Source organism: Thiomicrorhabdus sp. 6S3-12, assembly GCF_017571475.1.
In the GTDB taxonomy this organism is placed as follows: domain Bacteria; phylum Pseudomonadota; class Gammaproteobacteria; order Thiomicrospirales; family Thiomicrospiraceae; genus Thiomicrorhabdus.
In genome coordinates, this window is the sequence record NZ_JAGETW010000003.1 from 1 (window position 1) to 115343 (window position 115343).

Genomic DNA, 115343 nt, shown 5'->3' on the forward strand with positions numbered 1-115343 from the left:
ACTTATCCACATTTACACCTGTTTTGACCCTTAACTTCTCTCTTTCCAAACCCCAAAAACAAAAAAAGCCGCTTAACGATAAGCGGCTTCTTACTTTAAAGTGGACTGGACTAGGCTATTTTTTTGACGCCTTTTCTTTCAGTTCGATTCGAGGCTCTTTCCATGGCCCCGAAATCTCATATTCATAAGTAATCAGGTTTTCGTTAATATCCGGAATTACTTTCATTAATGTATAGACTGCTAAAGCGGTGATCGGATTTGCCATTCCGGCAAGCGCGGCGATTGTCGGCAGTGACGAGCCAACCGAAGGCGTAACATTCGCTCGAAGATCAAATCTTTCTTCATCCAGCAGGATATCACCCTGCATATCTACTTTAGCGGCCGGGGCACTCAATTTAAAAGATTGCAGCTGAAGTCGACTTTCATTAAGCAACCCCTGACCTTTAATATCATCAAAGACCAGTCCTTTATTCGTCACATCATCCAACTGCAGTCGCAAGCGCCTGGCCAGAGAATCTACACTCAGCAACCCTAATAAACGCGCAAACCCGGGCTCAACATCTTTTACCACTCCATCTTCCAATCTAAAATCCATTTTTCCGAACAGATCCTTAATCGAAAAACAATCAACCCCGCCAAACCATGATACTTCGGAATGCAACCAAGCCTCTTTGGCCTTTATCCCCTGACTAATTCCGAGAGTCTTTAAAAGTTCGACGATATTCTTGGACTGCAGATTCAATCGTGCAGCACTCAGATTCTTAACCTGGTCAAACCGGTAATTACCACTAATCTGCCCGGCATTATTATGCATTTGTGCCTGCAGATTCTTAGCCTCATATCCCTCTGCTATCGGCACAACATCAAAACCGAGCTGGTCAAATAAATATTCACCAAAATGCACATTGCGCGCATTGAACTTCAACTCAGGATAATCAACATCACTTGTTTCGAGCGGACAGATATCGCTACTGCCTTGTGCAAAGGCATTTTCGGACTTCGACTTTAAATACAGTTTATCCGCGGTAACTTCAATTACCCCCTCTTCAGGAATCAAAACTGCAGCATCAACCTCATCGCTCTGCAAGGTAATCTTATCTAAATTAGCATCCAGACTCTGAACGACAACTCGGGCATTATTAAACTGCTGCTCTTTATAATTAAGTGCTTTAACAAAAAACTCCGTATTCTGCCATTCAATCTCGTCAAGCGGATTCTTCTCTTGCCCTGAATCCGGAATTCCTTCCCACAAACGCCACCAAGCAAAGGCATCCAAACTCTTCAGTTGTCCACGAACAAATGAATCCCGACCTCCCCAGTCACGCTGAGCGTCAACCATATCGCCGACATACCCCTGTAGCTTAAGAAACTTCTCTTTATCCAAGCTCCAGATAAAATCCGCTTGCACAATATCCCGAGAGATAAGATTGGCAGACAGCAACTGATCGTCAATTTGCCCCGTCAACTCCAAGGGTCGAATAATATCCTTAGTGGAAAACGGTTGCGGCATTTTGCTTTCGGCCTGGTTTACAAACACATTTCCGCTGAATTGAACCGGCCGCCCAGATTCGTCGGTCGGCACGGAAAAACGCAACTGATATGGGATCGGTTTAGAAAAATAAGGTTCGCTCCGGTACTGGCTTTCACCCGCCAAATCGAAAACCAGCTGCTTACGCTTCTGATCCGTTTCAATTCCCAATACGGCCGGACTTTCATACACAGTGAGCTTGACATTTTTTGCGCTCAACGCCTTTTCGCTAAACTCCAGTGTCCCTCTAACCCTCTGCAACTCAGGAAGATCGGGAAGATCAAGTCGCGCGTTTTTTAAATGCAAACGACCACTAACCTGTTCATCCTTTCGCCCATGTCCAAAAAGAGGTATCCAGATCCTTTTTAATTCAAGTGCCGCTGCCCCTTGCAGCTTCTCCGGCTGCTGCAGATAACTTTGCAACCCTAGCTTCTCGGGCAAAGGCGTTTTCTTGGCAAACGCAGCCATTTCTGTCAGAGAAGTCGAAACGGTTCCGGAAACCTGCAAACCGATATCGTCTTCAGTGACATCGCTAATAACTGCTTTGGCCTTGATTGGTGCGGAAACGCCGGCAAAACCAACCGCCTTGCTTTCAAAAGCGATACGGTTATCTTTGAATTCAAATGTCAGATCGGTGTTGGCGACAGCCGGCCATTTCGAATTAAATTCAAATTGTGCATTTTCGATCACACCATGCAAACGCAACCCTTTCAAATACTCTGCCAAAGGCGTCTGCCCAGCAGAATCGACCTCTTGCGGCGAAGATTGATAAACCACCTTGACGGCAGTTTTCCCACCTTTAATATCCGCATCTTCGAGCCATTTATTCAGCGACGCCCCCATCAACTTATGCGGAAGGTAGGGCAAAATCTGCTCGGCCTCATCGACGGTCAGCGAAGCCTCGATATCCCACTCCCCTTGCTGATAACGGAAGCGTTCCAGTTTAAGATCGAAGTCGTTAAGCTGAAAATCAAAAGGATCAAAGTCATACTGCTGATCGACATAGTGCGACTGGACTGCGGGCGGCAGACTGACTCGCATCGGAAGCGGGTAGATCTTAGGCTCCAACACCCAGACGGGTTCTGTTGTTTCCAACCTGAACTGCTTATCGAATTTGACTAGCGTAACATCCTGAGCGGCAACACCGGGAAACTCCGTTAACGGAATACCAAGCCTGGCGAGATGCATTTTCAACATAGGCACATCCAGTGTCCGCCAGTTCAGCCGTAATGCAAAATCCGAAACCTGCAACTCAACCGCTTTACTTAACAGGTCGCTCAAGTAACGGGTTTCAACAAATACCCGCAACATCTCTTTAAACGGCTGAATATCGAATTTTTCCGCGCTTAGCACCAATTCCTTTTCATTGGCGACCGTCAACTTAATCGGAGACAAGGTTTCGACAAACTGATTATCCAACTGCACCTTGGTCAAATGAAAATTTGCCAAGTTTTTTCCCAGCACTTGATCCAACGCCGGGTTCCAACTCAGCTCCAAGCCGACACTTTTCGGCAAGACCTCGTTGTTTTCCCGCCAATCGAGCGCCTGAGCATTCAAATGCACGACCGAGTGGCTCACTTTGGAATCTTTGAAATCTGTTTGCCAATCAAGAAGTACTTCGCCCTTAGGAAGCACTTCGACCCACTTTGAAGGCAGCAACGCAGCCAGACGCTTTACGCTTAAGGGCTGATAAGAAATAACGCGAACGGAACCGTGACTCAAGCCCCCCCATGAGTTCGGCGTAAAAGCCAGGTTCGTACTGAAACGCTCGAAATTCAACGCTTCTTTATAACGAACGGAAAACTCAGCGACGAGGTTGATTTGACTCGCCTTAACCAGATCCAGCCTATCAATTTGAATCACACTCGTCGCGGAATTCAAAAAGCCGTTCATAATCAAAGAATCGACGGAAACCTTCTGCCACATCCGTTTGGTAAATTTTTGCGAGCGTAAAAAGTCCATCGCCCCCTGATAGGCTGACGACAGCTCGGCAATATCCGGCACATTGGCGACAACCGGTTCATCTTGAGGCTGAAGATTTCGAACACTGAGCTGTTCGAATCGAAGGGAGTCCCCGAAGCTCAGAACGGGAATCATAGGAGCAAAAATATTGATGTCGCCGACGATTTTATCGGCCTGGAGGTCAAACTGTTGGTTCGATAGACTGACTCCCTGAAGATTGAACCTAGCACCAAGCCAGGTCTGCTCCAACTCGATTGTCGAAAGCTCAACCTGCCAGCCGGTTATGTTTTTGAAGAAGGAAAGACTTTGTTGCGGATAGGACTGCAAACCGATAATAAACAGACGCATAATCAGCAAGTAGGCGACAAACAGGCCCAGCATGACTTCCAAAAACAGATGCGTCCTTTTAATTAACATTCGCCCACCAAATCCGAAATACGTTAAATTCGAAATACGTTAAATTCTAGATCATCACCACATCATATTGTTCTGCCGTATAGGCACTCTCGGCCTGAAAGCGGATACTCTTATCCAAAAACGCTTCCAACTCGGCAACGCTGCTCGATTCCTCGTCCATAATTCGCGAAACCACCGATTCAGCGGCAATAACCCGATATTGTTTGGCTTCAAAAGAACGTGCCATACGGGTAATTTCGCGGAATATTTCATAAGCAACGGTCTCCGCCGTTTTCACCGAACCGCGTCCACTACAGACTGGACAAGCTTCACACAAAGTACGTTCCAGACTCTCTCGGGTTCGCTTACGCGTCATCTCAACTAATCCCAAACTGGAGATACTACTGATCGAGGTCTTCACCCGATCTCGGCTGAGTTCTTTATCCAGAGCGGATAACACATGATCCTGATGCGTTTTATCTTCCATGTCGATAAAGTCGAGAATAATGATTCCGCCCAGATTACGCAAGCGCAGTTGACGGGCAATTGCCTGAGTTGCTTCCAGATTCGTACGATAAATGGTTTCTTCAAGGTTACGGTGGCCGACAAAAGCCCCGGTATTGACGTCAATCGTCGTCATCGCTTCCGTCTGATCGATAATCAGATAACCGCCGGACTTGAGGTTGACACGCTTATGCAAGGCCGCCTGAATCTCTTCTTCGATATTGTATAGATCGAAAATCGGCCGCTCTCCCTGATACAGTCCGAGACGATCCGCCAGCTCCATGACATACTGATCGACAAAGTGCTGCATCTTTTTATAGGTTTCGGTAGAGTCTACGCGAATCTTCTCGATCCGCTCGATCGGAATATCCCTGAGAATTCGCAGGTACAGCGGCAGATCCTCATAAATCACCGCCGGCTTGCGCGAGGTTCGCGCCTTTTCCTGAATGCCTGACCATAATCGTTGAAGATAGATCATATCGGCACGCATTTCATGGAAATCAACCCCTTCGGCAACCGTTCTGACAATATACCCCCCTTCGGCATCGGAATATTCGGGTATCTGCTTAACCATTTCTCTTAAACGTTCACGTTCTTCGTTGGAATCGATTTTTTGCGACACCCCCAAGGTTTTTTCGGTCGGCATATAGACCAGCATGCGCGACGGAATCGTTACCTGCATGGTCACGCGCGCCCCTTTAGTCCCTAAAGGATCTTTGACCACCTGCACCATGATTTTCTGACCGCAACGTAGTAACTTGGCGATATCGTCACACTGCTCATCATCCGACCCGATGGCTTTATGACAGACATCCGACACATGTAAAAAAGCCGCTCGCTCAAGCCCGATATTTACAAAGGCGGCCTGCATGCCCGGCAAAACACGGTCTACCTTACCCATATAGATATTGCCGACCAGACCGCGCTTGTTGGAACGCTCAACCCAGACCTCTTGCAGCACACCATTCTCCACCCAGGCAACTCGGGTTTCGTTTGGAGTGACATTGACAAGAATTTTTTCTTCGTTATGCATGAATCTGGCCTTTAATCGGTTAGTCAGTTATCTAAATTTTGTAGCGTGATGATTTATACGGGATCGTAAAATCCCATTTTCTGTAAAATTCGGTTCAGCTCGTAAATCGGCAACCCCATGACTCCATAGTAGCTGCCATTAATCGCCGCAATCCATTTCGCCGCCTCACCCTGTATCGCGTAAGCCCCGGCTTTATCCAGAGGCTCGCCGCTAGCGACATAATCTTTAATTTCGATATCTGCGAGCTCGGAAAAAACTACATCGGTAATATTGAGCTCCACTTCCAACACGCCTTTATGCCACACTGCCACCGAAGAATATACTTGATGAGTCCTGCCCGACAATGCCCTCAGCATTCGCTGGGCATCAGAAGGATCTTCAGGCTTGCCGATGATTTCTCCATCCATCACGATAGCCGTATCCCCCGCGATAACCCAGAAAGCATCATTCCTAAGCTGTTGGGCACCTTTCTGCACTTTTTCTCGTGCCATGCGCGTGACAAACTGCGCAGCATCTTCTGTCTCAAACGGAGTTTCATCAATCGGGGCGTCCAGTACCGAGAATGCAACGCCCATCTGTGCAAGCAGCTCCTGGCGCCGCGGCGAAGACGACGCTAAAAATACCGTTTTCGAGTTCATACAGATTAATTAAGGGTCTAGTGAATTTTAGTAACTCATTCTACCGTGACATTTTGTAAAATGGGCGAATTGCACACGACTTATTCACCATTGCACAGGCAACCAGAGACGAATATATGAATTTAGACCAGATCGTGGATGATCACAGTCCGGAAAATCTTGAAAACCTTTTTCAGGCCAAACACATTGCGGAACGCCCCTTCTACTCGATTTTGGTAAAAGAAACGACCATTCCCTGGATTCTGTTCATCCCCAAAGGCTGCTTGGATAACAACGATGTTGTATTAAACCTATATCCTCAGCTGCATAAACTTGCAGCGGCTCTGCAGGAGCAAGGTTACGGCCACTATAATATCGCTAAAATCGGCAATAAAAATAAATGGCTGCACTTGCACCTGGTATTCCGCTCTGAAGAGGATGAAGCCTGGCCGGATCCTATCTGGTGTCATGAGCCGTTGACTTCAAACCCGGATCAGGCCGAAACGCTGGGCAAGCAGATTCAGCATTTTCTGCACAACAACATTTAAGTAACTCAGTTAAATGAAAACAACCTCGTGATGCAATTTCACATTCAGTTCGTTATCGCCACACGATGTGACTCGCTAAAATGACAACAAAAAAAACACTACTACTCAGTCTTAGCCTTCTGGTCTCCGCAGGACTCATCTGGGCAATCGATTACTTTTTAGGCTGGTCAAAACTTGTTGCGCCCTGGGCCTCTCTTTCCGCATTCGATGCTCTGCTGGCGCTCTCTCTGCTGATTTCCAGCTATGCGATTAGAGCGACGCGCATTTACCAGCACTTTTATATGCACGGCATTAGAGATTTCCTGATTTCCGCCCGCCTGATGGTTCTGCACAATTTCTGGAACAACCTTCTCCCGATGCGTTCCGGTGAAGCGTCTTTTCCACTACTGATGAAAACGAATTTCGGAATGCCGGTATCTACTTCTGTCCCGGCGTTACTCTGGATGCGCCTGATGGATTTACAAGTCCTGCTTCTGATTGCATTACTGACCCTCGGATCCATCTGGCTTTCCATCGGTTGGATTATAGCGTTCGCCATCGCCGGGCTAAGTGCACCGTTTATGCTTTTTTGGGTGTACCATCACTGGCTGAGAAAGCGACAAGACCTTCCTCCGATACTGATTAAAATTTTTGCCGGACTCCCGGACAGTATCCGCCATATTGGCTGGGGGCTTTTCTGGACAGTCTTCAACTGGCTCATCAAAATTGCCGTTTTAGCCTGGGTTTTGAGCTGGTTTATCCAACTCCCCATACAGCAGCTTTTAATGGGAGTCATTGGCGGTGAATTCAGTAGCGTCCTGCCCATTCACGGTGTTGCAGGAATGGGGTCCTATGAAGCAGGCGTTATCATCGGTTTCGGCGACGGCTTTACCCAGCTTGATGATTTACTGGTTGCCGCCGTCAACTTGCATCTCATATTATTCGGTAGCAGCTTGTTAGCCGCTGCATTGGTTTATCTAATATTCCCTAGCAAGAAAAATGAAAACGCTCAAAAATAATTTCGGTTCGGACACTACAAGCAAACTGTTTTTACTCAGTCTGATTTATTTCTCGTTCAACGCCGTCACACAATATTTAATTTCCGGCGTCGCTGACAAAGATCAGGCCGAACAGTTACTTTTTGCCCAAGACTTTTTATTAGGCTACGGGCCCCAGCCCCCGCTCTATTCATGGATCGCGTTTGCTTTATTCCAGGTTTTCGGAGAAAAGCTGATTGTTCTGCTGCTAATGAAAGCGACGCTATTCAGCCTCTTTATTCTGGCTTTGCTCAAAACAGGCGAACAGTTAGGATTTGACGACAGGAAACAGGTTATTGCCGTCATCGGCGTATTAATGATCCCGTTTTTTCTGTGGGAGTCGCAAAGAGATCTGTCCCACTCGGTTTTAGCATCGGTCATTGCTGCCTGGTTACTTTTTTGGGTCCTAAAAGCGATGCACAATCCTTCATCGCTTCAAAGTTACGTCATGATCGGTCTTTTATCCGGCCTTGGTCTTATCTCGAAGTACAACCTTATCCTGTTAATTACGGCATCCGTACTTGCCCTGCTAATGCACAGGGAATCGCGCCAAGTTATCTTGAACCGCAACCTGATTGTCGCTATCTTTATCTCTCTCCTGATCATAGCGCCGCATCTATTATGGGTATTGCAAAATCTGGAGTTCGCCACTAAAAGCGCATCAAAACTGGACATGGGCAGCAGTGTTTTCGACGGCGTATATCAGGCAGCCTATCTTTTCCAGCATTTTCTAAATCCGCTCTGGATACTGGCCCTACTGATACTCCCTTATCACTTGAAAACCTATAAAGCGAAATTAACGACCGAAAGCCGCTTTTTGCTTATCCTCTTGCTGATGATCGTTATTATTGTGCTGGCCTTCGTTATTGGCACGAGCGCATCGGAGTTCAATGACCGCTGGTATATGCCGTTACTGTTCTTTGTCCCTTTAATCATCGCGCATTTTTCGCAGAAACGATTCAATAAGTCGTTTATCGGAATAGGCATTTTCTTCATTGTCGTTGCGGCCTTACTGTTACCGGGCAGAACAATTATCAGCCAACACATTGAGTTAAAATACGATCGTTCGGTGTACCCCTATAAAGCGCACTTTTCCAGCTGGGGCATCACAGCGCCGGATCTGGTCATTGCCGATACAAAATTTACAGCCGGCAACCTTAAAGAATACTTTCAATCCAGCAAAACAGTGACTTACTTAAGCCATCGCACCCCTTCACACATCAAAGGATCGCAACGGGTGTTAATTGTGTGCACAACCTCTTGCTCGGATGCTTTCCGAAACTATGTCGATGGTTACTTTGAAAAGCCCATAAAATGGCACGAGCAATTGAATACCTCGACCCAATACTTTGATTTAGATAAAACACGCCCATTTGTCTTAAAATGGGCCCTGATTAAACTTTAAGGACTCCGCCATGATGGAACATAAACTTTCGATTGTAATCCCGATGTATAACGAGGAAGACAATGTTGAACCTATGATTGAAGCCGTTACCGCCGCCATGAGCGACTATCCTAACGACTGGGAGTTGATTGTTGCCAATGACGGCAGTGTCGATCGAACCGCAAACTATCTGGCGGAACAGGCTGAGAAGATCGGCGATCGCATCAAGGTAATCAACCTGCAACGCAACTACGGTCAGACCGCCGCCATGCAGGCCGGTATCGATGCCGCATCGGGCGAGATTATCGCCACGCTGGACGGCGATCTGCAAAACGACCCTAAAGACATTCCAAGAATGGTTCAACGCTTGATCGACGAAGACCTGGATCTGGTTGCCGGCTGGCGTAAAGACCGAAAGGACGCTCTGGTTCTGAGAAAAATCCCTTCGCGCATCGCGAACAAGCTGATCGCCAAAATCACCGGCGTCACTCTGAACGATTACGGCTGCAGCCTGAAAGTCTACCGAGCGTCAATTATCAAAAATATCGCTCTGTATGGCGAAATGCATCGCTTTATTCCAGCGTGGATGGCGACTGAAACACTGCCGACCAAGATCAAAGAAGAAGTTGTCACCCACCATGCGAGACAGCACGGCGAATCCAAATACGGCATTACCCGTACTTTCCGTGTTTTGATCGATCTGCTGTCGGTCTTCTTCTTTATGAAATTCCGCGCCCGTCCGGCGCACTTTTTCGGCCAAATCGGTCTGGGATTCGGCGCCATCGGCTCGATCGGGCTGGCTTACCTTCTTATTCTCAAACTGATGGGCGAAGATATCGGAACCCGCCCTCTATTGACTATCTCAGTACTGTTTATGGTGATGTCCGTACAGTTCCTGCTTACTGGTGTTTTAGGCGAAATGATCTCCAGAACCTATTACTCCTCGGCGGACAGACGTCATTACACGGTAAGAGATACCAAGAATCTGGATGATAGCGACTTTAATAAAAGCAAATAGCACTCTTCAATAAAGGCTAGAACCGATGCAGAATCAACTGGACTTAAAAGCCAAAATCACTCTATTGGCTTTTCTGTTTTTCACAATCAACCAAATTACGCAATACCTGGTTTCGGGTACTGCCGATTACGATCAAGCGGAACAGCTTCTGGCCAGTCAATATTTGCTGCTGGGATATGGCCCGCAACCGCCGCTATACAGCTGGTTGATCTATCCGGTGGCACAAGTTTTCGGCCCAAGCTTGTTTGCAACCGGAGCCATCAAGGTAGGTATTCTGACCTTGATGGTATGGACGATTCTGCAGATCGGCGAATTCTTCAAACTGTCCTCCAAGCAGCTTGTCGTTGCCGTCATTGCGATGGCATTGATCCCGCAATATGTCTTTGAGTCACAGCGTGATTTAAGCCACTCTTCGCTGTCGGGGCTAATGGCACTGCTTATTCTATGGCAAACGCTACGCGTCACCCGTGACGCCAGCCTGACAAACTATCTGCTTCTCGGAATTGCCGTCGGACTCGGTATGATGAGCAAATACAATATCGTGCTGTTTGTCTCGGCACTGATTCTGACTATTTTGCTTTCCAAGCACAGAGCAATACTGTTTAACAAATACCTGATCGTCAGCATTTTGGCCGCCCTTGTAGTTTTCCTTCCACACGCTCTCTGGATGCTCGACCACTTGCAGGCAGCCACCTCCGGCACCAATAAACTGCAAATGGGCGAATCCTCGGGACTGATACAAAGTCTCGGCGCAACACTGATGGCCGGCTTGGTATTCCTGTCCCCGTTATGGCTTTTCGCATTAACCCTTTTGATCAATAAAAAAGATCAGGGGGAAAACCTGATTGAGAAAGATGATAAAAACCTGCTTTTGACTTTATTCTTCTTTGTCTGGCTGATTCTCATCATCTTTGTCATTGCCTCCGGCGCTCAGCATGTTAAAGACCGCTGGTTCCATCCTCTCTTGCCGTTTGTACCGATTCTGCTAGCCATGACGATCAACCCATCGGATCGCGCCTATAAAACCTTTAGGAACATCGGTATCTTCTTTTTGGCGGTAATGATGTTTGTGCTGCCAATGCGAACGCCTCTGGCACAATACACGGAAAAAGTCAGTCGACCGAATCTGCCATTCCCCGAACAACTGACTCACATAAAAAGCCAGCTTGAAACTGAACCGGCAGTTGTCTTTGCCGACAGCTATGTTCTGGCCGGAAACCTGCGCATCTATTTCCCTGATGCCGCAATCAGCAATGGGAGCAAATACGTCGATATGGTTAACCATAAAGGCACGCTACTACTGGTCTGCGAATCTGAAAACTGCAAAGAAAACCGCTTTGCCGACTGGCTGCAGAAACGAAATATCGATGTGACAAAATTGACCTACAAATCTCACACGACCGAATACAAATTTCTTCCGGGCATAAAACACACAATCTACTGGACGACATTAGAAGGCAACTGGAAAAACTGATGCATAAATACCATCTCAAAACGCTCGGGAACAGAATAAAAGCTTACTTAAGTATGTACTTTACCGACCACGGCTTTTTAAGAGCGATGACATTTTTCAATAAATACTGGATTGATAATCAAGCCTTGCGCATGTCACAACCTTCGCCGGCTGAAATCCGCAATCTGTCCAAGAAAGGCATCAAAACCATCCTCAACCTGAGAGGCAAGAACCCATACGGCTCCTACCCTCTGGAAATTGAGGCCTGCAAAAAATATGGCGTTAAGATGATTGATATTCAGGGCATCTACTCTCGAGATCTGCCGACCAAGGACGTGATCAGAAACCTCAAGCACATCTTCGATACAGCAGAGTATCCGCTCGCACTTCATTGCAAGTCCGGTGCAGACCGCGCAGGAATTGTTTCGACGTTTTACCAGATAATGGTTCAGAACAAACCGGTTGAAGATGCGGTAAAACAGCTCAGCTTAAAATATGGCCATATAAAGCAATCAAAAACCGGTATGCTTGACCACCTGTTTGCAACCTATCAGAAAGATATCGACCAGGAACCGATGGATTTTATGGAATGGGTTGAAACCAAATACGATCGAAACCGGACGAAACAAAATTTCAGTGACAGCTGGTGGGCGAGTACCCTTGTAGACAAGCTGCTCAGACGAGAATAACCTCTTCGGAAGGCAGAATTACTCTCGCTCCGGTTTCATTAAACCGGTCGATACACCGAATTTGATGTATCCCTTATAGATATTCAAGAAATACAAAACCAGACAGGCAACCGAGGCTTCGTTAAAACTCAAGTCTTTGCGTGTAAACAGCAAACGGATATATTTTATTACCGGCGGAATCAGACTTCTGAAAAGAGAAAATACTTTCAGCCTTCTGCGGCCGTCTTTCATGAACACCGAACCGCCGGCAACCCGCTTCGCTTTCTTGAAAATTGCCTGTAATGAACTTCTCGCCGGATGTTTAACCATAGCGCCCTCGGAATAAACGATATTAACGCCTTTCTTGGTCGCTCTGCGACTCCATTCGGTATCGCCACCGGAAACCATTGTTGAGTTAAATTCTCCGACATAATCAAAGGCGCCTCTGCGCACAACAAGATTCGCAGTAGCCGTCAAACCTCTCTTGGCACTTTTTTTCTGATCGAACATAAAGGCTTTTTCATATTTCTCAGCCGCCGTCAGCTTTTGATCATCAAGATAGAATAATTCCACCCTACCTGCGACCCGATCCGCGCCCGCTTCAATCGCTTCAACCGAAGCTTCAAGCCATTTTTCACTCGGTATGCAATCCGAGTCGGTAAATGCAAGAACTGATTCCGCGTCTGTCGCAAGCGCATTCGCAACGCCTTTATTACGCGCTGCATAAGAGCCAACTTTCGATTCAACCAAAACCTTGAAGTTCTCTGGAAGATTCCATTCCGGAACAGGGTTCTGGGGATCATTATTGACGGCAATAACCTCAAACAAATCGGACGGATAACTCTGTTTCTGCAAAGCGTCAAAACAGAGTTTTAAGCGATCCCAGTCGCGGTAAGTTGGAATAATTACGGTAACAAACCTGGCCACATCTCTGCTCACAATCATTACCTACCTGAAACTTTCGAATTTAAGGGTTAAACCAACCGAATTAGCCAATTCCTCGACATATTTTCGTCTCTTGAGAATCTTTCGATAAGAAACATTGAAGATTGGAATCAGTTTAAAAAAGCGTTCGACAACATTTTTTCGATTAATTACCTTCTCGAACCTCCGATCACGGCTTGCTTGAAGATGTTCAATAACCGTCTTCCCCTCTTTGGTACTGGAGTCGAAAATTTGCGTGTATTCCTCACCGAGCAAATAAATACTCAGCCCCGCATCTTTTTTCATTCTCTCCACTGCTCTCTGTAGAGTCTTCTGATCCCAGTCATCCGGGTGTTCGCTTTGCTCTTTCAACCAATAATTAATCAGTTGCTTTGCTCTCTCGGAGTTATTGAAAAACAATGTCCCGGATAACAACTCTTCGCCTTTAAACAGGTGAAAAGCAACATCTTCCTCAATTGCGGAGAAAAAAGGGGTGATATCCTCGTGAACAAAGGCGTCTACATCAACATATAAAACCGGGCAATCAAACTCATCCATCACGCCTTTGATAAAGGAAGGCTTAAGCGCGATGATATTCTGCCATTCATCCTGAGAATATTTTTGCAGATAGGGCTCTATCCCAAACCGCTCCAAAGAGGCTTTAAACAGCTTTGCATGCTCAGAATAGAGTGGATCATCGGTATAAAACCCAACAACTTTTAACACTGCACAACTCCTTTTCTCATTTTACAAAGCCTTAATAGACTGTTCCGTATTAATAAGTTGGTCACGTAACTCATACAACTCTTCCAAAACATAATCTTTGCCTTCCAGAAGCTGCAGAGCTTCGGCATTATTTTTACCTATTCCGATATTCTTTCGAGAAACGGATAGATCAAAGGAAGATTGTCTACGCGGCGATTGCTCAACGTCCAAGAAATGCAGCAACTCACGCGTTACAAAATCATGGCTGTTAATAAAGTCCTCGAATGAGAAAACAATCAGATTATCTCTGGTATATTCTTTTGCCATTCTTAAACGGGCCAGATAGTTATTTTTGGCAATATGCAGGAAACGATCAGCAGGATGCATTTCCTCAGTCCCTTTGAAAGGACGGGAGCCGGTAATCGTACTTCTGGTCATTAAGTGCTCTTTTTTGGTCACGATATCGGACCATTGGTCGAGTGGATCCCGATGAACAAAAATCAATTTGTAGGGATTAAACAGTTCCGGCCAAACCTTGGAATGAAGATCAAACGTTTCATCATAGAAAAAAGGGTTTTGAAAGAGCAACACCTTCCTTTTCTGATCACTCGGATAAAGCTCCGCCAGTGAAGCCAACCACTTTCTCCACAGATCGAACTCGTCAAAAACTGCGCCGCTTTTTAAAAGCGCCTGATGCTCAAGCAAAGTCGTCTTTAGGCCTCGATGGAATTCGTACAGGTTTTTATATTCCAAATCCCTTTTTCGCGTGAAAAGCAGGCCGCGAACTTTTCTTTTAAACCCTCTCAGCATTCCCTTGTTACACTGTGCGGAGAGTGCTTTAATCAGCCGCTCTTTTCGTTCAGAATCCTGTTCCGCAAGCAGATCTAAAACGCCACCTGGCGCACGGGTTATATTAAACTCACCTTGGATTCGCGCCACCTGATCAATACTATCCAGCCATTCGACAATGGCTCCGTTGCCTACATTCCAACCGCCGATATTGATTACATTGATCATCTTTTCACTACGCCGTTAAGTCTTTTAAAGTAATGGGAAACGTCGGTTCAGTCTTTCAATGGTCAAATCGTTCTGATTTTCGGATTGAAGATTATTCGCGGTCCGCCAAAGCGACTGTGCCTGAGTTCCTTTCCAGGTAACATATTTCTTAGCCTGACCTATTTTTCGAACCTGATAACCATTGATTCTGATCATCCAGTAGAACCAAAGGTCATCGGAATATGGTGCAAGAGACATATAGTCTTCCGTCAGAACACGCTCATCCATACACTGAGGCGAGTAAAGCACGCCCCCAACACCGGTGAACAAAATCTTATCGGATGCCGAACCGCCACCAATATTGAAATCCCACTCAATATAAGGCTTGACCCGCCCATCCGCATCAAATGTCATTCGATTAGCTCTGTAACAGAGGATTTCTTTTGCCTCAGGCTGATATTCTCGCTCAAACCCCAGCAACAGATCCCGAGGGTAATAGACATCATCGTCAACGGTAACATGAAACGCATCCGGAAATTCATTCAGTGCCGGAATCAGTTTTTTGTAAGAACGGATATCTTTTTCGACTGCTTTGATTGTCAGGCCGTCCTTTTTCAACACCAATACCGATTGCGGTAATTGCTCAATATCCTCGGCATACAACCACAGCACGACTTCGTCCGGTTTGACTCTCTGCAGTAGCAGCGTCTTAAGCGTGAGGTGCAAAGTCTTGAATCGTGGAGGGAAAGACGTCAGGTTAATGATCACTGGCTTCACAAAACGATGTTCTCGATCTGCAAGCAAAGATCGAAAAAACCACTGAATTTGAACCAATAAAACGTAAAACAACCTTTTTAACATCAAACTGATCCTTCAGCTTTATCGTTTGCCAATTTGGCCATCATATCTTGCTTGAGAATACGCATCCATAAGGCACGAAAATGTATTTCTTCCAGCTCATCAAACCGGCGCCAATCGCCTGGAATGTAATAAACTTCATCTAGGAAACGGAAAAATGCCTCCTTAGCTGCTGTATCAAAAGGCAACGTAACCGCAGAATCAATCGCCGATTTTAATGTCAACGGGTTTGTGGCAACGAAACTCAGTCCTTCAATACCGTACAACGCATTGCCAACGACGACGACATTCTTATTCATTTGCAATGCTTCAAGCCCAACCGTTGAGTTAATGGTCACTACCGCTGATGCATCTTTAATATAGGTCGCTACATCGCCGCTGCCGACGAACTCAAATCCATTATGCTGAAAATCCTTGCTTGAGGTTCTCGCCTTAGGGTGCTCTTTAACCAATACCTTCCAGCCTTTTTCGATATAGGGGCGAAAAGCCTCGGCAACCGCTTCCAACAAAGCAATATTGCTCTTTACCCATGTTGTTTGCAACACAACCTGAGTATCTGACTCGACTTGCAAAGGAACAAAAATATATGACTGAGAAGCATTTTCTATTGCCTTCGGTTCTTCACTTACCGGGCTCTTCGAGTTATCCGAAGCATACTGCAAATAAAAATCGATATTTCTCGGCAGGCTATTCCAGGCATTCACGCCCTTATTATCCGCCGTGGTCGTATCCGGCAAACCGCCGTTTTCGAAATAGGTGATCTGCATAGCGCAATCCATAGCGGCTTTAGCTATCGTGGAATAAGGCGGTTTCTGACCGTTCCATATACCCAAAGCATCGCACTGCTGTTGCATGAAAAGACTTTTGAAATAATAATACCGAACGGTTTCCACATAGGCGTCTATAGCGCGGAGCAACGCAGACAGTGGTTTGAACTTATGCAGGGCCGGATAATTAATGACTTGGCGGCGGGCATGAATCTCTTCAAAGCCAAGTCTCTTAGGAAAATGAAACAGGCTTTTCAGTAAAGTGAAATCAAGCCTGATCCCCGGAATAACACTCGCTTCACATTCCTTCGGCGCGCTGTCGGCCAGTAAAGTAAAATAACGTTTTCTTTTTCTGGAAAGACTGACAAAACAAATCTTCACGGATGACCGACCCCAAATTAAACAAACGGCAAGAGTATTCCGCAGTAAACTACTGAAAACTTGTTAGTATAAACCATTTGCCACACTTAACAGCATGGATTACTCTTGGCGTCGCCCATAATAACAGGCGCTTTAAGAAACGTGTAAACACTATCACGTCAATGGCTGCTGAACAGATAAAATATAGAGGATTACGGTTCCCTCATGCTCGATAAGCAAACATTACGGCTATACAGACGACTGCTCGGCTATATCTTCCCGTACAAGAAACTGATCGCCGTCACCCTTGTCTCATTACTTGTCATAGCAGCAATGGAACCTGCCACGGCGATGATCCTGAAAGACCTGGTCGACGAAAGCCTGATTGCCAAAAACCCGGACTCGTTTATTTTGATGCCGTTGCTGCTGGCCGGAGTCTTTATAATCAAAGGGGTTGCCGAATACTTCAGCAAGGTATTCAGCCAATGGATTGCACAAAACGCCATTCTCGACATCCGCTCGGCAATGTACCGGAAAATGCAATCCCTGCCCTTCAGCCAATTTCAGTCTTATTCGACCGGCAAACTGATGTCGAAAATCACTTATGACGTGCCACAGGCGAGCAATGCACTTTCGACGGCCTGGGTTATTATCATCCGCGACACCCTGACGGTTCTGGCGCTCTTCGCCTATCTGCTCTATATCTCGTGGCAACTGACCCTGCTTATGCTGATTATCGGCCCGATTGTCGCCATTATCATCGACAAGGCCAGTAAACTGATGCGCCAGTCCAGCCGTAACATGCAATCCGACATGGGCCAGATGACTCACCAGCTTGAAGAAGGACTAAACGCCTATCAGGACATTAAAATCTATGGCGCGGAATCTTATGAACAGGAACGCTTCCAGAATACCGCCAGAAGCCTCCTGAAAAACACCTTGAATGTCACAAAAGTCTCGGCGTTAAACGTTCCTCTGGTTCAGATACTGGCGGCCATTGCGCTCTCCATTGTGGTCTATATTGCGATGCAGATGTCGGCTCAGGACATGTTTACTCCGGGGGAATTGCTTTCCTACATTACGGCTATGGCACTGACCTTCGAACCGATTCGCCGCCTGACGAATATCAACGAAACAGTTCAGAAAGGTATGGCCGCGGCCGAAAGTATTTTCGAACTGCTCGATCAGCCGGACGAAACCAACAAGGGTACAACGACTTTGGACGCAATCCGCGGTGAAATACAATTCAATCAGCTCGGCTTCCGCTATCCGAACAGCGAAAACAAAACCTTTGAAAATTTCAACCTGACCATTCCCGCCAAGCAAACCACCGCCTTGGTCGGGCAATCCGGAAGCGGAAAATCGACGATCGCCAACCTCGTCGCGCGTTTTTATGAACCAAGCTCCGGTGTTATTACTTTAGACGGCCACCCTCTGCACGAAATTGAGCTTAACCACTACCGTGACAACATCGCTTTCGTCAGCCAGAATATTGTGCTTTTCAATGATACCATCGCTGCCAATATCGCTTACGGGCACAGTGATTTCGACCAAGAGAAGATCATTGCCGCGGCCAAAAAAGCGCACGCTTGGGAGTTTATCGAAAAACTGCCTGAAGGCTTAAACACCAATATCGGCGACAACGGAAGTCTTCTTTCCGGAGGACAGCGGCAGCGCATTGCGCTGGCACGCGCCTTTCTGAAGGACGCTCCGGTATTGATTATGGACGAGGCCACCTCTGCTCTCGACAACCAAAGCGAGAAAATGATTCAGCAAGCGATGGAAGAATTACGCCAGAATCGAACCGTGATTATTATCGCGCACCGCCTCAGTACCATTGAAAATGCCGATCAAATTGTCGTTTTGGAACATGGAAGACTGATCGAATGCGGCAGTCATCATCAGCTTCTGGCTGAAAACGGACTCTATGCCAGCTTATACCAACAAGGAGATTTGGAAGATGGCCAGAAAGGTTAAAACGCCATCCAAATTACAGACCGCCTTTTATCACCCGAAATATTGGGGAATTTGGTTTGGCGTAGGCATTTTACGTTTATTGAGCCTATTGCCTTACCGATACAAATTCAAAGTCGGCAGCGCACTTGGAAAACTGATGTATCTGCTGGCCTTCAAGCGCCGGAAAATCGCTCTGGAAAACATCAAAATCGCCTTTCCCGAAAAAACCGTCGTCGAACAGAAAGCTCTTCTAAAGGCGCATTTCGCCAGCTTGGGTATGAGCTTTGCCGAAATGGCAATCATCTGGCATGGCGACCACAAACGCAACCACAAAAATGCCTTTGAAAGATCCATCATTCGCTATCAAGGCGAACAAAACTTATTAGACACCATTGAACAAGGCAAGGGCGTGCTTATACTGGCTCCGCACTTCACCACTCTGGAAGTTACCGGCCTGTTTGTTTCGTTTTTAACCAACTACCACGCAGTCTACCGCCCACACGACAACCCTTTTATGGATTACCTGATCGCGCAGGGCCGCAGTATTGAATTCGACAATGGCGACAAGGTGGAACCGGTATCCAACGCCAATACACGTTTAATGCTCAAAGTATTAAAAAAAGGCGGCGCCATGACCTTTTTACCGGACCAGAAGTATCGTTCCAAAGGTTCGATCATGGTGCCCTTGTTCGGCAAAGAATGTCCAAGCAATCCGGCCACATCCAAAATTGCCAAATTAACCGGTTGCGCCGTAGTGCCGACTTTTACCCGGCGAATTGAAGACGACTCAGGCATTCACTACGAAGTCACCTTTTTGCCGGCACTGGAAAACTTTCCAAGCGGCGACGATTATCAGGACACATTACGACTGCATCACCTCTATGAAGACGCCATACGACAGGCACCTGAACAATACCTGTGGGTACATAACCGCTGGGACTTGAAGCTATAACTTCCGTTAAATACAAAAAAACCGCCATTCGGCGGTTTTTTCTTATCCTTCAGAACACAACTTAATGTCCTGTTGGCGCACTCGGATCAAAATCCGTCAGAATGTAATCTGCGCCACAGTAAGGACATTTCGCCTTACCGGTTTTTTCGATCGGCAGATAAACACGAGGATGCGAATTCCATTTACTCATATCCGGTGTCGGGCAGTGCAACGGAAGATCTTTATGCGTTACTTCATACTGCTTTTGGCTATTGGTTGAGTTTGATGACATCTGGCTCTCCTTTTTTAGCCTGAATTAAGCGACCGGCGTCAACCAATCCATATGAGACGGTGAACGGCCGTGAACAATATCAAAATACTGCGACTGTAGCTTTTCGGTAATCGGACCACGCGATCCACAACCGATCGGACGGTTATCCAACTCACGGATAGGCGTCACTTCCGCCGCAGTACCAGTAAAGAAAGCTTCATCTGCGATATACACTTCATCACGGGTAATGCGTTTCTCACGGACTTCCAGACCATTTTCCTTAGCCAGCTGCATAATGGTTTTACGGGTAATGCCGTCCAGACACGAGGTCAGCTCAGGCGTGTAAAGAACACCGTCTTTAACCATAAAGAAGTTCTCACCGGAACCTTCGGACACATAACCGTCGACATCCAACAGCAGCGCTTCGTCGCAGCCATGCGCAACCGCTTCCTGCAAGGCAAGCATCGAGTTCATGTACTGACCGTTGGATTTTGCTTTGGTCATGGTAACGTTGACATGGTGACGCGTGTACGAAGAGGTCGCAATCTTAATTCCTTTGGTCAGGTTCTCTTCACCCATATAGGCGCCCCATTCCCAAGCAGCGACCATTACATGCACCTTCAGATTATCCGCACGCAATCCCATACCTTCGGAACCGTAAAAAGCCATTGGTCGGATATAAGCCGATTTCAAATTATTTTCACGAACGGCCATACGCTGAGCTTCATCAAGCGTTTCTTTATCGTACGGCATTGGCATATTCATGATTTTGGCAGAATTAATCAGACGCTGCGTGTGAGCGTCAAGACGAAAAATAGAAGTTCCTTGCTCCGCCTCATAGGCTCGGACACCTTCAAAGACACCCATACCGTAATGAAGCGTATGCGTTAGGACGTGAACTTTCGCCTCACGCCAAGGAACCATTTCTCCGTCCAGCCAGATCAGGCCGTCTCTATCTGCCATTGTTTGCATTGAATTCTTACTCCAAAAAACAGTGAATTGCGATGGCGAAAACATCATCCCGCCAACATTGAAAATATGACCAAGTATTTTAACGAATATAAGGAAATGGTGTATAAATAATTTTCCACTCGCGAAAAATTTACTGCGACAAAATATTGTTAAACATCAATTCCTTAGACTTAAAAAAAGAAAAACACAGCCAATAACTTGAAATTTACTCTGCAACAGATAAAATCATCTATTTGCTGTTCCGACAACACAACGGATTCAACAAGAAAAGCAACCATATTTGGAATGTATTTTTGAACCGAGTTTCAACGCTGGGCTCTTTAAAGAGAAGTCCTTGCACCAGAAATCGTTGAAAAATGCCTTTCACGGTTGCTTTTTTTATTTATGCAGCGCGCGAATCGCAACGAATTAGATAACAAAAACAGAACTTAAATGGCGTCACCCGGCACTCAATAGCAAAAACACACTGCCGGAGAACAAGAGAAAGGAAACCTCGATGTCAAAACTAATGAACACCTATGCCCGCCTACCGGTTAGCTTTGTCAAAGGACAAGGGGCATTATTGCAGGATACGGAAGGGAAAAGCTATCTTGACGCGGTCAGCGGCATCGCCGTCTGCAGCTTGGGACATGCGCACCCGGCAATCGCCGAAGCGATCTGCGAGCAGAGCCAGACGCTTCTGCACACCTCGAACCTGTATCAGATCGACAAACAACAACAACTTGCCGAAAAGCTATGCGACCTGTCGGGAATGGAGCAGGTATTTTTCTGCAATTCAGGAGCCGAGGCCAACGAAGCGGCCATTAAAATCGCCCGCAAATACGCCAACCAAAAAGGGATTACACATCCCAAAATTATCGTCATGGAAAACAGTTTTCACGGGCGTACTCTGGCAACCTTAAGCGCAACCGGCAACCCTAAAGTTCACGAAGGCTTCTATCCTCTGGTCGAAGGCTTTGAACGCGTACCTTTCGATAATATCGGCGCCGTCGAAGCCCTGGAAAAAGACTCGGATATCGTCGCCATTCTGGTTGAACCCGTACAGGGAGAAGGTGGTGTTCACGTTCCTCAAGCCGGTTACCTGAAAACCTTACGGGAAATCTGCGACCGCAACGACTGGCTACTGATGATTGATGAAATCCAGACCGGAATCGGCCGTACCGGAAAATGGTTTGCCTATCAGCACGAAGATATTATCCCGGACGTCCTTAGCCTGGCAAAAGCTTTAGGAAACGGCATGCCTATCGGCGCCACCGTAGCCGCTAAGAAAGCCACCGACATTCTGGTTCCCGGAAATCACGGAACGACTTTCGGCGGCAACCTATTGGCCTGCTCGGCAGCTTCCGCAGTAATCAACACACTGGAAGTTCACAACTATATCGAACATGTCGCGCAGAAAGGCGAGCAACTGCTCCTGGACTTCAAAGACGCTTTACAAGGCATTGATGCCGTCACCAATATTCGCGGCAAGGGCTATATGATCGGCATTCAACTAAACAAACCCTGTGGGGAACTGGTTGCCCAAGCACTGGAAAAAGGCGTGCTGATTAACGTTACCCGCGGAGACACAATCCGTCTGCTGCCGCCATTTGTCATGACACAAGAGCAAACACAACAGTTAATCACGGTTGTCAGCCAGCTTGTCAAAGACTTTACTCAAACAAATTAACAACTAAAAAATTTTATTATGACTGTAAGACACTTTTTGACCTTAAAGGACTTAAGCAAAGACGAGTTGCAGATTGTACTGCAGCGCGGCATCGAACTTAAGAAACGCCAGAAGGATGGTGAAATCTACGAACCCCTGAAGAATCAAACGCTGGCGATGATTTTTGAAAAATCCTCGACACGTACCCGACTCTCTTTTGAGATCGGCATGACTCAACTGGGCGGACATGCGATTTTTCTATCGCCGCGAGACAGTCAACTTGGTCGCGGCGAGCCGATCGAAGATTCAGCGCGCGTCATCTCCAGCATGGCGGATGCCATTATGATCCGTACCTTCGGACATGATGTCATTCAAAAAATGGCGGAATACTCTAAAGTTCCGATCATCAACGCTCTGACCGATGACTTCCATCCATGTCAGCTACTGGCGGACATGCAGACTTATTACGAGCACCGCGGCAGTATCGCCGGTAAAACGGTTGCCTGGATCGGTGACGGCAATAACATGTGCCACTCCTATATCAATGCGGCCGAACAATACGACTTCAAACTGCGTATCGCCTGTCCTGAAGGCTACGATCCGAATCCTGAACTAGTTGAACAGCACGCCGATCGCGTCGAAATCGTTCGCAACAGCAAAGATGCTGCAGCCAATGCCGATCTCATCGTAACCGACGTCTGGGCCAGCATGGGACAGGAAGAAGAACAGCGTTTACGAGAAAAGGCCTTTGCCGACTATCAGGTCAACGAAGAGCTGATGGCCTGCGCCAAAGATACCGCCCTGTTCATGCACTGCCTGCCAGCGCATCGCGGCGAAGAAGTCACTGCAGAGGTGATCGACGGCAAACAGTCCGTTATCTGGGACGAAGCTGAAAACCGCCTGCATGCACAAAAGGCACTGTTGGAATTCCTAATGGCGAAATCCTAAGACATTACTATTTCCAGACCCCATAAAAAAACCCGCTTAAAGCGGGTTTTTTTATGCCTGTTATCGATTAATTCGCCGGGTCTGTCACCGTAATATAAGTCGTCGATTTTTTACCTGACGGAGAAGTCACCACCAACTCAACAGTTCCAACTTCTGTTGTAGCATTATCAGGGCTGGAAGCAAGCACCATATAGAACTCGACCGCGCCAAGCTGATTATCAACAGTGTCAACCGGAATCTCCGAAAGATCACCTATATCAGACGTCACCTCAATACTGGATCCCGTTGCAGGAGATTGACGAATCGCCGCAGTACAAGCTACATCCTCAGGATCTACTGTATCCACACGTACATAAGGTAACGGAGTCACAGGATCCTGCATTCCGTTCCCTGTACCATCGTGACACAAAGCAGCACTATCTTCTGCCATCACCCAAAGAACCGCAAAATCCGCACCTGTACCGAAAGTAATATTCGACGAACAACTCCCATCAGTTTTCAGTTTGCCGTTTCCATCCAAACAGCTTCCAGCTGTAGTCGCTAACAAGTGCGGTGTAGCAAATGAACCCGCCATAATCAAAGTCGCTTGCGCACGAACATTGGTTAAGGTCGTTTGCGGATCAACCACACAATCAGTGGTGTGCTCACATGGAACACCATTGAAAGCACCGTCCTCGTGATCAAATACCTGATTACTGTTGTAATCGATAAAGCGCTCATCTCGGGCAAAATCATTAACAAAGGCTTCCGTTGCCGTTGCATCAAAATGTCCGCTTTCATCATCATCGCGATAAGCTTCTTTCATATCATCAAAAACATCGCCATCGTTAAAGATGCCATCTGCATTTCGATCATAATAACTCTCATGCCCGATAGCATAGGCAATAATCTGTACACGATGATCAGCTGGACGAGGGTTCTGACTTGTCCAAGTCACCGAACACTCGCTGTCTGATGTTACGCATGAACCGTCAGAACCAGCATCCCCGATACGTCCGCCTTCGGTTGTAAAATTCACCACAGTCCCGTCCGGTACAGGATTGTTGTTTCGATCAGCCAAACGAATGGTTACCGGAACTGTAACCCCGTCTATCCCAAGAGACTCTGGAGCAAATGTCTCTAGAGACAGGCTCATACTATTCTGATCCGGAATACCGGTTGTGACCGTCAGTAAGTCAGATTGTACGAATACCACCTCACCACTATCCAGCGTCATTGTCGCAGTAACACGAACCGGTGTCGCAATAGTTCCGGCCTGAACGGTAGTCGAAACCTCTCCCGCAGCATTTGAAACTGCTTCAAGAGCTGACAATGACAAACCACCTACTTCAGTCGTCAAGCCAAATTCAATTGTGGCTCCCTGCACAGGATTCCCTGCATCATCGACAACTTTAAAACTGACTTGAGCCGTTTCTCCATAGCCATAACCACCTGTCCCTTTTAGGGACATAATAATAGGCGTTGACGGCGCAATGAACTGAATAGATGCTGCAGGCGGCACTTCACCCTCGCCAACAGTGCCGGTTGCCACGAATTCATAATTTACCTTTGCGCTATAGCCGGTCTCGGAAGAAGCCGTAAAAGTGCCCGGTGCCGTGCCCACCGTCAAGCTTTCAGGTGCATTAATATCAATCGAAGCTTCACCATTCGCATCCGTCAAAAGCTGGTTTTGAACCAAAGAACCGGAAGTTGCAGACACATTCACAATTGATTGAGGAACAGGATCTCCGTTGGAATCCAACAAAAGAATATTGACTCTGAAATCTTCAGTCGATGAAAATGACTCCTCACCGGTTGATGCAACTGTCAAAGTTAAATTAATACCGGCAGAGTTGGTAATTGTCGTTCCACCGGAAGAGCCGTTATCAATAACAACATAGCTGATAGAAGCGCTATCACCCGTAGCGGCAGATGCTGTCAGCGACCCCGCTTCTCCAGTCGCAGGAGCTGACAGTGTCACCATAGCCTCACCATTGGATCCGGTCACAACACTACTGTCAGATAAAGTTCCGGAAGAAGCTTCAAGAACAACAGCCACATTTGAAATAGGAAAACCTTCTTCATCGAGAAGAAGTAGATAGACATCTGCAGTGCCTCCGGCAGGAATATCCGTAGTTTCAACCGAGTCAACGGTCATTTTGGCATTCAGCCCAACCACTGGAGACTCAAAATTATCAGAACTCCCCGGCCCTCCACACCCGGTTAACAACGCAATCCAGAAAGCCAATAAGAGACCGGAGACTGACATTTTCATGAGACTATACCTCTTTTCTTGAAATAAATGCTTGGGCGAGCGTGCCCGAATCTAAGTATTCTAATTCGCCGCCCAGAGGAATTCCCTGAGCCAGACGAGACACCTTGATCCCACTGTTTTTAGCCATCTGCTGCAAATAATGCGCCGTGGCCTCTCCTTCTACCGTCGGGTTGGTGGCAATGATCATCTCATCAATCCCACCGCTCTGTAGACGCTCTTCCAGTTGTGGCAGAGCGATTTCATCGGGTCCTATGCCGTCAATAGGGGACAAACGCCCCATCAAGACAAAATAAACCCCTTTAAAAATCCCTGACTGTTCAATAACCGCGATATCCGCGGGAGATTCGACAACACAGATTTCGGAACGAATACGTTTGTGCGATGCGCATATCGGACAAAACTCGGTTTCCGAAAACGTCCGACACTCTTTACAGTGCCCGACATTTTCCATTGCCGTTTCCAGAGCTTTGGCCAAACGTAAACCGCCTTTTCGGTCACGCTCTAAAAGATGATATGCCATGCGTTGAGCAGATTTTGCGCCAACACCGGGTAGAACCTTCAATGTTGCAATTAAATCATCAATTAAAGGCGTTTGCATTGATCTTCCTTATCAAAAAGGCATTTTCATGCCAGGGGGCAAGTTGACACCCGCGGTCAAGGAGCCCATCTTTTCCTGAGACTTCTCTTCAACCATACGGCTTGCACTATTGACCGCAGCGGCGACAAGATCTTCAAGCATTTCACGGTCATCCATCAGGGAATCATCCAATTCAACCTTCACCAACTCGTGCTTTCCGGTCATGATAACTTTAACCAGGCCACCGCCCGCTTCGCCGGAGACTTCCATTTTGGCGATTTCTTCCTGCGCTTTCTGCATATTTTCCTGCATTTCCTGCGCCTGCTTCATTAGGTTACCTAAACCACCTTTACCACCAAACATTTTTCACCTCTCAAACAATATAAATTAAACACATTACAAAGGTTTTACCGAATCCGGCAACACCTGTAAATTCAACAAAGACATTAAATTATGCAAAACAGGGTCTTGAGCAATCGCGTTTTCCGCCTGCTTCTGCCGCTCTTCAATTCGTCTCGCCTCAAGCTGCCGAGGCGTAAGCTGCTCACGATCAAACATCGAGCCGTCCAGAACCTGTAATTCCAGACCCAACCGACTGCCGACCTCATCATTAAACTGTTGCATGGCGACGTGCTGCCGGGAGAAATCCTGCTCGGGATTGACCGCAATCTGCAACTGGGACGCATCTTTAGAAAGCAGAACCGACTGCGATGCAATTTCCAGCACCATGCCTTTTAACTGCATCCCTTCGATCAGCTCCTGCCATAATTGCATTTTTTCCTGCGCCGAGGCACTAATCTGCACCGCAGGCACACTGCTCATCTCAAAGGCAGTTTCATGCGGATTTGATAAATTCTGCGTATCGTCAGAAGGCATAGAGGCAGACGGCATGTCAAGCGAAGGATCGTTTTGAATTGCAGCATCCGACGAATTTTCTGCATAGGTCGGTTCAAAAGGCGCCGCAGAGCCGAAACCGGCAGCATTATCAGCGAATGACTGGGAAACTTCGTCAAAAGAATGTCCGGCAGAAGGCTCGATAATCGGTTCGTTCACCCACGGCGGAACCTCTGAAAACACATCGACCGGCGCCGACAATTCGGTATGCGACGAAGCAGGTATTTCCGGTTGATTCGAAATCGGGGAAAAATCTGCTTGGTTATCCGCGACAGGAGCAGATCTTTCCATTGCCCCCATCCCCATCTGGGCAACCTGTTTTTCCAAATCCGATTTCGGCTGCTCTACCGGCTCCGCGTTTTGCGGCGCATCAGGCTTTCCCAGCGAATCAAACCCCGCAAGCATCTGCTCCGCCAACGACGGCCCATTCTCTTGCGGCATCTGAACCTCATTCGATTCCGGCACTACCGGTTTTTTAGGTGTAATCTCTTTTCCAACCAGATTACGTGCCGACGACATTTGCGCTACCGCAACCTGAGGATCAAGCGTCTCGAGAACACTCTCCTGCGGATCGACATCCCCGCTGCTAAGCCCAAAGTCCTGCTCGCTTTGCGGCGAGACTTGCTGAGCCGTTTCCGAAGCAACTGGTGCTGCCGAATTGGCGCTTTGCTCAACAGACGGACTTAACACTTGTGCTTTGACTTCAGGGGCTGCGCTCGACTTCTGTTCGGTAAAATTTTGCAAGCCACTCTTCAACGAAGCCAAGGCCGCAGAAGGATCTACCTCGGAAACCGGAGTAACCGTCTCAACAGCCCCCCCATCCTTTACAGCCGAGGTCGCAAGCTGCTGCGGATCAAAAGCAAACATACGCATCAGCCCCATCTCGAAACCGATACGGCTATCCGGAGCCAACTGCATATCCTGCTTGGTCAAAAGGCTGATCTGATAAAGTGTCTGGACTCTTTCGGGACTGAGAGCCTGGGACAGCGCCTGCAAAAGTTCCTGCGGAAGGCTATCGAAATTTGCCGCCTCGCCGAACAATTGGAAATAAGTGATTTCATGCAAGGTTTCACTCAAACTGGCCAACAGAGCATCATAGTCTACACCCATCATCGCCAGTTCCTGCATCACGTCTTTGATTGCAGCGGAGCTATCCTCGGCCAGCGCCTGCAGAATACGTAATACAAATTGTTGATCGACCAGCCCCAGCATGGTTTGCACCGGCTGAAACTCAATCTTACCGGCTCCGTATGCGATCGCCTGATCAAGCAGACTCAAAGCGTCTCGCGCCGAACCATCGGCGCTTTTGGCGATCAATGCCAGAGCGCTCTCTTCATACGGAATATTTTCCTGCTGCAAAATATACTGCAGGTGATTCTGTATCTGCACCTGGGTCAATCGCATCAGATTAAACTGCAGACAGCGGGACAAAACAGTATTCAGAAGCTTATGCGGATCGGTCGTCGCCAGCAGGAATTTTACGTGCTCGGGTGGCTCTTCCAGGGTTTTCAGCAATGCATTGAAACTGCTCTTGGAAAGCATATGCACTTCATCGATCAGATAAACTTTAAAACGCCCTTGAGTCGGCGCAAACTGAACGTTTTCGAGAATTTCGCGGGTATCGTCCACTTTCGTCTTCGATGCGGCATCAACCTCGATCAGATCAATAAAACGTCCTTCATCGATCGAACGACACACTTCACAATGACCGCAAGGCGTAGAACTGATTCCGGTTTCGCAATTGAGCGCTTTGGCGAATATTCGGGCAATCGTGGTTTTACCGACCCCACGGGTTCCGGTAAAAAGATAAGCATGGTGCAGACGCTGCTGATCAAGTGCATTCGCTAGAGCTTGCATGACATGTTGTTGACCAACCAGCTCGGAAAAGTTTTTCGGACGCCACTTTCTCGCTAAAACGCTATAACTCATGCTTAAACCTTGTTCATGCCTGTAAAGAAAAACCACTGAGGACCGGCGAAAAAGAATGCCAGAATCAGGTCGCAAATTGCCTGCTATTTTACCGTTAAGGCTAACAAAATGGGGAGAAATTCAGATTGGAAATGGAGGCAACCCTGCCCGCCTTACCTCGGCGCACGCATCAGAAGGTACCGTTGCTTCCTTCCGGACCTGGCGGGGTTTCCAACTTAGCGTCGCGAGGGGACGAACAGAGTTACCATATTGGGAATATTCGGATAATAACGAAATAATTAACAACAAAATTCCGTCTTAAACATCAACAACAGCCACTTGACTGCCGTTTAAGAAAACCGAAGCCGTCGCCGGCGTTTAACACCATAAACCTTCAGTTCCGAATGAGTGTGGGGATTCTAATGGGAACGATCTTTATTGTCAAATCGTCAAAAACCACTCCTGAGGCCTGAAATCTTCAAAACCGCTTGCTGCCGACGCCCACTGCCTCGCGAAAAGAGTCAGACTTAACCGGGTATTCAAGCATAACGACGGCGAAACCAATGCTTGCGGATCATTCGACCATAAAACCATTCAAACAACCCGGCAACGCAAATAAACCCTGCAAAAACCGCTACGGCAATTGGATTACTCAAAACCGTCTGGTAAAGCAATGTAAGCAAAGCAAGCGCACTGATAATTGCGGCTAACAACGTAATGACACCCGACGCGCCGATCTTATTCCTCAGGCGAAAAGCGCCGAAGTTAATAACGGTAAAAATCAATAAAAAACCGGCACTGCCAAGAATTGCGATTTCGGTTAAATCTATGCTATTGGCCAACAACAAACTGATCGCAGCGATCGTCATAACACCGTTCACCGGAATTGCACGCGTTTCATGATCCAACGCCTCTGGCAGCTCCCCTTCCTTGGCAATCAAGTATCCCAAACGCGCGTTACCGTAAATCGTCGCGTTAATTGCCGAAAATGTCGCCAATAATGCCGCCACCGCGACCAACTGAAAACCGACGGTCCCGAGCGCCGGTTCGGCCGCGATTGCCAAGACATAATCTTTCGCGTCGAGTAATTTTTCTTCAGGAACACTGCCGATGGCGATTATTGCAATACCGACATACAGCAGTAGCACACCGACCACCGAAACATAAAAGGCCCGAGGCAAATTGCGTTCCGGCTGCTTGATCTCTTCGGCCGCATTGGAAATCAATTCAAACCCTTCATAAGCGACAAAAATAATCATGCCCGCAATAAAAACATTAAACGCCGGCATCCAGTGCTGCGTCGACAGTCGCTCACCTTCCACTGTCCCGACGCCAAAAACCATAATCAATAACAGCAAAAGCAGCTTAATCGCAACAATCAGCGTTTCCGAACGACTGACAAACCCGCTGCTGATTAAGTTAATCAACATCGGCACCACAATAGCCAGACTGATCAGAAAGTGCGCCAAAAAAGAAGACGGCGACTCGACGAAGGTCAGTCCGTAAGAAGCAAAGGCCTTGGCATAAAGTGCAATAGTCACCAGATAGCACAGCCACAGAAATAGATTCAAACTACCGGAAAGCAGGTTGTGGTTAAAAGCCTGATCGACAAAAAACACCGTGCCGCCGCGACTCTGGAAATACACGCTAAACTTCACATAAGAGTATGCCGTCAGAATGGCGATCAATCCGGCGAAAACAAAAGCAAGCGGAGTGGCACCGCCGGCAAAAGAGATCGCTTCGCCAAGTACCGCAAAAATACCGCCGCCGACCATTCCTCCGACGCCGATGGCAATCGCCCCCAACAACCCGATTGAACGATTCGGCGGTGTTATTTTCGACATGACCGTCCCACGCTATTCAAAAAAACAGTAAACCGTCGTACTTTCGCCGGACAGGCAGAAAAAGAGTCGTCTGGTAAAAGATGACAGCAGTCCTTAATAGTTATAACGATCGCATACCGCTTCTGAACTGTTGCCGTCCTGATCCAGCGACAGCACCGGCAATTGCGGCATAAAACCTTGATCGCGCATCGTTTTCGAACACGCCATCATCTGTTGAAAAGAGTGCGAAGTTTGCGCTTCCCGGCTGAACACCAATGCTTTGGACTGGGCAGCTTCTGTTTTTCCGCTGCGACAAAGATCAAGCAACTCATTCTGCATGCGATTAATTGCAACCTCATACCGATTCTGCTCCAATTCATCGACCTGCCCGATACAATCCTGCATTTTATTCATCGCCAGAGCCATCTGTTTCATACCCGGCTGACTGTAATCGGTTGTATCCACCGCCTGAACGCTTCCGGTAGTCAGCAGACAAGTCGCCGCAAGCATGATCGTATGTTTTCTCATTCTATACCCTTAAAAAATTCCAGACTTTTCATCCTAGCGGAAATCGCGCGGACATTTGCGCATCATAATTCAAGCTTCCTTAAAAAGGTATCGCCAAGCATTACGTACTCATTGAACTTAAAAAACGCCCTTGAAACTGCGACACCAAAACGACAAAACATGGCGGCGTAAGAATTCAAATATTCGACAAACTGAAAAAATCGTTCAAAGCCGATCCGGAAAAGCAGCACTTATGCACCACAATAAAACACAAACAAACCAAAATAAATCAACACGCCTTTCGAAAACACGCTAAAAACCCACTAATTTAAAACTAAGCAATTGATATTAAAAGATTTTTAAAAAGTTAAATTCACTTCTTGCTTAATTAGGTTATTACACTTGTATTAATTCGTAATAACCAACAGCCAACAGCGGAGTACCTCCTATGAAACTAAATGTATTTAAGAAAGCGGCTAAATTTGCTGCGGTTTTGTCTTTAAGTAGCCTTTCCTGGATTGCCAATGCGGCCGAACCTTTGAAAATCGGTTACAGCGACTGGCCTGGCTGGGTAGCCTGGGAAGTTGCGATTGAAAAGAAAATGTTTGAAAAAGAAGGCGTTGACGTTCAATTCGAATGGTTCGACTACGTCGCATCAATGGAAGCTTTCGCAGCCGGTCAGCTGGATGCGGTCGGCATGACCAACGGTGACGCTCTTGTTACCGGCTCTACCGGTGCGCCAAGCGTGATGATTGCCATCAACGACTATTCAAACGGGAACGACATGGTTGTAGCGCAACCTGGCATCTCATCCATTAAAGAATTGAAAGGCAAAAAAATCGGTGTTGAAGTCGGTTTTGTCGGCCATCTTTTACTGCTAACCGCTCTTGAAGAAAACGGCATGAGCGAGTCTGACGTCACTCTGGTTAATGTACCGACCAACGAAACCCCTCAAGTTCTGGCTTCTGGCGAAGTTGACGCAATTGTTGCCTGGCAGCCAAGCTCCGGTCAAGCCCTGAACCTGGTTCCAGGATCATCAGCGGTGTTCACCTCAGCGGACAAACCGGGAATCATTTATGACGGTCTATCCGTCAACCCTGCCAGCCTGGCTTCCCGCGGTGCTGACTGGGAAAAAGTATTGAAAGTCTGGTATCAGGCAGTGGATTACATCAATGATCCTAAAACGCGTAACGACGCTTTGGAAATCATGTCATCCCGCGTTGGCCTGACTGCAGCAGAGTATGCACCTTTCTTGAAAGGTACCAAGCTATTGACTTTGGAAGAAGCAAAAGCGGCTTACAAAAAAGGTTCTGGTCTGGATTCGATCTACGGTTCTTCAAAAATTTCTGATGACTTTAACGTCAATAACAAAGTGTATGACGCGCCTCAGGATGTCGACGCTTACTTTGACGGCAGTCTAACCAACGGTTTGTAAAGTTCAGTAAATACCGTTTCGAAGTAACCCTTCGAATCCTCTAGGACGCAGCAACCTTGCCTAAGGTTGCTGCATTTTATTCTTCACCTGAAAGTGAGTAACCCACAATGCCTTCGACTACGAAAACATTCAGACACGATGATGCACTACTGCCGACTCTATTGGCGACAGGCTATGCGCTGAGCGGCTATCTGGTCGGCGGATACTGGATGTTGATTGACGGCTGGTACTTCAATCTACCGGGGGTCTTGTGGTTTGCCCATTCTATGGTTATTGCCGCCTACCTTATTCATGAGGCGGCCCATCAAAGCGTCTTCCGTAAAAAGCAGGCCAACCGCTGGTACGGCGAATTGCTTTTATGGATTACCGGCAGCAGCTATTCGGACTTTAACGACATCGTCCACAAACACAACCGCCACCATTCGGACCGGGCGGATATCGTCAGTTTCGACTTCCGACCGATTCTGGAAAAACACCCGTTTTTCCTCAAAACCCTGCAAATTCTGGAGTGGGCGTACATTCCCGCTTTGGAAATTCTCATGCACACACTGGTGATCATTTTACCTTTCGTTAAAACCAATCGCCGTCAACGACGTCTGCGCGTTCTGTCGGTCTTATTCGTACGTCTTGCCCTTTTCGCTTGGCTGGCGTCGATTTCGATTCACTTTCTATGGCTTTATGCGCTGGCGTATCTGCTGTTTTTGACCGTTATGCGCTTTATGGACGTCCATCAGCACACCTACGAAGTTTACGAAACACTCGACTCGCCGCGCGGCCCGGAAGCTCGCCTAAGAGACCGCGATTTTGAAGAACACAACACCTATTCGAACCTGTTGTCGGTGAAATACCCCTGGATCAATCTGCTGGTTCTGAATTTCTGCTACCACAACGTCCACCATCACCAACAGCTTCAACCCTGGTATCGACTGCCGAAACTGCATCAACAGATGTATGGCGATGATGATCAGCAGGTTTTGACTTTCCGCCACCTAATCAAAAGCTTCCATAAATACCGGATACCGCGAATTCTCAACGGCGACCCGATCGACCTGCCCGTTAAACATGACGAAGGCGAGAGTTTCATCGGTGTCGACGGAGTCTCTTTTCTGACCGCACACTAACTTGAACGGAGTAACCGCATGACCCAAGTAAAAAAATTCTGGTCGATTCTCACCGGTGAACACACCTACGAGAAAACCCTTTCAACACGTGGCCGCGGCCAGGGAGAAATCATTAAGGCACCGATTCTCGCGTATCTGATTGAAACCGATAACGGACGAATCCTGTTCGATGTCGGCTGCGACTATCAGAAAATCAAGCAGCCGGATCTGCGTGCAAAATATTACGAACACGACGGCTTTCCTTTCGGCCCGCCAGACATGACCGAAGAACAGCGCTTGCCGAATAAACTGCAAATTCTCGGCTTGCAGCCGGAAGATATCGATATGGTATTTTGCAGTCATCTGCATTTCGACCATGCCGGTGGATTGTGCGAATTTTGCGGCGCGGAAGTCCATGTCCATCAGCGAGAGATGAAAGCCGCCAAAGAACCAGCCGACGACGCCTATTTCGCCAGCGATTTCGAGCTGCCGGTAAACTGGAAAATTCAAACCGGCGAATACGAACTGGTGCCCGGCGTCAATGCCATTGAAACCCCGGGCCATACGGCGGGCCACATGTCGATGATGATTGAAATGCCCAAAGGCCCGCCAATCATTCTCGCCGGTGACGCCGCCGATCTGACGGAAAATATTCGCGACGAAGTCGCTCCGGGGCTTTGCTGGCAGGACAACGAAGCGCTGGCAATCGACAGCATCCGTAAGCTGAAATCACTCAGTGAAAAAGAGAAGGCCGACCTTTGGCCGAATCACGACTGGCAGTTCTACCTGAAAACCAATCGTTTTCCTAACTACTTTGAATAAAGAGCCGACTCAGTCATGCAACTGAAAACCTTTAAAACCCTGTGGGGCAATACCCTGCAGATCGAAGACGCCTGCGCCGAAGCAAAAACCGCTGGTTTCGACGGCATCGAAGGCCGGGCTCCCGAGCTTTCTCAAAGTGTCGCATGGCAAGAGGCTCTGCACAGACACCAGTGCGACTATATCGCCGAGATTGTTTCCGGCGGAGATTATGTGCCGGATCGCAGCTGGTCCAGCGAACAGCACTTGGATGACATCAGACGGCAAATGGAACAATCGCTACCGCTCAAGCCGCTTTTCGCCACCTGTATTGTCGGCTGCGACGCCTGGAGTGAACCCGAAGCTATCGCGTTTTTCGAACAGGCGATGCGCCTGCAAGAAGAGTTTGGCCTGCAATTAAGTTTCGAAACCCATCGCAGCCGACCAACCTTTAACCCCTGGACAACGCTACGTATTGCCCAGGCTTTACCGGATCTCAAACTGACTGTCGACATCAGTCACTGGTGCGTGGTGTGCGAAAGACAGATGGATTCGGAAATGGAAACCCTGCTACAACTGATTCCGCAGATCCACCACATCCACGCCCGAATCGGTTACGACCAGGGACCGCAAGTTCCCGATCCGCGCGCTCCTGAATATCAAAGTGCCGTCGAATCCCATCTCGCTTTCTGGCGTCAGATCTGGCTGTACCGACAAAAAAACCAGGCCGATACCACCACTATGACGCCGGAGTTTGGTCCGGATGGCTACTGCCATTTACAACCCTACACACAAATGCCGGTAGTTGATCTGTGGGAAATCAATCAATGGATGAACATCTGGGTCAGACAAGCCTATTCGGACTGTCTCGCGACGCCGTAACCCCTTCAGGAAATAAACACTATGCAATCCATCGCTGTTTTCACTTTACTGGGCGCCTCGATTTTATGGGGGTTGACCTGGCTGCCGTTGAAATTCCTGCACGAACAGGGATTCAACGGCATCGCTATCACCTTCTTAGTGTACGTAATTATGTTTGCCGTCACCCTGCCGACAATCTGGCGCTTCCGAAAGCAGATTGCCGGAAACGGCTTGGCATTATTGGGCATCCTGCTTCTCGGCGGCGGCGCTCAGCTGGCATTTAACACCTCGATGATCTTCGGCGATGTTATCCGGGTTATGGTGCTTTTCTATCTGGTTCCTCTATGGGGCGTACTCGGCGGACGACTCTTTCTGAGCGAACGGATTACCCCATTCCGCTGGCTTGGCATGGGCTTTTCCATTATCGGCGCCTTTTTCGTGGTCGGCGGCATGAACGCCTTCTATGCACCACCGAGCTGGATCGATGGTTTGGCCCTGTTATCCGGTTTCCTGTTCGCTATGAACAACATTGTTTTCCGCGCCTCACCGAAGATTCCGATCATGCTCAAACTGAACGTTATGTTTCTGGGCGCAGCAGGCCTCTCTGCGGTGGTTCTGAGCCAGATGGGTGACGAAGTAATACCTCAGGTGTCAACCGGCACTTGGGGAATATTACTAGCTTTTGCGATTTTCTGGATGTTACTGGCCAATCTTGGGACGCAATGGGCGGTCACTCAAATGGAGGCCGGCAAATCTTCGATCATCCTGATTCTCGAACTGGTTACCGCCGTAGTTTCGGCCAGCCTGATTCTCGGTGAAACCATGAGCGGCCTCGAAATGCTCGGCGGCGCCCTGATATTAATCGCAGCCCTGCTGGAAACACTGCCGCAAAAAAGAAAGATGCAAACGCACCAAAATGGCGAAATTTCCGCTCTGTAATAAACATAAGCAACGACAAGCGCGGCACAAAAACAGCCTAAAAATAACTAACTGATTGATAACTCAATAAAAAACCATTATTGAGTTTTCTTTTGCTAAATAAGTATTACTTTTTTTAAAAAAGGTAATACCCAACGGATTCGAGCCGGGCAACTTACGCCAATGCCCCGGAACGGAAAGCCTTTTTAATAATGGGAAATAAATTATGCAGTGGCATCAAATGACCTGGCCGGAAATCGCAGAATACGCCCGAAGCGAAAGCTGTGCGGCTTTACTGCCGATTGGAGCAACCGAACAACATGGCCCGCATCTCGGCTGCGGTATGGATTCGGAAATCGCCGACCAACTGGCAAAAGCGGCAGGAGACCTGACCGATATCGCCGTTCTGCCGACCCTGCCTTACGGTTGTTCCATCGGTCACTCGAAGCGCTGGCCGGGCACCATTGCCCTGCAACCGAAAACGCTGATCGATGTCGTCAAGGAAATCGGCGATTGGGTCGCTTACAGCGGAATCAAGCGACTGTTTATTTTAAACAGCCATGTTTCCAATTTTGCCCCTCTGCGTTGTGCTCTGGAAATGCTGCGTGCCGAACACGACGATTTAATGGTCGCCCTGATTAACTCGGCCACCGTCAGCGAACGCGTCAAGGCACGTCACTTTGAAGATGCCGACGACTGGCACGCCAATGAAGCCGAGACCTCTTTGATGATGGCTTTGGCTCCGGAAATCGTCCGCCCCGAACGCCTTCAGGATTCCGACGATCCGGACAGAACGGAAAACTGCGTTTTCTCGCATCCTGTCAATCGCACCAGTCTCAACGGTGTCACCGGCAAGCCCAGCCTGGCAACCGTCGAAAAAGGCGAAGAGCTCTTTACCTGGATGCAGCAGGATCTGGCAAGCAAGATCGAACAAGGACTAAAAGAGCAGCCCCCGCTGCCCCACAGTTATCACCCCCCTTTTACCGACAACAATTGAATCGTCTGTCGGCCGAATACACAACGCCATCGAATTTAGGAGAGCTTAAATGAACGTTGAAATGGATGTAAAACAACTTAAAAAAGAATGGAAAAACAGCGGTGTCAAATACTGCCTTGGCGCCTATGTCGATATTCACGGCATTCCGAAAGGGAAAGTCGTTCCGATCGACCATTTGGAGCACATGGTTGAAGGCTCCGAACTTTACACAGGTTATGCGCTGGACGGTTTGGGACAGAGTCCGAACGATGACGAAATCGCCTCGGTACCCGATCTGGACAGCGCGATCCAATTGCCTTGGCAGCCAGAAGTCATGTGGATGGCCGCAGACAACACTCTGCACGGCGAACCTTATGAAATTAATACCCGTGTTGCTCTGAAAAAAGTTCTCGCCGAAGCCGAAGAGATGGGATTCGGATTCAATCTGGGAATCGAATGCGAACTGTTTGTATTGAAAGAAGAGGAAGACGGCAGCCTTTCGGTTCCGGATCCGGACGACAGACTGATCAAGCCTTGCTACGACGTACGCGGCTTCATGAACCGTTTTACCTGGTTGGATAAAATGGCGACCACCATTAACGACCTAGGCTGGGATCTGTACTCCTTCGATCATGAAGACGCGAATGGCCAGTTCGAATTCGACTTCCAGTACAGCGACGCCTTGACCATGTGCGACCGTTTCATTTTCTTCCGTTATATGGCTAAACACTACGCTCAGGAAGAAGGCCTGCTGGCGACCTTCATGCCGAAACCTTATGCCGACAAAACCGGTAACGGCGCGCACTTCAATATGTCGCTGTTCGACAAAGAGACCGGTGAAAACGTCTTTAAATGTGATCCGAAGGACGATCCACGCGGACTCGGCCTGACCGAGCTGGGTTACCAGTTCATCGCCGGCGTCATCAAACACGGACCGGCACTGTGCGCCGTCTTCTCGCCAACGGTCAACAGTTATAAACGTCTGGTACGTCAAGGGGATATGAAGACCTTCTCATGGGCACCGGTCTTCAACTCTTTCGGCTCCAACAACCGTACCAACTCGATCCGCGTTCCTATGGGCGGCGGACGCTTCGAATCGCGTAATGCCGACGGTTCGGTCAACCCGTATCTTGCCGCGGCACTGGTATTGGCTGCCGGTCTGCAAGGGATTCGCGAAAAACTGGATCCGGGCCACGCACAGGAAGACAACCTGTACGAATTGAGCGAAGAAGAACGCATGGCCAGAGGCATTGAGTTCCTACCGCAAAACCTTCTGGAAGCGGTTGAAGCTTTCGAAGCCGATCCGTTTGTCGAAGAAGTTCTGGGCAAAGAGTTGCGTGACGAGTTTATTACCTACAAAAGACGCGAATGGCGTGAATACCACGAAACCATTTCCGCCTGGGAAATCAAACGCTACAGCCACCTGTTCTAAGACGGCCTAACTTACCGCTTAAAAAACGAGTTGCCTGCAATCGCAGGCAACTCCCATCTCTATAGCCTTCCCTTTGTACACCCGCCTTCTATCCGATACCAACCCAGACTTAAACTCCGCTACGTCTCCTCGCCCCCCCTGTTTTCATGGCCTGTTGGATCCGGTTACGGCGAAACGTTTCTTTTATACAAATAGAGACTTTTAACCACGGCTCTCTGCTATGATTCAAATAAGATTGTTATGAAATTTTTAAGCCGTCTCTAATCCGCATCGGTCTATGAGATAACGGTTGCCAAGGTTACCGGCGAACGGTGAAAATATTTCGTGCTCCGCGATTTCATTCGAAACCGCCGAAAAGGAATGGAAACTGCTTCTATTCAGGGAAAGCCAAGTCCCAAAACCGAATCGACAGGGAAGTTACATGAAAAAAGACGCCCGGCAAACATTAGACCGTTACTATCAACAGGTGTCGGACATTATTCTCGCCCGACAAAATCCGATTACCGGCCTTCTGCCGGCCAGTACCGCTATCACCGCCCATGGCGACTATACCGATGCCTGGGTACGCGACAACGTCTACAGCATTCTGGCAGCCTGGGGATTGGGACTGGCCTACCGCCGGGTCGACGATACCCAAGGTCGAGCGGTGTTGCTGGAACAGAACGTCGTAAAACTGATGCGCGGCCTGTTAATTGCCATGATGAAGCAGGCGCACAAAGTTGAAGCCTTTAAATACTCCCAAGACCCACTGGATGCCCTGCATGCCAAATACGCCACTTCGACCGGCGACCCTGTCGTGGGCGATGACGAATGGGGACATCTGCAACTGGATGCAACCAGTCTTTTTCTGCTGATGCTCGCGCAAATGACCGCTTCGGGCCTGCGGATCGTCTTCTCGATGGACGAAGTGCATTTCATTCAAAATCTGGTTCACTATATCGGTCGCGCATACCGTACGCCGGATTACGGTATCTGGGAACGCGGCAATAAAATCAATCACGGTATCGCCGAGGTCAACAGCAGCTCGGTCGGCATGGCTAAAGCGGCTCTGGAGGCGATGGACGGCTTTAATTGTTTCGGCTCCGAAGGTGGCGAAAGCAGCGTGATTCACGTTATCCCGGATGAAATCGCCCGGGCACGTATTACACTGGAAGCCGCCCTGCCCTCAGAATCCCTGTCCAAAGAAGTGGACGCCGCGACGTTAAGCATCACCGGCTTTCCGGCTTTTGCCGTCGAGGACGCCGAATTGGTCGAGCAGACTCTGGATGAAGTGATTGACAAATTATCCGGCCGCTACGGCTGCAAACGCTTTCTTCGCGATGGTCATCAGGCCGCCAACGAAGACGCCAACCGCCTACACTACGAACCCGAAGAGATGAAACAGTTCGAGCACATCGAATGCGAATGGCCGCTGTTTTTCACCTATCTTCTGTTGCACTATCTGTTTACCGATCAACCCGACCAAGCCCGAGAGTACCGTGAGAAGCTCGAAGGTCTTTTGGTTGAACGGGACGGCCAGAAGCTGCTTCCGGAACTGTACTATGTCCCGCTGGATAAAATTGAAGCGGAACGGAAAAACCCTGGTTCGCAACAGCGCGAAGCTAATGAAAACGTTCCGCTGGTCTGGGCGCAGAGCTTGTATATTCTGGGCGCCCTGATTCAGGACGGCTTGCTGGATATTACCGACATTGATCCGCTTGGACGGCACAACTGCATCGGCAAAAATCTCGGCAAACAGATTCAGTTTACGCTGATCGCCGAAAACGATCAGGTCCAGAATAAATTGGATGAGTACGGACTGGTTACGCAAACGCTGCAAGAGCTCAAACCGATACAGGTTTTGCAGGCCAGTTCGCTGGCCGACGCCTTTGAATGGCTCGGGCGTTCGAAGCGTTTGGAGTTGAGCGGCCGCCCGCATCGCAACCCCAGAGGTCTGACAACTTCCTGCGTATACGAGTATGAAGGCAACCGCTTTATTTTCCAGCCGCAGTTTCTCAGCCGCCACGATTTTTATCTCACTCAGGACAACCGCATGCTGGTGCGACGTTTGAAGATGGAAATGGGCTATATCTACCGACAATGGAATTTACCCGGCCGCCCTCTGGTTGCAATGGTGGTCAACCAAACTATGCTGAGTAAAGGCGGCAGCCGGGCATTGCTCGAATTTATGGAAGAGTGTCGCCACGGCAGCTTCGATGACATTCCGGTGAAACTGGGCACTTTGAAAAACTTCCTGCCGACCTCGGCCAAACGCAGCTTGCACTATCTCGAACAGGCGCCGGGCGACAACGACGAACAACTCGCACAGGCAAAACCTTGTCTGGTGCTTCAGGCAAGCGGAGATGAAGTCGCCTCGACACTGAATATCGACACCTGTAACCAATTGAACGATGATGCACTGATCGCACAGCTGATCCACACCGGTAATCTGCAAGACCAGTTCACTCTGTTGCAGATTCTGTTCGCACGCCATAACGGCGACTTCGACAGCGGCCTGACCGATTCCGAAGGCAACCCCTGCAGCCTGCGCAAACTGATGGATGAAATCTATCTGGCCGCCGGCGAACTGAACAACTGGGACATTACCCGTCGCGCCGCAGCGTGGCTGGATAAGCACGACATCAACCTCGAAGGTGCGGTCACCGAAATTCTGGTGCGAAAAATCGCCCTGAGCGTGTCGCGCCAATACAGCAAACACTCCACCTTCAGACAACCGGCCGGCGCGGATGAGATCATCCGCATTATCAAAGAGTTCAATCCGGACGATCAGCGCGCGCAGATTCTGACTCAGGAACTGATTCTCAATCTTGGATTACTGATCCGCTCCCGACCTGAACTGCTCAGCAATATGACGCTTATCCGTACCGGTCAGCTTCTGCAGCTTCTCGCCGGCCATATTCGCCATGCCGAAACAAATTACAGCGCCAGCGATGCCATGGATCTGCTGATGACCAAGGCTCCGTTCGAAATCGCTCTGGCGCTGGAATACGTTCTGGAACACTATGCGGACGTTCAGGAAGAGCTTTATCAGCAAGAACAGATGAAGTTCGACAACAGTGACCGGGATCTGAAACTGCCTAAGTTCGAACCCAATATGGATCCGGATCAGGGTCAGGCGGACGACTGGCATCACTGGCGTAAAATCAACGGCAGTATCGGTCGCTATCCGGACGGTTTCTACGAAGGCGTCTGGGACGTCGTCAATCAGACCGCCGGTGTGATTATCGGCGATCAGTGGAATCCGAAACGTCGTCTTGACCATTCGCTCAGCGCCAATATGACTCGCGGCGAAAAGCTTTTCCAGGATAAGGTCGATCACCTGCTCAATAAAACGCCGGTACCGGAAGTCCGCCGCCTCTACTACGAAGCCCTTATGGTACTGGGCATGATTATGCGCGCGAACCCGGATCTACGCTCGAACGATGTCATGATTCTCGATGTTATTCTCGGGCACGCTGTGCGCTTACGCTGGCTATCGCAGACAGGCAACGAAATCATCGCTTATGACGGTCAACGCGAGCAGGCGTGGCAAGATTTCTACTATTGCCCGCCGCATGAGACGGCCAATGCAATCGTCAATGCTTTCCGCTTCCTGCATAAAGGCAAAAGCGAAAAATAACCTTCATCGGGAACCTTAGCCGTTCGAGATCTTTTAGAGGAGATAAACACTATGGCTCGAATTCTTGCTGGCGATGTCGGCGGTACCAAAACCGTACTCGCGCTCTACCAGAGTGACCAAGGAGAATTGACCGAAATCCGTAAGGAAACCTATGCCAGCGGACGCCATACGCGTTTTGAAGACCTGCTGCTGGAGTTTCTCGGTTCCGATGCGCAGATCGACGCAGCCACCTTTGGAATCGCCGGCCCGATTAAGTCTCAGCGTTGCATTACTACTAACCTGCCGTGGGTCATCGATGCCGCAGAAATCGCCGACGAATTGCATATCCCGCAGGTACATCTGCTCAATGATCTGGAAGCCGCCGCTTATGGCATTTTGCGACTCGACCATTTTCACGAATTAAACCCGGACGCCCGCGAGGAAACCGGACATATTGCCGTGATTGCTGCCGGTACCGGCCTCGGTGAAGCGATTCTGTTTTTCGACGGTCAGGACTACCATGCCATGCCGACCGAAGGCGGCCATTGCGAGTTCGCACCGCAAGATGCGCTGCAAGACCAGCTGCTGGTCTTTTTACGCCAACGCTTCAATGGCCATGTCAGTATGGAACGGATTCTCGCCGGCGACGGTTTCGGCAACCTGTATGACTTTCTCAAAAGCATCGACTTCGCCGAAGCCAATGCAGAACTGGAAGCGCAAATGCAGCAAACCGATCGCAATGCCGTCATCAGCCGCGCAGGCCTGCGGCAAGAAGATGCGCTGTGCAGCGAAGTGATGCGGCTTTTCTGTCGCATTTACGGTGCCGAGGCCGGTAATCTGGCCTTGAAATCTCTGCCACGCAGCGGTGTCTATATCGCCGGCGGCATCGCCCCCAAAATCCGCCCGGCACTCGAATCCGGCGGTTTTCTCGAAGGCTTTCTCGACAAGGGACGCATGACGCACGCCATCGAACACATTCCGCTGCGCATTGTCGACAACCCGGAAGCGCCGCTGCTCGGCGCTGCACACTATGCATCAAAACAAACGGGATGAGCCCTTTAAAGCTGAGTTCCCTCTAAAACGGGTCATTGTATTTTTTCAATCCGGACCCGCAGACTTTCCGACCCCGATAACAAACTGGGCGCCTCATCCATTCGACCGAGACGAATCAGACCTTTCGCATAAGGAAAGTCGCGATAAAAAATCGCCAGATTCCCCCATGGGCTGTAATAAGTGATATCACCGATTTCAGGATCGATTCCGTCGGGAGCCCCCTGAGTGGAGAGCCGGACCGGCAAATCGGCGATCTTTTCGGTACTGTGATAGTCGGACAGCGTCAATTCCAATGGCAATAGCGCCATAAAATCCCGACTGGCGGCGTTATTCTCAAGAGTGGCATTCAAAACAGCGTCACCGACAAGCAAACGTACTTTCATACTCTTCCCCATTACGACCTCCCCGGCATCCGCCACAACAAACGCCGAGTAAAATACCGGCAAAACGGCAAGAAAAAGTTTTGTAGCAAAAATTTTCAGCATTCATTTATCACCTTAATCGGCTAACAATGCAAAACCGACCGGCAGAAACTTCTGCTCGATCGGCTATCTGTTTAACAGCGGTTTTCCTGCGTTGTATCAACGCTCTGTTATTTGTGCTCTTTTAGATTGTTGCGGCATCAATCACGTAACGATAACGCGCTTTTTTATCGACCACACTCTTCCAGGCTTCATTGACCTGCTCTGCCTTTATGATCTGAATCTGCGGAAAGACTTTGTTATTCGCGCAATAATTAATCACATCCTGAGTTTCCTGCATGTCACCGATCAGTGAGACATTGAAGTTAACACGACTGATCGACAAACCAATGGCACTCAACGTCAGTTCAAACCCTTTCGGCATTCCGACCTGAGTATAAAAACCAAAAGGTCTGACCACCGAAGAGTAGGCAGCAATATCGTAATCCACCGGAATCGTGGTAATCATATAATCCAGTTTTCCTTTATAGGGTGCCAGCTTGCTCAGGTCATCGACGACAATCGCTTCCTTGGCACCGAAGCTCAGAATATCCTCGACCTTGTCCGGCGAAGTCGTGAAGGCATAGACTTCCGCCCCTTTGGAAACCGCCAGTTTGACGGCCATATGTCCCAGGCCGCCAATTCCGGCTACCCCGACCTTATCGCCTTTTTTCAGATCGAATTTCATTAGCGGCGAATAGGTGGTAATCCCGGCACACAATAGCGGTGCCGCCTGCTGATCGGAAATATTGTCCGGGATATGCACCGCAAAGTGATCCCTGACGACAATATTATTCGAGTACCCGCCTTGAGAAATCCCTGTCGGGGAACTTTTTTCAGGATAACCGTAGGTGAAAACCGTTTCAGGGCAATATTGCTCCCCTTGATCCTGACAGTGATCGCATTCCAGACAGCTGTCCACCATACAACCGACACCGGCACGATCGCCGACTTTAAACTTGGTTACGTTTTTTCCAACAGCGGCAACCACACCGACAATCTCATGCCCCGGAACCTGTGGATACTGCTGCGGCCCCCAGTGACCTTTCATCTGATGAATGTCCGAGTGACAGATACTGGCATAAGTAATATCGATCAGCACGTCATCGTCGCCGACCGGTCTGCGTTCGAACTCCCACGGAGTCAAAGTGCCGGATTCGTCGGTGGCTGCATAACCACGGGATTTGATGTTTTGAGTATTTTTTTCGTCTGCGGACGCATTGTTTGAATTCGCTAACATTAGACCTGCTCCTGCGAGTGTTGTGGTTTGAATAAATTCACGTCGAGTAATTTCTTTGCTGTTGCATTTATTGCACATGGCTTCATCCTCTTAATTTGCCGAATCTTTCACGGTTTCCTTCACGGTTTGTTGTATCGCCTGCTCAAGACGACCAGCCGCCCGTTGATTTACAAACTTGTCCAGCATGGTGCTGATCGCCTGAAGCTGTTGGAGACTCAACCCCACATTCAGCGCAATACCGATATGAGACTTAAGCTGCGGGGCGACGTTTTCCATATTGGCCAAAGCAGCAACCGTACTGAGCTCACGTTCTTGAAAATCCAGGATATTGCGCGCAAACAAGTCGCCAAACAGATGTTTCTGTAACAGCACATTGCTGTAAGGCGCGAAATCGAATAACGGACCCGTTACCGGCTTACCGACCAGTTCTGTCTGTACTTTGATTCCCTGAGCCTGGCTGTCTCCCGGCGCTACGGACGCTGCAATCTCTTTTCCGACAGGGTCGTTAACTCCTCTGGCTTTACGTTCTTCAACGACAGTCATGGTGGTCGCCAATGCATTCAGGCTGCGCGGAAAACCGGAATAAGCGTATAGATGCATCTGGATTTCTTTGATCTCATTCACGGTAAGTCCCATATCCAGACCATCGGACACGGCTTTCTTTAAACCGCTCAAGTCACCGCTGGCGGTAAAGGCTGCGACCGGAACCATTGCCTGCTGCTTCGAAGTCAATGCATCAAGAGAAACTTCCGGGGTTGTCTGCGGCTGTCGACCGGCGAAATACGCTTCATCGGACACTTTCTCTTTCCAGACGACGTTCTCACCATTCAGACTTCCAGTGATAACCAGATGCGTCATACTTTTGTCCGGCGTCGCACCATGCCAGTGGTCAAGGTCTTTCGGGCACCAGACGGTTTCACCTTTATGGAACTCGATAATTCTTCCGTCACGCGTGCCGGTCAAAGCCGTACCTTCGGTGACCACCATATGTTGTCCCGCCGGGTGCTGGTGCCATGCCGTTCTTGCCCCCGGCTGGAAAGTCACGTAGGCACCTGAATAATGAGCCGTATCGTTTGCGGGAAACAGCATGTCGACCTTAACGTCTCCGGTAAACAACTCCGCAGGACCGACAAAAGAGGCTTGAGAATTCAGCGGATAATGGATTTGCACGACTTCCGCGGCATTGGCTGAAAACCCCAGAGAAGCCAAGGCACTTTTCAGCGCAATCAGTAATATTTTCGGGTTGAAGCTTTTGATTTGCATATTGAACCTCCGATTGATACTTCCGGTTATTTTTCTGGTAGTATCACAAGTCAGAACCGACTTGAGCCCAAGAAAGTAGCCAAGGAAAGTGCGAACAAAAGTACTGCGACAAATTCACTCCTTCTTGAAGCGGTTTAAGAGTTTTTTTGCCGAACCACTCCTAAACCCTAAAAATTAATTTACAGTTTTCATCGGAATTAACGGTAGAACGATTCTCGAAAATGTCTGCCTGATTCTCCAATTCCGTACAATTAACAAGGAAATACAGTGGACATTGATCAGACCCGACACGCTTTGATTGAATACATTGGCGCTTCCTACCACGGCGAATCCAATATTCAAACCGCTTTTGAGCCTTTAAGTTTTTTTGTCAACGACAAGCCGACAGAGATGCTCTCGATCCTCTATGAACCCTCTCTATGCGTCATAGTGCAAGGGGAAAAAGAGGTCGGAATCAATAACGAGCTGATCCGCTACACGCCAGACATGTATCTTCTCGCATCGGTCCATACGCCAGCACAGGTTCGCATCACCGACGCTTCGCCTGAAAGGCCTTATATGGGGTTTACCATTACTTTCACGATGGAGCAGATTCTTGAAGTGTTGAAAGATATGGAACCGCTCGAAGAGGAGCCTGTGGAGGCACATGGCGGCCTCTATTTTGGACAGATGGAAGGCAAACTTCTGGATTCGGTTCTGCGACTGATCAACACGCTTGACTCCCCGGAAGAGGTGCGCGTTCTGGCACCGGGTCATATCCGAGAAATTCTGTATTTTTTATTAAAGGCCGAAGGTGGCAAGTTTATTCGCCAGTATATGAAGGCAGGAAATTCCGCACAAAAAGTCGTGCAGGCCATATCCCTGATAAAAGACCGCTTTACCCAGAACCTGAATGTAAAAGAATTGGCCGAAAACGTCGGGATGAGCGAGTCGTCACTGTATTCGATGTTCAAGAAAATGACCACCATGAGCCCTCTGCAGTTTCAGAAAACATTACGTCTGCAAACGGCAAAACGGTTATTAACGCTGCACAATCTTCCGGTCAATGAAACCGCCTTCAAAGTCGGTTACGAAAGCCCTTCGCAATTCAGCCGGGAGTATTCAAGGATGTATGGCTTATCCCCCAAAGCCGATGCAATGCAGGTTGCGCCAAAACAGTCGGTAAATTAATCCGCCTGCCAACTTTGGAGTATCAGGCAAATAAATCGTAGAAAGGGTTGTTCACTGTTTTTCCATTCCTGTTTATGATCACTGAATGAATATTCAAAAGAAACGGACACCTGTAATGAAAAAACTGTGCACAAGAATCCTGGCGCTGAGTCTGGCCCCCTTAGTATTGGCGGGCTGTGCGAACCGGGAAGTGAACCCGCGCTACAGCGCCTCATTTTATCAGGACGGTGTTTTTGCCAGTGCAATGGATCAGCAGAATCTGGGTTTTACCGAAACCGGCAAAATCCTTTGGGAGCTCTTCGTGCAGGATACCCAGGGGCTGGAACCCGAAAACGGGCAGATCCCGGTACGAAAGCTGAGTCGGGAGGACCTACTGGCCATGCCGGAAGGTTCCGTAGTGCGCTTTGTGCATTCGACCCTGCTGTTCCGTTTGGACAACCGTTTCGTTCTGACCGATCCGGTCTTCTCGGAACGAACCTCGCCGGTGCCTTTCTTTGGACCGAAGCGGTTTCACGAACTGCCGATCCCGCTTGACGAAATGCCGTTTATCGACATACTCATCCTGTCGCACAACCATTACGATCATCTGGATGAACCGACACTGCGCGCTCTCAAAGATAGAATCGGTCATGTGTATACCACCTTAGGCATAAAGTCTCACCTCTTGAGTCTGGGTTACGACTCATCGCAAATCACCGAACTGGACTGGTGGGAAGCGATTGAGAATGAATCCCTGAAGATTACCGCTACGCCGGCGCAGCATTTTTCCGGACGCGGGCTGTTTGACCGAAATAAAACACTCTGGGCTTCCTGGGTAATTGAGAGCGCGCAATACAATCTGTATTTTGGAGCCGATAGCGGCTACTTTGACGGTTTCAAAGAGATAGGAGAACGGCTTGGGCCTTTTGATATGACCTTTCTGGAAAACGGCGCCTACAATCAAAGATGGCGCAAAATCCATATGATGCCGGAAGAAACCGTTCAAGCGCATCTGGATCTGGGTGGAAAATGGCTATTTCCGATTCATAATGGAAGTTTCAAACTTTCCATGCATCCATGGAAAGAACCTTTTGAACGCGTCTCAAAGGCAGCAGCCGAAAAAGACGTAAAGGCAACCTTTCCGATAATGGGAGAGGTCACCTCGCTACAGGATCCGGCCGGTCAATCCGCCTGGTGGAATCAATAGCTGAAATTTGAGCGGCGAATCACTCCTCCTGCGGCCGTTGCGCCATCCAATTGCGCCAACCACCGGTTTCGGTAATTTCTTTGGCGCCTTCGATTCCGTATGGCTCACAGATAAAACCGACAACTTCGCGGCCGTCGATCAATTCGACTTTCCCTAAACCTAACGGCGACGGAATCAAGGCCTGAAAGCTGCCGAGATGCTCTTTCGGCATCGCCCAGACTTCCAGAGCGATCGATTCACCACCTTCAGCCTGTTTAACCAGTCCCGGTTTCAGAATCGGACGTTCGTTCAACTCGTAGAGGCGGTATTTCGCCGCGGTCTTGGTCTCTTCGAGTAGCTTGGCGCCGCGCGCGATCAACTGCTGATTAAGCGGAAAACCGCTTAAATGTGCGCCGACAACCGCCAAAGGAATCATCCGACTATCGGCAAAGCCGTCACTGTTCGCTGCAGGAACCGGTAATCCCTTGGCGCCGGAAGTGGATACAAACTTCCCGTGCAGCGCATCGGTTAGCTGCAAGAGCGCCTTGTCGCTGCCGGCCGGGGCAAACAGCGTCACACCGCACGGCAGTTTATCGTCACGGAAACCGGTCGGCATGGCCACCGCCGCATAATCCAGAAGGTTCATAAAATTGGTATAGGTACCGAGCATAGAGTTATGCTCGATCGGCTGTTCTTCGAGTTGCTTGATCGAATAGATCGTCGGTGTAGTCGGCGTCATCATGCAATCAATACCTGACGCCTTCCAAAGCAGCGCGGTCTTGCGCTGCGCTTGCTGCAATTTATAACTGCCTTTGTAAGCATCCGCAGCACTCAAAGAACGCGCACCGGCAATAATCGTCGCTACGGTCGGATCCATTTCCGCTTCATGCTGTTCGATAAATTCCTCGATCGCCACATAACGTTCCGCCACCCAGGCGCCGCCATACAGCAGTTTTGCGGTTTCCAGCCACTCGGCAAACGGTACTTCCACCAGCCGATAGCCTTCCGAACGCAAAGTCGCCACAGCCTGTTCGAAGTTCGCCTGCGCGGCTTTATCGCCATCAAAGATCAGACTCGCCGCATCAGGAATTCCGATCACCGGCTGTTTATTCCAGACAGGCGGGGTCAGATCACTCAATTCACGGCTGAATTCATCCGCTTCGTCAAACTGCGCCACCACATCGAATACCTGTGCCGCATCCTGCGCATTTAAAGCAAATACGCTGATGACATCCTGCGAACGCACCGCCGGGATCAATCCGCTTGCACTGAGCAGGCCTTTGGTCGGCTTTAAACCGACCAGGTTATTGAACGCCGCGGGCACACGACCCGAACCGGCAGTATCGGTTCCGAGCGAGAAACTGCACAGGTTCAACGCCAAAGCGACTGCCGACCCGGAACTGGAACCGCCGGAGATCATCTCGAAATCGAAGGCGTTATGACAGACCCCATAAGGCGAACGCGTCCCGACCAGACCGGTCGCAAACTGATCCATATTGGCTTTACCGATCGGAATGGCCCCGGCATTAATTAACAGCTCAACCACCTTGGCCGACTGCTGTGCCTTGTAGGTGTATTCGCGACAGGCCGCCGTGGTTGGAATGCCGGCCAGATCGATATTGTCCTTAATAACAAACGGCACCCCCCACAAAGGCAAACTCTGCGGATCGCTCTGCTCAAGCTTGCTCAGATATGGTTCCAAATCGCTTTCGTCGAGCAGCGTAATGAAAATATTGTGTTCTTTATAAGCCGCCGCTTTATCCAGCAGGTGCGATACGACCTGGCGTGGCGTCAGGGTTTTCTCCTGATAGGCGTTTTTCAAAGCTTCCAGGCGTAAATCGATCTCAGACATTTTCATTCTCCTCCAGTACCATCAACGCCTGTCCGGTTTGAATCAGGTCACCTTCGTTGACCAGTATTTCGGTCACGGTTCCGGCAATTTCCGCTTCGACGGCCACCTCGATTTTCATGGTTTCCAGTATGGCGATGGTATCGCCCTCTTCTACCTTATCGCCCGGTTTGACCTGCAGTTTCCAGACACTGCCGGTAATAGGCGACAAGGCGGCTTCGAAACCATCCGGCAGTTCACCCAAACCTTCACTTTGAATTTCATCCTGCGCCGTTTCGGCTTCGAAATTCGCCAGCCCGGATTCTTCCCAGTACAGACGCTCCGCCTCAAAGGCAGCACCCTGGGTCTGTTTAAATTCATCGATGCTGGAGCGATTTTCTTCCAGGAAAGCCTGATAAGCGTTCAACGACAATTCGGTCTCTTCGATGTCGATACTGAAGCGTCCCAGAGGGAAGTCCAGACGCGCCTGCGCCAGCTCTTCCTCGGAAACCGGATAGAACTGAATCTGGTCGAAGAAATCCAGCAGCCACGGTTTCTCTTCGGTAAAGAAGCGGGTGCGATGATAGGCATTCCACATCTGAATGGTACGGCCGACGAACTGGTAACCGCCCGGCCCTTCCATACCGTAAACACACATATAGGCGCCGCCGATACCGACGGCATTTTCCGGCGTCCAAGTACGCGCCGGGTTGTATTTAGTGGTCACCAGACGGTGACGCGGATCCAGCGGCGTCGCCACAGGCGCGCCCAGATACACATCACCTAGCCCCATAACCAGATATTTGGCGTCAAAAACAATACGTTTGACGTCTTCGATAGAGTCCAAACCATTAATGCGGCGAATGAATTCGATATTGCTCGGACACCATGGCGCGTTCGGACGCACTGTGGTCATATATTTCTCGATCGCCAGACGCGTGCTCGGATCGTCCCACGACAACGGCAGGCGAACAATACGGCTTTTCACCGTCAGATCCTTACCAGAAGAGATCTCTTCTTCCAGCGCGATCAGTTTATCGATCAGTTCGTTCTGAGAAATTTTTCGCGGATCATAATGCACCTGCAAGGAACGAATCCCCGGCGTCAGATCCTTCAAAAACGCCCAATCCGCTTGATTATCGCGATTCTCTTTGAGGCGCTCGAACAATACCTGAATACGGAAACGCAGCGCTAGATCCAGTTCCATTCTGCCGTATTCGATCAAGACATGACTGTCACCGGAACGGCGGTATTTAACGCCGAATTCATGCGCATCGGCTGAAACCTCGTGCGCAATGCACGACTGTTCGGTCGGCGAAGCAAGGAAAGACAGTTCCGCAACGGTCGGCGTTTGCAGTAAATCGATAGCCGCTTCCTGATCTTTCAACGCCTGCTCGGCCTGTTCAATGGTCACCGGTTTGAAACGGATCTTATCGCCCGGGCGCAACTGCCCCATCTTCCATTGTTCGGCTTCGATAATCGTCGCCGGACAGACAAAGCCTCCCAGACTCGGGCCGTCCTGCGCCAGAATCACCGGCATATCCCCGGTAAAATCGATGGCACCGATCGCATAAGGGTTATCGTGAATATTCGACGGATGAAGACCGGCTTCCCCACCGTCCTTACGCGCCCATTGCGGCTTAGGCCCGACCAGACGAATCCCGGTACGACTGGAGTTGTAATGCACTTCCCAATCGCAGCTGAAGAATTTCTCAATGTCCTCTTCGGTAAAGAAATCCGGTGTCCCCTGCGGCCCGTAGATAACGCCGATTTCGAACTCATTGCCGAAGGTCGGAATCGTCTGCTGCGGCAATGTAAGAAGTTCTTCCGGAATCGGAAGGTCAGGCACGCGCAGAACATCCCCCGCTCTAAGCAGACGGCCGCCATGACCACCGAAACCGCCCAGCGAGAAAGTCGTTTTACTGCCCATGTAATCCGGCACGTCGAAACCGCCCAATACGGCCAGATAAGCGCGCTGCCCGGCATCCTTGATTACTTTGGTTTTCAGTTGCTGGCCGGCTTGCACTTTGACCGCTTGCCACTGTGGAATCGGCTCTTTATCCAGCGTCGGTTGAACATTCGCCCCCGTAATACAGATCACCGTATCGACGTCAAAAGTCAAACCGACACCGGACACCGTCATTTCAATCGTCGCCGCATCCAACGCATTATTTAGACAACGGTTAGCCAGACGGTGCGACAACGCATCCATCGGCCCGGAAGGCGGTACACCGATATCCCAGTAACCGACGCGTCCCGGATAACTGACGATCATCGAATGCGTCCCAGGCTGCGTCACTTCCACCGTATTCGGTGTGTGCATAAAACTGTTCAGGAAATGCGTGTAAAGCCCTTCCGCCTGTCTGAACGCATCATTGCCGCACAAAGCTTCAAGATAAGCGGCATTGGTTTCAAAACCGTCGATACGGGTGTTTTCCAGAGCGGCTTGCATGCGAGTCACCGCATCTTCGCGATCCGCCCCTTTGACAATGATCTTCGCCAGCATTGGGTCATAGAATGAACTGACCTCGACGCCGCGTTCGCACCAGGTATCGACACGACAGTCTTCTGGCATTTCCCAACCGGTCAACTTACCGGTACTCGGCTGGAAATTCTTAAATGGGTCCTCGGCATAGACACGTACTTCAATCGCGTGTCCCTGCGCAGCCGGAATCTGCTCGGCGGAAAGCGGTAAGGTTTCATCGTAAGCAACGCGAATCATCCATTCGACCAGATCAACGCCACGCACCGCTTCGGTAATACCATGTTCGACCTGAAGACGTGTATTCACTTCCAGGAAGTAATACGCCTGCTGATCCGCGTCGTACACATATTCGACCGTTCCGGCAGATTTATAATCGACTACCTTTCCGAGCCTGACCGCATGCGCTTCCATTTCCGCGACCTGTTCGCGGCTGATGCCGACGGCCGGCGTCTCTTCGACTACCTTCTGGTTTCGGCGCTGCAGTGAACAGTCGCGCTCACCGAAGGACACAACTTCACCGCGTCCGTCACCGAAAATCTGAATTTCGATATGACGCGCATTAACGACAAATTTCTCAAGAAACAGTCCCGACTGACCGAAAGAGTTCTGACTGAGACGTTCGACCTGTTCGTAGGCGTCACTCAGTTCCTGCGCATTATTACAGCGCTGCATACCGATTCCTCCGCCCCCGGCGGTACTTTTCAGCATGACCGGATAACCGATCTGTTCCGCTTCTTGCAAGGCATGCTCAATCGAATCCAGCAGACCGGAACCCGGCAGAAGCGGTACACCGGCCTGAATCGCCAGTTCGCGTGCCGTATGTTTCAAACCGAAATCACGGATATGCTCCGCACGCGGTCCGATAAAACGGATACCGACGGCTTCACAGGCATCCGCAAAACCGGTATTTTCACTCAGGAAACCGTAACCGGGATGCACCGCTTCCACGCCCAAACGCTGCGCCTCTTCAAGGATAAACGGCACATTCAAATAGGTCTCGGTGGCCACATTGCCCGGCAGAAAAATCACTTCGTCCGCCTCGCGTACATGAAGCGATGCGCGATCGGCATCGGATGCCAGCACCACAGACTGAATATTCATCTGTTTCAGAGTGCGGATAATGCGAGTGGCGATGGCGCCACGGTTGGCAATGAGTACTTTGTTAAACATTGAGTGTCCTTTTTTCGGATCGTTCCGAGGCAATTTATTTCAACTAGGTCGTCCTAGATTTTTTGTTATTCAGTGTCTGTTTTGTCTTGTGAGAGTCTTCTTAATTGGCTATCGCTCTCTAGCCTTTAAATTGTTAGTAGTGGTTCAAATGCAAGGCGCACCGCAAGAAAAATTCGAGACATATCGTTTAGATAGGCGAGAAGTTTTCGAGGACGCAACAACGCAGTTGAGCCACTAATGACGATTTACTCCCAGATAATCATTTCGACCGGCGTCGGGTTATACCCATTACACGGGTTATTCAACTGCGGACAGTTGGACACCAGCACCAGCACGTCCATATCCGCTTTCATCTCGACATAGCGGCCCGGAGCGGAAATACCGTCATCGAAATCCAGATGTCCGTCCGGCGAAACCGGCACGTTCATAAAGAAGTTGATGTTGCTCGACAGGTCTTCTTTTTTCATGGTTTTACCGTGGTTGCAGCTGCAGCTTCCCAAAGCCATCAGGAAGGAGTCGCGGCACGAATGCATATGACGCTTTTCGATCGCATAACGGACGGTGTTACTTTCCGCCGAACAAGCTCCGCCGATGGTATCGTGGCGACCGCAGGTGTCATCGACAATCGTCAGCATCTTATTGCCGCGGTTGGACATCAGTTCGCTGCCGGTCGTCAGATAAATTTTGCCCTGCTCACGAATGGTGTCGGTAGCCGAATAGCGTTCGGCCTGATCTGCCGCGTTATAGAAAAGCGTGTCGACCGCCTGATTCCCTTCCAGATCGACAATACGGAAATACTGCCCGGCTTTGACTTCGTGCATCCACGGATCGCCGGCTTTTACCACTTCGCGGTAAACGATTCGATTTTCGTCAAACTTAGTCATTTGGGTTCTCTCCGTAAAAAACTTTAGTGTTGTAGTAAGCGCGCTCGTTCTCTCCACGATGCAGACGACAAGGATCGTCCTGCTCGACTTTCATGGCTTCATAGACACTTAATTCGACCGGCTTCGGATTGTATTCCGGGCTTGGATCCATCGGATGCTGCGCCGTCGACAGACAGACGATGCAATCCATTTCGAAACGAAGATCAACATAGTCGCCAGCCGCAGAGTTGTTTTCGACAAACGTCATGGTGCCGTCGTCTTCGACGCGCACCTTACTGAACCAGTTCAGGTTCGGCATAATGTCGCTTTCGTTCAAGCCCCACTTCTCAAGTTCGTTGATCAAACTGTCGTGACCGTTTTTGAAATAGTCGTTATGCGCTTCCTGGTAAGTTTTCGTACCATACTTTTTCTGCAGCATACTCGCATTGGACAGTCCGCCGATGGTGTCATGCCAACCGCAGGTGTCGGCGATCACCGAACACATTACGCGGCCCATATCGCTGAAACACATATTCGGCGTGGTCAAAAAAGCGGTTTTCTGCGCTTTCAAGGTATCCGGCATGTTGTAACGTTCATTTTTCACTTCCAGATTATTGATCAGCATCGAAACATTCGCTCCGCCCTGCAGATCAGTCATACGCAGCAACGTACCGCGGCGAATGACACCCGACCAGTGAGCCCCTGCCGGAATCAATTCTTTCCAAACAAAACCGTTGTATGAAGGTGCCTCAGGCATGTTTTTTCTCCTGTGTTAAACGACTGACATCCGTCGTCGTATGAATCGGCGGCAACGCCGAATGGGTCAGATAGAGATTGCTGTTTTTGACGCCTTTGAAAGACATCATCTCGTCGCTGATCCGTTTAAGTAATTGCGCAGGGCCCTGCATCAGATTGACCTCCAGCGTATGTTGGTCCATCAGCTGAACCTGTGTGGTGGAAATAATTTCCGCGACATATTTATGCTTTAACTGATTAAGACTTTGCTGCAAACCAGCAATCGAGTGGTCATAAACCAATGTGCAAGTGCCCGCCATGACTTCATTGGTATGATCCTGGCGGAAAGCCGATGCTTCCTTACGGATCAGATCGACCAGCAAAGCCGAACGATTTTTTAGCTTGCGCTGACCGGTCAGCCACTCAAGCTCATTAAGAACCTCTTCCGGTAGCGAAGCGCTGGTTCTGATTAGGTTGCTAGGTCGTTTCATCTTAAAAAATATCCGGTACGTCAGAATTAACCGATACCATCCGCACCATTTTCAGCTTGTCTTCCATATCTTCGACTTCTTCGTCTTCATGGTGCACCAGGCTTTCAAGGTAGACTTTGGTCGCCATGAAAGCCGGACTCAAAAAGGTCTCCTCCTCTCTCGGTCTTGGCAGAGGAACATTCACGACCTCCTTAACGCGTCCCGGGTGCGCATCGAGAACCAGAATCCGGTCGGCCAGATAGATGGCTTCGTCCAAATCGTGAGTGATAAAGAAAATCGTGATATCGATGTTCTGCCAGATCTCCAAAAGATACTGCTGCATTTTCAAACGGTTCTTCGGATCCAGTGCCGCAAAGGGCTCATCCATCAATAAAACCTTCGGCTGATTCGCCAGAGCGCGGATAATCGCTACACGCTGTTTCATACCACCGGAAAGCTGATGCGGATAGGAATCGGCAAACTTCTCAAGACCGACCAGATCAATCCATTGCAAAGCCTCCGATTCCGCCGTCAGTTTCGACATTCCCGACTCAACCAGTCCGAACATAACGTTATCTTTCACCGTCATCCACGGGAACAGCGAATAGCTTTGGAATACCATCCCGCGATCCGGCCCCGGCGCTTTGACCGCTTCGCCGTCCATTAAAATCTGTCCGTCGTCGATGGTTTCCAGACCGGCCACCAATCTGGCCAGCGTTGACTTACCGCAGCCGGAAGGCCCGACAACGCAGATAAATTCTCTTTTGTAGGCGGTGAAATCGATCTCGCGCAGAACTTCGACCGGCTTGCCTTTATGCTCGAAAGATTTGTGCAGTTTCTGGATATCCAGTACCGGCGGACGTTTCAGAATACGTTCATTTCTATCCTGAATTTCGGGCGTAATCCATTCGTTCAGAGGGTGACTATTCACAAAAACCTTCCTTATTTACTGTTGTGCCAAGGGAACAGACGCTTGCCGAGACGGGCAAGAATGATGTCGGTTACCAGTCCGATAATCCCGATAATCAGAATCGCTGCAAACACATTGTCGAAATTCTTGTAACGCGCCTGCTGCGTAATGAACCAGGTAATCCCAGAACTGGTGCCGATCAGTTCGGCAACGATCAGATAAGTCCAGGCCCAGCCCAGCAGAATACGCATATCGCGATAAAGGTCCGGCAGAATGCCCGGCAGAATCACGCGTCGGATCATTCGCAAACCTTTGCAGCCGAGAGTCAATGACGCTTCGACCAGTGCAATATTCAATTTACGAGTGGTCGCCGCGACAATCAGTACCATTTGGAAAAAGGTACCGATAAAAATAATTGCGATTTTCGGCGCATCGTAGATTCCGAGAATTGCCACCGCCAGGGCCCCGAAGGCCGGAGCAGGCAGATAACGGAAGAATTCGGTAAACGGCTCTATAATGTGCGACGCTGAAGCATAGGTTCCCGCCAAGACGCCTAAAGGCACCCCGAAAAGCATGGCCCAGAAAAAGCCCCAGGCAATCACCTGTATCGAATGCCACAGGCTTTCGTGCAACCAGGGTTCGTTACTTCTTTTAGGCGGTGTGGTAAATGCGGTGTAAAAGGCCGTGGCGACTTCGTGTGGAGCAGGAAGGTAAACCGGATTGGAAGGAATCCCCTGCGGTAATTCAGAGACATCGATACCCGGGTTTTCGGCGACTTTTTTATCGACAACCTTCTGGAAAACTTCTTTATCGACCAGTGTTCCCTCGCGGAAATAACTGACCCCGCCAGACTGTGTAATTTCTACCTGCGGATGCCATAGAAAAGGTGCGTAGCTGAATAGACACCACAGCAAAAGTGGAATCGCGAAGCTTCCGAACGTCAACAGACGTTTGGAAGGCTTATCCAGCGGAGTTCTGGGCGTGAACCATGTTGAAAAGTTTATGGACATATGCAGCCTCGACATTACCTAGCCAAAAAATTATTACGCTTTACTGAAAATGTAATAAGCAATGACGATGCCAAGACCAAAAAGCGGTTTTTATGCAGTAATACAGCTTAGATATTGATAATTACGAGGGGGAAAATGCCAAGATCAGTGCCCCAAAATATGCCCCTCCGCCCCATTATGGACAATTTAATTCAAACTAACAGAATCAAAAAAAGCCGAAAAGCCGTTTCACGGTATCACCCTTCTGCAGTTAGACCTATCGACGCATAATTAAAGGCGCGAAAATATGAAAGGCGTTTTAGCGCAAACTGCGCGTTTATCCAAACATGAGCATGGCATAAACACTTTGAACGGTTTTTTGCAGGCATAAAAAAACCCGCTATAAAAGCGGGTTTTGTCGGATTTGGCGGAGAGCGGGGGATTAGAAGAAGCCCGTCTTTCCTAGCATATAGAGCACAACACGAAAAACATACTCACTTTTGTACTCACTTTCAGAAAAGTCATTCCGAAACTGAACGGGATTATACACAGGACAAGGCTCTTAATCCAGCCGTTTAAACCAGCAATCTTTTAACATGCCTTAAGTGTACGAAAAACTCTGCCTTCAAATCACCATGAAATCTTGCGCAATTTTCACAATAGTCAGTCAATCTGTTCCTGGATTCAACTTAAGCTTAATAAGGGATTTACGCAATTTGACTTCTTTGTCCTTCCTATTTTTAATGTTTTTCACCCCTGAAAAAAGAGGATCAGCTAAGTAAGTTTTCAGCTTTTTTGTACTTGCTTCCCTTGCTCTATTCATAGGGCATTTCTTTTTAGGGCACTGCTGATGATATGCACTGAGATGCAAATTGACCGTGCGATCAATATTCTCTAAAAGAGTCTCTACATCACTTTTTAAAACATAATTAGATTCTGAGTCCTCAGCCTTCTGCTCTAGTTCTTCTTTACCTACAATGCCCAATGATGCATCAATGTATCGCTCAACCGCCTCTTTAAAATTTGGAAATTTAAGCCATCCTTCAAACATTTCAACATTTGAGTCAACAGACTGTTGAGGAATATTTGAATCCCAAAATATCCGATCCGACTCCAGATTAAATAACTGCACCAGTTTAGTTGACAAATCATTGAAAAGAGCCTCACGCACCCTTTCTCTGTCTCTACTAGTCAATGTCGTATTATGCCTATGGCTTTTTGCAACAGGCGGCTTCAAGAGATGTATTCGCTCTCGATATAAATACCTTACGACCTTTGTTCTCAATACATCATCCCGGAAAGCTATCATAAATTTGGCTTTAGAGGTTGAAATGGAATTGGCAAACTTATTTTCAAAAACGGATCTTGCCCCCATATAGCCGCCTAATAGCTCTCTAGATTTCATAAGAGCATTCCAAGCAATTCCAAGCGCATTAAGTTTATGGGCTGTGTAGGCACAAACAGCCATCTCTACCGATGTATCAAACAGTGTTCCGATAAAATCCATTCGTCTCGGCATGTTTTTCAGCTGATGATACATGGGGAGATTCACTCCAACGACTCTATCCTCAATTTCTTTTAGCAAGTTATCAGAATCAAGGCTTTCATCCAAAAGCCACAATTCAAAGTTTTCTGCATAATTCAGCAAAATACTTTTCAATCCAAGTAAAGATGGGTGTGATGAAAACACTGAATTCTCGGTACTTTCGACATCAGATTCAGCTGGATCGTTTCTAAACGCATTAATAACGCTTGGATAGCCATTGATGTGTGCCAAGCGATAAAACTGTAAAAGCAAGTTATCCTCAAAATCGAAGCTTTTATCTTCTCTCAAGCCCGTGCCACGACCTAACGCCTTTCTAAAACTTAATTCAGCATTCAACTCATCAATAGAGCCCTCTGCTGAACCAGTCTCATGAGCACTATCTTGCGTTACCTGGATATTCGACTTAAAAAGAAGATCCAACATTAGAGCTTCTAAATTTTTTTGGTGTTCTGAGTTCATTACCTTCCTATCAAAACTTTCTCAATACGCCTTGCTCTTTACTTTCTAACAAGGCCCATCACCTGACCTATATACACATCTTTATCAGACATGAAAAAAACATGGTTTTGATGCAAATCCTGTTCACTCACGCGCCATTGAGCTTCGATCATTTCACGAGTGGTGCTTGCAGGGCTAATAATGAGACTTTCCAGTTCTACTTCGTTATTTAAACGTGCTTGAACATCTTTAATTTTGTGGGCAAACTCAATTTTGTCATCACCAATTCCTGTTCGTAGAATACCGTGAGGATCAACAAAGACGATTCGTTGCAGGGTTTGTCCTTTATCATCCTGCCATAAACGCCACAGAATAAAGTCTGGATAAAACCCACCCGCTTCAAAGAAACCAATACCTTTTCTAACTAGGTTGCGAAGCAGATAGATTTCTTCACCTGTACGATCTAACAATGCTTGATTTTTATTAAGCCAAATCTTTAAGTCTTCAACGAATTGATACTCTGAAGGCTCTAAACCAACTGGTTGGATTTTGATTCGATCAGAGGTCGCACATAACAACGGATTAAACAGGTGTTGGTCAAACTTAATCCCTTTAACCGACTGACGCCCTGAATCAAACAAATTTGCAGCATTGACTTCAAATGCTTCTTTTAATTGTTGGATATCGTCTATTAATGCTGAATCACTAGCATCTACAGTGATGGTGTATTCAGAATCCACGGGTAAATTATCATTGGCATCTTTTAGCGTCACAACTTCTAGTCTAGGCTCAAGATAGGCGCGTTTATGATGATTGTGAACCTTGTCTGCCAAGATAGACAATAGCTCCAAGGCAAGCTCCTGCCACAGCAAAAAGTTTTGAGCCTTCATTTCCCATTTATCGGTGGGTAGATAAATCTCGTACCAATTATTTTTTAATAGCAAAGATTGCAAACGATCTTTTTGAACGATTAAGTTAGCATAACCGCGGCTTTGCACATATCTAGATAAGGCTAAATACAATTGATCATATCTGAGTAAACTGGCACGAATACCATCAAAAGTTAATCCAACTGGCGCTTCGGCTTCTGCGATAGACTTATCATCATGCACTTCATCTGCTAGCAGGGTACGCAAAGCTGGTCGACGATCAATAACGATTTTTCGCCCTTTAATCTCAATATTTGGCGGAATATTGAATGCAGTACCTTTACCGCCCAATAAAACTAAAGGACCATCTTTGGCAAAAGAATAAACTTGTTGAGTATCTTGTCGAACCTTAGGGCGCAGCATTTTAAGCCTCTCGCCCATACCCTCTAAAACGGTCAAGTTGACGGTTTCGATATAGGTCTCCTCATTGCCAGGCAGTCCTTCTTCAGATAGATAGTCTTTAAACGCTGCAATAAAGTCAGAACCAACACCAAATACATTTAAGGTTTCCAGTAATTGCACATATTTAGGGGCAGATGTTGGTTGGTAACGGCTAGAGCGCATTAAGCTCATTTCTCGACCTTTCAGACGCACACCACGACCAAAGAGCTGAATAATTTGTGAGCCTTCTTTTTTACCCGTGTTCATTAAGCCCATTGACGATACACGCCAAGAGTTCCACCCCTCAACAAACTTCTTTGAACCAATCAATATATTGATGGGGGAATTAACATCATTCAACTGAGCAAACAAAGGGTTGGCAAACTCTGTTTTAGAGATTTGGATTTCACAATCTAAAGCTTCCCTCTCTTTATCCGCAGCAAGACTTGACTCTAGATGGTCGGCAAGACCTTTAGCATCACCGACATTAATCAATCCAAATGGCTTTGTATTGTCTCCAACTTTTAAGAGCAGCTCACCTGAATCACCCGTGATACGCTCAACAATCAAAGCACCACCGCCACTAGACTGAAAGACTCGTTGACACATATCTGCAAATAACTCTTGTGCAGACAATTTCAGCTCTTTTAAATATGGAAAGCTCGAACCAAAAATATCACGGCCTTTCTCATCCAATAAGCCTGCTGTCTTGGCATTACTATTCAAAACAGAATCAATGGTCTGCACTGCTTGAGTCTGATTGGATAAAAACCAACCCAAAAACTTCAGAACTTTGGCAATATCAGAAGCACGTTCATCGTAGTTTTTAGCATCTTCTTTTTTACCATCATCTTTCACCACGCTGGCCCCAACAAACACCCAAAGCGGCATAGTGAGATTAAAATTGGCAAATTCTAAATGACGATCCTGATACAAACGTAATTGTTGATAAAATGCTAATAAAGCCGCAGTTAAATAAGGCTTTTGATGAATAATATCTTCTTGCTTATTTGGAATATTGAAAATGCGGTAATCTTTGCCATAGCCATCTTCATAGAAATAACGGTAGGCATAATCAAAAATAACTGACTTTGCATAATCGCCTTCTACCTGATCATTTTTAGCAGCAACAATCGCTTCTTTAAATGTAGCAGAATACTCAAAGGTAAAACCATTTCCAGCTAATTTACGCCGACTGGCCAACCATCCTGTTTCGCTATCCGCTGTTCCCAAACCACGGTGCCCTTCATCAACTAACAAAACATTTTGATCGCCAAAACTTGCAACATCCATGACCTTATCGCCCTGTACGTCACTTAATTTGGTAATTTCTGTTACTTTAATATCCGCACTCGATTGCTGAGTGGTTTGAGTTAAACGCTCAGGATTTAATCCACTTTCGGAAAATTCAATAATATGCTGCTCGCTCAAACGCTCATTTGGACTAATTAAAATCACCTGACCATAATCGTCTGACTTGGCAAAACGGTTAGCATAGTACTTAAACTGCAAAATATTGCAGTGCATTAACAGAGTTTTGCCGCTTCCTGTCGCATTTTGTAAGCAAAGTTTATTAAGCTCTTCAAAAGCATAGGTTGGTACAGGTGCTTCAAAACCCTCAGCTTCATAGTGCCCATTAAACACTGACACATAATGATTCAACTTATTGAGTAGACCAAAACGATTATTAAAAAACTCATACAGGTAAATTTCGACAAACAGCAGGCTCAGCCATTGAAAATACTTCCATTCAATTGATTTTTCTCTTCCAACGTTGATCTGATCTAAATGGGCGACCAAATTCGCATCAAACTGTTTAAGTTGCTGTTCTGAGTAAGCCCAAGTCGGTTGCCAATGGGCTAACAACTCAGCTAAATAATAATGATGTCGATCTGGACTTAGGCCTGGTTTGGCTTTTTTTACGGAAGCCGCAATCACATCTAAGGCACGAACTTTAGCGCCCTTTTTCAGAAACTGTTTCTCTAGGGGATTAATGCCAAATTGCGTCAAAAGCCACTGATTCAGTACCAGTTTTTTATTGAAATGTTTTGCGTCTAATTTCTTTAGTTTTGCCATGATTGTTGTTAACTTCAATGCTTAGTTATTTTAGGGCCGAAATACACAATCTGAATCTGTTTCATTGCTGGGGTCAAAGGCCAATCAAAATAGACACGGATTTGAGGGGTTTTGATTTTTCCATGGTAACTGAAGGATTCTTTTTCACCTGTATAGGCATTTTTAAACTTTAATTGATTTACAAAATCTATTTTGTCTTGGTCTGACTCATCTGAAAACCATGCTTTGTCACCATGAAAGTGCTGTTCAATCAATTGATGAGTCGAACTAGAAAATTGCTGCTTTTCATCTCGGCTTTGAATAATTTCTTCAAGTTTTTTACATAACTCTAAAAATCTTTCCGCGACACAATCACTGAAAGGTAATTGTTCTATCTGACCTAGTAATTCATCACTAAACACCAGAAGTTCAAACTGTGCTTTCGAATAAGAAATTAAATCCTTCCAGTTCTGTGGAGGAGGGAGAAGGCTATGTAACCGAGCTTTAAGACTTTCAAATTCATAATAGTTTTGAATTTCATACAATCCTAAAATTTCTTCTGGAAGGCCATGTTGAACACAAAGAGTGTTGACTCTAAACACCTTTTCTTGACCTAAACTATAGGAAGCAACAGGCTTATCTATAATTTGTTTACGCGCGCACTCACCCAAGCCTCGATTAGTGACATCCTGTCCATTCAACTCAAAATAATCATCAGGATTTTCTTCTCGGCTTTCACACCAAAAAGGCCCACTCCTATCAAGCCATGTAAAAATCTTTTGCCTTTGATCTTTTGAAGCATTTTTACCAATAACATCAATTAAGGATTTGTTATCTGCAACAAATAAATTTCGTACATTTCTATGACACTTTAGAGGGCTGCCAAGCTTTTTGGCTTGTGTATTAAATAGAACCAAGTCTAATAAATCATTAATCAAAGACGAAAAGTCACGACCATAAATTTCTAAAGATAAATCATTCAAAATCACTTCCATGCTTTAATCCCAGCCGTTGATTTCAGAGATATCTTTATCTGTTTGATCAAAAAATCCTTCAGGCCATTCACTAAGCTGACCAAATCTATCGATTCGAGGAGAAACTAAAAATGGAATCGGTATATTCTTGTCATCCAGTTTAGTGTCAAAGAAATGGATATTTACTTTTTGAGGAGCAATTTTCTGTTTTGATACCGCCAAACGGATACCATTCAAGACATGATCACTATGAGTTTCAATTATTGTTTGTGTACCTGAAGCAGCGACCATCGATAAAAAACTACCCATCTTTGATTGCCCCATTGGGTGCAAATGCGCTTCAGGGCTATCAACAATTAAAATCTGATCATCTTCCGTTAATAACCCAGCGACCAAAACAGGAAAAACATAAGACAAACCAAAGCCGATATTCACCGGACGATTCCAATCTTCATGCATCGATTTGCGAAGCTCTAACTTCACATAAGGCAATCCTTCCACAGCCGTCGTATTAGCTTCTGCATTTGGAAAAATCTCATTCATCCATGCTAAAAACTGTTTTCGAAAACTGCGTGATGACTCACTTGGATGCATTTTGGAAGGATGTACTTCTTCATCTTTATGAGTTTCAAACAACCAAGCAGCATATTGCCCAAATGATCCAACATCAGCGTTAGTATGACTTGGGCTTTCTGGAATAGGAAATAGATCTAAATTGATGTCCCTAGCCGCACTGATAAAAACCGTTTTCGAAATATTACGCTTAATTTCCTCACAAGCACTATTAAGACTAACGGGCAGGGATAAGGCACTCCTGATTGAAGCATCCAAGCTTATTGAATAGGTCGATACTTCACCCTCAAATTTAAACCTTATTTCTCTGCTGTCAGCATGACGCGATACAACCTCCCCTGAAGTACCAAGACGAGTATTTTTACCATTGAGTAATACATCACACTTACCTTGCTTGTCTTCAATTTGACTAGCTAACAATAAGCTCTGAATCGAAGAGGACTTACCCGCTGCGTTAAAGCCCGTAAAAACATTCAGTGAAGCTAACGGGATGATTTGTTGCTTAAAACATTTGAAGTTCTGAATTTCTATTTGATTAATCATCACCGCTCCCATCTTTAATTATTTTATTGACCTTTTCATAGCCCACAGTGGCCTCAATAAGCTCCTTAATCACTTTTTCATCAAATGCTTCACCAAATTCACTTTCAAGCTCTTTCTTAAAATCACTTTGCCCTACTTTATCTAACACTGTTTTATTGGTATGTAAACAAGATTCTTCATACAAGGATCTAATTTGATTGGCCTTCCACCGTAAGGTATTTTCATCTCTATAAATTGCATGAGATCTTAAAATAAATAAATAAAAAATCACCAATGGCGATTCGGCAATATGACTACCAAACATCATTTCAGTTAAAGAGTGTCGAGCTCGAACTTTAATCGAATTATTCGTTGATAAAGAAATAGCATCATCAAAAGGTTTGAATATCAGTAATTGCATAGTTCTTTCAACTAATTCAGTTTTTTTCAAGGCTCTAATATTATCGATATGTTTTACCCATGATGTGACTAGAGAATCGAACAGAGATGCATTGATAACACTTCTTTTACCATTTGGCTTACAAATAGATTTTCTGAAAGCATTACCATCAAATATTTCAACATTTAACTGCATCACTTCATCAAATACAGCCAAAAGGTTTTCAAGCTTACTCTCTTCAACATTATTCATCTCAACAAGTGCGTCAGATAAAAAATCATCCATTTCAGCTTTATAACTATCAATCCCTAACAAATAAAAAGCACAGAAGCGGTTAACAACCTCTCTATCTCTCATAGTTTTGCTTTGCAAGGCTTTATCCGTAGCCATTTTAAAGCTATCCAGTTCTACAGCCTTTTTAAGCCATCGAGTTGCTTGCCCACTATAAAGGCAATTACGCATCTGTTGACGCGTCAAAGGCTCTCCACTATTAACCCTTTCAAAAATATCTAAACGCGCTCTTTCAGGTGCTTTTGAATCAAGAATATACAACGTCAACTGAGTGTCTTCGATCCTTTCTTGAAGATGAATAGGTAATTCAGAAAACCTTTTATTTTTGATAATTTCATCTTCTTTCTTACCAATATCTTTTAATGCAAACTCATCATCTAAATATCTGCGAAAGGTCGTCAATCTTTGCAAACCATCGACCACAATAATTTTGCCATCAACATCCTCTGCTACATACATAACAGGGAGAGGGATTCTCATTAAAGCTGATTCGATTAATCTTTGTTGATGTAAAGGAGGCCAAACAAAGTCACGTTGAAATTCTGGGTCTAAGATATATCGATCTTTTTTAATACGAGCGATGACTTCACCAACAGTGCGAACATCTTTTCGAACAAAAACAGTATCTAACGGGTAATCTCCCCAGGATTCGCTTTGATCTGTTTCACCCAAGCCTTCTACTTGTTCTACTGTATCGTGTTCATTCATTCGTAAATTTTCCTCTGAATTTGTAGATTCGAACGACATAAAGCCTCTTCCCACATTCTTTGCATAAAGGTGTCTTCCAGACGGGTTTTGGCAGTGCCATGCTGTTGTAAGCCATGGGGGCCGTCGATATAGATTTTGTCGAATTGTGTCAACAGCCACTGATTTAGAACTAGTTTTTTCGAAAAAAACTTAGAGTTTAATTTCTTAAAAGTCATATATTTGAGCTCAACAAAAAGAAAAAGAAGGTAATCAGTTACAAATATCACTAACTTGATGTGATTTCGTTTTAGATACAATCAAACAAAACAGTTCAAAGAAATCATTCATTTCAAATAAATTTAAATACATCTTATTATCGTTTCCGACTTTTTTATCATTATCAAAATCAGATGGAGCAGATAATCTCTTATAAGTCGATTCTTGCTCTAAGTATCGGTCTTTTACATTCGAAGAGAACTCCCAAAAAACTCCTTTTATACATGGAATGTCATACCAATATACATAAATCGTTTTTTGAAGAATTCCTTTTCTATCAATTTCATTAAGTTGATTCTTTAATTTATCCCCAACATCCAATGTTGCAGAATGGCTATAACAACGATATTCTCTATTAACTAGTTCAGAAACCTTCACAAAAGGCTTCAATATTGCCTTAACCTCCAAATACAGTATATCCTCCCCTCCAAATTGAATTTTAATGTCAGGCATCCTTTTCAATTCACTATCAGCTCTTTGGTATGTGTATTTGGAATCACTTTCTTTAAGGTTTTTATTCAATCTAAAAACAATAAATTCTCCCAACAACTTTTCAAACAGCTCCGCCTGCTTAATATCACTAGACTTGGACTCGCTATTTTTCTGTAAAGATTTAGCAGAAGTAAGTTTTGTGCATTTTTTGCATGTTGCATCATTTTTTCGAGGAGGATACCCTTCTGAAGAATTCTTTTTTTCAAACGAAAGGTAGTCTTGATATAACTCATTACTCTCTGAGCTAGGAGAAAAAATTGAAAAGTGATGACTCTGACTCTGTTTCAAATTGGTAAGTGAACTAGTACTAACTAGTGACTTATATAAGCTTATCGCATAGTTCATTTCTTTATTCATAAAGAGAACATTTTCTTAATGAATGTGTCTTCTAGGCAAAATAGACGCGTTTTTGCAGTGCCGTGCAGTTGTAGCCCGTGAGGGCCGTTGATATAGATTTTGTCGAATTGGGTATCCGCTTGGTTGACGCCCAGTTTTTCTAAATAAGCTTCTAGGAAGGCCGAATCTTTTTCTGGGTCGTCGGTGAGTTTGCGCCAAATGACCAATACCGAATCACGCAATTCATCACTGCCAGCTTGTTGACGTACCCAGCCTTCGACGGTGCGGATTTGGTAAGGAGACGCATTGTCACTATAGGCATCCACTTGTTTTAACCGACCGGCAAGCTTTAAGCGGGTGTGTTGGTCGTTGGGTAATTCGGTGTCATGCTCTCGTTCAAACTCGCAATCAAAAGCACGCCATTTATCCAGCTTGACCACATTGAGACCAATCAACCAGTTAAAGGTTTCAATTAGATCAACCGCTTGTGGTTTGGCTTCATCCGAATTGGGGCGTTTGATTTTCAGCTGATAATTTGCAGGATTGCTAAATTGATTCAGATTCAATAAAGACGGGCTTTCCGCCGTTTCCGCTTCTAACAGATAAGACAAAATAAAGTCTTTTGGCATATCAGCCGTGTTGTAAGTACGGTCATCGACCAGATTATTTAGCGTGTCTTCATATTGCTCTAAACGGATATATTTAAAACATTGCGACACACCGCCTGCTTTACCTTCGGAGTCAAAGACAGGTTTGCCGTCTTTCCAATCTTTGGCATACACCACTTTTTGAATACGAGGCTTGGTGACTGAATCAAAATAAGTGCCCATTTCGCACAGGATATATTTGCGATTACCTTGGTCTTCACGATTAAGGTTAATGACCGCATGACCTGTTGTGCCTGAACCAGCGAAGTAATCTAAGATTATTGGTTTTTCAGCATTGTTTGTTGAAAGAAATATGCACTCTTCTACAAGGTTAATTGATTTAGGAAAATCGAAGAGTTTTTTACCCATTAAGCTTACTAACAACGTATTTCCGTATTTACCAGCATCAAATTGTCCACCTGACCAAACTGTTTTAGGTACCGTTAGTTCATGAGTTAAAAATAAATCAAAATTACCTTCATCATCTTTTCGCACTGTAATTCTGTCTATGTTGTCATTTATAGAATCAAGTCCAAAGTTCCATCTTCTTTCGACACCATCTTGATCAATAGGCCAAACCTCTATTTCACCATTATCAAGTTCTACATTCTTGCCAAGAGGGTGAAAGTTATCATCTGGAACTTCACCTACTCTCACTATTTGTGAGTTTTTTATGTATATAGGATAAAACGAGAGTCTTCGCTCTGTTCTAAGCGAATTCTCTCCCCAGCGTCTCATTTTTCTAGGAGTTTTATTTTTTTCCAACTTCCTAGCTATTGCCGTCTTATTTTCCTCAGAAGTAATAAAAATTGCATACTCATGAACACGGTTAAAGTCTTTCGTAATAGAGCCTTTAGGATTGTGAACAACGGTTATTTTTGTAATTCTTTTGTCTACGAACCTTTCTTCTAAAATTTTGGATAAATTTAAAAACTCTGCATCATCAATGGCTATTGTTTTCACTGACTTTTCGTTCATAAGGTTTGAAGACAAATCCAGCCTATTAGCCATTAAAGACATCCATGAGGAATCTCTATATTCATTCTTATAAAGGATAGGAGTCGAGTTAGTGTTGTATGGTGGATCAATGTATATGTAGTTTATTGAAGCTTTGAATTTTCTCTGCAAAATATTTAAAGCCTGAAAATTATCCGAATTAATCAGCAAGCCATTACTTTGCTCATCTAAGTCTTCAATTTCAGCCAGTAGTTCATCTTTAAAAGCGGCATTAAAAAACTGGGTATCGACTACCAGATATTTAAATTTTTCATCGGCAAAAACCGCTTCCATGCCTTGTGCTTTAACGGAATCCAATTCCGCTAAATCAATGGCAAAAAGCGATACCCATTCTTGGCGTTGCGCTTCGTTTTCAAGGGCAATTGCCACCAGGCCTAGTGATTTTTCCAGTCTATCCAGCGTAATGCAATATTGGGTTTCGGTAACGAATTTCTTTTTTAGCCATAGCTTTTTTTGAAAGTCTTCCAGTTGCGCTAAAAAGGCAATAATGTCTTTGGCAATGCGGCGCAATACTTTGACTTGTTGCAACCAAATTTCTACCGTGCCTGTATCTGCCTGCTCCACATCATCCAAACGCATGATTTCGTTTTTAATGTAAAAATCCAATTCACGCTGTAAAAAACCACCGAGGTCTTTATGGATAAAGTAATCCATGGTGTTTTTGCTGGTGTAATTATTGAGGTATTTAGTCAATAACGGCCGCTGAGGGATTTTATCGGTAGGGGCTAAGATTTCTGCAAAGGTTAAATAGTCCGCCGCTTCTGGCATGGCGGATAAAGCATCTTGAATCACTTGGGTGATATACAAATTCGGTAAATCGCCTTTATTGGCAGACTTACCAAAACGGGCTTTCAGTTGTTTCTCTTGTTCTGCTGAAATGGCATCGTCATTGGTGGCGACACGAAACTCAAAATAGACTTCTAATTCACCCGCTTCATTCATCGCAATCGGGTTGTCTTTGCGAATAAAGAACTGACGCTTTTCGGTTTCTTTATTGTTATTTTGCGCGCCTTGCTCGGCATCCACCAATTTAAAGTGAATGCGCTTGTCTCCGAGTTGTGGGGCATCTGTAAAGTCTAGTGTGCCTGCTTTGTTTTGCTTGCTGGCTTGTTCGGCTTGCTTTGCCGCCGCTTCACGAATATTAAAGCTGTATTCATTAAAACTTTCGGTGGTCTTGATGTAGTACTGGTCTTTATTCGCCCAATGCAAATAGACTTCACTGCCGTCATAAGGCACCGCATAAGCCGCCGCACGGGATTTGTTTTCCGCCACATGATATCGACGGCTCATAAAATCCCCGCCGTCATAATAACGGCTAAAGAAACGAATCAAATGGTCATAAATCACCGCACGACCACTCAAATTCCCTTTGCCCGCTTTAGCCTGATCGACTACTTTGAGATAGTCTTTTGCGGCTGGAACGCCTTTGAAATGCTCAACCAACTCGCCCTTTTCATCAAACGCCCCTTCGCCCAATTGAGTGATCAAGGTCTGCTTGGCTGCTTCAATCGCTGAGTGCTGATCTGCTTGGTCGGCATCAGCAAACACCGCATCAATCTGTTGCTCTAACTCTTTATCCAAAAAGGCATTAATACGCTCTGCCTTGGCGTGCATGATTTTATACAGTCCAAAATCTAGCTCAGGCTGATCGAGCTGGAACATTTGTTTAAGAAGCGTAGTAAATTTGGTTTTGAGTTCGGTGGCTTGGGACATAGAGGGTTTTCTTTAAATTAGCTTCCAATAAATGCGGAATAGTTTATCAGTATGCGATTTTTGGTTTAACTGGTTTTCAATGGCTTCGATTAAACGATCTCGTTGTTCCTCGATCTCATCTTCAACATCAAAAATTGACTGACGTTGGCGGCGTTGCTGTTTTTCGAGCTTTTTGATTTCTTCTTGCCATTTCTTTTGCTCATCAAGACTTTCTGCTTGGCGAGATTGACGCTTAGCATCACGAATTTTAAGTTTGGTATCAACAAGCGCTTCTTCAGCGGATTTGATTTGATCTTCGGCCCATTGTTCCAGCTTTTCACGGGCTTGCTGGAAGTACACATTATTTTCTTCCAACGCCCGATTTAACTGCACGTGTAACTGGCGCTCAACCTGGCTTTCAAAAACATTGGGAGCTTGTTGCTCAACCGAGCCATGCACTTTAGCGGACAATTGAAATAGCTGTTCACAGGCCTCTTGATCTAGCACTTCACCGTTTTCTGCCATACAGCTAAAAACCAGATGATCTTCATCTTGAAAAGAATGCAAAGTGAGTTGATTAAGCTCCAGCCAGCCAGATTTACCTATATAGGGCTCAAGCGCTGAAAGTTTATAGGAATGACCAGAAAGGTCAAACGAAACCGACACCATAGGCGTATCAAGTCGCCGCCCGTGCTCCAGCACATATTGACCTACAGGGTGGCCTAAGCGATATAAATGCGCATCCTCAGGAACATCTACTCCTTTTTGTTTAAGACGATAGTGCCCTTTAGGGGATATGCCCAATGCCGTGTGCAAATCAAAGCTTAAATTGTGCGAGTTAAACGTGGCTTTATTGTCGAGAATAAACTGGGTGAGCGCCCAGAAATATCGACTAATTTTATCCAACTGGTCTTCGGCACGCTTCTTTCTGACCTTTAGCAATTCGTGAATATTTTGATCAAAATGTTCAAACAGCTTTTGCTCGGTTTCTACCATTCGTTTTTGAATAGTCTCTTCTAGCTCTTTCTGCAATTGATCAAACGCGGCCATAATTTCCTGTGGACTTCGGCTTTGTTCATAAATTGCCGCAATACGCTTTTCAATATCAATCCCCGATTCAATTCGACCCAGGATTTCATCGGACGCACCAAATAGGCCATCAAATAACTGGAATTTATCTGTAAGAAGCTCCAGCACACGCTGATCAGCCTCATTGCGTTGATTCAAGAAGTTTACGACTACTACATCAAACTGCTGTCCATAACGATGACAACGACCAATTCGTTGCTCAACCCGCTGCGGGTTCCAGGGCAAATCATAGTTAATGACTAAGTTACAGAATTGTAAGTTCACCCCTTCTGCCGCTGCTTCGGTAGCAATTAAAATCTGTGCAGACTCTCTAAAATGATCAATAATTGCTGTGCGCTTATCAACAGCAAGCGAACCCGTTACGCGATCTGTACCTTGATGCTGTTGTAACCAAGCCTTATAAATGTTCTTAAGAGATTGGCTGTTGTTCGTGCCACTAAAGGTAACGACTTTTCCAGCAAACCCATTATGTTCTAAGAAACGCGCAAGATATTCTTGCGTTCGTGTTGATTCCGTAAAGATGACCGCTTTTTGGGGTGAACCTAACTCGCTCATCTTGTCGAAGCCTTGGCGTATGGCTTTGACTAACGCATGACTTTTCTCATCGACCTGAATCGTTCTCGCTAGGGTCAAGTAATTTTCCAGCTCAGCGATTTCGCCCCTAAGCTGAGTGTTATTGATTTCTCGTTTTTCCTCAACCTCTTCAAAAACTTCATCAAGATAGTCTTCATCAAGCTCTTCCTCTGCCAAGAGTTGCTCGATCCAGTTTTCCGCATTTTCAACTTCTTGTTCAAGATCACGTAACCGATTAAGCATCGCGTCTAAGGTTTGAATCACAGCCGCAGTAGATGAAGCTAATAGCTTGCGAACGATCAACGACACCAAGTGCTTTTGCCTTGCCGGTAAGGCGTAAGAATCTTCACGTTGTAGAAAGGCTGAAATCAGGTCGTATAGACGCACCTCATCATCAGACGGCTTAAATGGAACGGTAATGGGCATCCGTTTTGTATATCGAATATATTCCAATACCTGAGAGCGCAAGGTTCGCTTAGTAAATTCCTGCATCCGTTTCTTTAGCGCCGGAAAATCCTCACCGTTACGCATAAATTGCGCTCTAAAACTGACTTGATCACCAAACAGATGTTCATCAATAATCGTGCTAAGGCCGTAAACTTCCATTAAATTGTTTTGCAGTGGTGTCGCGGTTAAGAGAAGCTTTTTGCTCCCTGCAAATGCGCGTTTAATGGCCTGACCTGTTTGATGCGATTCTCTATGCGCATTTCGAAGTTTATGCGCTTCATCAATAACCACCAAATCCCATGGAATCGTCTGGAACCACTTTTCATTCGCAGAGACAAAGTTATAGGACATGACACTGATTACCGCTTGATCAAGCGGGTTATACACCCCTTCTTTCTGTGCTTTTTTAAACGTGCGGCCATCGATTACCTGGGTAGGCAAATTGAACTTCTCGCTCATTTCATTAGCCCACTGCTTTCTCAAAGCGGCAGGACAAACCACAACAATACGACGTTTACGTTCTGCCCACAGTTGACTCATCACCAAGGCAGCCTCAATAGTCTTACCGAGGCCCACCTCATCGGCCAGAATCACGCCTTTATTCAACGGATTCTGCAACGCAAACAATGCCGCGTCGATCTGATGCGGATTCAAATCAACCGAAGAGTCGAAAAGTGATTGGGACAGCCTACTTTCATCCCCACCGCGACGGCGACGGGTGAGTTCATAAGCAAAATATTTGGCTTGGTAAGGGGTTATTAACTGCATAAACTTAACAATCTTCCTAATTGAGGGCATCTTTAACTGCAGAACCAAAACATTAAACTACAAAAACTCACAAAAAATAAGTAAAAACACACCCGTCCAAAGCTGTTTCACTGGGAATTAATCAGGCTACTGCCAAAGCTTCTTTCTCGGCCTTTGTACACTTTTGTAGCAGCCTTACACATGTAACTCGCTCTAAATATTAAATCCCCAAGCAACCCTATAAAGTCGGATTCTCCCTGCTTAAGGACGTGAATAGGCCTGGATTCATCTATTCCTTTGTATTTTGCTGCGCTCACTACGCCGCCTTTTGTTTCATCAAACTCTATACCCAACGCTCCCGCCCATGCTAGACGTAAAAAACCAAATAAGCTCTCTCGGCTGTCATATTTCCCCAACCCTCTGTACGCATCATAATTAAGCAATAAGAGAACATGATAATGGGGATAGTCACTGCCATCCTGTTCCTTCACCCAAAAGTAATTCACATCAGTTTCATGCTTACGCCCCGCCTTCGATTTAACGCACTGTTTTGCAGTTCGGTATTTCACGCCTTTGAAAAACTGGGTTATATTCTTATTTGACACATCCCCCTGATAACTAGGGGGATAACAAAGTTCAAATCGAATGGCTAGTGTTCTGTTGTTATTAAAGACATGTTGCACAATCACCTTAAGCATCACTTCAATATATTGCTCAACAAACGGTACAACCCAACTCATCAGGCCATATCCCATGTAAACACAGTCCCAAAGCAACTTTAAGTTCGAGTTGTCTTTATGGCGTTTCAATCTTTCAAATTCATTCTTGGATTCTTGGTTCATTCTGTTACTCTCAATGGATTGGTTAATACATATTGAGTAATGAATAACGGTGCTAGTTAGTCAGTTGGCTTGGCTTTGGATTGCCAAGCATTGGACAGGGGGCTCTTTGTTTCTGTTCTGGTGTAGTTAGTAGTTAATTCTTACTAAATCCTATTACCGACAAAGGCGATGACCGCAACTACTGAACTTTAAATTAAAAATTCCCATGGAAATCCAGCAATCTTTTGTCCATTTCGCCACATTTTTCAAGCAAGTTAAATCATTACTCATACCATTCCATCGCCTGTACAAAATTACTGCCGCCAATCCCCTGCCTCAAAATCTAATCCAAATCAAAGACACTTACATACCACCTCCATGAAGCCGGAACCCCTTCCGTCTGATTCAACAAAAATGGAGGAAAACTATGGCAATTCACTGCCCTGCCTGCGGCTCACCGCAGGTCATCCCTAAACAACTCGGCAAGAAAACCGGCGGCTTTATCGGTCTGATCGGCGGTGCTGCTGCCGGTTTTGTCGGCGCAGCCAATGGTGCTCGAACCGGTGCCACAGTCGGCGTTATCAGTGGACCGATCGGTTTATCGGTGTGCACACTTGGCGGCGCCATCTTGGGCGGCTTATTGGGCGCGGCATCCGGTGGTGTCACCGGCGCCAAGCTCGGCGAAAAACTCGATAAGTCTTTTCTGGAAAGTTACCACTGCTCGAACTGCGGCCACACCTTTTCTAAACCTAAGAAATAACCCGCAATCAAAATAAAAATTCACTTTGGAGACATACTATGGCGACAACCACTACAAATTTACCAACACAAACCCACCCCGTTGTATTTCCTGCAACGGATCTCAAAACGCAACGCGCTCACGGTCAAGCCAAGCGCATGCTTGCCACCCGTAATCTCAGTAACGACCAATGGCTTCAGGCAAGACTACAAGGTATCGGCAGTTCGGATGCGGCCACTGCGGTCGGGCTTAACCCCTATAAATCGCAATTAGAACTATGGATGGAGAAAACAGGTCGGATCACGCCAACACAACCGAACCCCCTTGAAGATAGCCCTTTGTTATGGGGAACGGTGCTGGAACCCATCGTTGCAGAGCACTATGCCAAACGTACCGGTCGCAAGGTACGACGGGTAAATGCGATTCTGCAACATTCCGAATATCCGTGGATGCTGGCCAACTTGGATCGTGAAGTAGTCGGTGATGACGAGGTACAGGTATTGGAGTGTAAAACAGCCGGCCTGTTCGGTTCAAAGCTCTGGCGAGACGGCGTGCCAGAGTACGTGCAATTGCAGGTACAACATCAATTGGCGGTCACAGGCCAGAAGGCCGCCGATGTGGCTGTCCTTCTGGGCGGTCAGAAGCTACAGATTTACCGTATCGAACGGGATGATGCCTTAATTGAACGACTGATTAAACTCGAACAAACCTTCTGGCAGCGTGTACTAACCGACACCCCGCCACCGGCCGATGCCAGTTCATCGAGTGAAACCGCCCTGCGCATTCTCTATCCGAGTGATAACGGCGAGGTGCTGGATCTGTCGGAGGATATGGAAGCCAACCGTTCGTTTGAAGCGATGCTTGAAGTGCGCGAACAGCTGGAGCAATTCAAGTCATTGGAGGCAGAACTGAAACATCAACTACAGCAAACTATGGGAGAAGCCAGTGTGGTAAGTTTTGCCAGCGGGCAAATCAGTTGGAAGCAATCGGCTGACTCAACCGTTTTTGATACACAACGCTTTAAAGCCGACCAGCCGGAACTCTATGACAACTACCTGATCACCAAATCCGGTAGCCGACGATTCCTGGTGCAAGCCAATTGAAACATATTTTATTCCGCCCTTAGAACCCAGCCTAGTGCTGGGTTTTTTTATGCCCTTTTGAAAGGAGAACACCATGTTAAAAGGCTTAATGCTCACCCCACCGACTATTGGCCGTATCAGTATCGGCCAGGTGGTCGAAAAGAACGGCAAGCGTCTACCACAACGCGATGACCAATTTACCCTCACCACACAAATCCAAACTTCTGACGGCTGGATAAAACATCCATTGGATGAAAAGCTGCGGCAGAACAGTGGGCGCAAGCTTCGTGAGATTCCGGTGCAGCTGATCTTCAACCAGCCCGAACTGAATCTGCGTGCGGAATACTGTCTGTTTGACCGACAAACCGGACGCCCTGTGTGTGTCGGCAACGGGGAAACCTGTCAACGCCATACCGGACACGGCATGGAAACACTGCCCTGCCCTAGTCCTGAAGCCTGCGATTTAGCCCAAGGCGGCTGCAAGCCTTATGGACGCTTAAATGTGCTGGTGCAATCAGATGCACCGGAAACCGACACCGACCCGATCAGCTGTTTTATTTTCCGCACCTCGGGCTTTAACAGCATCCGTACACTCGCCTCCCGCTTGAGTTACTTCCATGCCCTATCCGGCAACCGACTGGCGTGTTTGCCTTTGGCATTAAAGCTTAGAGGCAAATCGACACGGCAGAGTTTTGGACAACCCATCTATTACGTGGACCTGACCTTACGCACCGGCCTCAGTATGGATGCAACGCTGGAAGCCGCCAAGCGGGTTGAACAGGAGCGGATCAATGTGGGCTTTGACCAGAAAGCATTGGATCTGGCGGCACAACGCGGTTTTGGGAATGGACGCTTTGAAGATAGCGAGGAGGACTTTGAAGCGATTACGGAAGAGTTTTATCCCGAGTTAAACCATTCGCAACACCTTTCTCAAACTCAACAGGCCGGCTCTTTGCCTAATGCCTCACTGGTTCAAAAGCTCGAACAACAGGTTCAGCACGTCCAACAAACCCAACCACTGAATCACTAACCAACCCTTACACAACTTTACGACCATTTAAGGAGAACCCAAATGGCAATGAATATTCTTACCCCAGAAAAACTCTACAAAGCCGCACCGGCGATCTTTGCAGAGGCACCTGATCAAGCCGTGTCCGATCGTTATGGTTTTGTGCCCACGATTGAAGTGGTCAATGCCCTACAAGAAGAAGGCTGGTATCCGGTTCGTGCACTTCAAACTAGAGTGCGTGACCCAAAACGTCAGGAGCTGGCACGTCACATGGTGCGCTTTAGACAAGACCCGGATCGCCAAATTAATGTCGGCGATTCGATTGCCGAGTTGGTGCTGACCAATTCACATGATCGTAGCTCAGCCTATCAATTGGATTTAGGGCTATTCCGACTGACCTGTTCGAATGGTCTAGTCACACCGGCTGGTGACTTGGGTGGCATTCGCGTCAAACACGGCAAGCAAATCGTGGAGAACATTATTGAAGGTTCGCTGAATCTCGCCAATGAAATCCCACATATCTCGGAACAGGTCGATCACTTACGTTCAACCTTGTTATCACGAGAGGAAGCGGAGTTGTTTGCACGTGCTGCACTGCATATCCGTTATGGCAATGAATGGCCAGAACAAAGCCCGATACGTTCGGTAGATTTACTGCAAGCCCGTCGCCGGGATGATCAGGAATCCAGTTTATGGAAGGTGTTTAACCGCGTTCAGGAAAACTTGATCAAGGGTGGGGTGCAAGGCCGTTCAGCGAATGGCCGTTATGTCACTACCCGAGCTATCAAGTCGGTATCGGAGGACGTGCGCCTGAATCGTGCGCTCTGGCAACTGACCAACGAGTTCCTGCATTTAAAAGACAAGGTCACGCCGATGCTGGCGTTGCCCTACTTTGGAGAACAACATTAAGAGCATAAGAACTGCCTAACATAGAAACCATGTTAGGCAGATCGTGTTTAAACCGTCAAACATGACTCAATTTCAGCTATTCGTAGCGGAAATCGCAGCAAAAGGTTCTTTTTCCATGAATTGACTCATCAAAAACACACCCAAAACCGCTAACATATTAAATCCCATAAATCAAATTTCAACTAAAAAAAATCCAGTTTTGAGTCGTGATTAAGTCCTTTTTGTTCAAGCGAACATAATTGATTCCGACGGCGAAACAGCGATTGTTTCGTTTTTAGAAATCAATTTTTTTGAGGTTTTAATTATGAATTACATTCAATCAGAACACTTTCCACTAACGCAAAATGGGAGCGTGTTCCCGTTTATTAAACGAACAGTGTTCAATGATGCGTGTTATGAAGTTGCTAACAATGACCATGTTCCTATTGAGATGGCCATACCCACCGCTTTGTCTTCGGCGGCAATCGCCTTTTCTCATGATGTTGAGGTGGAATATCCACTCGGTGATTTTGAACCATTAATTTTGTTTTTTGCTGTACTGGCCGGTTCCGGTACGGGCAAAACTCGCGCTCACAAAAGGTTCTTCAAGCCTATCAATAAATTCTTAAAACATATGTCCATTCTTCAGGGCGAATATGAAAAGGAATACCATGCCGAACTAATGTGCTGGCAGGACACACTGAACCAAATCAGAAAATACGTTCTTGATCCCGAATCGAAAAAAATTCAACTTTACCTGCATGAAACCAATAAACCAACCCCACCCTACAACTGGGATATGATTATTGAGGACAGCTCTCCACTTGGCGCTCTGGAAAAGGCACAGGGCATGAGATCAGTCGCGATTACCAGTGCAGAAGGTATGAATTTTTTTAACGCTAAAACACTGGACTCAATCGAAAAGTTTTGTGCTGCATGGAGCTATGAGCCTATTAAGGTCACTCGCAAAACGTACAGCCTTGAAGTGTCGGATACAGACATCCATATTTTTACACCAGTGCAACCTCAATCCTTCTTTAAGCTGCTTGAAAGCAAGGGAGATAAATTGCGTTCGTCGGGTTATTTTGCACGGACGTTATTCACCTTTATTGGTGAAAATAGAGGAGGCATCCATCAGGAAAACCACAAAAAACCTGAATTTCGTCATCTTGAACAGTTTGAAGCCAAGCTAACAGTGGGACTGGATCGCCTGAAACAAAACGTAGAAACGGGCCAATTAAAGAAACGACAGTTAAGGTTTTCTCCGCAGGCATTGCAGAAATGGTTTCAGGTACACAATGAAATTCAATTTCAGACCAATCCAAGCACGCCTAATGGAAGATTTCATGGATGTGCTGACCATGCCGCACGTCTAATGCAGAACATTACTCGCGTTGCTGGGGTTTTACATTGCGTAAATTCAGACTTACACGAAGATGAAATTGATCTTGATACACTGCAAGAATCGATCAATATGGTCGCTTATTTTTCAGACACCTATAGATGGTTATTTGTAAAACCACCGCAAGTAATTATGGACGCTCAACTTTTGGATGGGTGGTTGAATTTATACCGAAACAACCTTCCAAACTGTTTCATTCGGAAGAACTTCATATTGCAAAACGGTCCTAACTCCTTAAGAGGAAAGGATCGCCTTAACAATGCACTTTACATATTGCAGCAGAACAACCTGATAACGATGTTTTCTGAGGATAAAACGACGTGGATAAACCTTATTCCACATATGCAGCCGAGCATTTTGCCTGAAGCCTTAAAAGATTCGCCAAGAGCTCATCAGGTTCTTAGCCCATTAGAAAACTAATTTTTAAAGATAAAGCCAAATATTTTTAAACTGGAGAAATTTATGAACAGCCCAAAAATCACATTACTTACCCTACGCCAACTCATCGAACGCATAGGCCTTTCTAAAAGTGCGATTTACCGTCGCATGGATCCGAAAGAAAAGTTATATGACCCGACTTTTCCTCGCCCCGTAAAAATGGGAGAAACCACTTCTCGCTGGATAGAGTCAGAAGTTGACGACTGGCTTGAACACCTCATTTGTGAACAACGAGGGAATGCAGCTTAAAAGAACAAACGCCCCAATTTTGGGGCGTTTTTCGAAACTAGTATTAAAATATCACGGCCAATTTGCCCTCTCTAAAAAGGTGCGTAAATAGCCGTATTAGAATATTATTCAATTTGTATAATTTCGACATAAATTACGAAAATCAACCTTATACCAAAAACAGATTTTTTATTATCAGAGGCGATTCATGAAAAATTTTTTTAAAACAAAAGCAACAGACCAAGAAAATGCTCATGAAGAAGCAAGTACAAATGAACAAATAAACTCTCCTGAACACCCCGCTGCAAAAAAGACTAGCTTCTTGGGGGAGAAATTAACAGGCTTAACGGAAAGAGCACAGAATCTTGGTTCAGAAGGATTGGCAAAGTTAAATTCGCATACATCCCAGATATCGGAAACGTTAAACTGCAAACTTGAAGCAGGTAAAACTCAAATTAGCATTCATGCGGAATGTGTAAAACAAAAGTATTCAGAAATAGATTTTGGCACACTAACTGACATTGACTCATTATCAACCACCATTACTACTGCCACAAAAACAGCCTCTGACAATTTAAAAAGATACACCCTTGAAAAGCTTGAATACAATAAAGAAGTCGACGAAGTGCTTAATGAAATTGAGTCAAACGCATTGCAATCAGCAGATAACATGTCGGATATCTTTGATCGATGCAAAGAAGAAGCTGCAAAACAGGCAATTGCTGTATTTGCGCTTGGCACAAGCATTCAGCAGCATGATGACACCCTTTCAAGAAAATACCAGAATTTGTCTGAGGACTATGGCGAATTTTCCAACCGTATAAATCCAAGGCAACACGAAAACTTCAATAACATGAAAAAGATCAGAGCTGAAGCTCAAAACAACGGCAATTCCCTTGTTAATGGCTATAACAGCTCTGCCCCCCTTAATCCCCAACAAGCTGATATTGAACACGTTGTTTCAGCTCACGAATACTATAATTCTTTTTTGGCTAGAGCGGGCACAACTGATCAAGAGCTAATCAATGCAATTAACGACGAGAACAACCTTATATTTGCCGATAGCTCGGTGAACAGATCCAAAGGACAAACGCCATTAAAATCGTATTTAGAAACAAATGGCACCCCTGGTCCTGGAGAAAACGATATTACAATAGAGATCAATGGCAAAAGTTATATCGTTGATAAAAACGATACCGATGCTGTAGGTGCACTTGCAGAAGAACTCAAAAATCAGTTTCAAACTGATGCATTAATTCAGTTCGGGTTTGATGCAATTAAACCTGGATTTCATTTGGCAGCCAAACAGGTTATTGGTCACGTGGTATATGAAACCCATGATTTATTTTTTGATGAGTTTAGTGCAATTTACAACGGTAGCGTTGACATATCCGCTGAAAATTATTCATCTTTTGCTCAAGAAAGAGCAAAAGTATTCAGTGAAAAGCTTAATACAAGACTTACTGAACGTGGCGTATTGGAAAAGGCCAAAAAACTCGGTATGGAGGGTTTTTTAAGCGGAACACTAAGCACGATCCCGAACTTACTTTTATCCATGATTACCAAACTGCCCTCAATGGCGCTGACGATCATTAGAGAATGCACACTTTCTCTTGTTCGATCACTCAAGGTCTATCTGAGTGACTCAGAAAGTAAGCTCGATAAAATTAAATCAATTTTATTTGCATCTGTATCTGCAGTATTAGGAATCTATCTAACTCAACAAATTGCTATAGCTCTTTCTGCGATACCAGGCGTGAATGTTTTTACTTCTGAAATATCTAGCGTCGTTTCCTCGGTAATTGTTGTTTTTACATCACTAGTCGCAATCTACTATTTTGATAAACACAAGACCTCTATAATGGAGCGTTTTAAAAGAGCTGATAATCAAAACGGTAGCTTCGCACCTGCTTAATCATTGTTACATATATTAGGCAGCGATCAGATTGGCCTTTTCATATTTCTGATTTTTTTACCGTTTCACTTCACTTCACCAAGATGGCAATTATTTCAATAATGAACCCGCAGTAACAACACTGCGGATTACTAAGTCATTGGAGGTAATTATGTCTAAAGCAAACCAATCTGGTCGCCCATCATCCCATCCTGGAAATGGAGGAAATTGGCCAAGCACTACCGGAGGCATATCTGGCGGAGGTCGTGGCAACGCGCCATCGAAAGGTAAAGGCAAATAAACTAAGAGCCAGGAACAGAATCAATTCTGTTCTTGGCTCATATAATTCTTATAGTTCTGCACATAAAAGTGTGAATAATTCTTGAATACCATTGAATGCCCCTTGCCTGGTTTCCAAGATTTAACATCTGCGCCTTTATAAGGCTTTCGCATATAACGCAACATTCCTTGCAAACCGATTGCAATATATAACCTTAGTATTTCGCTCAAAACTTCTTGCTTGCTAGCATCCCCCATAAAACCTTTTATCCACGAAATTGTGTCATCCGAAGTTAATGTTTCTATTCTGGGAAGATGTTTTCCAGATAACCACGTTTTCAACCTTGTTGTTCGATTAGCTGCCTCAGTTCCAAATAAACTTGGCATTTTTTCAGCCAATTTATCTATTGATGTAACGCCATATTTAGCTTGCCAGTACAAGGCTAACTTTTTCAGCGGCCAAACCACCTGTCCATCCTTAAAGTCAGGCACAAATTGATCTACAACTGACTCATCTGTAATCTTAAGCCCGAAGGCATCTTTTAGTGAAATTTCATGTGCTGCAATAATATGCAAGAGCATGGAAAGACTTCCAAATGAAGCAAAGCGATCAACCTCTTCAATAAATGGAATGCGACATTCGCCATAAGGAAGAATTGCAAAATCAAAGGCGTACTTAGAAGCCCAAAAACACCGATGTTGCAGCTCAACCCCTTGCTGCTCTACACACTTAGATAAAAGATTCGATTCTTCTGCTAATAACCTTTCAATTTCAAGAAGGAAATAATCTCTTGGAGATTTTTGCCTAAAATCAAGTAGTAAAGATTTCCAAATAATGTGAATAAAGAAACCTTTTTCTGGCAACCCGCCATCATACGCACTACCAATATCGGGTAATGCCAGCCTATTCCTCATAGTCGAAGAGATATTCCCTTTAATAAACTCCCTAAACGTTTTTTCAGAAAATGGTTCCATTCCACTTGCCTTGGCTGCAGTTAGATGTGATTCATATGTGAATACATTAGGGAAACCCAAAACCTTAAAAACAATATTTGGATGTATAAAAAAAGTATGCAAAGCCGTCATTGCCTAAAGAATTTACTATTACTTTATGGAAATTAAATATTCAGACCACGCTGCCATCATTTCTCTTCTGAGATCGAGATATTCAGCCTTATTATAAGTCCCACGAATCTTGTTGCGCTCCTCATGCGACAACTGCTTTTCAATCGCATCAGGCGACCAGCCCTGCTCGTTAAGCAGTGTACTGGCGGTATGCCTAAAACCATGAGTCGTCAACACATCCGAACCAATATCAATTGATCTGAGAGCAACACGCAAGCTATCCGGCGTAATTGGCCGTGTCTTTGATTTCTGACTCGGAAAAACAAACGGGCTATCCGTTCTGACTTCGAGGCACTGCTTTAGAAGAGCTTCAACATAGTTACTCATAGGCACCAAATGCTCACGCTTCATTTTCATTCTTGATGCTTCAATACGAATCAGCTTTTGTGCAAAATCGACGTTTTCCCATTTAATTGAAACCAATTCGCTAGGCCGCAAAAAGACATGCGGTGCCATTTTGAGCGCCATTCTGACGGCAAAACCACCGTTGTAGCTCTCGATTTTTTTGAGAATACTGGCTAACTCTTCATGGGAAGTTATATGCGCAAATGGCTTAACCACCTCTTTTTTGAAAACATCCTGCGGTAAATCACGGGTTGGATCAAATGGACAGGCCCCCATCCCCACCGAATAACGAAATACCCGACTGGCATAGCCACGCACTTTTTTGAGCATATTGAGCGTACCTCTGGCCTCAATGCGTTTGAAGACCTCCAGCATATCCATAGCCGTGATTTTTGAAATATCACGCGCCTCAAGAAATGGCAGCAAATGATTTTGGCAACGCTCATTCAGGTCATTGGCATAATTCTCAGTCCACGATTCAACGTTGTGTTCGTACCACTCTCGATACATCATCCCAAACGTCTTGATGACAACTTCCTGCGCCACCTGTTCAGGTTGACGCCTTGGATCAACACCGGACTTTAACTGCTCTTTGAGTTCATCACGAATTCGGCGTGCATCCGCTAGTGAAACCTGCGGATAATTTCCAATCGCCAGCATTGTCGCCTTGCCGTCTATGCGGCAACGGTAACGCCACGACTTCACACCATTAGGCTTGACCTCTAGCACCAAACCATGGGAATCCGTTTCACGATACAACTTGTCTTTAGGCTTAAGATTTTTGATTTGTGTATTGTTCAGCACCTTGTACTCACTTTTGTTGTACTCACACAGATACATACTCACTTTTATACTCACAAAAAAGCGGCAAGTAAAGAAATAGATCGGTTTAAGACGGGAAGACTTGTGAAGGTGAGAACAGGCTTAAAGCCTTTATTTACGCGGAATTTGGGCATAAAAAAACCCGTCTGGGACGGGTTCTTTTTTCAAATATGGCGGAGAGCGGGGGATTCGAACCCCCGATAGGCGATTAACCTATACTCACTTTCCAGGCGAGCTCCTTCAACCACTCAGACAGCTCTCCGAACAGGGGCTGAATTATACTCAGGTTCATATACCGTGTCCAGCCCGAGATTCGATTAGTTTTTAAAAAATCCCGTCACGTTTTACGGACGTAATCAACTCAGTTGATTTCCTGCCACCCCGGCTCACCAACACCCCAATTATCGGTTGGGGAATAGCGGAAATAATGCATTTCGCAATTCAAACTCTCGACTCCCGCTGAAAAATCTTCTACCGGGCCAAGAAGGAAAATACCTAAACGATCAACCAGACTGGGCGGTTCAACTCTCGGCAAACCACTCTCGTCATCGGCCAATAAATAATTACAGCTCTGGTAGGATCCGTTATTACCGTTATACAGACAACGCTGCGGAGCCACATTAGTCGAGTCCGTACCATAGATACAACTTCCGGAACGACCGATATAAAGAGGATCATGAACAAGTACATTTGGATCCAGCAAGTCATCTAACACCGCTTCCAATCCGTCGGAGGAAAGGCCAAGACCGCCAAGCAATCCGTCAAGTAAGGCTGCCAACGGGTTTAGCAAAGGACCAAGCAGCTGAAACAGAGGATCTGTCAGCGTATTAAGCAGCGCCCCAACTTGCGGCAGCAAACTGTCGCAGGGTGCCGCCAATGCATCGTTGGTCAGACCCAAGAGATCGGTTAAACCGCCTAAGAGTGAAACATCGACATTGGCCGTCAAAAGCGAACAACGGTAATTCTCACCATTATTGTCCAGATCGGTGGCCTTTTGATTGGTTGCATCCAGGTTTTCAGAAAAGACCGAACCGGAGCCGGTTTCAGGATTGAGGAGCACCAGCAACTCATCCACCGTAGTCAAAAGTCCGGCTTCATTCGACAGCGTATCCGCGCCATCATAGATAAAAATTGGCAGCTGCCCGACACTTCTTAAATAATCTTCTCTGGAGTAATTACTTTCCGCCAGCAAATTACCGATCAGGCCATTATCCTCTTCGGTCGGGGGAATGGCGATCATCCCCTGACGCTGATCAAGGTCAATATAAGGGTACTTACTTTCGTCCGCTCTGGATGGATGAGTGGCGGTAAAGCCGTATTCACAATAATTTTTGCGCGCTTCGGAGTTCGGAACCGCTATCGCCGATGCGATCGCATCGGCTTCCGCCTCGGTCAGCGAGTGCTCAGGAAAAACTCCGCCCCCCAACAAACCGCCCAGCAAGCCTTTTACCAGCCCCGGAGGTTCGTTCGGGTACAGCCCGTCGAGAATATCCGCCTTGGTTAGCACTCCGCCGACACAAGTTTCGTAACGCACATCGCAGTAACACTGTTTATCACTCGGCAAGGCGCCGTAAAGCGCACGACCCTGCGGCGTATAAACGCCCATAAAGTTATCGTTGGTCCATAGCTGAACGGCGACGGCATTGAACTTCGGTAAACTGTCGACATCGGTGCCGCCGCTGTCGATCATTTCTTGCAGAGCAAGGCGCGGATTACTTTTGTAGGCGCTGAAACCCACGCTCTCGGCATAATCCGGATTTTCTTCTCCCAGCGCGTAAAAATGCCCGTCAGAGGCAAAATTTCCGAAAGTTATCTCTTTATTCAAGCTTTCGACATCAACGCCATCCAACCCGTCAGAGGAGGCGTCATAACCGGCTTGCGCCAGTACGGCATTACTCATCACCTCGGAAGCGGCCAAAGACATACCGCCGGATTCAAGGCCTTTTTTGGTTAGAGCCATTTCCGAACGCAGAGCAACTTCGGCGACACTTCGTGCGTAGTTATCCAACTCGTGATCAATGATCTTGAGTTTGCTGTACTGCATCACCAGCTCAAAGGCAAACAGGGCGGCAACAATGCCCCCTACCCCCATCAGAGTTATCACGCCTTTTTGTCTGTGCAACCCGAACTTGTTTGGTAATTCCTTGCGCATAGACTACTTCTCCGTCAAAGCATCGACTAAAATCAGATTATTCAATGCTTTACTGTTTAAAGGATCGAGTTGTAAAGCCTGATTGAAATAAGACTTGGCGCTTGCAAAGTCTTTTTGCAACAGTCGGCTAAAGCCCAGATTATTCAGTGCACTGACACGACGAACCAAAGAATCGCTTTGCAGCCACTGCTGATAAATCGCTTCGGCCAAGGCAAACTGGTCTTCGGCAAGAGCCATACGGGCATATTCACTTTCATCCTCAATCGAATGGTTCGGCATTTGAATGATCTGTCTCCAGGCTAAAAGCGCCAGATGACGCTTTTCCTGACCTTCGTATACCTTGGCGAGCATCCGGTACACTTCAATATCCTGATGATTGATTTTACGAAGCTTTTGTAACAGGCCTTCCGCCCGATCGTATCGGCGCTCTTTAATTTCCATAACGGCCAAATCCAGCATCAGCTCATATTCGGCCTTTTCATCCAGCGAAGTCACCAAAGGCTCGGAAGAGTCTTTATAACTCGGAAAAGAGGCGCTTCCCGGCTTATTCGAAACCGTAGTACAACCCGAAACGGATATCGTCAGCACCCAGAACAGAGCTATAGTGCGAAAAAACCGGAAATTAAACGATCGCAAATTTAAAACCCTCTCCCCAGCATCACCAGCTTTTCTCCCAGTAACAAAACAACATATGGGAATAACATAAAAGGCAGTATGACAATCGCCATTTTCGCCGACGTTTTAGCCGCCTTCTCTTCCATCAGGTTTTCCCTATCCTGATACATACTGCGCGAAAAATTGGTCAAAGCTTCGCTAATAGAACTTCCCAGTTTCTCATTCTGAATCAACACTTGCACCAGATTCTGGATATCGCGCGTCGGATTGCGATAAGCAAACTGCTCCAGAGCTTCGACGCGAGGCACCCCGATTTGAATCTGTTCAACCAGATACTCGAATTCAAAACAGATCTCGGGTGAAAGATTCTGCAATTCCTTGGTTACGCGTCGAATCGCCACCAGATAACTAAGACCCGCATTCATACAGATAGTGATCATATCGATATAATCCGGCAGCTGATTATTAATCTTCTCCAAGCGCTTCTCACCCAGTCTGACCAGAACTCTTTCCGGCAGAAACATCGTAACCAATGGTAAAGCAATCATCAAAAGCGGCGAGGTACCATTGAATACCCACGAAACAAAGCCGAGAAAAAACGCGAGAAAAATCAGTACGAACTTAATGAAGAAATAGGCTCCGATATGCCACTCTTCACGGAAACCGGCTCCGACCAGCTGAGTCTGCAAAATCTGCAACTGCTTCGGATTTTTACTTCCCAGTGCGCGCCCGATCCGACACCACCAGCAGTCGTAAGGCTCACCAAAATTCTGGGTAAAGTCAATTCCCAAACCGACTCGCTTGCGGAAGCGGTCTTTCTTCTCTTGCAAACGGTGCTTCTCTTTGAAGACTTGCGCCAAAGAAAAAAACATCACCAGCATCAAAACAGTGACAAAAGCCAGCGTAATTCCGATCGAGAGCGCCATTAAAAACGAATCCTTAACATGTTTCTCAATATCACCGCTCCGAGCAGGATCAGAAATACCGATAAGCTCAATAACTTGATCCCCGTCGGATCATGCAAAAAGAAATGCATGGCCGGATAGTCGAAAATCAGCTTATAACCAAGGTATGCCAACGGCATACCGCCGATAAACCAGGCGGTAAACCGGGACTCGGCAGTTAAGGTGCGCAGCTTGGCCTGGAAGTTTTCCCTTCTACGCATCAGACGGGAAAGCTCTTTTAAAATGGACGTTAACTGGCCGCCGCTCTCCCGCTGAAGAATCAGCGTAATCGCAAAATAACTTGCTTCCGGAAGGCTGACACGACTCTGAAATTCCCGCAACAACTCGCGCAGGCTGATACCGAGTTTAAGCTGTTTATGTATTTCGGCAATCTCTTCTGCCAAAGGCCCTTTGGAATCTTCGGCAATATTCTGCAAGGCGCCGTCAATACCGAATCCAGCCTGTAGCGAACGTACGATGGAATCCAGCATCTCCGGAAAATCTTTACGCAGTTGCGCCTGACGCTGCGAAGCCTTAATAATCAAATATAAGGTCGGCAGCATCGGCAACAGCAGCGCAAGCAATAGAATATTGGTGCTGAGATGAAGCAGGTTTACCGCAATCAGCAGTAAGGACGTGGCGATTAACAACCCCTGAATCAGAAGGATACGAATAATCTCGTTACGCTCGACAATCCCCGCCTGTTTAAACTTAACGACAAAAAACTGGAACCAGCCACGATCGCCCTGCGACAGCAGCAACTCCTCGAAACTTAGTTTCTTTTCTTCCGCCACACCGATGCGCAGCATCAGTTTACGAACCTTCAACTCCGATTCGATCTGATGTTTTTTGCGAAACCCCCAGAAGGCAAATACGATTGGTATCAGCACCAGGGTCGCCAACAACAGCGTAATCCAATCCATCTAGTTCACATCCTGACTGAAAGTAAACAGTGAAGCCGGTAACTTCATGCCGCTGGCTGAAAATTTTGCCGAGCTGCTCGGACGTATCCCGGTCGCTTTGAATCGACCGCGCACCCGTCCGGTAATTTCGTCAAACTGACTTTCAAAAGTAAACAGTTCCTGCAATACAACGTTCTCCTCTTCGACCCCGGTTACTTCGGTAATCGATTCGACACGACGTCGTCCATCCTTGCCGCGGCTGACAAAAATAATCAGATCAATGGCACTGGCGATTTGCTTGCGGATAGAAGTGGCAGGAATATCGACACCACTCAGGTTAATCATCAATTCGAGTCGGGCGATACAATCCCGGGGCGAGTTGGCATGCAGCGTCGCCAGAGAACCTTCATGCCCGGTATTCATCGCCTGAAGCATATCCAAAACTTCCGCGCCGCGAACCTCCCCCAGTACAATCCGGTCCGGACGCATTCGCAGAGCGTTTTTCAACAGTTCGCGCTGAGTCACTTCTCCGATACCTTCCGCATTCGGCGGGCGGGTTTCCAGACGAACCACATGCGCCTGCTGCATTCTCAATTCGGCACTGTCTTCGATAGTGACGGTTCGCTCATATTCGGGAATCAGACCGGACAGCATATTCAAGGTAGTCGTTTTACCAGAACCGGTACCGCCGCAGACGATAATATTCAGACCGGAACGAACACTCATTTCCAGAAACTGATACATCTGTTCGGTCATGGTGCCCAGCGAGATCATGTCCTTGGCACGTAAATGCTGATCGGGAAAGCGACGGATCGAGACGCAGATACCGTCGACCGCCAGTGGCGGAATGATAATATTGATACGCGAGCCATCCGGCAAACGCGCGTCGACAAGCGGAGAGGATTCGTCAACACGACGTCCGGTAAGATAGAGCATACGATCGATCTTATTACGCAGGTGCTCTTCGCTGATAAAAGCGATATCAGTCAGTTCAAGTTTACCGGCGCGCTCGACGTAAATCTGATCATAACCGTTCACCAGAATATCGGAAACGGTCGGATCGGCCATTAAAGGTTCGATCGGCCCCAAACCGTAGATCTCGTCCAACAACTCGACGCCGAGCTGGCGAACTTCCAGTTCCGAAAGCGGGTAGCGCATCTCATGCGCCACTTCCCTGACCAGGGTTTCCAGCCGCGGGCGCAACTCCTGACGGGTTTCGTTACTTTCCGCCTTATAAAAAGCTTCGTCGTCCGCAGCTTTTTTCTGACAGCGTTTTTTGATTTCAACAAAAGTCGAGTTCTTTGCGATCTCTTGTGACTTTACACCTTTAGGAGCAGGTTCCAAGGGACGCTCGGAGACAGAATCCTTGTGTCCCGTGCGATTCTGCTCAACTTGTAGTAACCGCTCTTTAATCCCCATCTCTCATCCCGCTCGCGAACTTTGCTAATCTTTAGTTGAATTGTCTGCCTGTTTCGCATGTAAACCCGGCATCACTCGATCGAAAAAACGGTTTACCCGCTCGATCAGACTCGGCGTTTCCACCGCCTTATTGAAATCCGGCATCGTCAGCTCTTCCGGACGCACAATGCCGTTATGCAGCATATGCGCCAGACTGAACAGTTGGCGGTTCACTTCGGAATTCGGCTTGAAGCTGGCGATCAACTCACCTTCCTTTAGCGATTCGTTAAATCCGTGGTAATCGTTCGACACTCTCGTGACCGAATCGATTTCCAGTGCATCAATAACATCGTCAAGAATGGAATCGCTGGTCGGCGTACTACGGTTAATCACCAGTTTCAGAGACTCTCTGACATAACCCAGCTTTTGCGCCAGCTGGATAGCCGTATTCACCGCACGCAGAGAAGAAAGAGAAGGCTCGGCGACCAACACCACATTATCGGCTTCATCCAGACAACTTAAAGTGCTGTCCGACAAGTCCGTAGACAAGTCAATCACCACATGGTCAAAATACCGTCTTAAGGACTGAATAATCATTTTGATCAGATCCGAATTAAGCCCGTCAAGCTCACCGATATCCGCCGGTAAAGGCAGTAGATACAGCCCTGATTCATGTCGGCTTAAGGAGTTATACACAAGGTCTTCGTCAAAACGATTTATGTTGTACACAAAGTCGGTCAAGGTATAGAGCCGCTGATTCTCCATACTCAAATAAAGCACGGTGTCGCCCAGAGGCATATTCAAATCAACCAGCACCGTTCTTCCGCGCGTCAGATCGGCGATATGCGCGGCAACATTCGTCGCCAGCGCGGTTCGGCCAACCCCGCCTTTCAGACTGAAAAAAGTCGAAACGTTTCCGTTTTTCCCCAAACGACGACGATCCTGCATATGTAGGATGGAAAGGATGTTGAATACCTCATCCGGACATTCAATAAACCCCTGAACGCCCTGATGGCTCGCTTCAATCAAGAAGTCCGCATCCTTCTCCTTCAATAACGCATAGATCGACACGCCTTTGGCCAGTGTCAGAATCTGATTGATGCGCCCCAGAACGGTTTTGCTGTCACCGTCATATTCAATCAATACCAGACTGATGTCTTCCGGCCAGATATGCGGCACCTCAACCATCAGTTCGACGTTGTACTTGGAGCGGATGGAGATCGAAACCGCCTCCAGCAAGTCTCGATCCGAGCCTACATAGAGCGCTTGCTTGAGGTTGACTGTGCTGTTGTTCAATGTTGCGGTCATTATGGTTTCTCCAGTCCGATTTTGCTCGACAACGCAGGTATGGCGCTCTCGCCTTCGGGCAGCATTTCAACAATTTTCCCCATCCAGAAAGCCTCGCCATATGACGGCACTTTCATATTCTCCCCTGGCAGAGAAATCTCAGTGCCTTTTTCAATCGGCTCGACGAACGTCGGGGTGACGACTATGGCTAATTCCGTCTGATCTTTTTCATAGTTTGTCGAACGGAATAGCGCGCCTAAAATCGGAATATCGCCAAGGAAAGGGATTTTTGAAATCGAACTCTGGAAAGAATCCTGAATCAGACCGCCCACAATGAAACTCTGTCCCGGTTCCAGGGTCACCGTTGTTTTCGCGCGACGTGAGCGGAAGCCCGGCTGAACTAATCCGTTACTTTCAGAGCCGGCACTGTAATCGATATTGGAAATTTCCGGGGCCACGGTCATACGAATTTCGCCGGATTCCGTAATTACCGGGCTAAAGCGTAAGCGGACACCGAATTCTTTATAGCGCACGGTAATCGCATCTGCATTCTGGGAGACCGGAATCGGAACTTCTCCACCGACCAGGAACTCGGCCGTCTCCCCCGACTGCACGATCAGTTGCGGACGGGCCAGAACTCTTGCCAGACTATTCTCTTCCAGAGCCGTCAGGATACCGGAGAAATTGCTGTTACCGGATTGAACCGATACCTGGAAAGCCTCATTTAAAATCGGAGCAAGCGGTGTCGAGCCGGTAGCGGTTGTCGCCAAAACACTGCTGATCGTTTGCAACAGATCGTTACCGCGGGCAGCTTGATAGTTAAATACCGCGCCGCTCTGGAAAGGGTTTCCTTTAACAACTTCGGCAACCCGGACCTCAAGCTTGACCTCCTGTGGCCCGGAAATTTTAATCATATTGACCACACTGACACCCAGAGCGGAAATGACCGAATGGATACGTTTTTTCTGCGCCTGATTGACAACATCACCGGTCAACAGAACCATGAAATTCCCTGCCGTTGACGAAATACTGGAACTTCCGACACTCTGTTCGGATTGCAAAACTTCCTGATCCTGGCGCCCTGTATTGCGCAGATCGCTGTTACCGTCGATCTGATTCCCGATCTCGTCAACCTCTCGACGAAGGTTGTTGCTCGCATCGACCCAGATACTGCGAATTTCGTACTGGACAGTACCTTGCGGGTTCAGCTTGGCCAGCAACTCTTTTATGGTCTTGTCGATATTCGTCTGCTGCTGCGGGTTTTCCTTAACATCGACAACAAATTCATGCGCTTTCTTTGGCTGATTACGGAAGTTAATAAACAGTTTGGTCATACCCAGCGAGCGTCCGGTCAGCATCAACTCGTTCGCGCTGACAACCTTAAGGCTGGCCACATCAGGATTGGCAATCATCGCCCGTTTAATAGGCTGTTTGAAATTCAATAAACGGGATTCCGAATGACTTACGCTAAAACTTTCCGGCTGTTCCGCTAAAGCCGTCGGAGAATAAACAACGCTAGCAAAAGGAGTAACAAACAAGCCGGCCGACAGAATCGACGCTAAAAGTGTTTTTTTCATCATTGCACCGTCACCTCTTCAACCTCTCCGCCTTGCAGCAGCTCTACGGTATGTCGTTTATTTTTGGCAGGGTGCGCCACTTTTTTCTGTTTCATACTTTCAATAACCTGAACATTAACCCCGTCGCTGTCGGAGACATTGACATCCGCCTGATTGCGCAACAGCAAATGAACTGAACCGACACTCATCGCCAGAGCCAATTCTTCGGCCTGCTGAATATCGACATGCAGCGCAACCATGGATTTTTTAGCCAGCGTCTCATCCTGCTTGGTACCCGAATCTTCTACTTTCTGCATATCCGTTTTCGGCTTAAAGTGGCTGGCCTGACCAATCGAAAGAACTTCAATATTCTGCAATATGACTCGGCTGATCGTACGCTCGCCATTGGCGCTGGAGAAAACACTTACCACATCAACATGATCGCCGGGGGATAGAATCCCCATAAGACCGCTTTCGGGATTCACCGGAATACGCATCGCTCTCTTACCGGGCGCAACCAGTCCTTTAATTCCTTCAGACAAAACTTTTTCCGGCGCCAGCTTGTCCACAAACTTTCTGCCGGCAAGCCATTCACCCGCGTATAAATCCGTCTTAACGACCTGACCGACGACGTCTTCCGGTTTACTGTAGACACCTTTAAGTTTTATTCCTTCCTTGGCGATCATCAAAACCTGAACATCTTCTTTCTCGATTTTTTCCCCTCGGAACAGATCTCGACTGGCGACCAGAACCGGCGCAAGTTCAGGTTTTTCGACTATTTTGATGGTTTTTACGGGAAGATGTGCTTCGGCATCGGCAATGCGCTTTTCAATATAGGCGTAAACCAGCACGACGACAGCTATTGCTGAAATAAAGGCGATGGTATAGAGGATTAAATCGCTACGGGAGACTTTCATAGAGAACTCGTACTTTCTTTAGTCAAACCTTACAAGGTTCATGTTGTTTAAGTTATTAAGACGCCCAAGCATCCTAAGAACTTACGCAACTCGCTTTAATACTGACCACTGTATCGACATCCATCGGCAGCAATTCATTTAGAAAATTAGGGAGAACAAGTAGATCGGCAGTGCCGGTAAATCGGATCAGGTAAAGATCAAAGCCGGACTCGGTCTGCATGGAAACAGTCACCTTTGCCGGATTTGAGTCGAGCATGGCAACCCCTTTGGCTTCCAGTGCCGAGACTGCCAAGGCAGTCATAGACTCGTTTTCACCGACCGGCAATCGAACCGATCCGCCGTCGCAGTATGCATAAAGCACACTGCTACTCGGGCTTTCACCTGACTCAAGAGAGGATATTTCCTGAACCTCATCGACAATGGTCAAATGAATATCCGTTAAAACATCATTAACCAGCAGACTGTTCAATGCGAAAGAGAGTGTCTCGACAATAAACAGCACAACTCCGAGCAAAACCGGCAGAACATAAGCGGTTTCAAGCATTACTGCGCCTTTTTGCGATTCCTTTCGCTTAAGCATTGCCCGGAAACTCCTTCAAGAAGATTTTAAATATTCAGCGACAACCCGAATTGAATTACGGGTTATTAACACTGTTAACGGCGCTTTCTACTTTGTTGGTAATCGCTTCACCAACAACCCCACCGTTATCGCCGCTGAACAGCAGAGCAGCGATAATCGCAACACCAGCGATCAACAGCGCATACTCCATCATAGAAGCCCCTTTCTGTTTCTTAAGTTGCTTCGTTTTCTGAACTTCCAAATTCCGATTTTCCATCATCTTACCTTCCTAAAATATAAAAACGGGTGCTTATAAGTAAAATTACTATTCAAAATTGTAAAAATAACGCCTGCAATTCTGATTCTATAAAATTTTTACTGATAAATGCACTTCAACCAACAATAAATTTTATTTACCCTAGTAAACATACTTAACCAGGGTTTTTCAATTCATTTAAACAAGGGATTACATCATTTCCAGGTCTTCCAAAATAGACTCTGCCCCTTTAATGGCACACGCCTCATCATCCATACCATCCGGGGCACCACTTACACCAATTGCTCCGTATAACTTTCCACCAGCCTGAATCGGTGTAGAACCAGCCATGAATGCTAGCCCTGCGCCCATTGTTTGCAAAGGGCTTTTGGCACGTTCGCCAAGCTGCGAACCTTTAACGTTGAACATCACTGCGGTATAAGCTTTTTTCTGGCTGATACCCAATGAAACCGCCGGGGCAATCGTATCGCGCAGCTGCGCCTGAACAATCCCACTACGATCAACCACCGTCACACTGACAGGGATACCTTTTTCGCGACAAGCTTCAATGGTTGCCATCGCAGCCTTATTCGCCATATCCAACGACAGAATCGAAACATTCACAACCATAGGCTCTTCGGCCTGAACTGGCATAGCCGTTGACAGAACACCCATTGAAAGTACCGCACCAGCAAAAAGTTTTTTTAGCATCCATCTTCTCCTCAAAAACTCAGATTGTTTATTCAGTAATTATTCGCAGAAACCAGTATACGAAGCTTTTTGTGGGAAACAAATACATTTTTGTTTTTTCATGATCTTACTTAACTCTTCCGACGGACACAAAAAAACCGGGCTTGAGCCCGGTTCTTTTTGTGTTAACAAACAATATTATCGATTAACTCGCGGCTTTCTGAGCCTCTTCCTGCTGCTTAACACCGCCATGCCATTGCCAGATGTAGTACATCAGAGGAATGACCAACAAGGTTAAGACCGTAGACGACAGAGTACCGAAGATCAGTGATACTGCCAAACCACCGAATACAGGGTCGGTAATCATAATCATCGAACCGAAAATAATCGCCAGAGCAGTCAGCAGGATCGGACGGAAACGCACCTTACCGGCCTGAATCACGGCATCCTTAAGCGACTGGCCTTCTGCGCGATACTCAAGGATAAAGTCAATCAGCAGTAGGGAGTTACGTACTACGATACCGGCCAGAGCAATGACCCCGATCATCGAAGTCGCCGTAAAGGCTTGTCCAGTGGCCCAATGCCCCGGAAATACACCGATCATTGTCAGAGGAATCGCTCCCATTACGATCACTGGCATCATAAAGGACTTGTAGTAGCCAACCAAAATCAGATAGATAAAGATAAGCGCAACGATGAACGCACTTCCCATATCACGGAAAACATCCAGAGTCAGACGCATTTCACCGCCCCATAACAAGGTGTAATCCATGACATCTTTCGGCTGCGCCTGAACAAACCCGAGATTACCGGTTGCAAAGGTCACATTCGATTCAGGCAAAGTCACTTGGTCGAGCATTTTATCCAGCGAAAGAATCGCATATACCGGGCTTGATTCCAACAACTCACCACCAACCATCACCATGCGATGTTGATCACGCGTCATAATCGGCTTAGCACGCTCTACTTCCTCGATATCCGCAACAGCGGAAAGCGGAACCACTTCTCCGGAGCGCGACTGAACGCGCAAGGACAATAGCTGCTCCGGAACGGTTCTTTCCGAACGAGGCAGGCGAACGATGATATCAACCGGCTCACGAACGTTATCCAGGTGCATATACCCCAACTCGAAGCCGTTGATATAGTCACGCAACATTTTACTGACCTGTGCAGGCGCGACACCAAGCAGGTTCGCCTGCTCGCGATCGATATTCACCTCGTAAGTCATAGTGTCGTCGGTTACCGAGTCATCCACATTGATCAGACCGTAAATCTGATCAAATTTCTCTCTGACTTCTCCCGCCGCCTGACGCAGCTTGTCATAGTCTGGTCCATAAAGCTCTGCCATAATCTGTGTCGTTACCGGCGGTCCCGGAGGGGTTTCATACAACTTGATATTGGCATCCGGGAACACTTTGCGTAAAGAATCCAGTGACTGATCAAAGTTCTGAACAATTTCGTGCGAAGAGATCGAACGCATGCCTTTATTCACCAGATTGACACGAATCTGCGCGAAATTACCGCCCTGCTTAATCAAGTCCCCGCGAACCAATGCCGCAAAATCAATCGGAGCCGGCTTCCCAAGGAAAACGCTGTAATCAGTGACAAATTCGGTGCCGGACAACATACTCCCAACATGACGCACAACGCGGTCGGTCGCTTCAACAGCCGTACCTTCCGGCATATCCACCTGCACCAGGAAAGTGCTGGTATTGTCATACGGCAGCATTTTGACTTCGACACCGGCCGAATGCAGCGGATTATTCATTCCGTCATCGCGGATAAATTGCAGCGCCGGCTGCATCATCGAAGCAATCAGTGTCCCCAGCACAATAAACAGGAACACATTTCGCTTGGTACGGGAATCAATCAAAGGAACAATTGTCTTAACGTACAGCTTTTGCATCCAGTCTTCCTGATGCGGGTGATGCGTCTCGGTGCTTTCGCGATGCTGCATTTCCTTAATCGCCTTTTTACCCAAGAAACGGTAAGCGACATAAGGCACAAGAATATAAGCAATAACCAAAGAGGCGATCATCGCCACCGGAACGTTAAATGGAATCGGCGCCATAAACGGCCCCATCATACCGGTTACAAACAACATCGGGATAAACGCCAGAATAACCGCAACGGTCGCGACGTTTGTCGGATTACCGATCTCATTGGTCGCCTTAATCAGAACTTCATCGAATTTTTCCGGATCAAAGCCCTCATGAATATGCCGGTGAATGTTCTCGATAACGACGATGGCGGCATCCACCAGCAATCCAAGCGATAGAATCAACGCAAATAGTGTAATACGGTTAATCGTCTGCTCGGCGATCAGACCGATAAACAGCACCACAAACAGGATCAGTGGCACGGTCAAGGTAACAATTCCCGCTTCTCGCCACCCTAGGAACAGCACCAAGATCACGATGACCGAACCGACGGCGATCCCCAAGTGCTCCATCAGAAGATTTACCGCCGCATTGGCTTTATCACCGTCATTACGCGTGACAACCACTTCGACATTATGCGGCAGAACGGCTTTCTTCAGCTGTTCCAGCTGTTCCAGCACTGCATCGGCCACCGCAACCGCATTCGTACCCGGCTTTTTTGCTACCGTAATGGTCACTGCTGCCTGCTCGCCATGCGATGCGACAGCAGAGTTCGGACCGAAGCCGATACGACTGTACGCATCACTTTCTTTCGGACCATCTTCGATACGGGCAATATCGCGCAAATAGATCGGGCGACCGTTATCGGCACCAATAATAATGTCACCGACATCCGCCGCATTACCAAGGTAGCCGTTTACACGAACCAGATGATCTTTATTATTATTAATCAGGGAACCGACAGGGACCGAGACATTCGACCCCTTCAGCATTTCACTGATCTGCTCCAGAGACAATCCCGTCAAAGCGATTTTCTGCGCATCCAGCCAGACATTAATCGCGCGCTCTTTACCACCGACGACATCGGTAAAAGAGACCCCAGGCAGGTTACGAAGGTTCTCAACCAATTTCAGCGAGATATCGCGTAAATCATAGCCGGATAATTCAGAAGACGTAACGGCCAGTGTCATAATCGGCACATCGTCAACGTTAATCGGCTTGACCAGAGGCTGCTGTGTATCCGGCGGCATCTTATCCATGTTCTGCATAATCTGGTTATAGACTTTAACCAAACTATCCACCTGGTTTTCACCCACCTCGAACTGAACCGTCACCACACCGAAATCGTTGGTCGCATACCCAAAGGTATGATCAACCCCCGGCAGAGAACTCAAGATGGTTTCCAGCGGTTTAACCACCATATTCTCGACTTCCTGCGGTGTCGCCCCGCCTTTAGGAACCATAATATTGGCCGCCGGCACGACTATCTGCGGATTATATTCTCGCGGCGTAATCAAATAAGCCAGAATCCCCGCCAAAGTAATGGCAACCACGATCATCATCGTGATTTTAGAATGAATAAACGCTTTCGCCAGCTTACCGGCAATATTCAGCTCAGCAGCTTCGGCAGCGTTTGTTTGCTTTGCATTTTCAGCCATCCAAACTCTCCGTTATTTCGCTGCTTCGGTTGCAGGTTGCGCAGCCACTGGCTCGACAAGATCACCGTTCAACATGCTGGCATTATTAGACAAAACAATCTGATCACCGAGATCAAGTCCTGACTGGATTTCAACCATATCGCCGATATTGATCCCGGTACGAACCATATTGAACATCGCTTTTCCGTCCTGAACGACGAAAATTCCATCAATTCCGGCACGATTAACAATGGCGCTCTGCGGCACCATCATCGCCTGGCGCTCTCCCTGTTTGAAACTGATTCGGGCAAAAGTCCCCGAATTAATATTTTTCACGGCCGGCAAACTCAATTTAACCGTATGCGTACGGGTTTTCGGGTTTGCAGCACCCACCAGGGTATAGATGGTTCCCACCATCGGCGCATCCTGACCGTCAATAAAGACCGTCGCCTCATCCCCGACTCGCAAAGCCGCGTAAAGATCACCGGCAACCTCTGTCTGCACACTCAGGGATTGCAGATTTTCAATGACCACAATCGGGTTGCCCGGCGCGGCCAAATCACCGGCGGTCGCCATTTTCTCGACGACCACACCGCTAAACGGAGCGCGGACATTTGCATAATTCAACTGAGAGCGCGCCTGATTCAGCGCCGATTTAGCGGAAGCAAGATTTTCCTGGGCAACCGAGTACTGCAAACGAATCTTGTCGTATTGCTGTTTGGAAACCGAATTATCTTTATACAGCTGGGTAAAACGGTCGTAATCCAGCTTGGCGTCTTTCAACGCGGCCTGCGCTTGAGCATAAGCCGAATTCGCCTGAGCGATCTGACTGCGGATGTCGGTAGAGTCGATGGTGAAAAGCAGACTTCCCTGCTCGACTTTCTCACCGACCTCGACATCCAGTCCTTTGATATACCCCATCAAACGGGAAGCGATACGCGCTTTCTGATCCGGCACAACAGAGCCCGGTACGACTGCCGTCAGAGGGACGGTGCCCAACTCGACATTGTGAATCACGGCCTGAAATGTCTGCGGCTTGGTTTCCGGTGCCGTCGGCGCTTCCTGCTGACACCCATTCAAGCCGATCGTTGCTAAGATTGCGATCGCTAGAACTTGCTTAACTTGTTTCATCATCTTTCCTTTTTAAAGCTAACTATCTTTGTCTGCTCAACACCCGCCTTACAGCTGGGAAATATCCATACTGCCCAGAGCCAAACGCAGAGTGGCCTTCTGAATGTTTACCTCATACTCGGCAGCAACCAGATCGGCGCGCGCCTTATCCAACTGAGTCTGACTCGTCAAAAGTTCGGTAAAAGTAGCGACACCGTTTTCATAACGTTTGGTAACCAGAACTTGCGCCTCCTCTGCCTGCTGAACAGCCAATTTGCTGGAGACAACCTGCTCGCGGGCAACCTGCAATCTATGCCAGGCGGTCATCATTTCAAAGCGGATCTTATTCGCCATGGACGCAGTTTCGGCCTGCTGCTGCTCAGCTGAGGCACGCGCCATTTTGATACTGTTCTTAGTGAGTCCGAAATCGGTCACTTTCCAGGAGAAGACACCGGCAACGGTATAGCTGGAAGCATCAAAACCGACACGGTCGTCATTCCAGTCCTGACGCAACAACATATTGAAACTTGGTTTTTCATCTGCTTTGGCGGTATCAATGGCGTAAATCGACGAAGTTGCCTGCTTACGCTGCGCCATTAACTGAGGATTTTTATCGATAGCCCGTTCAAGCAACTCTTCAACACTCCCTTCAGGCAGACCGATGTCCATACGGTCGGCAACATCCAGATGCTCGCTCGCTTTCAAGCCCATCAGAATACGCAAACCGTCCAATGCGATCTGCTCCTGTCCTTTAGCCTTTGCCAAAGCGACTTCGGCAGTTGACGCGTTAACTCTGGCGCTCAACAGCTCGGAGCGCACAATCACCCCCTGGTTAACCAGGTTTTCGGTGGTACGCACATATTCGTCGGCTGTTTTCTTAGCCTGTTCAGCAACCTTTATAAAGGCGCGGGCAGAATGCACGGCTTCATAGGCCTGATAAACACTGAACGTCAAATACTGTTTGACCGCGACATCTCCGCTCTGCGCCGCTTCGATCATCGACTTGGCCTGCTGTTTATAACTTTCGACTCGCCCGCCGTTATAAACCGGAACCATCATCTCAACACGGGTATTCATATCTGAGTAAGGAGACGGATTATTTAGAGAGTCCGGTTCATGGGCATAATCCCCGGAACCAAAAGCGGCGGCGGTTGCATCATCAAACCCGAAGTCCGACAAACTGGCCTGTTGCTGCTGAAGTTTCATGCCGAAGACATTTAGCGGGTTATTGGAATAGGTCCCGGTTACCGAAAAGTTAATCTGCGGCATATTCCCCGCTTTGGCTTTCGCCAGAGCCGATTCAGCAAGCATCATGCGCGCCTTGCTGACATCCATTTCAGGGTTGGCGTCAATCGCGGTCTGTACCGCTTCAACCAAAGTGTAAGTCTTGGCTTGCGCTGCCAAGGGCATTGCCAAAGCGACCGCCAGGGCAACCCCACTCAACTTAAAGAGCGAACTAGGCTTAGACATAAATTCTCCAGAGTCTTGAAAGTAATTCGGTTTTCGTCTTGCTTGTCTTATATATAGCGACATCCGTCGCAACGCCAACCTTATGACAGGCTTAGAAAAGCACAATAAAATTCAATGCCTTACACTGCACAATTAACGCTTTTCTACAGTATCCCGCCCACATTAGCGAGTTCATTTCCATAAGACAAGCTTATTAAAACATTAGAAAATTCTAATATTATAGACATTCAAAAAATGCATGCAACGAATACATTAGTTTTTCCTAATATAAAAACCTAAAACCAAATCAGTCTCGAAACCGGCCGACCCTCACGATTTGATCAATGCAACCGCTTTACGCAACCAAAGGAGTTCACCGTGAAAAAAGTGCGTCGCCTGCTCTCGCCAGCAGATATCGGGTTTATGACTCAATGTTTCCACCCACCGCAGAACCCCGTCTGCCGCGACGACTTCGTCCTGCCCGCCTTGAATTAATAACCATTGCGTTGCCGAGTCCAGCCTGCCGATTTCCTGAGGTTCGAAAGAATATAAACCAACCGGCGGGGCTACCGTGCACAGGCTTTGCGGCTTAAGCTCGCCAGCCGCTTTTATGGAAATATAACTCCCGAAAGAAAAGCCGGCCAAGTGCACTCTGGAAAATTCACCCTGAGTTCGTGCCCAACGCAACACAGCCTTAAGGTCCTCAACCTCGCCCTGGGCGTAGTCATGCTTTCCTTCACTCATACCCACACCACGGAAGTTATAACGTAAGGTTGAAAACCCCATCTCCTGATATGCCTTCCATAAAGTGGTCACAACCTTATTATGCATAGTGCCACCGTACAGAGGATGTGGATGACTGATAATGACAAGATTTTCGTCCTGCACAACAAACTCTACCTCAATGTCTCCCACAGCCCCCGGAATCAAAAGCCCTTTATGGTTCGCTTTCAATTAAGACTCCTTATTACTTATCGCATTTAATATGATGCTTTATTCAGCGCAACCTCAACGCCTTGGCTACAATAAACCGCAAAACCAAGATTCTAAGGATAAAAAATGACTCAAATTGTACAACGCAAAATCGTTGTCGACGACGCGGTCCCCTATGCAAAATCCATTTTCGCGTCATTAGGAGACGTAGTCACACGCCCTGGACGAGACATCCAGCGCGAAGACCTGCTCAATGCAGATGCTTTGATCATTCGTTCTCGCACCCAAGTAAACAACGCATTACTAGCTGACACAACAGTTAAATTTGTCGGCAGCACGGTTGTTGGCCTGGATCATATAGACCAGAACTACTTACAAGATAACAATATTCACTTTTATTCCGCGCAAGGCTGCAACGCCAACTCGGTCGCCGAATTCGTCATCCATGCTCTTGTCCTTTTAGCCGAAGAACAAGGATTCGATTTATCGCAGAAAACGCTTGGAATTATTGGCGTCGGCCATGTCGGCAGCCGGCTTGAGAAAAAAGCCAAAGCACTGGGAATGCGCTGCCTGTTAAATGATCCTCCGCGAGCGCGACAGGAAAACCCGAATGCATTCAGCTCATTAGAGGAAACCTTGCAAGCCGACATTATAAGTGTGCATACGCCTTTAACATTCGACGGCAGGGATAAAACCCACCTGTTAATCGGCAAAGCACAACTCGCCAGCCTTTCATCCGAGCAAATTCTAGTCAATGCCGCCCGCGGCGGAATTGTCGATGAAAACGAACTAAAAAACACACAACTTGCTGCAAAAATCATCGACTGCTGGGAAAACGAACCCAATATCGACCAGGAACTGCTGCAACAAAGCTTTTTGGCAACGCCACATATTGCCGGCCATTCGTTTGAAGCCAAACTTGCCGGAAGCACAATGGTCTATGAAAACTTGTGCCGTTTCTGGAGTGAGAAAATTGATGACAACTGGCAAGCCGAACTCCCTTCACCCCCAGATCCGATCGAAGTCGTCAATTCCGATCATTGGCAATCCGGGTTACTCGAAGTACTGCAAAAAACCCATTTAATTAAAAATGATGATGCTGCCATCCGTGAAAACAGTGATCAATTCGAACGCTACCGACGAAACTACCCAATCCATAGAGAGTGGTATATTCACGGAGTAAAAAAAACCAAAAATCAAAAACTTAATTTGATTTTAGAGACTTTAGGCTTCGATTTAATGCCTCTGTTATAAAAAGATATCAGAAGGTCTTAATAAAATAATATTATCATCTCCCCAAAAAAATTGGTTTGCATTTCATTTGTGAATCTTTAATCTACTTGAGTGAAAAGTTTGAGAGACATCAGACAGACTTATACAAAACCGATGGAGATATCTGGAATATGAAACTAGCTAACTTATTTAAAGCCGCGATTCTTGCTGCGGGTCTAACTACCCTTTCTGGTTGTGGAACTATGCACGCTGCAGGAAACCTAAATGACGGCGCCTGGGATACATTTAATCAAGTTTGGGATAAGTGGGTTGAAAGCGAAGGTGATATCGCTGACGCAACCATGTGGGAAGTTAAGGTAGACGAAGGTATTGAACTTGCAGACGTTATCGATGCCATCAACGCTGTTGGTATCAACCGCAACCTTAAAAACGTTGGTGAACTACCTCTATCTGAAGAGCTTAAAGCCCGCGGAATCGAATCAAAAACCATTCACGTAATGTCTTTCTGTAACCCTGAAACTGCTCGTAAGATGGTTGACTTCTCCCCTGCAATGGGTGGATTCCTTCCATGTCGTGTAAACATCATTGAAGAAGAAGATGGTCTACACATCTACTCTATGAACATGGATATGGCGATCAAAATGGGTAAAAAGATGCCACCAGAACTTAAAGAAGCGACTATGGCAGTTCGCGACACTATCTGGGAAATGCTACAAAAAGGTAAAACTGGCGAATTCTAATTCGTTTCAGATCACCTGATAATTACCCTAAATAAGACCCCGTTTTAGCGCCTGCTAAAACGGGGTTTTTTATTTGCCTATCCGTTCTCCTGCACCGCATTTCTTTCATGCCGGCAATATAATTATTTTTGCGTAGCATTAAGTCTATGAATCGCAAAATGTTTTTTAAAAAAAATTAAAAAATATTTACTTACATAAAAAAATATCCCACCCACAGAGTGAAAAAATTTTACATTTATTTTTCAAACACTTAGTTAAGTTCATCATAATATATTGATCTGCTACTAAATATTTTTAATTACTCATCATAAATAAAATGCGGCATATTAACGTCCGTACCCAGCTAAATCACTTAGCTTATACTCAACAACTCTAAAGAGAAAAAGTGAACGATATGAGAAAAACAAAATTAGCTCTAGCAATCGCAGCCTCTACCATTATTTCAACACCTGCCTTTGCAACCAACGGGGATGTATTAATCGGACTGGGCGCTCAAGCACGCGCGCTTGGTGGAACCGGTACAGCGGCATTCTTCGGCTCGGAAAATGCTTTGACCAACCCGGCGCTGCTTGGTAAGTCACAAGGTTCGGAATTTTCCATCGGCGGCACGATCTTTATGCCGGATGTAACGGCAACTTCAGATGTAGCCAGCCCTGGCACGGCAACTTCTGAGCAGAGTGACAATGACCTGAACATTATCCCGGAAGTATCCCTGTCTACACGCATCAACGAAAACCTGACCTTCGGTCTTGGCATGTTCGGTTCAGCCGGTATGGGTGTCGACTACCGTGGTACTCCAGAGCTATTTGACGGCTACAGCAATCTTCAGCTAATGAAATTTGCGCCAACTTTGGCCTATAACGAAGCCAACTTCGGTATCGGCTTTGCTCCTGTCGTTCAGTACGGTGCACTAGACATTAACTACACAGCTGACGGAACTGTCGGTAACGGCATGTCTACCGACCTAGGTTACGGTTATAACCTGGGTGGTTATTTCGACATCACGCCTGAATTCACTATCGCCCTTGCATACCAGTCTGCAATTGAAATGGAATATGACGGTCAGATTTCTACCGCCGCTGAAGGACTAGGTATCCCTGCCGGGATGATGGGCGATGAGCTGGAACAGCCAGCAGAAATCAAAGTCGGTGCGGCCTACACCATGGGTGACTGGTTGATGACAGCTGACTATAAGCAAATCAAATGGTCAGACGCAAAAGGTTATCAAGACTTCCAGTGGGATGACCAAAATGTTTTCGCTGTTGGTGCTAAATACTCTGGCAACGGTTACTGGCTAGGGTTCGGTTATAACTATGCAGAAGATCCTATCGAAGTCATCGGTACAGATGCTCCTCCAGTCACTTCAGGAATGGACGGATACTATGCGCAAGCAATCGATATGTTCAACAACCATTTCTTCCCTGGTATTGTTGAATCACACTTCACTGTTGGTGGTGGTATCAATCTGACCAAAAATTCTGCGCTGGATTTTGCAATCGTTTATGCAGACGAAGTAACTAAAACCGTTAACACTGGTGTCGTTTCAGATGGTATTGCAACCATGCAGGGCGCACCTGGAGCTCCTTACGGCCTAGCTGCAGATGCATCTACCCATACCACAAAACACTCGCAAACAGGCTTTACTGTTGCATACCGTATGAACTTCTAATCACTTAGAAACACTCATACAACACCGCAAGCCGCTAATGCAAATTAGCGGCTTTTTTTATTGTCGGGCAGTCTTCGACCTTTAACCCGAAGGACTTTATCTCCCAATAAAATATTTCAATCAAAGGTTTTGAAATCAAAATTTCAACGTAAAACAAGCATTCCAGATACAAATTGCTTTTCCCACCACATCAACCCCTCATCAACAAAACTTATATATAAAAATAAAAATACTTTACTACACGGACCTTCCCGACAATAAAAGCTATATATATTTTTTGATTATTTCAATCAACCCAACTAATAACCCATTAATTATTTTTGATTATTCAATTCACTCTAAAAACTGCATAGTAAGCCTTGAAAACTGTAAAGGATTCTTACCCATCCTTATATAACAATATCGAGAGAGTGGATAGTAATGAAAAAAACCAAACTGGCTTTAGCATTAACCTCAGCCGTTTTTGCTTCTTCTGCAATGGCTACAAACGGAACCAACATGATTGGAATCGGCGCCCAGTCCATGGCAATGGGTGGAACCGGGGTTGCCGCCTATTTCGGCGCGGAAAACCTTCTGGCCAACCCCGCCTTGATCGGTAAGTCTAAAGGCACCGAATTGATTTTCGGGGGCACAATCTTTGCACCGGATGTCAGCAGCGAACACAACCTGGGCGAACCGGCCAATCCGGGCGAGCCAGTCGGTAAAGACAGCAGTGACGCCAATCTTTTTGTCGTTCCATCAGCCGCTTTCAACAGCCGTATCAACGAGAACATGGTTTATGGTATCGGTATGTTCGGAACATCCGGTATGGGGGTAGACTATCAGGATAACGGTCAGATGTTCAGAGCGCAGTCTGCGCTGCAAATTCTACGCTTTGCTCCGGCACTGGCTTTCCATAATGAAACCGCTGGTATCGGTTTCTCGCCAATCATCCAGTACGGCGCTCTGGATATTCATTATGACGGCTCCGAAACTCAGTACGGAACCTTTGGCCTCGAAGATGCCGGTCACGGTATGGCACAAGGCCTTGGCTTCGGTTATTCCTTCGGTGGTTACTATGACGCAGCTCCGGGATTAACGCTGGCCGCCTCTTACACATCCAGCATTGAAATGGAATATAAGGGACAGCTATCTTCTGCGTCGCAGCCTTTTGCCGACTTTGGCATGATCCCAGAGCCGTTTGACGACAAACTGGAACAGCCTGCGGAAATGAAAGTCGGTGCCTCTTTCGATATGGGCAACATGACCTTTACCGCCGATGCCCGAAGAATTATGTGGGGTGAAGCCAAAGGCTATAAAGACTTCGGATGGCAAGACCAGGATGTATTTTCCATCGGAGCCAAATACACCACTAAAGATTACTGGCTAGCCGCCGGCTATAACACTGGCGACAACCCGATCAAAGAACAGGACGGGACGACGACTGAAGGGGCTACAATCAACTTCTTCAACAACACCTTCTTCCCTGCTACAACCGAAAGTCATATTACCCTTGGTGGCGGCATGGCAATCAGCAAAAAAGCAACCATCGAAGGCGCATTTGTTTACGCACCTGAAGTCAAGACCCGCGTCGGCGTGAGCGGCATCGGTGACGACTATCCGATCGCAGGTGCAGCATCGGGCGACTACAGCGAAACCAAACACTCGCAAACCGCTGCGACTATGATGATTCGTTACAACTTCGACTAAGCGCTGCAACAACGCTTTAAAGCAAGCTGAACGACAAAAAAGCGATCTTTACAGATCGCTTTTTTTATAACTCAATCTTAATCAAGTTTTTATTCACTCTCTTTAAAAGAGAACTTTTTTGTCCCAGGTTTATTGTGCATACTAGAGGCTCTAGCAATCAGGAGGCAAGCATGGCAACCGTTTTAATAGCAGGATGCGGAGATTTAGGATGCCAGTTAGGCAGTCAACTCAGTCAAAAAGGACACCAGGTTTACGGCATTCGCCGCAACATTGAAGCATTACCCGACGAAATCACCGGTCTGGAATGCAATCTCTTCCGTCCTATTTGCGACCTTCCCGAGAAAATCGACTATGTCTTTTATATTGTTTCGGCCGATAAATACAAAGATATCGACTACTATCACGCTTATGTACTGGGCGTTAAAAACCTGCTCCATGCGTTGCAAGATCACCACGTCAAACGCTTCTTCTTCACGTCCAGCACTTCCGTTTTCGGCCAGTCCGAAGGGGAATGGGTTGACGAAAGCAGTCCAACCGAAGAACACGGTTTTTCAACCCGACGTCTGATTGAAGGCGAACAGCTCGTCCTTGAAAGCGACATTCCCGGCACGGTTATCCGCTTTGGTGGCATTTACGGCCCGGGGCGTACACACCTGATCGACCTGGTTCGCGAAGGCAAGGCGCACTGCATGGAAAACGTCTGGAGCAACCGCATCCATTCGACCGACTGCGTCGGCATCTTTACACACCTGATGGAACTCAATGAACAAACAGCGGATAAAGTGGACGACATCTATATCGGTGTCGATAACCAGCCGACTCCGTCGTGTGAAGTCTATGAATGGTTGGCCGAACAACTCAGCGTGCCGGAGGTTGAACACCAGGAACCAAGCGAAAACACCCGCCTTATGCGTAGTAATAAACGTCTTTCGAACGCCCGCCTGCGCGCAACCGGCTATGAAATGCACTATCCAACCTATCAGGACGGCTATATCGAACTCATTTAAACGCGCTGGCCGTCAATTGACGTCCAGCCAGACGCGCGGCCTTTAAACAATGCGATCCGAAAAACGCAATCATTTCGGATCGCGATCTTCCAACGACTCGGGGCGTCGCTTCTCTTTTTCGGTCCACTCCCCCTCAATAATCGAATCGTCTTTCTGATACCGGAAATGCCCGTGAGAGCGGATCGTCATGCCCTTCATACTCTGTCGGACAAGATAGGAGCGCACTGGCGGAATCAATAAAACAAATCCAAGGAAATCGGTAACCAGGCCCGGAATAAACAGCAGAATCCCGCCGATAAAGATCAAAACCCCTCCGATAACGGCTTCTTGAGGCGGCTTACCACTGGCCATCTCCGACTGCGCCTCGAGCATAGTGGCCATGCCTTGCTGACGCATTAGAAAAACCCCGGCAATCGCCGTGGCAATCGTTAACAGCACGGTCGGCAAGGCACCGATTTCAGAGCCGACCTGTATCAATATATAAAGCTCTGTTAAAGGCACCAAAATAAACAATAGTAAAAGTATCTTCATAGTCCGTTCTTTCTATTTATAAAAGCTGTATTGCAATATAAAACAACAACTTAAAACACACATCAAACAACCTGATCCATTAATAAACCAAGCTTGTTACAGCGCGGATTTATTTTTAAATGAATTGTTATACAATGAGCAGCCGAGTGTTTTCTATCATCTAAGATATATAAGGCTCTATTGCCATTTTTAAAGCTACTAAGCGAGTAATTTTATGATTCAAGGTGCAACACTACCAAAGCAATTCTATTTCCTGACACTGCTTTTCGCCCTGTTTACATCCCTTCTCCATCCTGCCCAGGCAGAAGAATTACTTGAAGTCGACCAGGCTTTTCAGCTTGCCGAGCCAAAAACAGAAAACCAACAGATTATCATTGAATGGCAAATCGCCGACGATTACAAACTATATAAAGACAAAATGTCGGTGCAGGCCAGCAACATTGAGCTAGGAGCCCCGCAATTCTCGGAAGCGAAAACCGTCGACGACCCCCTTTTCGGAAAATCCGAAGTTTTCCTGCATAAAGCATTGATTCGCATTCCATATCAGGGAGATGCGACCAGCACGGAAGTAAGCGTTAAATATCAAGGCTGTGCCGATAAAATCGGCGTCTGCTATCCGCCGCAGACCCGCACTTTCAATCTGAACCTGCCAAGCATTCAAGCGCAAGAAACCCAAAATGCAGCAGCATCGTTAAGCTCCTTAAAAGAACTGAACAACTACCTGGCTGACAGCAGCGATCAGCCAGAGCTTCTGGAAGCCGACCAGGCGTTTCAGTTTAGCGGCCAGCAAAACGGTAACAAAGTCGAATTCAGCTGGCTGATCGCCGACGGCTACCATCTGTACAAAGACAAAATTAAAGTCAAAACACTTTCAGGCGACGTTCAACTCGGCGCAATCCAGCTACCGGACGCTGAAAAAATCGACGATCCGCTTTTCGGAAAAACCGAAGTTTTCCACGGGACACTCGTTGCAAGCATCGCAGTTGAAAGCCTAAGTCAGAATAGTCAGATCGAAATCGAATACCAGGGCTGTTCGGCGGAATCCGGCGTCTGCTACCCGCCGGCGCGTAAAACCATCAGTCTGAATCCGGCAGCATTCACTGCCGGCGCCTCTCCGTCCCCGACAACAACACTGGGCAGCGCAACGGTTAAGGACAACTCTCAGCTTTCTGAAACCGATCTGATTGCAGATACCTTGAAAAACAGCAGCGTCTGGATCGTTATCCTGACCTTCCTGGTCTTCGGCCTTCTGCTTTCTCTGACGCCTTGCATCTTCCCGATGATTCCAATTTTATCGAGCATTATTGTCGGGCAGGGAGAAAGCCTGACAACGCGTAAAGCGTTTATTATGTCGCTGGTCTATGTTTTGGCCATGTCGGTCACCTATACCGTCGCCGGTGTACTGGCGGGTATATTCGGCGAAAACCTGCAGGCCGCTTTCCAGAACCCATGGATCATCGGCAGCTTTAGTGTCGTATTCCTGTTGCTCGCTCTATCCATGTTCGGATTCTATGAACTGCAGTTACCAAGCGCCCTGCAATCAAAATTAACCAACCTGTCAAACAAGCAGCAAGGCGGTACCTTGACCGGTGTAGCCATTATGGGCTTCTTATCCGCCTTGATCGTCGGGCCTTGTGTTGCACCGCCTTTAGCCGGCGCACTGATTTACATCGGACAAACCGGCGACGCTCTATTAGGCGGCATAGCCCTGTTTGCGATGAGTATCGGTATGGGTGCTCCATTACTGCTACTGGGCACCTCAGCCGGTAAACTGCTTCCTCGCGCAGGCGCCTGGATGGATAACGTCAAAGCCGTTTTCGGCGTGATGCTGATCGGTGTCGCGATCTGGATGGCCGGTCGCATCCTGCCGTCGGAAGCAACCATGCTTGCCTGGGCACTACTCTTGATTATCTCTGCGGTTTATCTCGGAGCTTTCGAAAGCACCGCAGAAAAATCCGGATGGTCAAAACTCTTTAAAGGTTTCGGCTTGAGCTTGTTCGTTTACGGCGTGATTTTGCTGCTCGGTATGCTGGCCGGTTCGAAAGATATGCTGCAACCGCTCAAGGTCTTCCAGGGAGGCGGCCAGTCTTTCACTCAACAGCAGAATGAATTGGCCTTCAACAAAATCAAGAGCATTGACGATCTGGATAAAATCCTCGCCGAAGGCAAACCGGTCATGCTGGACTTTTATGCCGACTGGTGCGTCAGCTGCAAAGAGATGGAGCAATTCACCTTCAGCGATCCAAAGGTTCAAAAAGCGCTGGAAGGTGTTACACTGCTGAAAGCGGACGTTACCGCCAATGACGAGACCGATAAAGCACTCATGAAACGCTTCGGTATCATCGGTCCTCCGGCAATCCTGTTTTTTGAACAGGGTCAAGAGCGCAAGGGACAGCGAGTGGTTGGCTTCAAAAAAGCCGAGGAATTCACCCAGACAATTCAGCAAGCATTCAACAAGTGATCGTTTTCGGCCTTTAAATGCAAACCCGTTGCTTTAAAGGCCTCTCAATCTGCGCACAAATACAACTTATCAAACCTATCCACCCCAAAAGTCAGTTTATGACCGTTTAAGTCAGAACACGAACGTTTAGAACAATTCACAACACTTTTTCCGCATTTTCCACTCATTATCATAGTTATCCTGCATCCTTTCAGTTATAATCAGCCAACTGTGAATAATGAAATGAGTAAAAGGCTTTCCTCATGGCGATGATTTTGGTAATTAACGGCCCGAACCTGAATATGCTTGGTCGCAGAGAACCTGAGATCTATGGCCGACAAACCCTGGAAGATATACTGGAAAATCTTGAAGCCCTGGCGGACGAATACAATATTCGCCTGCAGTCCTTCCAAAGCAATGCGGAATTCGAGATTATCGAACGCATCCACATGGCAATGGACGAAGGCACTGACTACATTATCATTAACCCTGCTGCATTCACCCACACCAGCGTGGCGATTCGCGACGCTCTGGCAACGGTAAAAATTCCTTTTATCGAAGTTCACCTGTCCAACATTCATCAGCGCGAACCGTTTCGTTCGCACTCCTATTTCTCGGATCTGGCCGACGGTATTATTGCCGGACTGGGAGCCAAAGGCTATGAACTGGCACTGCACGCAGCAGCGGACAAAATTTTATAAAACCTAAAAATACACCAACAACCTGCCTCATTAGCAGAACAGAGTAAAGGATCAAAAATGGATATTCGTTCAATTCGTAAACTGATTGAAATTGTCGAGCAGTCAGATATCGCAGAAATTGAAATCAATGAAGGCGAGCACAATATTCGCATCACCCGTAGCCAGGAACCGGTTATGGTCGCTGCACCTGTTGCCGCTCCAGTTCCTGCTGCTCCGGCCCCTGTTGCCGCGCCTGCTCCTGTTGAAGCAGCACCTGCAGCAGCCGCGCCTGCTGTAAGCGGGCACACCGTTAAATCGCCGATGGTCGGTACCTACTACTCTGCACCGTCACCGGACGCTTCGGCATTCGTACAGGTCGGCGATTCGGTTGCAGTCGGGGATACTCTGTGCATTATCGAAGCGATGAAAATCATGAACCCAATCGAAGCTGATAAAGCGGGAACCATTAAACAGATTATGGGTGTCAATGGCGAACCGGTTGAATACGACCAGCCACTATTTATCATTGAATAATTGCCACCTGAGGTCTGCAAATGATTGAAAAAATTCTAATTGCCAACCGAGGTGAGATTGCTCTGCGCGTTTTGCGTGCCTGTAAGGAGCTTGGCATTAAAACCGTAGCCGTCCATTCCAAAGCGGACGCCGACCTGAAACACGTACTATTGGCGGACGAATCCGTTTGTATCGGCCCGGCCCCTTCTTCGGAAAGCTACCTTAATGTTCCGGCGCTTATTGCCGCAGCGGAAGTAACCGATGCCGAAGCAATTCACCCGGGTTACGGTTTTCTATCGGAAAATGCTGACTTTGCCGAACGCGTTGAAGAAAGCGGATTTACGTTTATTGGTCCGCGTGCCGAGACCATCCGTCTGATGGGTGATAAGGTTTCGGCCATCAAAGCCATGAAGGCATCCGGCGTTCCTACCGTACCCGGTTCCGGCGGCCCGCTAGGAAAAAACGATGCGGAAAATCTGCGTATCGCCCGTGAAATCGGCTATCCGGTGATCATCAAAGCTGCCGGTGGCGGTGGCGGACGCGGAATGCGCGTGGTACACACTGAAGCCAACCTGTTGAAATCCATCCAGCTGACCAGCTCGGAAGCCGGAAGTTTCTTCGGCAACCCTGAGGTTTACATGGAAAAATTCCTGGAAAACCCGCGTCACGTGGAAATCCAGGTGCTTGCCGACGGCCAGGGAAGTGCCGTTCACCTGGGTGAACGTGACTGCTCCATGCAGCGCCGCCATCAAAAAGTGGTCGAGGAAGCGCCTGCACCGGGCATTACTCCGGAACAACGCGCAAAAATCGGTCAGGCTTGCGTCAACGCCTGTCTGGAAATCAATTACCGCGGGGCGGGAACCTTTGAATTCCTATATGAAAACGGCGAGTTCTACTTTATCGAAATGAATACTCGTCTTCAGGTTGAACACTGTGTCACCGAAATGGTTACCGGTATCGACCTGGTCAAGGCGCAAATCGAAGTCGCTATGGGCAAACCGCTGAGCATCAAGCAGGAAGACGTCA

90 protein-coding genes, 1 tRNA gene and 1 other RNA gene (1 of these 92 running past the window's edge) are annotated in these 115343 nt (G+C 47.0%); 37 read left to right on the top strand and 55 right to left on the bottom strand.

Annotation, left to right across the window (positions count from 1 at the left end; genetic code table 11):
- Window positions 1-115: 115 nt before the first annotated feature.
- Genes J3999_RS04315 through J3999_RS04325 form a run of 3 tightly spaced genes read right to left on the bottom strand, consistent with a single transcriptional unit; the run spans window position 116 to window position 6061 of the window.
- Window positions 116-3907 carry a YhdP family protein gene (locus J3999_RS04315; protein WP_208126745.1) on the bottom strand — a complete coding sequence of 1264 codons (3792 nt, stop codon included), beginning with the start codon at window positions 3905-3907 and terminating at the stop codon, window positions 116-118.
- Between the two features lie 46 nt (window positions 3908-3953).
- Window positions 3954-5423: a ribonuclease G gene (rng, locus tag J3999_RS04320; protein WP_208126746.1), complete on the bottom strand. Its 1470-nt coding sequence runs from the start codon at window positions 5421-5423 to the stop codon at window positions 3954-3956.
- 53 nt (window positions 5424-5476) lie between these two features.
- Complete coding sequence (locus J3999_RS04325; RefSeq protein WP_208126747.1) at window positions 5477-6061, bottom strand: nucleoside triphosphate pyrophosphatase; 585 nt, start codon at window positions 6059-6061, stop codon at window positions 5477-5479.
- 116 nt (window positions 6062-6177) lie between these two features.
- Here J3999_RS04325 and J3999_RS04330 point away from each other — a divergent pair, with 116 nt between their 5' ends.
- The 6 genes from J3999_RS04330 to J3999_RS04355 all read left to right on the top strand — a co-directional run bounded on the left by J3999_RS04330 (window position 6178) and on the right by J3999_RS04355 (window position 12148).
- Window positions 6178-6588, top strand: a complete 411-nt coding sequence (locus tag J3999_RS04330; protein ID WP_208126748.1) for a hypothetical protein — start codon at window positions 6178-6180, stop codon at window positions 6586-6588.
- Between the two features lie 80 nt (window positions 6589-6668).
- A complete protein-coding gene (locus tag J3999_RS04335) occupies window positions 6669-7586 on the top strand; it encodes a lysylphosphatidylglycerol synthase domain-containing protein (RefSeq protein WP_208126749.1) in 918 nt (305 codons plus the stop codon).
- Window positions 7567-9009 (top strand): glycosyltransferase family 39 protein, encoded by a 1443-nt coding sequence (locus tag J3999_RS04340; protein ID WP_208126750.1) that lies wholly within the window; start codon window positions 7567-7569, stop codon window positions 9007-9009. The genes J3999_RS04335 and J3999_RS04340 overlap by 20 nt, the downstream gene beginning before the upstream one ends.
- Window positions 9010-9019: 10 nt before the next feature.
- Window positions 9020-10006 (top strand): glycosyltransferase family 2 protein, encoded by a 987-nt coding sequence (locus J3999_RS04345; RefSeq protein ID WP_208126751.1) that lies wholly within the window; start codon window positions 9020-9022, stop codon window positions 10004-10006.
- 25 nt (window positions 10007-10031) lie between these two features.
- Window positions 10032-11480 (top strand): glycosyltransferase family 39 protein, encoded by a 1449-nt coding sequence (locus J3999_RS04350; protein WP_208126752.1) that lies wholly within the window; start codon window positions 10032-10034, stop codon window positions 11478-11480.
- A 53-nt stretch (window positions 11481-11533) separates the two neighbouring features.
- Entirely contained in the window at window positions 11534-12148 is a 615-nt protein-coding gene (locus J3999_RS04355) for a protein-tyrosine-phosphatase (RefSeq protein WP_208126753.1), read from the top strand.
- 18 nt (window positions 12149-12166) lie between these two features.
- Here the strand turns inward: J3999_RS04355 and J3999_RS04360 are convergent, their stop codons facing one another.
- The 5 genes from J3999_RS04360 to J3999_RS04380 all read right to left on the bottom strand — a co-directional run bounded on the left by J3999_RS04360 (window position 12167) and on the right by J3999_RS04380 (window position 16758).
- Window positions 12167-13066 carry a glycosyltransferase gene (locus J3999_RS04360; RefSeq protein WP_208126754.1) on the bottom strand — a complete coding sequence of 300 codons (900 nt, stop codon included), beginning with the start codon at window positions 13064-13066 and terminating at the stop codon, window positions 12167-12169.
- Window positions 13067-13075: 9 nt separating this feature from the next.
- On the bottom strand, window positions 13076-13777 hold the full coding sequence (locus J3999_RS04365; RefSeq protein WP_208126755.1) for a putative nucleotide-diphospho-sugar transferase: 702 nt from the start codon (window positions 13775-13777) through the stop codon (window positions 13076-13078).
- 21 nt (window positions 13778-13798) lie between these two features.
- Window positions 13799-14773 (bottom strand): hypothetical protein, encoded by a 975-nt coding sequence (locus tag J3999_RS04370; RefSeq protein WP_208126756.1) that lies wholly within the window; start codon window positions 14771-14773, stop codon window positions 13799-13801.
- Window positions 14774-14797: 24 nt separating this feature from the next.
- Entirely contained in the window at window positions 14798-15529 is a 732-nt protein-coding gene (locus tag J3999_RS04375; protein ID WP_208126757.1) for a hypothetical protein, read from the bottom strand.
- 83 nt (window positions 15530-15612) lie between these two features.
- On the bottom strand, window positions 15613-16758 hold the full coding sequence (locus J3999_RS04380) for a hypothetical protein (protein WP_208126758.1): 1146 nt from the start codon (window positions 16756-16758) through the stop codon (window positions 15613-15615).
- Between the two features lie 204 nt (window positions 16759-16962).
- On the opposite strand from J3999_RS04380, the gene msbA reads away from it, so the two are divergent.
- Window positions 16963-18714, top strand: a complete 1752-nt coding sequence (gene msbA, locus J3999_RS04385; protein ID WP_208126759.1) for a lipid A export permease/ATP-binding protein MsbA — start codon at window positions 16963-16965, stop codon at window positions 18712-18714.
- Window positions 18698-19645 (top strand): lysophospholipid acyltransferase family protein, encoded by a 948-nt coding sequence (locus tag J3999_RS04390; RefSeq protein ID WP_208126760.1) that lies wholly within the window; start codon window positions 18698-18700, stop codon window positions 19643-19645. Before msbA ends, J3999_RS04390 begins: the two co-directional genes overlap by 17 nt.
- Before the next feature lie 61 nt (window positions 19646-19706).
- On the opposite strand, the gene J3999_RS04395 is transcribed toward J3999_RS04390, so the two are convergent.
- Both J3999_RS04395 and J3999_RS04400 read right to left on the bottom strand, forming a co-directional pair.
- Window positions 19707-19916 carry a zinc-finger domain-containing protein gene (locus J3999_RS04395; protein WP_208126761.1) on the bottom strand — a complete coding sequence of 70 codons (210 nt, stop codon included), beginning with the start codon at window positions 19914-19916 and terminating at the stop codon, window positions 19707-19709.
- Window positions 19917-19940: 24 nt separating this feature from the next.
- On the bottom strand, window positions 19941-20867 hold the full coding sequence (locus J3999_RS04400) for a branched-chain amino acid transaminase (protein ID WP_208126762.1): 927 nt from the start codon (window positions 20865-20867) through the stop codon (window positions 19941-19943).
- A 496-nt stretch (window positions 20868-21363) separates the two neighbouring features.
- Between J3999_RS04400 and J3999_RS04405 the strand changes: the two genes are divergently transcribed.
- Both J3999_RS04405 and argF read left to right on the top strand, forming a co-directional pair.
- Window positions 21364-22536, top strand: a complete 1173-nt coding sequence (locus J3999_RS04405) for an aspartate aminotransferase family protein (RefSeq protein WP_208126763.1) — start codon at window positions 21364-21366, stop codon at window positions 22534-22536.
- An 18-nt stretch (window positions 22537-22554) separates the two neighbouring features.
- On the top strand, window positions 22555-23463 hold the full coding sequence (gene argF / locus J3999_RS04410; RefSeq protein WP_208126764.1) for an ornithine carbamoyltransferase: 909 nt from the start codon (window positions 22555-22557) through the stop codon (window positions 23461-23463).
- A 67-nt stretch (window positions 23464-23530) separates the two neighbouring features.
- Here the strand turns inward: argF and J3999_RS04415 are convergent, their stop codons facing one another.
- The 7 genes from J3999_RS04415 to J3999_RS04445 form a co-directional block, all read right to left on the bottom strand.
- Window positions 23531-25717 carry an Ig-like domain-containing protein gene (locus J3999_RS04415; protein ID WP_208126765.1) on the bottom strand — a complete coding sequence of 729 codons (2187 nt, stop codon included), beginning with the start codon at window positions 25715-25717 and terminating at the stop codon, window positions 23531-23533.
- Between the two features lie 4 nt (window positions 25718-25721).
- A complete protein-coding gene (recR, locus tag J3999_RS04420) occupies window positions 25722-26315 on the bottom strand; it encodes a recombination mediator RecR (RefSeq protein WP_173284224.1) in 594 nt (197 codons plus the stop codon).
- Window positions 26316-26327: 12 nt separating this feature from the next.
- On the bottom strand, window positions 26328-26657 hold the full coding sequence (locus J3999_RS04425) for a YbaB/EbfC family nucleoid-associated protein (protein ID WP_173284223.1): 330 nt from the start codon (window positions 26655-26657) through the stop codon (window positions 26328-26330).
- A 33-nt stretch (window positions 26658-26690) separates the two neighbouring features.
- Complete coding sequence (gene dnaX / locus J3999_RS04430) at window positions 26691-29117, bottom strand: DNA polymerase III subunit gamma/tau (protein WP_208126766.1); 2427 nt, start codon at window positions 29115-29117, stop codon at window positions 26691-26693.
- A 141-nt stretch (window positions 29118-29258) separates the two neighbouring features.
- Window positions 29259-29355: signal recognition particle sRNA small type (gene ffs, locus J3999_RS04435), an RNA gene on the bottom strand.
- Window positions 29356-29635: 280 nt separating this feature from the next.
- Entirely contained in the window at window positions 29636-30940 is a 1305-nt protein-coding gene (locus J3999_RS04440; RefSeq protein WP_208126767.1) for an APC family permease, read from the bottom strand.
- Window positions 30941-31033: 93 nt separating this feature from the next.
- Window positions 31034-31447 (bottom strand): hypothetical protein, encoded by a 414-nt coding sequence (locus tag J3999_RS04445; protein ID WP_173284220.1) that lies wholly within the window; start codon window positions 31445-31447, stop codon window positions 31034-31036.
- A gap of 427 nt (window positions 31448-31874) precedes the next feature.
- On the opposite strand from J3999_RS04445, the gene J3999_RS04450 reads away from it, so the two are divergent.
- The 9 genes from J3999_RS04450 to glk all read left to right on the top strand — a co-directional run bounded on the left by J3999_RS04450 (window position 31875) and on the right by glk (window position 43597).
- The gene (locus J3999_RS04450) at window positions 31875-32861 is read left to right on the top strand and encodes an ABC transporter substrate-binding protein (RefSeq protein WP_173284219.1); all 987 of its coding nucleotides are present in this window, start codon (window positions 31875-31877) and stop codon (window positions 32859-32861) included.
- Window positions 32862-32968: 107 nt separating this feature from the next.
- Window positions 32969-33982: a fatty acid desaturase gene (locus J3999_RS04455; RefSeq protein ID WP_208126768.1), complete on the top strand. Its 1014-nt coding sequence runs from the start codon at window positions 32969-32971 to the stop codon at window positions 33980-33982.
- An 18-nt stretch (window positions 33983-34000) separates the two neighbouring features.
- Window positions 34001-34783 (top strand): N-acyl homoserine lactonase family protein, encoded by a 783-nt coding sequence (locus J3999_RS04460; protein ID WP_173284217.1) that lies wholly within the window; start codon window positions 34001-34003, stop codon window positions 34781-34783.
- Between the two features lie 15 nt (window positions 34784-34798).
- Window positions 34799-35641, top strand: a complete 843-nt coding sequence (locus tag J3999_RS04465) for a sugar phosphate isomerase/epimerase (protein ID WP_208126769.1) — start codon at window positions 34799-34801, stop codon at window positions 35639-35641.
- A 21-nt stretch (window positions 35642-35662) separates the two neighbouring features.
- A complete protein-coding gene (locus J3999_RS04470) occupies window positions 35663-36559 on the top strand; it encodes a DMT family transporter (RefSeq protein WP_173284215.1) in 897 nt (298 codons plus the stop codon).
- 205 nt (window positions 36560-36764) lie between these two features.
- Window positions 36765-37535, top strand: a complete 771-nt coding sequence (locus J3999_RS04475) for a creatininase family protein (protein ID WP_243755311.1) — start codon at window positions 36765-36767, stop codon at window positions 37533-37535.
- Between the two features lie 49 nt (window positions 37536-37584).
- Window positions 37585-38946 (top strand): type III glutamate--ammonia ligase, encoded by a 1362-nt coding sequence (gene glnT / locus J3999_RS04480; protein WP_208126770.1) that lies wholly within the window; start codon window positions 37585-37587, stop codon window positions 38944-38946.
- Window positions 38947-39367: 421 nt separating this feature from the next.
- Window positions 39368-42565 (top strand): glycoside hydrolase family 15 protein, encoded by a 3198-nt coding sequence (locus tag J3999_RS04485; protein WP_208126771.1) that lies wholly within the window; start codon window positions 39368-39370, stop codon window positions 42563-42565.
- A 51-nt stretch (window positions 42566-42616) separates the two neighbouring features.
- Window positions 42617-43597 (top strand): glucokinase, encoded by a 981-nt coding sequence (gene glk, locus J3999_RS04490; protein WP_208126772.1) that lies wholly within the window; start codon window positions 42617-42619, stop codon window positions 43595-43597.
- A gap of 32 nt (window positions 43598-43629) precedes the next feature.
- Here the strand turns inward: glk and J3999_RS04495 are convergent, their stop codons facing one another.
- The 3 genes from J3999_RS04495 to J3999_RS04505 form a co-directional block, all read right to left on the bottom strand.
- Window positions 43630-44082: a cyclophilin-like fold protein gene (locus tag J3999_RS04495; RefSeq protein WP_208126773.1), complete on the bottom strand. Its 453-nt coding sequence runs from the start codon at window positions 44080-44082 to the stop codon at window positions 43630-43632.
- Between the two features lie 121 nt (window positions 44083-44203).
- Window positions 44204-45298 carry an NAD(P)-dependent alcohol dehydrogenase gene (locus tag J3999_RS04500; RefSeq protein WP_208126774.1) on the bottom strand — a complete coding sequence of 365 codons (1095 nt, stop codon included), beginning with the start codon at window positions 45296-45298 and terminating at the stop codon, window positions 44204-44206.
- Between the two features lie 90 nt (window positions 45299-45388).
- Entirely contained in the window at window positions 45389-46561 is a 1173-nt protein-coding gene (locus tag J3999_RS04505) for a carboxymuconolactone decarboxylase family protein (protein WP_208126775.1), read from the bottom strand.
- A gap of 267 nt (window positions 46562-46828) precedes the next feature.
- Between J3999_RS04505 and J3999_RS04510 the strand changes: the two genes are divergently transcribed.
- Window positions 46829-47731 (top strand): AraC family transcriptional regulator, encoded by a 903-nt coding sequence (locus tag J3999_RS04510; RefSeq protein WP_208126776.1) that lies wholly within the window; start codon window positions 46829-46831, stop codon window positions 47729-47731.
- Window positions 47732-47846: 115 nt separating this feature from the next.
- On the top strand, window positions 47847-48917 hold the full coding sequence (locus tag J3999_RS04515) for an MBL fold metallo-hydrolase (protein WP_208126777.1): 1071 nt from the start codon (window positions 47847-47849) through the stop codon (window positions 48915-48917).
- A 19-nt stretch (window positions 48918-48936) separates the two neighbouring features.
- Here the strand turns inward: J3999_RS04515 and atzF are convergent, their stop codons facing one another.
- The 16 genes from atzF to J3999_RS04595 form a co-directional block, all read right to left on the bottom strand.
- The gene (gene atzF / locus J3999_RS04520; protein WP_243755312.1) at window positions 48937-50748 is read right to left on the bottom strand and encodes an allophanate hydrolase; all 1812 of its coding nucleotides are present in this window, start codon (window positions 50746-50748) and stop codon (window positions 48937-48939) included.
- Window positions 50741-54379 (bottom strand): urea carboxylase, encoded by a 3639-nt coding sequence (gene uca / locus J3999_RS04525; protein ID WP_208126778.1) that lies wholly within the window; start codon window positions 54377-54379, stop codon window positions 50741-50743. The genes atzF and uca overlap by 8 nt, the downstream gene beginning before the upstream one ends.
- A 245-nt stretch (window positions 54380-54624) precedes the next feature.
- Complete coding sequence (locus J3999_RS04530) at window positions 54625-55263, bottom strand: urea amidolyase associated protein UAAP2 (protein WP_173284207.1); 639 nt, start codon at window positions 55261-55263, stop codon at window positions 54625-54627.
- A complete protein-coding gene (locus tag J3999_RS04535; RefSeq protein ID WP_208126779.1) occupies window positions 55256-55999 on the bottom strand; it encodes an urea amidolyase associated protein UAAP1 in 744 nt (247 codons plus the stop codon). Before J3999_RS04535 ends, J3999_RS04530 begins: the two co-directional genes overlap by 8 nt.
- On the bottom strand, window positions 55992-56468 hold the full coding sequence (locus J3999_RS04540) for a CopG family ribbon-helix-helix protein (RefSeq protein ID WP_208126780.1): 477 nt from the start codon (window positions 56466-56468) through the stop codon (window positions 55992-55994). The genes J3999_RS04535 and J3999_RS04540 overlap by 8 nt, the downstream gene beginning before the upstream one ends.
- A gap of 1 nt (window position 56469) precedes the next feature.
- On the bottom strand, window positions 56470-57378 hold the full coding sequence (locus J3999_RS04545) for an ABC transporter ATP-binding protein (RefSeq protein WP_371811856.1): 909 nt from the start codon (window positions 57376-57378) through the stop codon (window positions 56470-56472).
- A gap of 11 nt (window positions 57379-57389) precedes the next feature.
- Complete coding sequence (locus J3999_RS04550) at window positions 57390-58367, bottom strand: ABC transporter permease (protein WP_208126781.1); 978 nt, start codon at window positions 58365-58367, stop codon at window positions 57390-57392.
- Window positions 58368-59013: 646 nt separating this feature from the next.
- Window positions 59014-60351 carry a hypothetical protein gene (locus tag J3999_RS04555; protein WP_208126782.1) on the bottom strand — a complete coding sequence of 446 codons (1338 nt, stop codon included), beginning with the start codon at window positions 60349-60351 and terminating at the stop codon, window positions 59014-59016.
- 38 nt (window positions 60352-60389) lie between these two features.
- Entirely contained in the window at window positions 60390-63716 is a 3327-nt protein-coding gene (locus J3999_RS04560; protein WP_208126783.1) for a DEAD/DEAH box helicase family protein, read from the bottom strand.
- A 14-nt stretch (window positions 63717-63730) separates the two neighbouring features.
- The gene (locus tag J3999_RS04565; RefSeq protein WP_208126784.1) at window positions 63731-64690 is read right to left on the bottom strand and encodes a hypothetical protein; all 960 of its coding nucleotides are present in this window, start codon (window positions 64688-64690) and stop codon (window positions 63731-63733) included.
- Window positions 64691-64693: 3 nt separating this feature from the next.
- Window positions 64694-65785 (bottom strand): DUF3696 domain-containing protein, encoded by a 1092-nt coding sequence (locus J3999_RS04570; protein ID WP_208126785.1) that lies wholly within the window; start codon window positions 65783-65785, stop codon window positions 64694-64696.
- Window positions 65778-67163, bottom strand: a complete 1386-nt coding sequence (locus J3999_RS04575; RefSeq protein WP_208126786.1) for a DUF262 domain-containing protein — start codon at window positions 67161-67163, stop codon at window positions 65778-65780. The genes J3999_RS04570 and J3999_RS04575 overlap by 8 nt, the downstream gene beginning before the upstream one ends.
- A 249-nt stretch (window positions 67164-67412) precedes the next feature.
- Complete coding sequence (locus tag J3999_RS04580) at window positions 67413-68267, bottom strand: hypothetical protein (protein WP_208126787.1); 855 nt, start codon at window positions 68265-68267, stop codon at window positions 67413-67415.
- Window positions 68264-71623 (bottom strand): DNA methyltransferase, encoded by a 3360-nt coding sequence (locus J3999_RS04585; RefSeq protein ID WP_208126788.1) that lies wholly within the window; start codon window positions 71621-71623, stop codon window positions 68264-68266. Before J3999_RS04585 ends, J3999_RS04580 begins: the two co-directional genes overlap by 4 nt.
- A gap of 12 nt (window positions 71624-71635) precedes the next feature.
- Complete coding sequence (locus tag J3999_RS04590; RefSeq protein ID WP_208126789.1) at window positions 71636-74479, bottom strand: SNF2-related protein; 2844 nt, start codon at window positions 74477-74479, stop codon at window positions 71636-71638.
- 107 nt (window positions 74480-74586) lie between these two features.
- On the bottom strand, window positions 74587-75300 hold the full coding sequence (locus J3999_RS04595; RefSeq protein ID WP_208126790.1) for an inovirus-type Gp2 protein: 714 nt from the start codon (window positions 75298-75300) through the stop codon (window positions 74587-74589).
- A gap of 406 nt (window positions 75301-75706) precedes the next feature.
- Here J3999_RS04595 and J3999_RS04600 point away from each other — a divergent pair, with 406 nt between their 5' ends.
- The 7 genes from J3999_RS04600 (at window position 75707) to J3999_RS04630 (ending at window position 82980) form a co-directional block, all read left to right on the top strand.
- On the top strand, window positions 75707-76039 hold the full coding sequence (locus J3999_RS04600) for a hypothetical protein (RefSeq protein ID WP_208126791.1): 333 nt from the start codon (window positions 75707-75709) through the stop codon (window positions 76037-76039).
- Window positions 76040-76077: 38 nt separating this feature from the next.
- Complete coding sequence (locus J3999_RS04605; RefSeq protein WP_208126792.1) at window positions 76078-77121, top strand: YqaJ viral recombinase family protein; 1044 nt, start codon at window positions 76078-76080, stop codon at window positions 77119-77121.
- A gap of 88 nt (window positions 77122-77209) precedes the next feature.
- Window positions 77210-78130 (top strand): hypothetical protein, encoded by a 921-nt coding sequence (locus J3999_RS04610; RefSeq protein WP_208126793.1) that lies wholly within the window; start codon window positions 77210-77212, stop codon window positions 78128-78130.
- 42 nt (window positions 78131-78172) lie between these two features.
- Window positions 78173-79018: a DUF932 domain-containing protein gene (locus tag J3999_RS04615; protein WP_208126794.1), complete on the top strand. Its 846-nt coding sequence runs from the start codon at window positions 78173-78175 to the stop codon at window positions 79016-79018.
- 304 nt (window positions 79019-79322) lie between these two features.
- Window positions 79323-80819 (top strand): DUF3987 domain-containing protein, encoded by a 1497-nt coding sequence (locus tag J3999_RS04620; protein ID WP_208126795.1) that lies wholly within the window; start codon window positions 79323-79325, stop codon window positions 80817-80819.
- A 42-nt stretch (window positions 80820-80861) separates the two neighbouring features.
- Window positions 80862-81086, top strand: coding sequence for an AlpA family transcriptional regulator (locus J3999_RS04625; RefSeq protein ID WP_208126796.1), 225 nt, complete (start codon window positions 80862-80864; stop codon window positions 81084-81086).
- A 187-nt stretch (window positions 81087-81273) separates the two neighbouring features.
- The gene (locus J3999_RS04630) at window positions 81274-82980 is read left to right on the top strand and encodes a hypothetical protein (protein WP_208126797.1); all 1707 of its coding nucleotides are present in this window, start codon (window positions 81274-81276) and stop codon (window positions 82978-82980) included.
- A 300-nt stretch (window positions 82981-83280) separates the two neighbouring features.
- On the opposite strand, the gene J3999_RS04635 is transcribed toward J3999_RS04630, so the two are convergent.
- The 18 genes from J3999_RS04635 to J3999_RS04720 form a co-directional block, all read right to left on the bottom strand.
- A complete protein-coding gene (locus tag J3999_RS04635) occupies window positions 83281-84213 on the bottom strand; it encodes a hypothetical protein (RefSeq protein ID WP_208126798.1) in 933 nt (310 codons plus the stop codon).
- A gap of 129 nt (window positions 84214-84342) precedes the next feature.
- Entirely contained in the window at window positions 84343-85548 is a 1206-nt protein-coding gene (locus tag J3999_RS04640; protein ID WP_243755323.1) for a tyrosine-type recombinase/integrase, read from the bottom strand.
- A 153-nt stretch (window positions 85549-85701) separates the two neighbouring features.
- A tRNA-Ser gene (locus J3999_RS04645) sits at window positions 85702-85792 on the bottom strand.
- A 99-nt stretch (window positions 85793-85891) separates the two neighbouring features.
- Window positions 85892-87682 carry a hypothetical protein gene (locus tag J3999_RS04650; RefSeq protein WP_208126800.1) on the bottom strand — a complete coding sequence of 597 codons (1791 nt, stop codon included), beginning with the start codon at window positions 87680-87682 and terminating at the stop codon, window positions 85892-85894.
- 3 nt (window positions 87683-87685) lie between these two features.
- Complete coding sequence (locus J3999_RS04655) at window positions 87686-88270, bottom strand: tetratricopeptide repeat protein (protein WP_208126801.1); 585 nt, start codon at window positions 88268-88270, stop codon at window positions 87686-87688.
- A 50-nt stretch (window positions 88271-88320) separates the two neighbouring features.
- Window positions 88321-89223, bottom strand: a complete 903-nt coding sequence (locus J3999_RS04660; RefSeq protein WP_243755313.1) for a type II secretion system F family protein — start codon at window positions 89221-89223, stop codon at window positions 88321-88323.
- On the bottom strand, window positions 89223-90164 hold the full coding sequence (locus J3999_RS04665; RefSeq protein ID WP_208126802.1) for a type II secretion system F family protein: 942 nt from the start codon (window positions 90162-90164) through the stop codon (window positions 89223-89225). Before J3999_RS04665 ends, J3999_RS04660 begins: the two co-directional genes overlap by 1 nt.
- Window positions 90165-91562: a CpaF family protein gene (locus tag J3999_RS04670; RefSeq protein WP_208126803.1), complete on the bottom strand. Its 1398-nt coding sequence runs from the start codon at window positions 91560-91562 to the stop codon at window positions 90165-90167.
- Between the two features lie 24 nt (window positions 91563-91586).
- Window positions 91587-92849, bottom strand: a complete 1263-nt coding sequence (locus J3999_RS04675; protein WP_208126804.1) for an AAA family ATPase — start codon at window positions 92847-92849, stop codon at window positions 91587-91589.
- Window positions 92849-94408, bottom strand: a complete 1560-nt coding sequence (locus J3999_RS04680) for a type II and III secretion system protein family protein (RefSeq protein ID WP_243755314.1) — start codon at window positions 94406-94408, stop codon at window positions 92849-92851. The genes J3999_RS04675 and J3999_RS04680 overlap by 1 nt, the downstream gene beginning before the upstream one ends.
- Window positions 94405-95301 (bottom strand): Flp pilus assembly protein CpaB, encoded by an 897-nt coding sequence (gene cpaB, locus J3999_RS04685; protein WP_208126805.1) that lies wholly within the window; start codon window positions 95299-95301, stop codon window positions 94405-94407. The genes J3999_RS04680 and cpaB overlap by 4 nt, the downstream gene beginning before the upstream one ends.
- A 73-nt stretch (window positions 95302-95374) precedes the next feature.
- Entirely contained in the window at window positions 95375-95881 is a 507-nt protein-coding gene (locus J3999_RS04690) for a hypothetical protein (protein WP_173284197.1), read from the bottom strand.
- 55 nt (window positions 95882-95936) lie between these two features.
- A complete protein-coding gene (locus J3999_RS04695; protein WP_173284196.1) occupies window positions 95937-96140 on the bottom strand; it encodes a hypothetical protein in 204 nt (67 codons plus the stop codon).
- A 186-nt stretch (window positions 96141-96326) separates the two neighbouring features.
- Window positions 96327-96827, bottom strand: a complete 501-nt coding sequence (locus tag J3999_RS04700) for a heme-binding protein (protein ID WP_173284195.1) — start codon at window positions 96825-96827, stop codon at window positions 96327-96329.
- 184 nt (window positions 96828-97011) lie between these two features.
- Complete coding sequence (locus J3999_RS04705; RefSeq protein WP_208126806.1) at window positions 97012-100344, bottom strand: efflux RND transporter permease subunit; 3333 nt, start codon at window positions 100342-100344, stop codon at window positions 97012-97014.
- A 12-nt stretch (window positions 100345-100356) separates the two neighbouring features.
- The gene (locus J3999_RS04710; protein ID WP_208126807.1) at window positions 100357-101454 is read right to left on the bottom strand and encodes an efflux RND transporter periplasmic adaptor subunit; all 1098 of its coding nucleotides are present in this window, start codon (window positions 101452-101454) and stop codon (window positions 100357-100359) included.
- Window positions 101455-101502: 48 nt separating this feature from the next.
- Complete coding sequence (locus tag J3999_RS04715; RefSeq protein WP_208126808.1) at window positions 101503-102903, bottom strand: TolC family protein; 1401 nt, start codon at window positions 102901-102903, stop codon at window positions 101503-101505.
- A gap of 309 nt (window positions 102904-103212) precedes the next feature.
- Window positions 103213-103836: an alpha/beta hydrolase gene (locus tag J3999_RS04720; RefSeq protein ID WP_208126809.1), complete on the bottom strand. Its 624-nt coding sequence runs from the start codon at window positions 103834-103836 to the stop codon at window positions 103213-103215.
- A gap of 105 nt (window positions 103837-103941) precedes the next feature.
- Between J3999_RS04720 and J3999_RS04725 the strand changes: the two genes are divergently transcribed.
- The 5 genes from J3999_RS04725 (at window position 103942) to J3999_RS04745 (ending at window position 110153) form a co-directional block, all read left to right on the top strand.
- Window positions 103942-105069 carry a 4-phosphoerythronate dehydrogenase gene (locus J3999_RS04725; RefSeq protein ID WP_208126810.1) on the top strand — a complete coding sequence of 376 codons (1128 nt, stop codon included), beginning with the start codon at window positions 103942-103944 and terminating at the stop codon, window positions 105067-105069.
- Window positions 105070-105290: 221 nt separating this feature from the next.
- The gene (locus J3999_RS04730) at window positions 105291-105788 is read left to right on the top strand and encodes a DUF302 domain-containing protein (protein ID WP_238843408.1); all 498 of its coding nucleotides are present in this window, start codon (window positions 105291-105293) and stop codon (window positions 105786-105788) included.
- A 394-nt stretch (window positions 105789-106182) separates the two neighbouring features.
- Window positions 106183-107457, top strand: coding sequence for an OmpP1/FadL family transporter (locus tag J3999_RS04735; protein ID WP_208126811.1), 1275 nt, complete (start codon window positions 106183-106185; stop codon window positions 107455-107457).
- 420 nt (window positions 107458-107877) lie between these two features.
- The gene (locus J3999_RS04740; protein ID WP_208126812.1) at window positions 107878-109146 is read left to right on the top strand and encodes an OmpP1/FadL family transporter; all 1269 of its coding nucleotides are present in this window, start codon (window positions 107878-107880) and stop codon (window positions 109144-109146) included.
- A gap of 170 nt (window positions 109147-109316) precedes the next feature.
- Window positions 109317-110153 carry an SDR family oxidoreductase gene (locus J3999_RS04745; RefSeq protein WP_208126813.1) on the top strand — a complete coding sequence of 279 codons (837 nt, stop codon included), beginning with the start codon at window positions 109317-109319 and terminating at the stop codon, window positions 110151-110153.
- Between the two features lie 69 nt (window positions 110154-110222).
- Here J3999_RS04745 and J3999_RS04750 read toward each other — a convergent pair whose 3' ends face one another.
- The gene (locus J3999_RS04750) at window positions 110223-110684 is read right to left on the bottom strand and encodes an FxsA family protein (RefSeq protein ID WP_208126814.1); all 462 of its coding nucleotides are present in this window, start codon (window positions 110682-110684) and stop codon (window positions 110223-110225) included.
- A 214-nt stretch (window positions 110685-110898) separates the two neighbouring features.
- Between J3999_RS04750 and J3999_RS04755 the strand changes: the two genes are divergently transcribed.
- The 4 genes from J3999_RS04755 to accC all read left to right on the top strand — a co-directional run.
- A complete protein-coding gene (locus tag J3999_RS04755) occupies window positions 110899-113145 on the top strand; it encodes a protein-disulfide reductase DsbD (RefSeq protein ID WP_208126815.1) in 2247 nt (748 codons plus the stop codon).
- Between the two features lie 242 nt (window positions 113146-113387).
- Complete coding sequence (aroQ, locus tag J3999_RS04760) at window positions 113388-113825, top strand: type II 3-dehydroquinate dehydratase (RefSeq protein WP_173284184.1); 438 nt, start codon at window positions 113388-113390, stop codon at window positions 113823-113825.
- A gap of 57 nt (window positions 113826-113882) precedes the next feature.
- Window positions 113883-114338 (top strand): acetyl-CoA carboxylase biotin carboxyl carrier protein, encoded by a 456-nt coding sequence (accB, locus tag J3999_RS04765; RefSeq protein ID WP_208126816.1) that lies wholly within the window; start codon window positions 113883-113885, stop codon window positions 114336-114338.
- A gap of 20 nt (window positions 114339-114358) precedes the next feature.
- Window positions 114359-115343, top strand: the 5' portion of a protein-coding gene (accC, locus tag J3999_RS04770) for an acetyl-CoA carboxylase biotin carboxylase subunit (protein WP_173284182.1). It continues 365 nt past the right edge of the window; only the first 985 of its 1350 coding nucleotides appear in the window; its start codon is at window positions 114359-114361; its stop codon lies beyond the right edge, outside the window.

Coding starts and splice junctions, on each gene's coding strand:
- J3999_RS04725 (WP_208126810.1), top strand. CDS start 103,942: ATGACTCAAATTGTACAACGCAAAATCGTTGTCGACGACGCGGTCCCC.
- J3999_RS04560 (WP_208126783.1), bottom strand. CDS start 63,716: ATGGCAAAACTAAAGAAATTAGACGCAAAACATTTCAATAAAAAACTG.
- J3999_RS04465 (WP_208126769.1), top strand. CDS start 34,799: ATGCAACTGAAAACCTTTAAAACCCTGTGGGGCAATACCCTGCAGATC.
- J3999_RS04615 (WP_208126794.1), top strand. CDS start 78,173: ATGGCAATGAATATTCTTACCCCAGAAAAACTCTACAAAGCCGCACCG.
- J3999_RS04495 (WP_208126773.1), bottom strand. CDS start 44,082: ATGCTGAAAATTTTTGCTACAAAACTTTTTCTTGCCGTTTTGCCGGTA.
- J3999_RS04355 (WP_208126753.1), top strand. CDS start 11,534: ATGTACTTTACCGACCACGGCTTTTTAAGAGCGATGACATTTTTCAAT.
- J3999_RS04570 (WP_208126785.1), bottom strand. CDS start 65,785: ATGATTAATCAAATAGAAATTCAGAACTTCAAATGTTTTAAGCAACAA.
- J3999_RS04370 (WP_208126756.1), bottom strand. CDS start 14,773: ATGATCAATGTAATCAATATCGGCGGTTGGAATGTAGGCAACGGAGCC.
- argF (WP_208126764.1), top strand. CDS start 22,555: ATGACTGTAAGACACTTTTTGACCTTAAAGGACTTAAGCAAAGACGAG.
- aroQ (WP_173284184.1), top strand. CDS start 113,388: ATGGCGATGATTTTGGTAATTAACGGCCCGAACCTGAATATGCTTGGT.
- J3999_RS04705 (WP_208126806.1), bottom strand. CDS start 100,344: ATGGCTGAAAATGCAAAGCAAACAAACGCTGCCGAAGCTGCTGAGCTG.
- J3999_RS04400 (WP_208126762.1), bottom strand. CDS start 20,867: ATGCAAACAATGGCAGATAGAGACGGCCTGATCTGGCTGGACGGAGAA.
- J3999_RS04730 (WP_238843408.1), top strand. CDS start 105,291: ATGCACGCTGCAGGAAACCTAAATGACGGCGCCTGGGATACATTTAAT.
- J3999_RS04500 (WP_208126774.1), bottom strand. CDS start 45,298: ATGTTAGCGAATTCAAACAATGCGTCCGCAGACGAAAAAAATACTCAA.
- J3999_RS04540 (WP_208126780.1), bottom strand. CDS start 56,468: ATGAAACGACCTAGCAACCTAATCAGAACCAGCGCTTCGCTACCGGAA.
- J3999_RS04610 (WP_208126793.1), top strand. CDS start 77,210: ATGCTCACCCCACCGACTATTGGCCGTATCAGTATCGGCCAGGTGGTC.
- J3999_RS04345 (WP_208126751.1), top strand. CDS start 9,020: ATGATGGAACATAAACTTTCGATTGTAATCCCGATGTATAACGAGGAA.
- recR (WP_173284224.1), bottom strand. CDS start 26,315: ATGCAAACGCCTTTAATTGATGATTTAATTGCAACATTGAAGGTTCTA.
- J3999_RS04635 (WP_208126798.1), bottom strand. CDS start 84,213: ATGGAACCATTTTCTGAAAAAACGTTTAGGGAGTTTATTAAAGGGAAT.
- J3999_RS04755 (WP_208126815.1), top strand. CDS start 110,899: ATGATTCAAGGTGCAACACTACCAAAGCAATTCTATTTCCTGACACTG.
- J3999_RS04660 (WP_243755313.1), bottom strand. CDS start 89,223: ATGGCGCTCTCGATCGGAATTACGCTGGCTTTTGTCACTGTTTTGATG.
- J3999_RS04555 (WP_208126782.1), bottom strand. CDS start 60,351: ATGAACTCAGAACACCAAAAAAATTTAGAAGCTCTAATGTTGGATCTT.
- J3999_RS04515 (WP_208126777.1), top strand. CDS start 47,847: ATGAAAAAACTGTGCACAAGAATCCTGGCGCTGAGTCTGGCCCCCTTA.
- J3999_RS04745 (WP_208126813.1), top strand. CDS start 109,317: ATGGCAACCGTTTTAATAGCAGGATGCGGAGATTTAGGATGCCAGTTA.
- J3999_RS04450 (WP_173284219.1), top strand. CDS start 31,875: ATGAAACTAAATGTATTTAAGAAAGCGGCTAAATTTGCTGCGGTTTTG.
- J3999_RS04470 (WP_173284215.1), top strand. CDS start 35,663: ATGCAATCCATCGCTGTTTTCACTTTACTGGGCGCCTCGATTTTATGG.
- rng (WP_208126746.1), bottom strand. CDS start 5,423: ATGCATAACGAAGAAAAAATTCTTGTCAATGTCACTCCAAACGAAACC.
- J3999_RS04455 (WP_208126768.1), top strand. CDS start 32,969: ATGCCTTCGACTACGAAAACATTCAGACACGATGATGCACTACTGCCG.
- J3999_RS04425 (WP_173284223.1), bottom strand. CDS start 26,657: ATGTTTGGTGGTAAAGGTGGTTTAGGTAACCTAATGAAGCAGGCGCAG.
- msbA (WP_208126759.1), top strand. CDS start 16,963: ATGCTCGATAAGCAAACATTACGGCTATACAGACGACTGCTCGGCTAT.
- J3999_RS04565 (WP_208126784.1), bottom strand. CDS start 64,690: ATGGAAGTGATTTTGAATGATTTATCTTTAGAAATTTATGGTCGTGAC.
- J3999_RS04740 (WP_208126812.1), top strand. CDS start 107,878: ATGAAAAAAACCAAACTGGCTTTAGCATTAACCTCAGCCGTTTTTGCT.
- J3999_RS04350 (WP_208126752.1), top strand. CDS start 10,032: ATGCAGAATCAACTGGACTTAAAAGCCAAAATCACTCTATTGGCTTTT.
- J3999_RS04690 (WP_173284197.1), bottom strand. CDS start 95,881: ATGCTTAAGCGAAAGGAATCGCAAAAAGGCGCAGTAATGCTTGAAACC.
- accB (WP_208126816.1), top strand. CDS start 113,883: ATGGATATTCGTTCAATTCGTAAACTGATTGAAATTGTCGAGCAGTCA.
- J3999_RS04680 (WP_243755314.1), bottom strand. CDS start 94,408: ATGATGAAAAAAACACTTTTAGCGTCGATTCTGTCGGCCGGCTTGTTT.
- J3999_RS04550 (WP_208126781.1), bottom strand. CDS start 58,367: ATGTCCATAAACTTTTCAACATGGTTCACGCCCAGAACTCCGCTGGAT.
- J3999_RS04675 (WP_208126804.1), bottom strand. CDS start 92,849: ATGACCGCAACATTGAACAACAGCACAGTCAACCTCAAGCAAGCGCTC.
- J3999_RS04440 (WP_208126767.1), bottom strand. CDS start 30,940: ATGTCGAAAATAACACCGCCGAATCGTTCAATCGGGTTGTTGGGGGCG.
- J3999_RS04485 (WP_208126771.1), top strand. CDS start 39,368: ATGAAAAAAGACGCCCGGCAAACATTAGACCGTTACTATCAACAGGTG.
- J3999_RS04335 (WP_208126749.1), top strand. CDS start 6,669: ATGACAACAAAAAAAACACTACTACTCAGTCTTAGCCTTCTGGTCTCC.
- J3999_RS04315 (WP_208126745.1), bottom strand. CDS start 3,907: ATGTTAATTAAAAGGACGCATCTGTTTTTGGAAGTCATGCTGGGCCTG.
- J3999_RS04580 (WP_208126787.1), bottom strand. CDS start 68,267: ATGAATAAAGAAATGAACTATGCGATAAGCTTATATAAGTCACTAGTT.
- J3999_RS04530 (WP_173284207.1), bottom strand. CDS start 55,263: ATGACTAAGTTTGACGAAAATCGAATCGTTTACCGCGAAGTGGTAAAA.
- J3999_RS04715 (WP_208126808.1), bottom strand. CDS start 102,903: ATGTCTAAGCCTAGTTCGCTCTTTAAGTTGAGTGGGGTTGCCCTGGCG.
- J3999_RS04700 (WP_173284195.1), bottom strand. CDS start 96,827: ATGCTAAAAAAACTTTTTGCTGGTGCGGTACTTTCAATGGGTGTTCTG.
- J3999_RS04535 (WP_208126779.1), bottom strand. CDS start 55,999: ATGCCTGAGGCACCTTCATACAACGGTTTTGTTTGGAAAGAATTGATT.
- J3999_RS04330 (WP_208126748.1), top strand. CDS start 6,178: ATGAATTTAGACCAGATCGTGGATGATCACAGTCCGGAAAATCTTGAA.
- J3999_RS04605 (WP_208126792.1), top strand. CDS start 76,078: ATGGCGACAACCACTACAAATTTACCAACACAAACCCACCCCGTTGTA.
- J3999_RS04695 (WP_173284196.1), bottom strand. CDS start 96,140: ATGATGGAAAATCGGAATTTGGAAGTTCAGAAAACGAAGCAACTTAAG.
- J3999_RS04590 (WP_208126789.1), bottom strand. CDS start 74,479: ATGCAGTTAATAACCCCTTACCAAGCCAAATATTTTGCTTATGAACTC.
- glnT (WP_208126770.1), top strand. CDS start 37,585: ATGAACGTTGAAATGGATGTAAAACAACTTAAAAAAGAATGGAAAAAC.
- J3999_RS04505 (WP_208126775.1), bottom strand. CDS start 46,561: ATGCAAATCAAAAGCTTCAACCCGAAAATATTACTGATTGCGCTGAAA.
- J3999_RS04405 (WP_208126763.1), top strand. CDS start 21,364: ATGTCAAAACTAATGAACACCTATGCCCGCCTACCGGTTAGCTTTGTC.
- J3999_RS04710 (WP_208126807.1), bottom strand. CDS start 101,454: ATGAAACAAGTTAAGCAAGTTCTAGCGATCGCAATCTTAGCAACGATC.
- J3999_RS04475 (WP_243755311.1), top strand. CDS start 36,765: ATGCAGTGGCATCAAATGACCTGGCCGGAAATCGCAGAATACGCCCGA.
- J3999_RS04585 (WP_208126788.1), bottom strand. CDS start 71,623: ATGTCCCAAGCCACCGAACTCAAAACCAAATTTACTACGCTTCTTAAA.
- J3999_RS04575 (WP_208126786.1), bottom strand. CDS start 67,163: ATGAATGAACACGATACAGTAGAACAAGTAGAAGGCTTGGGTGAAACA.
- cpaB (WP_208126805.1), bottom strand. CDS start 95,301: ATGAAAGTCTCCCGTAGCGATTTAATCCTCTATACCATCGCCTTTATT.
- atzF (WP_243755312.1), bottom strand. CDS start 50,748: ATGTCTGAGATCGATTTACGCCTGGAAGCTTTGAAAAACGCCTATCAG.
- glk (WP_208126772.1), top strand. CDS start 42,617: ATGGCTCGAATTCTTGCTGGCGATGTCGGCGGTACCAAAACCGTACTC.
- J3999_RS04325 (WP_208126747.1), bottom strand. CDS start 6,061: ATGAACTCGAAAACGGTATTTTTAGCGTCGTCTTCGCCGCGGCGCCAG.
- J3999_RS04750 (WP_208126814.1), bottom strand. CDS start 110,684: ATGAAGATACTTTTACTATTGTTTATTTTGGTGCCTTTAACAGAGCTT.
- J3999_RS04395 (WP_208126761.1), bottom strand. CDS start 19,916: ATGTCATCAAACTCAACCAATAGCCAAAAGCAGTATGAAGTAACGCAT.
- J3999_RS04340 (WP_208126750.1), top strand. CDS start 7,567: ATGAAAACGCTCAAAAATAATTTCGGTTCGGACACTACAAGCAAACTG.
- J3999_RS04630 (WP_208126797.1), top strand. CDS start 81,274: ATGAAAAATTTTTTTAAAACAAAAGCAACAGACCAAGAAAATGCTCAT.
- J3999_RS04640 (WP_243755323.1), bottom strand. CDS start 85,548: ATGTATCTGTGTGAGTACAACAAAAGTGAGTACAAGGTGCTGAACAAT.
- uca (WP_208126778.1), bottom strand. CDS start 54,379: ATGTTTAACAAAGTACTCATTGCCAACCGTGGCGCCATCGCCACTCGC.
- J3999_RS04650 (WP_208126800.1), bottom strand. CDS start 87,682: ATGCGCAAGGAATTACCAAACAAGTTCGGGTTGCACAGACAAAAAGGC.
- J3999_RS04390 (WP_208126760.1), top strand. CDS start 18,698: ATGGCCAGAAAGGTTAAAACGCCATCCAAATTACAGACCGCCTTTTAT.
- J3999_RS04625 (WP_208126796.1), top strand. CDS start 80,862: ATGAACAGCCCAAAAATCACATTACTTACCCTACGCCAACTCATCGAA.
- dnaX (WP_208126766.1), bottom strand. CDS start 29,117: ATGAGTTATAGCGTTTTAGCGAGAAAGTGGCGTCCGAAAAACTTTTCC.
- J3999_RS04460 (WP_173284217.1), top strand. CDS start 34,001: ATGACCCAAGTAAAAAAATTCTGGTCGATTCTCACCGGTGAACACACC.
- J3999_RS04595 (WP_208126790.1), bottom strand. CDS start 75,300: ATGAACCAAGAATCCAAGAATGAATTTGAAAGATTGAAACGCCATAAA.
- J3999_RS04665 (WP_208126802.1), bottom strand. CDS start 90,164: ATGGATTGGATTACGCTGTTGTTGGCGACCCTGGTGCTGATACCAATC.
- J3999_RS04600 (WP_208126791.1), top strand. CDS start 75,707: ATGGCAATTCACTGCCCTGCCTGCGGCTCACCGCAGGTCATCCCTAAA.
- J3999_RS04735 (WP_208126811.1), top strand. CDS start 106,183: ATGAGAAAAACAAAATTAGCTCTAGCAATCGCAGCCTCTACCATTATT.
- J3999_RS04620 (WP_208126795.1), top strand. CDS start 79,323: ATGAATTACATTCAATCAGAACACTTTCCACTAACGCAAAATGGGAGC.
- J3999_RS04445 (WP_173284220.1), bottom strand. CDS start 31,447: ATGAGAAAACATACGATCATGCTTGCGGCGACTTGTCTGCTGACTACC.
- J3999_RS04415 (WP_208126765.1), bottom strand. CDS start 25,717: ATGAAAATGTCAGTCTCCGGTCTCTTATTGGCTTTCTGGATTGCGTTG.
- J3999_RS04670 (WP_208126803.1), bottom strand. CDS start 91,562: ATGGGGATTAAAGAGCGGTTACTACAAGTTGAGCAGAATCGCACGGGA.